This window comes from Jiangella aurantiaca, assembly GCF_004349105.1.
Lineage (GTDB): Bacteria > Actinomycetota > Actinomycetes > Jiangellales > Jiangellaceae > Jiangella > Jiangella aurantiaca.
Window position 1 is genome coordinate 1 of the sequence record NZ_SMLB01000007.1, and the last position, 115343, is coordinate 115343.

104 protein-coding genes, 1 tRNA gene and 2 pseudogenes (1 of these 107 running past the window's edge) are annotated in these 115343 nt (G+C 71.6%); 72 read left to right on the forward strand and 35 right to left on the reverse strand.

The window, feature by feature from the left end; all coding sequences use genetic code 11:
* A pseudogene (locus E1262_RS32000) lies at positions 1–175 on the reverse strand (bifunctional D-altronate/D-mannonate dehydratase); the annotation flags it as partial.
* Positions 176–317: 142 nt separating this feature from the next.
* On the opposite strand from E1262_RS32000, the gene trpS reads away from it, so the two are divergent.
* The 3 genes from trpS to E1262_RS07185 are packed head-to-tail and all read left to right on the forward strand — an operon-like array spanning position 318 to position 2924.
* A complete protein-coding gene (trpS, locus tag E1262_RS07175; protein ID WP_132102461.1) occupies positions 318–1328 on the forward strand; it encodes a tryptophan--tRNA ligase in 1011 nt (336 codons plus the stop codon).
* A gap of 4 nt (positions 1329–1332) precedes the next feature.
* On the forward strand, positions 1333–1884 hold the full coding sequence (locus E1262_RS07180) for a 2'-5' RNA ligase family protein (RefSeq protein ID WP_203453647.1): 552 nt from the start codon (positions 1333–1335) through the stop codon (positions 1882–1884).
* Complete coding sequence (locus tag E1262_RS07185) at positions 1881–2924, forward strand: YihY/virulence factor BrkB family protein (protein ID WP_162605807.1); 1044 nt, start codon at positions 1881–1883, stop codon at positions 2922–2924. Before E1262_RS07180 ends, E1262_RS07185 begins: the two co-directional genes overlap by 4 nt.
* Positions 2925–3935: 1011 nt before the next feature.
* Here the strand turns inward: E1262_RS07185 and E1262_RS07190 are convergent.
* Both E1262_RS07190 and E1262_RS07195 read right to left on the reverse strand, forming a co-directional pair.
* A complete protein-coding gene (locus E1262_RS07190; RefSeq protein WP_132102463.1) occupies positions 3936–5159 on the reverse strand; it encodes a D-alanyl-D-alanine carboxypeptidase family protein in 1224 nt (407 codons plus the stop codon).
* Between the two features lie 96 nt (positions 5160–5255).
* On the reverse strand, positions 5256–5756 hold the full coding sequence (locus E1262_RS07195) for a MarR family winged helix-turn-helix transcriptional regulator (RefSeq protein WP_132102464.1): 501 nt from the start codon (positions 5754–5756) through the stop codon (positions 5256–5258).
* A 107-nt stretch (positions 5757–5863) separates the two neighbouring features.
* Here E1262_RS07195 and E1262_RS07200 point away from each other — a divergent pair, with 107 nt between their 5' ends.
* The 4 genes from E1262_RS07200 to E1262_RS07215 all read left to right on the forward strand — a co-directional run bounded on the left by E1262_RS07200 (position 5864) and on the right by E1262_RS07215 (position 9313).
* Entirely contained in the window at positions 5864–6628 is a 765-nt protein-coding gene (locus tag E1262_RS07200; RefSeq protein WP_132102465.1) for a methyltransferase domain-containing protein, read from the forward strand.
* A 101-nt stretch (positions 6629–6729) separates the two neighbouring features.
* Positions 6730–7764, forward strand: coding sequence for a fatty acid desaturase family protein (locus tag E1262_RS07205; RefSeq protein WP_132102466.1), 1035 nt, complete (start codon positions 6730–6732; stop codon positions 7762–7764).
* Between the two features lie 490 nt (positions 7765–8254).
* A complete protein-coding gene (locus E1262_RS07210) occupies positions 8255–8524 on the forward strand; it encodes an Lrp/AsnC ligand binding domain-containing protein (protein WP_132102467.1) in 270 nt (89 codons plus the stop codon).
* Positions 8525–8611: 87 nt separating this feature from the next.
* On the forward strand, positions 8612–9313 hold the full coding sequence (locus E1262_RS07215; RefSeq protein WP_132102468.1) for a hypothetical protein: 702 nt from the start codon (positions 8612–8614) through the stop codon (positions 9311–9313).
* An 8-nt stretch (positions 9314–9321) separates the two neighbouring features.
* Here E1262_RS07215 and E1262_RS07220 read toward each other — a convergent pair whose 3' ends face one another.
* Both E1262_RS07220 and E1262_RS07225 read right to left on the reverse strand, forming a co-directional pair.
* Positions 9322–9918, reverse strand: coding sequence for a TetR/AcrR family transcriptional regulator (locus E1262_RS07220; RefSeq protein ID WP_420810512.1), 597 nt, complete (start codon positions 9916–9918; stop codon positions 9322–9324).
* Positions 9919–10003: 85 nt separating this feature from the next.
* Entirely contained in the window at positions 10004–11002 is a 999-nt protein-coding gene (locus E1262_RS07225) for an acyl-CoA desaturase (RefSeq protein ID WP_132102470.1), read from the reverse strand.
* Positions 11003–11139: 137 nt separating this feature from the next.
* On the opposite strand from E1262_RS07225, the gene E1262_RS07230 reads away from it, so the two are divergent.
* The 25 genes from E1262_RS07230 to E1262_RS07350 all read left to right on the forward strand — a co-directional run bounded on the left by E1262_RS07230 (position 11140) and on the right by E1262_RS07350 (position 40626).
* Positions 11140–11550: a DUF1801 domain-containing protein gene (locus E1262_RS07230; RefSeq protein ID WP_203453648.1), complete on the forward strand. Its 411-nt coding sequence runs from the start codon at positions 11140–11142 to the stop codon at positions 11548–11550.
* A gap of 81 nt (positions 11551–11631) precedes the next feature.
* Positions 11632–12471: a helix-turn-helix domain-containing protein gene (locus tag E1262_RS07235; RefSeq protein WP_132102472.1), complete on the forward strand. Its 840-nt coding sequence runs from the start codon at positions 11632–11634 to the stop codon at positions 12469–12471.
* A 45-nt stretch (positions 12472–12516) separates the two neighbouring features.
* A tRNA-Gln gene (locus E1262_RS07240) sits at positions 12517–12587 on the forward strand.
* Between the two features lie 121 nt (positions 12588–12708).
* Positions 12709–14160: a bifunctional UDP-N-acetylglucosamine diphosphorylase/glucosamine-1-phosphate N-acetyltransferase GlmU gene (glmU, locus tag E1262_RS07245; RefSeq protein WP_132102473.1), complete on the forward strand. Its 1452-nt coding sequence runs from the start codon at positions 12709–12711 to the stop codon at positions 14158–14160.
* Entirely contained in the window at positions 14157–15137 is a 981-nt protein-coding gene (locus E1262_RS07250) for a ribose-phosphate diphosphokinase (protein ID WP_132102474.1), read from the forward strand. The genes glmU and E1262_RS07250 overlap by 4 nt, the downstream gene beginning before the upstream one ends.
* A 231-nt stretch (positions 15138–15368) precedes the next feature.
* Positions 15369–16019 (forward strand): 50S ribosomal protein L25/general stress protein Ctc, encoded by a 651-nt coding sequence (locus tag E1262_RS07255; protein WP_132102475.1) that lies wholly within the window; start codon positions 15369–15371, stop codon positions 16017–16019.
* A gap of 31 nt (positions 16020–16050) precedes the next feature.
* On the forward strand, positions 16051–16632 hold the full coding sequence (gene pth / locus E1262_RS07260) for an aminoacyl-tRNA hydrolase (protein WP_132102476.1): 582 nt from the start codon (positions 16051–16053) through the stop codon (positions 16630–16632).
* Positions 16633–16780: 148 nt separating this feature from the next.
* Positions 16781–18301 carry an exopolysaccharide biosynthesis polyprenyl glycosylphosphotransferase gene (locus E1262_RS07265; protein ID WP_132102477.1) on the forward strand — a complete coding sequence of 507 codons (1521 nt, stop codon included), beginning with the start codon at positions 16781–16783 and terminating at the stop codon, positions 18299–18301.
* Between the two features lie 70 nt (positions 18302–18371).
* Positions 18372–19253, forward strand: a complete 882-nt coding sequence (gene rfbD, locus E1262_RS07270; protein ID WP_132102478.1) for a dTDP-4-dehydrorhamnose reductase — start codon at positions 18372–18374, stop codon at positions 19251–19253.
* 120 nt (positions 19254–19373) lie between these two features.
* Positions 19374–20144: a 3'(2'),5'-bisphosphate nucleotidase CysQ gene (locus E1262_RS07275; RefSeq protein WP_132102479.1), complete on the forward strand. Its 771-nt coding sequence runs from the start codon at positions 19374–19376 to the stop codon at positions 20142–20144.
* Complete coding sequence (gene cysD / locus E1262_RS07280; protein WP_132102480.1) at positions 20141–21049, forward strand: sulfate adenylyltransferase subunit CysD; 909 nt, start codon at positions 20141–20143, stop codon at positions 21047–21049. The genes E1262_RS07275 and cysD overlap by 4 nt, the downstream gene beginning before the upstream one ends.
* Position 21050: 1 nt before the next feature.
* Entirely contained in the window at positions 21051–22301 is a 1251-nt protein-coding gene (cysN, locus tag E1262_RS07285; RefSeq protein WP_203453649.1) for a sulfate adenylyltransferase subunit CysN, read from the forward strand.
* Positions 22302–22460: 159 nt separating this feature from the next.
* Positions 22461–27128, forward strand: coding sequence for a DUF4082 domain-containing protein (locus tag E1262_RS07290; protein WP_162605809.1), 4668 nt, complete (start codon positions 22461–22463; stop codon positions 27126–27128).
* Between the two features lie 30 nt (positions 27129–27158).
* Complete coding sequence (locus tag E1262_RS07295; RefSeq protein WP_132102483.1) at positions 27159–28235, forward strand: Gfo/Idh/MocA family protein; 1077 nt, start codon at positions 27159–27161, stop codon at positions 28233–28235.
* Entirely contained in the window at positions 28232–29230 is a 999-nt protein-coding gene (locus tag E1262_RS07300) for an NAD-dependent epimerase/dehydratase family protein (RefSeq protein ID WP_132102484.1), read from the forward strand. The genes E1262_RS07295 and E1262_RS07300 overlap by 4 nt, the downstream gene beginning before the upstream one ends.
* Entirely contained in the window at positions 29227–30357 is a 1131-nt protein-coding gene (locus E1262_RS07305; protein ID WP_132102485.1) for a DegT/DnrJ/EryC1/StrS family aminotransferase, read from the forward strand. The genes E1262_RS07300 and E1262_RS07305 overlap by 4 nt, the downstream gene beginning before the upstream one ends.
* Positions 30354–31010: an LbetaH domain-containing protein gene (locus E1262_RS07310; protein ID WP_132102486.1), complete on the forward strand. Its 657-nt coding sequence runs from the start codon at positions 30354–30356 to the stop codon at positions 31008–31010. Before E1262_RS07305 ends, E1262_RS07310 begins: the two co-directional genes overlap by 4 nt.
* Entirely contained in the window at positions 31007–32119 is a 1113-nt protein-coding gene (locus tag E1262_RS07315) for a DegT/DnrJ/EryC1/StrS family aminotransferase (protein WP_132102487.1), read from the forward strand. The genes E1262_RS07310 and E1262_RS07315 overlap by 4 nt, the downstream gene beginning before the upstream one ends.
* Positions 32116–33390 carry a glycosyltransferase family 4 protein gene (locus E1262_RS07320; RefSeq protein WP_132102488.1) on the forward strand — a complete coding sequence of 425 codons (1275 nt, stop codon included), beginning with the start codon at positions 32116–32118 and terminating at the stop codon, positions 33388–33390. Before E1262_RS07315 ends, E1262_RS07320 begins: the two co-directional genes overlap by 4 nt.
* The gene (locus E1262_RS07325) at positions 33387–34616 is read left to right on the forward strand and encodes a rhamnosyltransferase WsaF family glycosyltransferase (protein ID WP_132102489.1); all 1230 of its coding nucleotides are present in this window, start codon (positions 33387–33389) and stop codon (positions 34614–34616) included. The genes E1262_RS07320 and E1262_RS07325 overlap by 4 nt, the downstream gene beginning before the upstream one ends.
* Positions 34617–34649: 33 nt before the next feature.
* Complete coding sequence (locus E1262_RS07330; RefSeq protein WP_132102490.1) at positions 34650–36224, forward strand: lipopolysaccharide biosynthesis protein; 1575 nt, start codon at positions 34650–34652, stop codon at positions 36222–36224.
* Positions 36221–37546, forward strand: coding sequence for a glycosyltransferase family 4 protein (locus tag E1262_RS07335; RefSeq protein WP_132102491.1), 1326 nt, complete (start codon positions 36221–36223; stop codon positions 37544–37546). The genes E1262_RS07330 and E1262_RS07335 overlap by 4 nt, the downstream gene beginning before the upstream one ends.
* Positions 37543–39111, forward strand: a complete 1569-nt coding sequence (locus E1262_RS07340; protein WP_203453650.1) for an acyl-CoA ligase (AMP-forming), exosortase A system-associated — start codon at positions 37543–37545, stop codon at positions 39109–39111. Before E1262_RS07335 ends, E1262_RS07340 begins: the two co-directional genes overlap by 4 nt.
* The gene (locus E1262_RS07345) at positions 39108–40334 is read left to right on the forward strand and encodes a pyridoxal-dependent decarboxylase, exosortase A system-associated (RefSeq protein WP_132102492.1); all 1227 of its coding nucleotides are present in this window, start codon (positions 39108–39110) and stop codon (positions 40332–40334) included. The genes E1262_RS07340 and E1262_RS07345 overlap by 4 nt, the downstream gene beginning before the upstream one ends.
* A gap of 34 nt (positions 40335–40368) precedes the next feature.
* Entirely contained in the window at positions 40369–40626 is a 258-nt protein-coding gene (locus E1262_RS07350) for an acyl carrier protein (RefSeq protein WP_132102493.1), read from the forward strand.
* A gap of 4 nt (positions 40627–40630) precedes the next feature.
* On the opposite strand, the gene E1262_RS07355 is transcribed toward E1262_RS07350, so the two are convergent.
* A complete protein-coding gene (locus tag E1262_RS07355) occupies positions 40631–41497 on the reverse strand; it encodes a GNAT family N-acetyltransferase (protein WP_203453651.1) in 867 nt (288 codons plus the stop codon).
* Between the two features lie 41 nt (positions 41498–41538).
* On the opposite strand from E1262_RS07355, the gene E1262_RS07360 reads away from it, so the two are divergent.
* The gene (locus tag E1262_RS07360) at positions 41539–42411 is read left to right on the forward strand and encodes a glycosyltransferase family 2 protein (RefSeq protein WP_132102494.1); all 873 of its coding nucleotides are present in this window, start codon (positions 41539–41541) and stop codon (positions 42409–42411) included.
* Positions 42408–43061, forward strand: coding sequence for a polysaccharide deacetylase family protein (locus E1262_RS07365; protein ID WP_132102495.1), 654 nt, complete (start codon positions 42408–42410; stop codon positions 43059–43061). The genes E1262_RS07360 and E1262_RS07365 overlap by 4 nt, the downstream gene beginning before the upstream one ends.
* Here E1262_RS07365 and E1262_RS07370 read toward each other — a convergent pair.
* Positions 43045–43713 carry a hypothetical protein gene (locus tag E1262_RS07370; protein WP_132102496.1) on the reverse strand — a complete coding sequence of 223 codons (669 nt, stop codon included), beginning with the start codon at positions 43711–43713 and terminating at the stop codon, positions 43045–43047. The genes E1262_RS07365 and E1262_RS07370 overlap by 17 nt on opposite strands.
* A gap of 305 nt (positions 43714–44018) precedes the next feature.
* Between E1262_RS07370 and E1262_RS07375 the strand changes: the two genes are divergently transcribed.
* The 4 genes from E1262_RS07375 (at position 44019) to E1262_RS07390 (ending at position 48251) form a co-directional block, all read left to right on the forward strand.
* Positions 44019–44762, forward strand: a complete 744-nt coding sequence (locus E1262_RS07375) for a hypothetical protein (protein ID WP_132102497.1) — start codon at positions 44019–44021, stop codon at positions 44760–44762.
* The gene (locus tag E1262_RS07380; protein WP_132102498.1) at positions 44759–46066 is read left to right on the forward strand and encodes an O-antigen ligase family protein; all 1308 of its coding nucleotides are present in this window, start codon (positions 44759–44761) and stop codon (positions 46064–46066) included. Before E1262_RS07375 ends, E1262_RS07380 begins: the two co-directional genes overlap by 4 nt.
* Positions 46063–46971 (forward strand): glycosyltransferase family 2 protein, encoded by a 909-nt coding sequence (locus E1262_RS07385; RefSeq protein ID WP_132102499.1) that lies wholly within the window; start codon positions 46063–46065, stop codon positions 46969–46971. Before E1262_RS07380 ends, E1262_RS07385 begins: the two co-directional genes overlap by 4 nt.
* A gap of 65 nt (positions 46972–47036) precedes the next feature.
* Positions 47037–48251: a glycosyltransferase family 4 protein gene (locus E1262_RS07390; protein ID WP_132102500.1), complete on the forward strand. Its 1215-nt coding sequence runs from the start codon at positions 47037–47039 to the stop codon at positions 48249–48251.
* On the opposite strand, the gene E1262_RS07395 is transcribed toward E1262_RS07390, so the two are convergent.
* The 5 genes from E1262_RS07395 to E1262_RS07415 all read right to left on the reverse strand — a co-directional run bounded on the left by E1262_RS07395 (position 48223) and on the right by E1262_RS07415 (position 53757).
* Complete coding sequence (locus E1262_RS07395) at positions 48223–49638, reverse strand: DUF4082 domain-containing protein (RefSeq protein ID WP_162605810.1); 1416 nt, start codon at positions 49636–49638, stop codon at positions 48223–48225. The genes E1262_RS07390 and E1262_RS07395 overlap by 29 nt on opposite strands.
* Positions 49639–49884: 246 nt before the next feature.
* Complete coding sequence (locus tag E1262_RS07400) at positions 49885–50685, reverse strand: hypothetical protein (RefSeq protein WP_132102502.1); 801 nt, start codon at positions 50683–50685, stop codon at positions 49885–49887.
* Between the two features lie 88 nt (positions 50686–50773).
* Positions 50774–51793: a TolB family protein gene (locus E1262_RS07405; RefSeq protein ID WP_132102503.1), complete on the reverse strand. Its 1020-nt coding sequence runs from the start codon at positions 51791–51793 to the stop codon at positions 50774–50776.
* The gene (locus E1262_RS07410) at positions 51790–53076 is read right to left on the reverse strand and encodes an MFS transporter (protein ID WP_132102504.1); all 1287 of its coding nucleotides are present in this window, start codon (positions 53074–53076) and stop codon (positions 51790–51792) included. Before E1262_RS07410 ends, E1262_RS07405 begins: the two co-directional genes overlap by 4 nt.
* Positions 53077–53079: 3 nt before the next feature.
* Positions 53080–53757: a hypothetical protein gene (locus E1262_RS07415; RefSeq protein WP_132102505.1), complete on the reverse strand. Its 678-nt coding sequence runs from the start codon at positions 53755–53757 to the stop codon at positions 53080–53082.
* Between the two features lie 186 nt (positions 53758–53943).
* On the opposite strand from E1262_RS07415, the gene E1262_RS07420 reads away from it, so the two are divergent.
* Positions 53944–54558: an acyltransferase gene (locus tag E1262_RS07420; protein ID WP_132102506.1), complete on the forward strand. Its 615-nt coding sequence runs from the start codon at positions 53944–53946 to the stop codon at positions 54556–54558.
* Positions 54555–55163, forward strand: coding sequence for a hypothetical protein (locus E1262_RS07425; RefSeq protein WP_132102507.1), 609 nt, complete (start codon positions 54555–54557; stop codon positions 55161–55163). The genes E1262_RS07420 and E1262_RS07425 overlap by 4 nt, the downstream gene beginning before the upstream one ends.
* Here E1262_RS07425 and E1262_RS07430 read toward each other — a convergent pair.
* Complete coding sequence (locus E1262_RS07430) at positions 55154–55561, reverse strand: hypothetical protein (RefSeq protein WP_132102508.1); 408 nt, start codon at positions 55559–55561, stop codon at positions 55154–55156. The two genes, E1262_RS07425 and E1262_RS07430, sit on opposite strands and share 10 nt — an antisense overlap.
* A gap of 140 nt (positions 55562–55701) precedes the next feature.
* Here E1262_RS07430 and E1262_RS07435 point away from each other — a divergent pair, with 140 nt between their 5' ends.
* The gene (locus tag E1262_RS07435; protein WP_132102509.1) at positions 55702–56235 is read left to right on the forward strand and encodes a pyridoxamine 5'-phosphate oxidase family protein; all 534 of its coding nucleotides are present in this window, start codon (positions 55702–55704) and stop codon (positions 56233–56235) included.
* 71 nt (positions 56236–56306) lie between these two features.
* On the opposite strand, the gene E1262_RS07440 is transcribed toward E1262_RS07435, so the two are convergent.
* Complete coding sequence (locus E1262_RS07440; RefSeq protein WP_132102510.1) at positions 56307–56990, reverse strand: GH25 family lysozyme; 684 nt, start codon at positions 56988–56990, stop codon at positions 56307–56309.
* 70 nt (positions 56991–57060) lie between these two features.
* Here E1262_RS07440 and E1262_RS07445 point away from each other — a divergent pair, with 70 nt between their 5' ends.
* On the forward strand, positions 57061–57852 hold the full coding sequence (locus E1262_RS07445; protein ID WP_132102511.1) for a class I SAM-dependent methyltransferase: 792 nt from the start codon (positions 57061–57063) through the stop codon (positions 57850–57852).
* On the opposite strand, the gene trxA is transcribed toward E1262_RS07445, so the two are convergent.
* From trxA to E1262_RS07460, 3 genes are all read right to left on the reverse strand, one after another.
* Entirely contained in the window at positions 57842–58165 is a 324-nt protein-coding gene (gene trxA / locus E1262_RS07450) for a thioredoxin (RefSeq protein ID WP_132102512.1), read from the reverse strand. The genes E1262_RS07445 and trxA overlap by 11 nt on opposite strands.
* Complete coding sequence (locus tag E1262_RS07455; protein ID WP_132102513.1) at positions 58162–58536, reverse strand: MerR family transcriptional regulator; 375 nt, start codon at positions 58534–58536, stop codon at positions 58162–58164. The genes trxA and E1262_RS07455 overlap by 4 nt, the downstream gene beginning before the upstream one ends.
* Positions 58537–58607: 71 nt before the next feature.
* Positions 58608–59774, reverse strand: coding sequence for an ROK family transcriptional regulator (locus E1262_RS07460; protein ID WP_132102633.1), 1167 nt, complete (start codon positions 59772–59774; stop codon positions 58608–58610).
* A gap of 346 nt (positions 59775–60120) precedes the next feature.
* Here E1262_RS07460 and E1262_RS32005 point away from each other — a divergent pair.
* From E1262_RS32005 to E1262_RS07495, 6 genes and pseudogenes are all read left to right on the forward strand, one after another.
* Positions 60121–64670: pseudogene (locus tag E1262_RS32005) on the forward strand (3-keto-alpha-glucoside-1,2-lyase-like domain-containing protein).
* Between the two features lie 93 nt (positions 64671–64763).
* Positions 64764–66083: an ABC transporter substrate-binding protein gene (locus E1262_RS07475; RefSeq protein ID WP_132102514.1), complete on the forward strand. Its 1320-nt coding sequence runs from the start codon at positions 64764–64766 to the stop codon at positions 66081–66083.
* Between the two features lie 69 nt (positions 66084–66152).
* The gene (locus E1262_RS07480) at positions 66153–67124 is read left to right on the forward strand and encodes a carbohydrate ABC transporter permease (protein WP_203453655.1); all 972 of its coding nucleotides are present in this window, start codon (positions 66153–66155) and stop codon (positions 67122–67124) included.
* A 10-nt stretch (positions 67125–67134) separates the two neighbouring features.
* A complete protein-coding gene (locus tag E1262_RS07485) occupies positions 67135–68019 on the forward strand; it encodes a carbohydrate ABC transporter permease (protein ID WP_132102515.1) in 885 nt (294 codons plus the stop codon).
* The gene (locus E1262_RS07490) at positions 68016–69020 is read left to right on the forward strand and encodes a Gfo/Idh/MocA family protein (protein ID WP_132102516.1); all 1005 of its coding nucleotides are present in this window, start codon (positions 68016–68018) and stop codon (positions 69018–69020) included. The genes E1262_RS07485 and E1262_RS07490 overlap by 4 nt, the downstream gene beginning before the upstream one ends.
* Positions 69017–70012, forward strand: a complete 996-nt coding sequence (locus E1262_RS07495) for a Gfo/Idh/MocA family protein (RefSeq protein WP_132102517.1) — start codon at positions 69017–69019, stop codon at positions 70010–70012. The genes E1262_RS07490 and E1262_RS07495 overlap by 4 nt, the downstream gene beginning before the upstream one ends.
* A gap of 4 nt (positions 70013–70016) precedes the next feature.
* Here the strand turns inward: E1262_RS07495 and E1262_RS07500 are convergent, their stop codons facing one another.
* From E1262_RS07500 to E1262_RS07515, 4 genes are all read right to left on the reverse strand, one after another.
* Positions 70017–70346, reverse strand: a complete 330-nt coding sequence (locus E1262_RS07500; RefSeq protein WP_203453656.1) for a hypothetical protein — start codon at positions 70344–70346, stop codon at positions 70017–70019.
* A 572-nt stretch (positions 70347–70918) separates the two neighbouring features.
* The gene (locus tag E1262_RS07505) at positions 70919–71470 is read right to left on the reverse strand and encodes an arsenate reductase/protein-tyrosine-phosphatase family protein (RefSeq protein WP_132102518.1); all 552 of its coding nucleotides are present in this window, start codon (positions 71468–71470) and stop codon (positions 70919–70921) included.
* 93 nt (positions 71471–71563) lie between these two features.
* Positions 71564–72394 carry an ABC transporter permease gene (locus tag E1262_RS07510; RefSeq protein WP_132102519.1) on the reverse strand — a complete coding sequence of 277 codons (831 nt, stop codon included), beginning with the start codon at positions 72392–72394 and terminating at the stop codon, positions 71564–71566.
* On the reverse strand, positions 72391–73395 hold the full coding sequence (locus E1262_RS07515) for an ATP-binding cassette domain-containing protein (protein WP_132102520.1): 1005 nt from the start codon (positions 73393–73395) through the stop codon (positions 72391–72393). The genes E1262_RS07510 and E1262_RS07515 overlap by 4 nt, the downstream gene beginning before the upstream one ends.
* A gap of 86 nt (positions 73396–73481) precedes the next feature.
* Between E1262_RS07515 and E1262_RS07520 the strand changes: the two genes are divergently transcribed.
* A complete protein-coding gene (locus tag E1262_RS07520) occupies positions 73482–74294 on the forward strand; it encodes a TetR/AcrR family transcriptional regulator (protein WP_132102521.1) in 813 nt (270 codons plus the stop codon).
* A gap of 6 nt (positions 74295–74300) precedes the next feature.
* Here the strand turns inward: E1262_RS07520 and E1262_RS07525 are convergent, their stop codons facing one another.
* The 5 genes from E1262_RS07525 to E1262_RS07545 all read right to left on the reverse strand — a co-directional run bounded on the left by E1262_RS07525 (position 74301) and on the right by E1262_RS07545 (position 78945).
* Positions 74301–74501 carry a hypothetical protein gene (locus E1262_RS07525; protein ID WP_132102522.1) on the reverse strand — a complete coding sequence of 67 codons (201 nt, stop codon included), beginning with the start codon at positions 74499–74501 and terminating at the stop codon, positions 74301–74303.
* Between the two features lie 86 nt (positions 74502–74587).
* Positions 74588–75802 carry a formaldehyde dehydrogenase, glutathione-independent gene (fdhA, locus tag E1262_RS07530; RefSeq protein ID WP_132102523.1) on the reverse strand — a complete coding sequence of 405 codons (1215 nt, stop codon included), beginning with the start codon at positions 75800–75802 and terminating at the stop codon, positions 74588–74590.
* Positions 75803–76028: 226 nt separating this feature from the next.
* A complete protein-coding gene (locus tag E1262_RS07535) occupies positions 76029–76853 on the reverse strand; it encodes a hypothetical protein (RefSeq protein WP_132102524.1) in 825 nt (274 codons plus the stop codon).
* Positions 76854–76948: 95 nt separating this feature from the next.
* Positions 76949–78244, reverse strand: coding sequence for an adenylyl-sulfate kinase (gene cysC, locus E1262_RS07540; RefSeq protein WP_203453657.1), 1296 nt, complete (start codon positions 78242–78244; stop codon positions 76949–76951).
* 44 nt (positions 78245–78288) lie between these two features.
* The gene (locus E1262_RS07545; protein WP_132102526.1) at positions 78289–78945 is read right to left on the reverse strand and encodes an NAD(P)H-binding protein; all 657 of its coding nucleotides are present in this window, start codon (positions 78943–78945) and stop codon (positions 78289–78291) included.
* Between the two features lie 92 nt (positions 78946–79037).
* On the opposite strand from E1262_RS07545, the gene tdh reads away from it, so the two are divergent.
* Positions 79038–80069 carry an L-threonine 3-dehydrogenase gene (gene tdh / locus E1262_RS07550; protein WP_132102527.1) on the forward strand — a complete coding sequence of 344 codons (1032 nt, stop codon included), beginning with the start codon at positions 79038–79040 and terminating at the stop codon, positions 80067–80069.
* A gap of 14 nt (positions 80070–80083) precedes the next feature.
* A complete protein-coding gene (locus tag E1262_RS07555; protein WP_132102528.1) occupies positions 80084–81265 on the forward strand; it encodes a glycine C-acetyltransferase in 1182 nt (393 codons plus the stop codon).
* Here the strand turns inward: E1262_RS07555 and E1262_RS07560 are convergent, their stop codons facing one another.
* A complete protein-coding gene (locus tag E1262_RS07560; RefSeq protein ID WP_132102529.1) occupies positions 81266–83458 on the reverse strand; it encodes an MMPL family transporter in 2193 nt (730 codons plus the stop codon).
* 165 nt (positions 83459–83623) lie between these two features.
* Here E1262_RS07560 and E1262_RS07565 point away from each other — a divergent pair, with 165 nt between their 5' ends.
* On the forward strand, positions 83624–84067 hold the full coding sequence (locus tag E1262_RS07565; protein ID WP_132102530.1) for an iron chaperone: 444 nt from the start codon (positions 83624–83626) through the stop codon (positions 84065–84067).
* Positions 84068–84078: 11 nt separating this feature from the next.
* Here E1262_RS07565 and E1262_RS07570 read toward each other — a convergent pair whose 3' ends face one another.
* Positions 84079–85212, reverse strand: coding sequence for a M20/M25/M40 family metallo-hydrolase (locus E1262_RS07570; RefSeq protein WP_132102531.1), 1134 nt, complete (start codon positions 85210–85212; stop codon positions 84079–84081).
* A 92-nt stretch (positions 85213–85304) separates the two neighbouring features.
* Between E1262_RS07570 and E1262_RS07575 the strand changes: the two genes are divergently transcribed.
* From E1262_RS07575 to E1262_RS07590, 4 genes are all read left to right on the forward strand, one after another.
* Complete coding sequence (locus E1262_RS07575) at positions 85305–86033, forward strand: hypothetical protein (protein ID WP_132102532.1); 729 nt, start codon at positions 85305–85307, stop codon at positions 86031–86033.
* On the forward strand, positions 86030–86662 hold the full coding sequence (locus E1262_RS07580; RefSeq protein WP_132102533.1) for a MurR/RpiR family transcriptional regulator: 633 nt from the start codon (positions 86030–86032) through the stop codon (positions 86660–86662). Before E1262_RS07575 ends, E1262_RS07580 begins: the two co-directional genes overlap by 4 nt.
* A 2-nt stretch (positions 86663–86664) precedes the next feature.
* Entirely contained in the window at positions 86665–87786 is a 1122-nt protein-coding gene (menC, locus tag E1262_RS07585) for an o-succinylbenzoate synthase (protein WP_132102534.1), read from the forward strand.
* Positions 87787–88067: 281 nt separating this feature from the next.
* On the forward strand, positions 88068–90305 hold the full coding sequence (locus E1262_RS07590; RefSeq protein WP_132102535.1) for an MMPL family transporter: 2238 nt from the start codon (positions 88068–88070) through the stop codon (positions 90303–90305).
* Between the two features lie 51 nt (positions 90306–90356).
* On the opposite strand, the gene E1262_RS07595 is transcribed toward E1262_RS07590, so the two are convergent.
* Together E1262_RS07595 and E1262_RS07600 are read right to left on the reverse strand one after the other, a co-directional pair.
* A complete protein-coding gene (locus tag E1262_RS07595) occupies positions 90357–91211 on the reverse strand; it encodes a discoidin domain-containing protein (protein ID WP_132102536.1) in 855 nt (284 codons plus the stop codon).
* Positions 91211–92851, reverse strand: coding sequence for an alkaline phosphatase D family protein (locus tag E1262_RS07600; protein WP_132102537.1), 1641 nt, complete (start codon positions 92849–92851; stop codon positions 91211–91213). The genes E1262_RS07595 and E1262_RS07600 overlap by 1 nt, the downstream gene beginning before the upstream one ends.
* 196 nt (positions 92852–93047) lie before the next feature.
* Here E1262_RS07600 and mfd point away from each other — a divergent pair, with 196 nt between their 5' ends.
* From mfd to E1262_RS07615, 3 genes are all read left to right on the forward strand, one after another.
* A complete protein-coding gene (gene mfd / locus E1262_RS07605) occupies positions 93048–96704 on the forward strand; it encodes a transcription-repair coupling factor (protein ID WP_132102538.1) in 3657 nt (1218 codons plus the stop codon).
* 62 nt (positions 96705–96766) lie between these two features.
* Positions 96767–97345 (forward strand): SurA N-terminal domain-containing protein, encoded by a 579-nt coding sequence (locus E1262_RS07610; protein ID WP_162605811.1) that lies wholly within the window; start codon positions 96767–96769, stop codon positions 97343–97345.
* A complete protein-coding gene (locus E1262_RS07615; protein ID WP_132102539.1) occupies positions 97342–98262 on the forward strand; it encodes a nucleoside triphosphate pyrophosphohydrolase in 921 nt (306 codons plus the stop codon). Before E1262_RS07610 ends, E1262_RS07615 begins: the two co-directional genes overlap by 4 nt.
* 188 nt (positions 98263–98450) lie before the next feature.
* On the opposite strand, the gene E1262_RS07620 is transcribed toward E1262_RS07615, so the two are convergent.
* Positions 98451–98999 (reverse strand): hypothetical protein, encoded by a 549-nt coding sequence (locus E1262_RS07620; RefSeq protein ID WP_132102540.1) that lies wholly within the window; start codon positions 98997–98999, stop codon positions 98451–98453.
* Entirely contained in the window at positions 98996–100141 is a 1146-nt protein-coding gene (locus E1262_RS07625; protein WP_132102541.1) for a hypothetical protein, read from the reverse strand. The genes E1262_RS07620 and E1262_RS07625 overlap by 4 nt, the downstream gene beginning before the upstream one ends.
* 104 nt (positions 100142–100245) lie before the next feature.
* On the opposite strand from E1262_RS07625, the gene E1262_RS07630 reads away from it, so the two are divergent.
* Both E1262_RS07630 and E1262_RS07635 read left to right on the forward strand, forming a co-directional pair.
* Positions 100246–100572, forward strand: coding sequence for a TFIIB-type zinc ribbon-containing protein (locus tag E1262_RS07630; RefSeq protein WP_132102542.1), 327 nt, complete (start codon positions 100246–100248; stop codon positions 100570–100572).
* A gap of 9 nt (positions 100573–100581) precedes the next feature.
* Positions 100582–101217: an AAA family ATPase gene (locus tag E1262_RS07635; RefSeq protein WP_132102543.1), complete on the forward strand. Its 636-nt coding sequence runs from the start codon at positions 100582–100584 to the stop codon at positions 101215–101217.
* 334 nt (positions 101218–101551) lie between these two features.
* Here the strand turns inward: E1262_RS07635 and E1262_RS07640 are convergent, their stop codons facing one another.
* Entirely contained in the window at positions 101552–102697 is a 1146-nt protein-coding gene (locus E1262_RS07640) for a glycoside hydrolase family 15 protein (RefSeq protein WP_132102544.1), read from the reverse strand.
* Positions 102698–102759: 62 nt separating this feature from the next.
* Here E1262_RS07640 and E1262_RS07645 point away from each other — a divergent pair, with 62 nt between their 5' ends.
* Genes E1262_RS07645 through E1262_RS07665 form a run of 5 tightly spaced genes read left to right on the forward strand, consistent with a single transcriptional unit; the run spans position 102760 to position 108817 of the window.
* Positions 102760–103794 (forward strand): LacI family DNA-binding transcriptional regulator, encoded by a 1035-nt coding sequence (locus E1262_RS07645; RefSeq protein WP_203453659.1) that lies wholly within the window; start codon positions 102760–102762, stop codon positions 103792–103794.
* A gap of 14 nt (positions 103795–103808) precedes the next feature.
* On the forward strand, positions 103809–105086 hold the full coding sequence (locus tag E1262_RS07650; RefSeq protein WP_132102545.1) for a sugar ABC transporter substrate-binding protein: 1278 nt from the start codon (positions 103809–103811) through the stop codon (positions 105084–105086).
* Positions 105087–105089: 3 nt separating this feature from the next.
* Positions 105090–106040, forward strand: coding sequence for a carbohydrate ABC transporter permease (locus E1262_RS07655; protein WP_132102546.1), 951 nt, complete (start codon positions 105090–105092; stop codon positions 106038–106040).
* A gap of 11 nt (positions 106041–106051) precedes the next feature.
* Positions 106052–106954, forward strand: coding sequence for a carbohydrate ABC transporter permease (locus E1262_RS07660; RefSeq protein ID WP_132102547.1), 903 nt, complete (start codon positions 106052–106054; stop codon positions 106952–106954).
* 21 nt (positions 106955–106975) lie between these two features.
* Positions 106976–108817 (forward strand): GH39 family glycosyl hydrolase, encoded by a 1842-nt coding sequence (locus tag E1262_RS07665; RefSeq protein WP_132102548.1) that lies wholly within the window; start codon positions 106976–106978, stop codon positions 108815–108817.
* A gap of 8 nt (positions 108818–108825) precedes the next feature.
* On the opposite strand, the gene E1262_RS07670 is transcribed toward E1262_RS07665, so the two are convergent.
* Complete coding sequence (locus E1262_RS07670) at positions 108826–109179, reverse strand: VOC family protein (RefSeq protein ID WP_132102549.1); 354 nt, start codon at positions 109177–109179, stop codon at positions 108826–108828.
* A gap of 337 nt (positions 109180–109516) precedes the next feature.
* On the opposite strand from E1262_RS07670, the gene eno reads away from it, so the two are divergent.
* The 4 genes from eno to E1262_RS07690 are packed head-to-tail and all read left to right on the forward strand — an operon-like array spanning position 109517 to position 112867.
* The gene (gene eno / locus E1262_RS07675) at positions 109517–110797 is read left to right on the forward strand and encodes a phosphopyruvate hydratase (protein WP_132102550.1); all 1281 of its coding nucleotides are present in this window, start codon (positions 109517–109519) and stop codon (positions 110795–110797) included.
* Positions 110798–110805: 8 nt separating this feature from the next.
* Positions 110806–111435 carry an FtsB family cell division protein gene (locus E1262_RS07680; RefSeq protein ID WP_132102551.1) on the forward strand — a complete coding sequence of 210 codons (630 nt, stop codon included), beginning with the start codon at positions 110806–110808 and terminating at the stop codon, positions 111433–111435.
* A complete protein-coding gene (locus E1262_RS07685; protein WP_132102552.1) occupies positions 111432–111944 on the forward strand; it encodes a DUF501 domain-containing protein in 513 nt (170 codons plus the stop codon). The genes E1262_RS07680 and E1262_RS07685 overlap by 4 nt, the downstream gene beginning before the upstream one ends.
* Positions 111941–112867 (forward strand): Ppx/GppA phosphatase family protein, encoded by a 927-nt coding sequence (locus E1262_RS07690; RefSeq protein ID WP_132102553.1) that lies wholly within the window; start codon positions 111941–111943, stop codon positions 112865–112867. The genes E1262_RS07685 and E1262_RS07690 overlap by 4 nt, the downstream gene beginning before the upstream one ends.
* A gap of 10 nt (positions 112868–112877) precedes the next feature.
* Here E1262_RS07690 and E1262_RS07695 read toward each other — a convergent pair whose 3' ends face one another.
* On the reverse strand, positions 112878–113318 hold the full coding sequence (locus E1262_RS07695) for an SRPBCC family protein (protein WP_132102554.1): 441 nt from the start codon (positions 113316–113318) through the stop codon (positions 112878–112880).
* 123 nt (positions 113319–113441) lie between these two features.
* Between E1262_RS07695 and E1262_RS07700 the strand changes: the two genes are divergently transcribed.
* Both E1262_RS07700 and E1262_RS07705 read left to right on the forward strand, forming a co-directional pair.
* Complete coding sequence (locus E1262_RS07700; protein ID WP_132102555.1) at positions 113442–114575, forward strand: hypothetical protein; 1134 nt, start codon at positions 113442–113444, stop codon at positions 114573–114575.
* 29 nt (positions 114576–114604) lie between these two features.
* Positions 114605–115343, forward strand: the 5' portion of a protein-coding gene (locus E1262_RS07705; RefSeq protein WP_132102556.1) for a uracil-DNA glycosylase. It continues 110 nt past the right edge of the window; 739 of the gene's 849 nt are visible here — the first part of the coding sequence; it begins with the start codon at positions 114605–114607; the stop codon falls past the right edge of the window.

A 115343-nucleotide genomic window follows, 5' to 3' on the forward strand; every position in this document is an offset into this window, starting at 1 on the left:
GGCCGATCAGCAGCGGCACCACGTGGTCGCGCAGGTAGGACACCACCGCCAGCTCGCGGCCGTTCAGCGTCGCGTCGCCGAGCCCGGTCAAGCCGTCGTCGGTGGTCAGCTTGAGGGTCACGAAGTTACGGTCCGGGCTCGTGACGACGACCTCGGCGGTCTGGATGGCGGTCATGCGGCGGGTTCCCCCTCGTCCGGCGGTGAGTGCCGGCGACTCATGCTATGGACCGCACGGCTCGGGACGCGCAAGGGGGTGCCGGCGCCGCGAACGGGCGCACCGGCGTGTCCCGCGGCGCAGTGACTGACAGAATGACGCTATGACCAACAGTCGCCGCCCGCGTGTGCTCTCCGGGATGCAGCCGACGAACGCATCGCTGCACCTGGGCAACTACCTCGGGGCGCTGCGGCAATGGGTGGCCCTGCAGGACGACCACGACGCCTTCTACTGCGTCGTCGACCTGCACGCCATCACCGCCGGACACGACCCCGCCCAGCTGCGCGAGCGCACCCGCGTCACGGCGGCCCAGTACCTCGCCGGCGGTGTCGACCCGGAGCGCAGCACCCTGTTCGTGCAGAGCCACGTGCCCGAACACGCCCAACTGGCCTGGGTGCTCAGCTGCATCACCGGTTTCGGCGAGGCCAGCCGGATGACTCAGTTCAAGGACAAGTCCGCGCGCGCCGGCGCTGACAGCACCACCGTCGGGCTGTTCACCTACCCGATCCTGCAGGCCGCCGACATCCTGCTCTACAACGCCGACCAAGTGCCGGTCGGCGAGGACCAGCGCCAGCACATCGAGCTCACCCGCGACCTCGGCGGCCGGTTCAACTCCCGGTTCGGCGACACGTTCGTGCTGCCCAAGCCGTACATCCCCGAGGCGACGGCGAAGATCTACGACCTCCAGGACCCCACCGCCAAGATGAGCAAGAGCGTCGCCGGGTCCGGCCTCATCGAGCTGCTCGACGCGCCCAAGACGATCGAGAAGCGCATCAAGAGCGCCGTCACCGACACCGGACGCGAGGTCGTGGCCGATGCGCAGAACAAGCCCGGTGTCACCAACCTCATCACTATCCTGTCTGCGTTCAGCGGTCGCTCGGTCGCCCAGATCGAGCAGGACTTCGCCGGGCGGGGGTACGGCGACCTGAAGAAGGAGGTGGCGGCGGCGGTGCTCGACATCGTCGTTCCGTTCCAGCAGCGGGTCCAGGAGCTTCTCGGCGACCCAGCCGAGCTGGACGCCGTCCTGGCCCGGGGCGCCCAGAAGGCCCGCGAGGTGGCCGCGCCGACGCTCGCCACGGTGTACGAGCGCGTCGGGTTCCTCGCCGCGCGGTGACCCGGTGACAGACGCACCTCGGCCCACCGGCCAGGCGATCGGCCTGGCCGTCCCGATTCCCGAGCCCTACGGCAGCGAGCTGCAGGACTGGCGCCGCTCGTTCGGCGACCCGCTGGCCGACGCCATCCCGGCGCACATCACGCTGCTGCCGCCGACGGTCCTCACCGACGCCGACCGCGACGGCGTGTACGAGCACCTCGACAAGGTGGCTGCGCGGTTCGCGCCGTTCCGGGTGCACCTGCGCGGCACGGCGACGTTCCTGCCGGTGTCGCCGGTGGTGTTCGTAGCGCTCGCGCAGGGCATCTCGGCGTGCGAGCGGCTGTCCGAGGCCATTCGCACCGGGCCGCTCGAGGTCGAGCTGTCCTTCCCGTACCACCCGCACGTCACCGTCGCCCATCACGTCTCCGAGGAGGCGATGGACAACGCCTTCGACACCCTGGCCGGCTACGACGCCGGTTTCGACGTCGCGGCGTTCAGCCTCTACGAGCACGGCGACGACGGCTACTGGCGGCGCGAGCGCGACTTCGTCCTGACGGGAGAGGCAGCGCGCGTGTGATCGGCCGGCTCCGCGCGCTCTGGGACCGGCTGCAGCTGACGCTGCCACTGCGCGCGTGGAAGCGCTACAGCGACCTGCGCGGCAACCGGCTGGCCGGCGCGTCCAGCTTCTACGGGTTCGTGTCGCTGTTCCCGCTGCTCGTCCTGTCGGCAGCGATCGTGAGCGCCATCGCCGGTCCGTCCGGCGTCGACACGGTGCAGGACATCGTGAACGAGAACCTGCCGGGCCTGGAGGTGGACGTGTCGACGTTCCACCGCAACGCGGGGACGGTTGGTGTGATCGGCGCCGTGGTCCTGCTCTTCACCGGCCTCGGCTGGGTCGACTCCGTCCGCGCCGCCGTCCGGTCCATGTGGGGCCTGGACGACCAGCCCGGCAACATCGCGGTCCGCAAGGGCCTCGACATCCTGTCGCTCGCCGGCCTCGGCGTGCTGATCCTGGTGTCGTCCGGCGCCAGCGTCGTGGTCATCTCGTTCGCCGGCGAGGTGCTCGACTGGCTCGGGTTCGGCAGCGGCGGCTGGATGCTCCGGGTGGTCAGCGGCCTGGTGTCGGTGGGCGCCAGCACGGCGCTGTTCGCGTATCTGCTGTCCGGGCTGCCGCGCATCGTGGTGCCGGTGCGGATCCTCGCGGTCGTGTCGCTGTTGAGCGCTGTCGTGTTCGAGGTCCTCAAGCAGTTCCTGGTGCAGTACGTCGCGGGCACGGCGACGCAGAACTCGTACGCGGCGTTCGCCACGCCGCTGGCCATGCTCGCGTGGATCTACCTGGTGACCCGGCTGCTCATGGTCGCCGCAGCGGTCACCGCCGAGAGCGCCATCGACGAGCTCGAGGCGGCCGAACGCGCCGAGGCGGCCGGGCCGCTGCAGTCGCAGACCCGTGGTGAAGAGCCGGCTGGTGCCGGGACCGCGGTGCTGTCCCCGGGCCAGATCCGCGCGACCGAGGTCGCCGCCGGCGCTGTGCTCGGCGCGGCGGGCCTCGGTCTGGCGCTGCTCGCGGCCCGCGCCGCGCGCACCGTCCGCTCCGCGTTCCGCCGCTCGTCGTACTGACCCACGGCGCCTGATCATTCCGGCCCCAGCGATGGGCGTGGGGCTAGGCGTCTCCACGGTTCGCCAGGCATGCATGCCTGGTAGAGCGGGAACACCCCTACTTGACGTGATCACTTCCGGCTCTTCTGCTCGTCCGTGGGTGGTGAGCGGCCGGGGGTCGGTCGGCACGGCCGGCCGCGCGCTCGGGCGACCGTGGCCGGCGGTATGGCGTTCGCCGTCCCCCTGCTGCCCCATTCTCTTGCCGCGACCGCGCGCCTCAAGCGGACTTTTGGGGCGCTTCGCGCGGCGATGACCGCTTGACCCGCACGCCCGCGGCCAAGAACGGGCAGCGATCAGGGGGACGGGGCGAGTCTGGGCACACCTCAGTGTGGGCAGCTGTGCTCTCGGTCCGCCGAGGGCGCTGGGCGTGGTTTGGTGTGGCGTTGGTGCTGGTGGACAGCGGTGATCATCAACGATCGTGGACATCACCAGGATTACCCGAGCCTCAACACGCCTGCAATCGTGTTGGTGCACCAGAAGACCTCATGATGGCCCCCGAAACGCCGGCAGATCTCACCACGTGGACACCGGCGAACGGTGCACCGGCGGGCTGTGCCCGCTCTTCCCCCGTCCCCCTGATAGCTGCCCGTTCTTCGGCCGCGTGCGCGCGGGTCAAGTCCACGGCCTCCAACCAGCCACGAAGCGCACCCAGCAGAGGCCGCGGACTTGAGGCGCGGGTGCGCGGCCAAGACAATCGGGCAGCAGGGGGACGGCCAACCTACGAGCCCAGGCGAACGTGTCACGCGTCCAGCGGGAGGCGACCGCCGGGAACACGGCCGCGTCACCGACGAAACCGCGCCGGCACGTCCCCAACACCCGCGACGCCCTGACCGTCGTCATCCACCCTGGCGGCTCACAGGGTGGGAAGGACCCACGGATCGGGTCGGAGAGCCTCATTTCCATGGGCAGCAGGGGGACGGCGGACGTCCGTCCGGCCCACGGACCGAGCAGACCGACTGGCCAGGCTCCGCCTCACCTGGACGAGTAGCGGCCGGACGACTTCGGGCGGCGCCGGCGCAGGGCGAAGCCGACCCCACCGGCGAGCGCCGCCGCGGCGAGGCTGAGCCAGACCACCGGGGGCACGTCGTCGGAGCTGCCGCCGGGGCTGCTCAGGGCGTCGCCGTAGTCGTCGAGTGGGTTGCGGCCGAGGATGTCGCCCTCGTCGGAAGCGTCGGTGACCATCGCCTCGACCTCGTCGGGCGCCACGAGGTGACCGACCGGCTGGGTCTCCGGCGCGGCGAACGCCCAGTCGAAGAGTGCGGCGGCGGCGTCCTCGGCGCGCCCCTCGGAGCCGAGGATCGTCGCGATGAGGGTCCGGCCGTCGCGCTCGACCGCGCCGACGAAGGTGTGGCCGGCGAGCGTGGTGAACCCGGTCTTGAGGCCGATGGTGCCTTCGTAGGAGCCGAGTAGCCGGTTCTGGTTCTGGATCTGGAACGTCGCGCCGTCGGTGCCAGGGAAGTCGTAGACCGCGGCGGCGGCCAGCCGGGCGATGGTCTCGTCGTCGAGGGCCTCCCGGCCGATCAGCGCGAGGTCGTAGGCCGACGACAGCTGGCCGGGGGAGTCCAGGCCGTGCGGCGTGACCGCCTTGGTGTCGAACGCGCCGAGCCGGCGGGCCTCGTCGTTCATCTTGTCGACGGTGGCGTCCTGGCCGCCGGCCGCTTCGGCGATGGCGTGCGCGGCGTCGTTGCCGGACGCGAGGATCAGGCCGTGCAACAGCTGGTCGACGGTGTAGGTCTGGGCGGCGACGATGCCGACGCGGCTGCCCTCGACCGACGCGTCCTCCTCGGTGGCGACGTAGGTCTCGTCGGGGTCCAGCGCGGCGCCGGTGGCCAGTGCCGTCAGCAGCTTGATCGTGCTGGCCGGCGGACGGCGCTCGTGCGGGCTGTACGCGGCCAGCACGTCGCCGGTCTCGGCGTCGGCGACCAGCCAGGCCTGTGCGTCGACGGCGGGCAGCGGCGGCGCCGACGGCGACACCAGCGGCACCCCGGTGGCGGCCAGGTCGTCGCCGCCGACGATCTCGTCGACGGGGGAGTCGGCCGGCGGCGCGAGGACGGTAGGCGACGGCGTGGCCGACCCGGTGCCGGCGGGCGTCTCGGCGTGGGCCGGCGGCAGCGTGGCGGATCCCAGCACGACGAACGCCGCCACCGGCACGATCCAGGCGCGGTGGCTGCGGCGGGAGCGCAGTGCGGAGCCCATGGTCCAGGTCAGAGTAGCCAACGCCGACCGCGAGGTCCCAAGCGGCGGTGAGTCCCACAAGGGGAAAGGTAATCAGCCAGTGTCCGGAGCTGGAGGTCAGCTCGGTGCGTCGTCGAACGGCAGGACGAGGGTCCGGAGCAGGTCGGCGAGCCGCCTCCGCTCCTCGGCGCCCAGCCCGGCGAGCAGCCGGCGCTCGTTCGCCAGCAGTCCCTCCAGCGCGGCGTCGACGGACTTCTTGCCGAATTCGGTGAGCCGGACGCGGACGGCGCGGCGGTCGTCCTCGTCGCGCCGCCGGCTGACCAGCCCGCGAGCGGTGAGCTTGTCGACCCGCGCCGTCATGGTGCCGCTGGTGACCAGCGTCTGACCGAGCAGGACGCCGGGCGACAGCTCGTACGGCTCGCCGGCTCGGCGCAGCGCCGCGAGGACGTCGAACTCCCACGGCTCCAGCCCGTGCTCGGCGAACGCGGCCCGTCGCGCGCGGTCGAGATGCCGCGCCAGCCGGCTGACGCGCGACAGCACCTCCATGGGGCTGACGTCGAGGTCGGGCCGCTCGTGCCGCCACGCCTCGGTCAGCCGGTCGACCTCGTCCTGCGCCATGTCACGACTCTACGGCGCCTTATGTCACTGCCCAAGCTTCTTGACGTCGAGAGAGCGGCCTGATTCATTTATCTTGACATCAAGATTACCTCCGAAGGGTGCACGCGATGTGGGATCCGGACCGCTACCTGACGTTCGCCGGCCAGCGCGCGCGGCCGTTCGCCGACCTGCTGGCCCAGGTGCCGGCCACCGACGTCGACGAGGTCGCCGACCTCGGCTGCGGGCCGGGCACGCTCACCGTCGGCCTGGCGCAGCACTGGCCCGGCGCGCACGTCGTCGGGGTCGACTCGTCGGCGGAGATGATCGCTGCGACGCCCACCTCCCCGCCTGACGGCGTCGAGTTCGTCCACGCCGACCTGCGCGACTGGACGCCGGAGCGCCCCGTCGACGTGCTGCTCAGCAACGCGACGCTGCAGTGGGTGCCCGGCCACCTCGACCTGCTGCCCCGGCTGGCCGGATTCGTCGCCGACGGCGGCTGGCTGGCGTTCCAGCTGCCGGGCAACTTCGCCGAGCCGGCGCACGCGCAGCTGCGCGACCTCGCCGCTGACGAACGCTGGCCGGCGCTGCACGACCTCACCTGGCCGTCGTCGCACGACCCCGCGACCTACCTCGACGCGCTGCTCGATCTCGGCTTGGCGGCCGACGTCTGGGAGACGACGTACGTGCAGTTGCTCCAGGGCGACGACGCGGTGCTGGAGTGGATGAGCGGGACGGCGCTGCGCCCGGTCTTCGCCGCCCTGGACGACGCCGCGCGGGCCGCGTTCGTCGCCGAGTACCGCGACCGGCTGCGGGCCGCCTACCCGCCCGGACGGTACGGGACCGTGCTGCCCTACCGGCGCATCTTCGCCGCCGGCCACAAGATCGCGCGGTGACCGCACCCGCCGCCAGAGTGCCCTGGGGGTGGGGCTGGCCCCAGGGCAAGACGGGTGGTGCCGGGATGTCCCCGGAGTGCCGCCGCTTCGAGGATCGAAGCATGACCACTCGGACAGACGTTCCCGCTGCTCCGCGGCCCGGCAGCGACTACGCGAGGCTCTCCCGGAAGATCGCCGACGCCGGGCTGCTGGACCGCCGGCCCGGCTACTACGCCGTCCGGATCGGGCTGGTGGTGGCGGCCTACGCGTCGGCCTGGAGCATGTTCGCCGCCGTCGGCGACTCGTGGTGGACGCTGGCGCTGGCGGGCGTGCTGGCCGTCGTCTTCGCCCAGGTGGCGCTGGTGGCGCACGACCTCGCGCACCGGCAGGTGTTCAGCCGCCGGCGGCCCAGCGAGATCGCCGGTCGCATCGCCGGCAACCTCGGCATCGGCATGAGCTACGGGTGGTGGCAGGAAAAGCACACGAGGCACCACTCGAATCCCAACCACGAAGAGCTCGACCCCGACGTGGCGCCGGACATCCTCGTCTGGTCGAAGCGGCAGGCGGGCAAGGCGTCCGGGCTGACCCGCGTGATCGCGGCTCGGCAGGCGTTCCTGTTCTTCCCATTGCTCACGCTCGAGGGCTTCAACCTGCACGTCGCCGGCGTGCGGGCCACGCTGGACCCGCGGATGAAGCGCCGCCGGCTCGAGCTCGGACTGCTGCTCGCCCACTTCGCCGGCTACCTGGCGCTGGTGTTCTCTGTGCTGCCGCCCGGCAAGGCGATCGCGTTCATCGTGCTGCACCAGGCGCTGTTCGGCATCTACCTCGGCTGCACGTTCGCGCCCAACCACAAGGGCATGCCCACGCTGACCGAGGAGGACGAGCTGGACTATCTGCGCAAGCAGGTGCTCACGTCGCGCAACGTCAGCGGCGGTCCCGTCATGGACGTCGCCCTCGGCGGCCTCAACCACCAGATCGAGCACCATCTGTTCCCGAACATGCCGACGCCGAACCTGCGGAAGGCGAAGCCGATCGTCCAGCAGTACTGTGCGGAGCTGGGCGTGCCGTACGCGGAGACCACGCTGGTCGAGTCGTACCGCATCGCGCTGCGGCACATGCACGACGTCGGCGCGCCGCTGCGCACCGGCGCTCGATGACGTCCAGCGTCCGACCCAGCATCAGCAGCGAGGCCAGGACGCCGATCCCGCCGAGCATGATGAGCTGGAGATCGGACTCGTGCAGGCCGTAGGCGCCCCAGCACAGCAGCTCGGCAAGGATCAGCAGCCAGGTGGCACGGGAGATCCCCGTCGCCCGGTCGGTGCGGTAGGCCGTCCACACCGACGGTGCGACCTGGATGGCGAAGGAGACGGTCAGTGCGCCGGCGGCGGCGAGCAGGACGGTCCAGCCCGCAGCCGTGGCCGCCGCGGCGGGGTCGATCCCGTCGCGGCGGGCGATCAGCATGGCGAGCGCGCCGGCGAAGATCGCGGCGGAGGCGGCAGGAACCAGGGCGGTCCAGTACGCGCCGAGCGGGAAGTGGGCGAGCCATCCAGCGTTGTTCACGCTCGTGAGCGCCGCCCACGACCATGACACGCCCGCGGTGTCGCCGGTCCGGCGCAGCGTGGCGAGCTGGGGCTGGTGGCCGTCACGATGGACCGCGAGGACGCGGCCACCATCGCCGACTGCGAGGCCGCGATTGCGGCGATCCCACAAGTGCGGCACGCGGAGCGCCTCTTCGGCGACCCTGACTATCTCCTGTGGGACGTCGCGCCGGACCTGACGTCGTACGCGCAGTTGCGCGACGAGAAGCTCGCCACCCTGCCCGGGGTCGCACGCCTCACCTCGACCATCGTGATGAAGCGGATCGTCGACAACCGCCCGCTGCCGGTCGGCGAGCCGCTGCGAAGCCACGCACAGTGACGCTCACCGGGCGAAACGGCATCGCACCGGCACGAGTTCCGCCAAATCGCCACGGAGAGTGATCGCGAGACGGTACGTTCTCCCCTCGTGGGGGGACACAAACGAGCGCCCAGTGGCACCGCCCTGGCGCTGCGCCACGTCCGTCGATACACCCTGCGGTTCGTGGCGCTCGCCGCGCTCACCGTCCCGGTCGTCGCCGTCGTGGCCGACCAGGGCGAACCGGCGGCCGCCGGGCGCGACGGGGCGCCGGATCCATCGGACGGGCGGTATCCGGAGCTCCGCGACTCGGGCGAGTCCACGGGCACACCCACGTCACCGGCACCACGTCCCGCGTCGGCCGTCCCATCACCCCAGCCGACGGCGGGCAGGCCGGATGTGGACGGCCCGCCGCCGGAGTCCTCGTCCGTCCCGCCGGCCGGCGCCGGTACCGGCGCGCCGCGGCCGAACGGCGTCGCGGAGGACGGACCGGCGGGCGCGCCGCCGGACGCACCGTCCGAGCGCCCAGACGGCGAGAGCCACGAGCCGCAGCCGTCGGCGCCAACGGACGGCGAGACCCACGAGCCGCAGCCGTCGCCGTCGTCGACCGCGGCGCCGACCGACCGGCCGTCGCCGACCCACGAGCCGTCACCGACGCCGGAACCCCCGGAGCCGTCGCAGCCGCCCAAGCCGACGCCGACGGCCGAGCCGTCGGAGACGCCGAAGCCGTCGGCGCCGCCGGAGGATCCGGACGAGGGCGACGGCGGTTCGCTGGTCTGCCTCGAGGTGCTCGGGATCCAGATCTGCTTGTAACGCGGCCGTCAGCCGCCGGTGAGCCGCGGCTTGTGCTCCAGTCCGGACAGCCCGTTCCAGGCGAGGTTGACCAGGTGCGCCGCGACGTCGGCCTTCTTCGGCGAGCGCACCTCCAGCCACCACTGGCCGGTCAGCGCGACCATGCCGACGAGCATCTGCGCGTACATGGGCGCGTGCTTCGTGGCGAACCCGCGGGCCTTGAACTGCGCGGCCAGGATGTGCTCGACCTGGCTGGCGGCGTCGGAGATGAGGCTGGCGAACCCGCCGGTCGAGTGCGCGACCGGCGAGTCGCGGACCAGGATGCGGAAGCCGTCGGTGGACGTCTCGATGTAGTCGAGCAGCGCCAGGGCGGCCCGCTCGAGGATCACCCGCGGGTGCGCGGCCGACGCGAGCGCCGTCGTGATGCGGTCGAGCAGCTGCTCCATCTCGCGGTCGACGACGACGGCGTACAGGCCCTCCTTGCCGCCGAAGTGCTCGTAGACCACCGGCTTCGAGACGCCGGCGCGGGCCGAGATCTCCTCGATGGACGTGCCGTCGTAGCCGCGCTCCGCGAAGAGGGCGCGGCCCACGTCGAGCAGTTGCTCGCGGCGCTGCTTGCCGGTCATCCGGACCCTGCTGGGGGTGGCGCGGGGCCTGGTCACGACGTCGTCGGTCACATGCCCCATCATGCTCCTGTGGTGCGGCAGAGTCTCACGGCGCGATCAGCGTCGATTCGCCGCCGTAGTCGTCGACGCGCTTGGACTGGATGCGTTCGGGGCTCGGCCAGCGCACGTCCCAGACCCAGCCGGCCTTCTCCAGCGCCCAGATGATGCGCGCACTGGAGTCGATCTGGCCCTTGAGCACACCGTGCCGGGCGCAGGTCGGGTCGGCGTGGTGCAGGTTGTGCCAGGACTCGCCCATCGACAGGAACGCCAGCCACCACACGTTGCCGGACTTGTCGCGGCTCTCGAACGGCCGCTCGCCGATGGCGTGGCAGATCGAGTTGATCGACCAGGTGACGTGGTGCAGCAGGCCGACCCGGACCAGCGTGGCCCAGAAGAACGCCGTCAGCGCGCCGTGCCACGACCACGTCGCCAGCCCGGCGATGATCGGCGGCAGCAGCAGCGACAGCGCGACCCAGAAAGGGAAGAGCTTGCTGATGCGCCGGATGTCGTCGTCCTTGATCAGGTCGGGCGCGAACTTGCGCTGGTCGGTCTGCTCGACGTCGAACAGCCAGCCCATGTGCGCGAACCACATGCCCTTGATCAGCGCCGGGATGGTCTCGCCGTAGCGCCACGGGGAGTGCGGGTCGCCCTCCTTGTCGGCGAACTTGTGGTGCCGGCGGTGGTCGGCCACCCAGCGGATGACCGGGCCCTCGACGGCCATGCTGCCGGCGATGGCCAGCGTGTTCTTCACCGCGCGGTTCGCCTTGAACGACTTGTGGGTGAAGTGCCGGTGGAAGCCGACCGTGACTCCGTGCCCGGTGAACGCGTAGAAGACCACGGCGAGCACGACGTCGAGCCAGCTCAGGTAGCCGCCCATCCACGCGACCGGGATCGCGGCCACGAGTGCGACGAACGGGACGGCGATGAACACGCCGATCGTGATGCGTTCGCCGAGCGTCTGAGTATCGCCTGACAGCGTGCCGCGAGGGAGGTCGCTCTGCGCCGGCGGCGACTGCGGACTGCGTGTCGTGTCCGTGGAAGCCATGGAGTCTCCGTCTGTAAGGGGAACCTTCCTTACGGCACCGTAACCTACGATGCCGTAGGTCGTATAGTCCGGATGTTCCGATGTGTACCCGCTCCGTCGCTGGTGATGCGTCCGGGGTGGGGGCGAGGATGGCCGGCATGGCGGAGCTGAAGACCTCCCGCAACGATGACAGCGTCGAGGCGTTCCTCGCCGCCGTCCCTGACGCCGGCCGCCGTGCCGACGCTGTCGCCGTCTGCGACCTGATGCGGTCGGTGAGCGGGGCCGAGCCCACGATGTGGGGCGTGGGCATCGTCGGCTTCGGCGCGCGGCGGCTGCGCTACGACAGCGGCCGGGAACTGGACTGGTTCGACATCGGTTTCTCGCCTCGCAAGCAGGCGCTGACGCTGTACCTGCCCGGCGAGCTCGACGCGTACGCCGACCTGTTCGACCGGCTCGGCCCGCACCGGGTCGGCAAGGGCTGCCTCTACGTGAAGCGGCTGGCCGACGTCGATGCCGCCGTGCTCGCGTCGGTGTTGCGGCGGGCCTTGGAGCAGGCCCGGCTGGAGTGATCTCGGGTTGCCTACGAACTGCCCATGAGCTGCCCAGATACGAGTTGAGGCGCGTCCCGGGGCCGTGACAGGGTCGTGGTCATGGTCGAACGCCTGATCGATGACGCCGAGCTGGCTGCGCGCGTGCATGCGATGCGCGCAGCCGGGAAGACGTACGACGAGATCAGATGGGAACTGCACATCGGGGCCAGCACCATCAGCCGCATCCTCGGGGTCGCTGGGAGGAGGCCGGCCCGGCCGCGGGTCAGCGACGGAGTGCGCGAGAAGGCGCGGGCGCTGCGCAGCGACGGCTGGTCGGTGCCAGAGATCGCCCGTGAGCTGGGGTTGGCGAAGAGCACTGCCTACGTGATCACCAAGGACGTGCCGTGGACGCTCAGCGAGGATCGCGCGGAGCGTCGGGCTGCGGCCGCACGCGCCGGCTGGCGCAGGGAGAAGGCGCGGCGCCAGGCGGAGCGAGAGCGGGTGACCGGCGAGATCGGGGAGTCGTTCGGCGAGCTGACTGACCGGGAGCTGCTGATCGCCGGAGTCGTGGCCTACTGGGCAGAGGGGGCGAAGGCAAAGCCTTGGAATCCCAGGGAGGAGCTGCGGTTTATCAACAGCGACCCGGACATGATCCGCCTCTACCTCTCCTGGCTGGACCTGCTCGGAATCGATCGCACCCGTCTCAAGTACCGCATCAACATCCACGAGTCCGCCGACGTGCCTGCGGCTGAGGCCTATTGGGCGGACGTCGCCGAAGTTCCAGTCGAGCAGTTCTATCAGGCAACTCTCAAGAAGCACAACCCAAAGACCGTCAGGAAGAACACCGGCCAGGACTACCGGGGATGCCTCGTTATCACGGTCGCCAAGAGCTCCCCGGAGTACCGGATCATGGACGGCATGTGGTCTGCTGTCGCCAGGGCCGTGCGATCGAGGCGATAATCGTCGAAGCGCGCGGGCGTCGATGCGACACTCGAGCGCCAACGATCCCGGGTTGTGTAAGGGCAGCACAGCTGGTTTTGGTCCAGTTAGTAGGGGTTCGAATCCTCTCCCGGGAGCTAGGTTTCAATCCACGGCCGGTCTGTAGCGGAGTTCTCGCTGTAGCGGAGTTCTCGTGAGTCTGGTCGGCCAGGTAGTGTCGGTACCGAGCCCGCCACCGAAGCCGAGGAGCACGAACGCGTGACTACGCGCCCGGCCGCCGTCGTCGTTCTCGCCGCTGGCGAGGGCACCCGGATGAAGTCGTCCACCCCGAAGGTCCTGCACGAGGTCGCCGGCCGCAGCCTCGTCGGGCATGCCGTCGCCGCCGCGCAGGAGCTGAAGCCCGACCACCTGACCGTGGTCGTCGGGCACGGCCGCGACCTCGTCGCCGCGCACCTCGGTGAGGTCGCGCCCGGGGTCACCACCGCGGTGCAGGAGCAGCAGCTGGGCACCGGCCACGCCGTCGGGGTGGCGCTGGAGTTGCTGCCCGAGCTCGACGGCGTCGTCGTGGTGACGTACGGCGATGTGCCGCTGCTCACCGGCGACACGCTGCACGAGCTGGTCGAGCGGCACGTCGCCGACGGCAACGCCGTCACCGTGCTCACCGCGCACGTCGCCGACCCCACCGGGTACGGCCGCATCCTCCGCGAGTCCGACGGCGGGGTGCGGGCCATCGTCGAGCACAAGGACGCCGACGCGGCGACGCGCGCGATCACCGAGATCAACTCCGGCATCTACGCCTTCGACGCCGCCGTGCTGCGCGCCGGGCTGGCCCGCATCACCACCCAGAACGCGCAGGGCGAGCTGTACCTCACCGACGTACTCGGGTTGGCGCGGCAGGACGGCCGCCGGGTCGGCGCCGTCGTCACCGACGACCCGTGGCAGACCGAGGGCGTCAACGACCGCGTCCAGCTGGCCGCCATGAACCGCGAGTTCAACCGGCGCGTCACCGAGCGGTGGATGCGCGCCGGCGTCACCGTGATCGACCCCGCGACCACCTTCATCGACGTCACCGTGACGCTCGAGCGCGACGTCGTCCTGCGGCCGGGCGTGCAGCTGCGCGGCCGCACCGAGGTCGCCGCCGGCGCCGAGGTCGGTCCCGACACCACGCTCATCGACACCGTCGTCGGCCCGGGCGCCACCGTCGTGCGGGTGCACTCCGACGGCGCGCAGATCGGCGCGAACGCCACCGTCGGACCGTACACCTACCTGCGGCCGGGCGCCGTGCTCGAAGAGAAGGCGAAGGCCGGCGCGTACGTCGAGATCAAGAAGTCGACGGTCGGGCCGGGCGCGAAGGTGCCGCACCTGACCTACGTCGGCGACGCCACCATCGGCGAGGGCGCCAACATCGGCGCCGGCACCATCTTCGCCAACTACGACGGCGTCGCGAAGCACCCGACCACGGTCGGCAAGCACGTCTTCGTCGGCAGCGACTCGGTGCTGGTGGCGCCGGTCGACCTGGCTGACGGCAGCTACGTTGCGGCCGGCTCCACCGTCGTGTCGGACACCGCGCCGGGCGAGCTGGCCGTCGCACGCGGCCGGCAGCGCAACATCGCGGGCTGGGTGGCGCGCAAGCGTCCCGGCAGCAAGACCGCCGCCGCGGCCGAGGCCGCCGCGGACACCACGGGGGAGAACGAGGGGGACGAGCCGTGACGGGGATCCGCGCCACCGGCACCAAGACGCTCATGCTGTTCGGGGGCCGAGCGCATCCGGAGCTGAACGAGGAGGTCGCCGACCACCTGGGTGTCAGCCTGGTGCCGAGCAAGACCTTCAACTTCGCCAACGGCGAGATCTACGTGCGGTTCGAAGAGAGCGTGCGCGGCAGCGACGCGTTCGTCATCCAGAGCCACACCGCTCCGATCAACGAGTGGATCATGGAGCAGCTGATCATGGTCGACGCGCTCAAGCGGGCGTCGGCCAAGCAGATCACCGTCGTCATGCCGTTCTACGGATACGCCCGGCAGGACAAGAAGCACCGCGGTCGTGAGCCGATCTCCGCGCGCCTGGTCGCCGACATGTTCAAGACCGCGGGCGCCGACCGCCTCATGGCCGTCGACCTGCACACCGCGCAGATCCAGGGGTTCTTCGACGGCCCGGTCGACCACCTGTGGGCACTGCCGATCCTGGCCGGCCACGTCCAGGACAACTACGCGCCCGAGAACATGACGGTCGTGTCGCCCGACGCCGGCCGCGTGCGGGTCGCTGACGTGTGGGCCGACCGCCTGGGCACGCCGCTGGCCATCATCCACAAGCGGCGCAACCCCGACGTCGCCAACGAGGTGAAGGTCCACGAGGTCGTCGGTGACGTCGAGGGCCGCACCTGCCTGCTGGTCGACGACATGATCGACACCGCCGGCACCATCACCCAGGCCGCCGAGGCGCTGATGGAGGCCGGCGCCGAGAGCGTGCTGGTCGCCGCAACGCACGCCGTCCTGTCGGGCCCGGCCGTCGACCGACTGAAGAACTCGGCCGGTATCAAGGAAGTCATCGTCACCAACACGCTGCCGATCCCGCAGGAGCGCCGGTTCGACAAGCTGACGGTGCTGTCCATCGCGCCGCTGATCGCCCGGGCGATTCACGAGGTGTTCGAAGAGGGTTCGGTCACCAGCCTCTTCAACGGCAACGCGTAGTCATCGGGGACTGACGTCAGACCTTGCGGTCGGCTGCCAACTTCCTGTCTGGGGAGGTCCGGGGCCGGTTTCACATCGGGGCAGCTCCAGGGCTAGACTTCGAGGGTTGCCTCGGCGAGGGTGCAGTCTTCTGCTGCCACCGTGATCGACGCGGTGCGCAGTCGGTGCGCGCCCTTGCCCGAGCCCGACGTGCCGCTGACCGCCCACCGTGCTTTCCGAGGAGTTCTCACCGTGTCCGACGTCAAGATCGCCGCCGAGCTGCGTACCGAGTTCGGCAAGGGCGCCGCGCGCCGCCTCCGCCGCGCCGCCAAGGTTCCCGCGGTCCTCTACGGGCACGGAACCGACCCCGTCCACCTCGCGCTGCCGGGCCACGACACCATGCTCGCGCTGAAGACCCCGAACGTGCTCATCACGCTCGACATCGAGGGCCGGGGCAGCGAGCTGGCGCTGCCGAAGCACGTCCAGCGCGACCCGCTCAAGGGCTTCATCGAGCACGTCGACCTGCTGCTGGTCAAGCGTGGCGAGAAGGTCACCGTCGAGGTGGCGGTGCACGTCACGGGCGAGGCGGCGCCGGGCACGCTGGTCAACGTCGAGCACCCGACCGTCTCCATCGAGGCCGAGGCGACCCACCTGCCCGAGGGCATCGAGGTCTCCGTCGAGGGCCTCCCGGAGGGCACCCAGATCCTGGCCAAGGACCTCGTGCTGGCGGGCGGCTCCTCGCTGGCCGGCGACCCCGAGCAGCTGGTCGTCAACGTCACCGCCGCCCCGACCGCCGAGCAGCTCGAGGGCGAGGTCGAGGAGGCCGCGGCCGAGGAGGCCGAGGCCGGCGAGGCCGGCGCTGCCGAGGAGGCTCCGGCCGAGGCGCCTGCCGACGAGTCCTGAGTTCACTTCCGCCGGGCCGGGGAGCCTGTCGATGTCCGACGCGTGGTTGGTGGTCGGGCTGGGCAACCCCGGCCCGACGTACGCCGGCACCCGGCACAACGCCGGGGCCATGGTGGTCGACCTGCTCGCCGAGCGGGCCGGTGCACCGCTGAAGTCGCAGCGCAGGCTCCGGGCCGACGTCGCCGAGGTCCGGCTCGGCGGCGTGCCCGGCGTGCGCGCCGTCCTGGCCAAGCCGCGCACGTACATGAACGAGTCCGGCGGGCCGGTGGCGCTGCTCGCCGACTTCTACAAGATCGCCCCCGACCACCTGCTGGTGGTGCACGATGAGCTGGATCTGCCGTTCGGCACCATCCGGCTGAAGCTCGGCGGGGGTGACAACGGTCACAATGGGCTGCGCTCGGTGCGCGCCCGCATCGGCACCGGCGACTACTGCCGGCTGCGGTTCGGCATCGGCCGGCCGCCCGGGCGCATGGACCCGGCCGCGTACGTGCTGAAGCCCTTCTCCACTGTTGAGAAGCGCGACATCGAGCTCGAGGTCGACCGTGCCGCCGATGCCGCCGAGGCCGTCGTGGTGGACGGCTTGACATACGCTCAAAATCACTACAACGCGTGAACCGCGCGGCCGGCGCCGGCTCGGCGCACCGCACGTTCCGAAATCATCGCGTTCGACTGGTCCCATTCCGCCCAATCAGCGTATAGTCCGTCCCAGTTCGTCGGCTTGGTGATGAGCCGGTGGGGGGAATCGGAGCCTTGGGGGGGCCATGGCTACGGTCGGTTTGTCGTCGGCTGGTGTGCGCGCACATGCAGGGAAGAGGCCATCGCATTTCGATGGTGAGAATCGCGGCGCGCATTCTCAGCCCGTCAATCGTCCTTTTCGTTATCGTCGCGCCACAGCGGCGGGTGATCTGCTGATCGCAGCCGCTGCCGCTGGTGCGTCCTGGGCACTCAGTCGGGAGAACGTCGACGTCGCGATCGCCCTCAACGCGATCGCGGTCGGCTGGCCGCTCGTCCTGACCGCCGGCAGCGGTCGGCCGGACCGGCTGTTCGGGGTCAGGAACACCTATCGCGACGTGTTGCAGGCGCTCGCCGGGCTCCTCTCGGTCGCCGCGATCGTCAGCGCGCTGCTGTCCGTGCCGCTGTTGGGCCCGGCGTTCCTCGTGACGGCCGCCGTGCTGACGGCGGGCTCGGTCGTCGTGCGCCTACTGGTCCGGCGAAGGCTGGGGCGGCTGAGGACCATGGGCCGGGCCACCCGGCGCACGCTGGTCGTAGGCCCGGCGGCCGGCGTCGCCGCCACGCTCGACCGCTTCACGCAGGACGGCGAACACCCGCTCAGCGTCGTCGCCGCCTGCATCGAGGACGACGGCACCGCACCGCCGGCGTCGATCCCGGTCGTCGGCACCATCGACCGCGGCCTGCCCGGCCGCGACGACGCGCTGCGCGACGAGGAGATGGTCCAGGCGGTCCGGCTCGCCGCCCAGCGGGTCCGCGCCCGTGCCGTCTGTGTCACGGCTGGCTCGGAGTTCGCCGGCGACCGGCTGCGGGCGCTGACGTGGATGCTGGGTGACCTGAACATCGACCTCGTGACCGACCTGGGGCTGTCCGACGTCGCCGCGCACCGCATGGGGCTGGGGAGCATGGGCTCGAGCGTGCTGCTGCACATCAAGCAGGCCCGCCCGACCAGGCTCCGGCTGCTGGCGAAGGTGGTCACCGACCGCGTGCTCGCGACGATGATCCTGCTGCTGATCTCGCCGCTGCTGCTGGGCATCGGCCTGGCCGTCAAGCTGACCGACTCGGGCCCGGCCATCTACCGGCAGGTCCGCGTCGGCCGCGACGGGCTGTTCTTCACCATGTTCAAGTTCCGCACGATGTACGTCGACGCCGACCTGCGCCGTGCGGAGCTGCTCGACTCGGGCGACAACGACGGCCTGATGTTCAAGATGCGGGAGGACCCGCGGGTCACGCGGATCGGCCGCGTGCTCCGCAAGTACTCCCTCGACGAGCTGCCGCAGCTGGTCAACGTCCTGCGCGGGGAGATGTCGCTGGTGGGGCCGCGGCCCGCGCTGCCCGAGGAGGTGGCGGCGTACGACAGCACGGCGCGCCGCCGGCTGGTCGCGATCCCCGGCATGACCGGGTTGTGGCAGGTCAGCGGGCGGTCCAACCTCTCCTGGAACGAGACGGTGCGGCTGGACCTGCGCTATGTCGACAACTGGTCGTACGGTCACGACCTGCAGCTGCTGGGCCGGACGGCGAGCGTGGTGGTGCGCAGTACCGGCGCCTACTGATCCCTCGGTCCTGGACGAGCCGCCGGCCGCTCGCTGGTGCCGTCCTGACAGCCGGCGAGGGGAGTCAGGGGTGGCGACGTGGCTGGTCACCGGTGCCGACGGCGTACTCGGCCGCGATCTGGTGACCATGCTGCGAGCGGTGCGTGAACGGGTCATCCCGGTCACCCGTGCCGTCCTCGACCTCACAGACCGGAACGCCGTCGAGGCGGCGGTCACCACCATCGCGCGCATCGGCGCTCGCGGCGGCTCGATCGTCGTGAACCTCGACACCTGGGCCGACGTCGACGCGGCCGAGGTCGACGAGGGCGGAGCCCGCGCCGTCAACGTGCTCGGCGTGGCCAACCTCGCCCGCGCCTGCGCACGCGGCGACCTGCGGCTCATCCATCTGTCCACGAGCTACGTCCACGACGGCGGCAGCGCTGAGCCGTACACCGAGGACGACCCGGTCGCACCGGCGACCGCCTATGGGCGCACGATGGCGGCGGGCGAGTGCGCCGTGCTGGAGGAGCTGCCGGACACAGGGGTGGTGCTGCGGACCGGCTGGCTGTACGGCGAGTACGGCCGCAGCTTCGTCCGAACGCTTGTGGCCGCGGCGGCGGAGCGCGAGTACGTCGACGTCATCGACGACCAGTGGGGTCAGCCGACGTGGACGCTCGACGTTGCCGACCGCATCGTCGACATCGGCCGGTCCGCGGGAATGTCCGGGATCCTGCATGCGGTCAACTCCGGCGCCACGACGTGGTTCGGGCTGGCCCGCGCCGTCTTCGCCGAGCTCGGGCTCGACCCGGAGCGGGTGCGTCCGATCTCCGCGGGTCAGCTGCCGCGGATCGTGCCGCGCCCGGCCCGCTCGGTCATGTCGCAGGAGCGGTGGACGCGGTTCGGGCTGGCGCCGCTTCGGCCGTGGCGCGAGGCGCTGCGGGCGGCCGCACCCAGCGTCCTCGGTGTCGAGTGATGCGAGCCTTCGCAGGGGTGACCGGATACTGGACGCAGCGTCTCGGATAATGGGCGAGGGCGTGATCCGGGGTGGGTTCGCCCTAGGCTGGGTCGTTCGAGACCGGCTTCGAGGAGTTCCGTGGCATCTACTGACGCGATCCTGGCCGCCCGCCTCGCGACCGAGGCGGGCGCGCTGCTGCTCGCGCTGCGCCGCGACCACGATCCGGCAACGGGCACTCAGGCGCTGCGCGATGCGGGGGATCGCGCAGCCCAACGACTTCTAGCCGCCGCGCTGGCCGAGCAGCGTCCCGGCGACGCCGTCCTCAGTGAGGAGGCGCCCGACACCGCGGCCCGGCTCGACGCGCGGCGGGTCTGGATCATCGACCCCCTCGACGGCACCCGCGAGTTCGGCGACGGCCGCGACGACTGGGCGGTGCACGTGGCGCTGTGGAAGGACGGCGAGCTGACTGCCGGCGCCGTCGCGCTGCCCGGCATCGGCACCACGCTCACCAGTGACCCCGCCGCCGTCGTGCCGGACCATATCCCCGCCGCGCCGCCGCGCATCGCCGTCAGCCGCAGCCGTCCGCCCGCCGCTGCGCAGCGGGCCGTCGCCGCCCTGGGCGCAGAGCTGGTCCCTATCGGCTCGGCCGGGTTCAAGGTCGCCGCCGTCGTCCGCGGCGAGGCCGACGCCTACGTGCATGCCGGCGGCCAGTACGAGTGGGACTCCGCCGCGCCGGTGGCCGTCGCCCGCGCCGCCGGGCTGCACGCCAGCCGGCTCGACGGCTCGCCGCTGGTGTACAACCAGGCCGACCCGTACCTGCCCGACCTGCTCGTCGCCCGCCCGGAGCTCGCCGACGCGCTCCTGGCGGCCGTCGCCGGCCCCGAACAACCCGTGAGGTCCGCGTCATGACGATCCACGAGTACCAGCTCTCGCAGCTCGACTACCTCGAGGCCGAGGCGGTGCACGTCTTCCGCGAGGTGGCGGCCGAGCTGGAGCGGCCGGTGCTGCTGTTCTCCGGCGGCAAGGATTCCATCGTCATGCTACGGCTGGCCGAGAAGGCGTTCTGGCCGGCGCCGATGCCGTTCCCCGTCATGCACGTCGACACTGGGCACAACTTCCCCGAGGTCCTGGAGTTCCGTGACCGCCGAGTCGCCGAGCTGGGCGTCAACCTCGTCGTCGCGTCGGTGCCCGACGCCATCGAGCGCGGGCTGGTGGCCGAGGAGCCGAACGGCTCGCGCAACCGCATCCAGACCCCGGTGCTGCTCGAGGCGGTCGAGAAGCACCGGTTCACCGCGCTGTTCGGCGGCGCCCGCCGCGACGAGGAGAAGGCCCGGGCCAAGGAGCGGGTGTTCTCCTTCCGCGACGACTTCGGCCAGTGGGACCCGAAGAACCAGCGCCCGGAGCTGTGGAACCTGTACAACGGCCGCATCCACCTGGGCGAGAGCATCCGGGTGTTCCCGCTGTCGAACTGGACCGAGCTCGACGTCTGGCACTATATCCAGCGCGAGGAGATCGCTGTCCCGTCCATCTACTATGCGCACGACCGCGAGGTGTTCGAGCGCGACGGCATGCTGTTCGCCGACAACGAGTTCTGCCGCCCGCGCGAGGGCGAGCCGACGTTCGTCGCGAAGGTCCGTTACCGCACCGTCGGCGACGCCTCGCTGACCGCCGCGGTGCGCTCCGACGCCGACACCGTCGAGAAGGTGATCGAGGAGATCGCCGCCACCCGGCTCACCGAGCGTGGCGCCACCCGCGGCGATGACCGCGTCAGCGAGGCCGCGATGGAGGACCGGAAGAAGGAAGGCTACTTCTGAGATGGATCTGCTCAGGTTCGCCACCGCCGGCTCCGTCGATGACGGCAAGAGCACGCTGATCGGCCGGCTGCTGTTCGACTCGAAGGCGATCTTCACCGACCAGCTGGAGAGTGTCGAGCGCACCAGCCAGCAGCGCGGCGACGAGTACACCGACCTGTCGCTGCTGACCGACGGCTTGCGCGCCGAGCGCGAGCAGGGCATCACCATCGACGTGGCGTACCGCTACTTCGCGACGCCGCGGCGCAAGTTCATCATCGCCGACACCCCGGGGCACATCCAGTACACCCGCAACATGGTCACCGGCGCGTCCACCGCCGACCTCGCCATCGTGCTGGTCGACGCGCGCAAGGGGATGGTCGAGCAGAGCCGCCGGCACGCGTTCATCGTGTCGCTGCTGCGGGTGCCGCACCTGGTGCTCGCGGTGAACAAGATGGACCTCGTCGACTGGTCGCAGGAGGTGTTCGAGTCCATCGAGCACGAGTTCTCCTCGTTCGCGGCCAAGCTCGACGTGCCCGACCTCACCGTCGTCCCGATCTCCGCGCTGCACGGCGACAACATCGTCAGCCGCTCGCCGAACATGCCGTGGTACGAGGGGCCGTCGCTGCTGCACCACCTCGAGCACGTGCACATCGCCAGCGACCGCAACCTCGTCGACGTCCGGTTCCCGGTGCAGTACGTCATCCGGCCGCAGTCGCTGCAGCGCACCGACTACCGCGCCTACGCCGGGCAGGTCGCCGGCGGCGTCCTCAAGGCCGGCGACGAAGTCATGGTGCTGCCGAGCGGGTTCACCACCCGGATCGCCAGCATCGACACCGCCGACGGCCCGGTCGGCGAGGCGTTCGCGCCGATGTCGGTGACCATCCGGCTCGAGGACGAGATCGACATCTCGCGCGGCGACATGATCTGCCGGCCGCACAACCAGCCGGCCGTCGCACAGGACATCGACGCCATGGTCTGCTGGATGGCCGAGACGCCGCTGGTGCCGGGCCAGAAGCTGGCGCTCAAGCACACGACGCGGTCAGCGCGGGCGCTGGTCAAGGAGCTGCAGTACCGCCTCGACGTCAACTCGCTGCACCGCGACGACACCGCGACGCAGCTCGGCCTCAACGACATCGGCCGGGTGCGGCTACGCACCACCGTCCCGCTGCTCGCCGACGAGTACCGCCGCAACCGGCTGACCGGCGGGTTCATCCTCATCGACGAAGCGACCAATCGCACCGTCGGCGCCGGTATGATCACTTCTGCGTCGTGAGTGTGGGATCGTTCGTTCCAGGGGATGCGGGACCGTCCCGTTAAGGCTATGCTCGATTCGATTCGCGAGTCGTGGGGGGCTACGGCACGCGTGTGGTGATTCGCCCGGGGGGGCCGAGAAATGCGGGTGCGCCGAAACGCGTCCTTTTCGCGTTGGTCGATGGTTGGCGCGGTTCTGATCGCCATCATCGGTTCCGCTCTGGTGCCGGTCGCGGCGAATGCGATCGTCGATCCGTGCGGTCCGGGCGGCAATCCGATCGTCTGCGAGAATTCGAAGCCGGGTGCCGATCCCGATGAATGGGAGATCGACGGCGCCGGCGACGCGAGCATTCAGGGCTTCGCCACCGACATCAGCGTCAACGTGGGCCAGCGCATCGACTTCAAGATCGACACCGACGCGCGGGCGTACACCATCGACATCTACCGGACCGGGTACTACAACGGCGACGGCGCCCGCTGGATCACCAGGGTGAACCCGTCGGCGCCGCTGCCGCAGCTCCAGCCCGAGTGCATGCGTGAAGTGACGACGGAGCTGTACGACTGCGGCAACTGGGGCGTGTCGGCGTCGTGGAACGTGCCGTCCACGGCGGTGTCGGGGGTTTACATCGCCCGGCTGAACCGCCCCGACCGCGACGAGTCGAGCCACATCACGTTCATCGTGCGCAACGACGCCAGCACCTCGGACATCGTCTTCCAGACCTCCGACACCACCTGGCAGGCGTACAACTCCTACGGCGGCTCGGACTTCTACCGCGGCGGCGCGAACGGCCGCGCGTACAAGATCAGCTACAACCGCCCGTTCGCCACGCGCGGCGGCATCGAGGCTCGCGACTTCTACTTCGGCGCCGAGTACCCGATGGTCCGCTTCCTCGAGCAGAACGGCTACGACGTCAGCTACATCGCCGGCGTCGACACCGACCGCCGAGGCAACCTGTTGACCAACCACGACGTCTTCCTGTCGGTGGGGCACGACGAGTACTGGTCCGGCCGGCAGCGCGCGAACGTCGAGGCGGCCCGCGACGCCGGGGTCAACCTGGCGTTCTTCAGTGGCAACGAGATGTACTGGCGCACGCGGTGGGAGCCGTCGATCGCCGGCCCGGCCACGAACCACCGGACGCTGGTGTCGTACAAGGAGACCTGGAGCTACGCCAAGATCGACCCGGTGGCGACGGAGTGGACCGGCACCTTCCGCGACCCGCGGTACGCGGCACCGTCGACGGGTGCCGGCCGCCCCGAGAACGCCACCACCGGCACCGCGTACATGGTCAACTACTCCGACCTCCCGGTCACGGTGAACTCCGCCGAGGGCAAGCTGCGGCTGTGGCGCAACACCGGCCTCAACTCCCTGCCGTCCGGCACGAAGGTGGAACTGGCGCCCAGCACTGTCGGGTACGAGTCGAACGAGGACCTCGACAACGGATTCCGGCCCGAGGGCCTCATCCGCATGTCGACGACAGTCGGACCGGTCACGGAGTACCTGCAGGACTTCGGCAACCGCGTCGCCCCGGGGAATACCACCCACCACATCACGCTGTACAAAGCGCCCAGTGGCGCGCTGGTGTTCTCGGCCGGGTCGGTGCAGTGGTCCTGGGGCCTCGACGCCGTCCACGACGGCAGCGGCGGGCCCGCGGACAGGCGGATGCGTCAGGCGACGGTGAACCTGCTGGCCGACATGGATGCGTTGCCGTCCTCGCTGGACCCGACGCTGACCCTGGCCACGAAGTCGACCGACGTCATCGCTCCGACGGCCACGATCAGTTCGCCGGCGGCCGGCGCCCAGCTCGCCAACGGGACCACCGTCACGGTCACCGGGACGGCGGCCGACATCGGCGGGGTGGTGGCCGGGGTCGAGGTGTCGACCGACGGCGGCAAGACGTGGCACCCGGCCACCGGCACGACGAGCTGGTCGTACAGCCACGTGCAGCACGGCGCCGGTGCCGGCGACATCCGGGCACGCGCCATCGACGACAGCGCGAACATCGGGACCGCTGCGACCCGCGCCGTCCAGGTCAACTGCCCGTGCTCCATCTACGGGTCCACCACACCTCCGATCCAGAGCACCGACGACGGCTCGGCCGTCGAGCTGGGGCTGCGGTTCACACCGACCACTGACGGCTACGTCACCGGCGTCCGGTTCTACAAGGGTCAGGGCAACACCGGCACCCACGTCGGATCGCTGTGGAGCGCGACCGGCGAACGGCTGCGCAGCGTGACGTTCGCCAACGAGACCGCGGCCGGGTGGCAGCTGGCGCGGTTCAGCCGGCCGGTGGCCGTCACCGCGGGGCAGACGTACGTCGTGTCCTATACCGCTCCGGTCGGCCGCTACGCGAGCCAGCCGCACGCGTTCTCGGCGCGCAGCCTCGAGGCCGACCCGCTGCGGGTCGCCGGCGGCTTCGGCGCCGCTCCGGCGGGCGTCTTCGGCGCTCCCGCCACGTTCCCGGCGCAGAGCTGGAACAACACCTCCTACTTCGTCGACGTCGAGTTCTCGCTGGTCGACAACTCGCCGCTGGAGGTCTTCGACCACTGGCCGCTGGTCGACGCCAGCAGCGTGCCGCAGAACACTGTCGTCAAGGCGTCGTTCTCGAAGATCGTCACGCCGTCGTCTGTCGCCGTGCGGGTCGAGGACGCTCTGGGCAACCAGGTCGCGGGCAGCACGTCCTACGACTCCGCCACTCGGACGGTGACCTTCGATCCCACAGCCGACCTCGAGGGCTTCGTCGAGTACACCGTCACGGTGACGGCGAACGAGCCGGTCGCCGCGGGCGGCAGCTGGTCGTTCCGCACTGCGCGGCCGCCGTCGGCGCCGGGGGTGTGCCCGTGCGGGCTCTACGAGGAGACCGAGGTGCCCGAGATCCTCGAGGTCAACGACCCCGGTCCTGTCACGCTCGGCGTCCGCTTCACGCCGACTCGCGACGGCGACGTCACCGGCGTGCAGTTCTACAAGGGTCCGAACAACACCGGCACGCACGTCGGCACGCTGTGGGGGCCGGACGGCGCCCAGCTCGGCTCGGTGACGTTCACCGACGAGTCCGGCAGCGGCTGGCAGGAAGCCACCTTCTCCCAGCCGATCCGGGTCCTCAAAGACCAGCTGTACACGGTGGCCTACCGCGCCCCCAACGGCCGCTACTCCGCCACGCTCGACGCGTTCACGACGCAAGGGCGCGACCGGACGCCGCTGATCGCACCGGTGCGCGCAGGCGCCTACACCTACGGCACCGGTTTCCCGAACGAAACGTGGACCAGCGCCTACCTCGTCGACGTCGTGTTCGAACCGACCCCGACGGTGCCGACGGTGACCCAGCACCTGCCGGCGAGCGGCTCGGTGGGCGTCGCGACGGACACCAACGTGGGCGTGACCTGGACCGAGCCGCTGGACACCACCGGCACGCTCACCGTCACGTCCGCGAGCGGGCAGACGGTCGCGGGCACGACCACCCGGTCCGCCGACAACCTCACCGTCACGTTCGACCCGACGTCGCCACTGGCGGCCGGGCAGACGTACACCGCGCGGCACAGCGGCGCCCGGACCGTCGAGGGCGCCACCGTGCCCACGTCGACGTGGACGTTCTCGACGATGCCCGCGGACGGCGGCTGCCCGTGCACGCTGCTCGGCAGCCAGACGCCGGCGGTGCCCAGCGCCCCGGACGGCGCGCCGGTCGAGCTCGGCACGGCGTTCATACCGTCCCGCGACGGTGTGGTCACCGCCGTCCGGTTCTACAAGGGCCAGGGCAACACCGGCACGCACACCGGGTCGCTGTGGAACACGAACGGCGAGCGGATCGCGCAGGTGACGTTCACCGACGAGACGGCGGTCGGCTGGCAGACCGCGACGTTCGCCCAGCCGGTCGACGTCGATGCGGGCACCACCTACATCGTCTCCTACTTCGCACCGCGCGGCCGGTACGCTGCCGACGGCAAGTACTTCGTCAACGCCCGCACCAGCGGCCCGCTGACCGCCCCGGCCGGCGACAACGGCAGGTACCGCTACGACGGCGGCTTCCCGCAGTTCTCCTACGAACAGACGAACTACTACGTCGACGTCGTCTTCGTCCCCGACGCCGCGCTGGTCACGGGGCACACGCCGGCCGATGGCGCGACCGGCGTGCCGGTCACGACGACCGTCTCGGCGAAGCTGCACGAGTCGGTGTCCGGAACGCCCACGCTGACGCTGACCGGACCGGGTGGGCCGATCGCGGGCCAGAGCTCCTATTCGGCCACGACCCGCACGGTGACGTTCACGCCCAGCGCCCCGCTGCCGTACGAGACGGAGTTGACCGCGGTGGTGTCGATCGATGGCACCCCGGTCGGCGACGGCACGTGGAGCTTCACCACCGTCGAGGCACCACCCGACGCCAACGGCTGTCCCTGCAGCCTGTGGAGCGATACCGACACGCCCGCCACCGCGAACTGGAACGATCCCGACGCCGTGCAGGTGGGCGTCCGGGTGACCCCGGCCGCCGACGGCGTCATCACCGGGATCCGGTTCTACAAAGGCCCGCAGAACACCGGCACCCACACCGGCTACCTGTGGTCGTCGTCGGGGCAGAAGCTCGGCGAGGTGGTGTTCGGGAACGAGACGGCGTCGGGCTGGCAGACGGTGCGGTTCGCGACGCCGATCGACGTGACGGCCGGCGAGACGTACGTGGCGTCCTACTACACCACCGTCGGGCGGTACGCCGTGACCGCCAACGGCCTGGCCGACCCGATCACGCGCGGGCCACTCTCGGTGCCGGCGAACGGCGGCGCCTACATCTACGGCACGGGCTTCCCGTCAGCGACGGCGCCGCACAACTTCTGGGTCGACGTGATCTTCAGATCGGATTCGTGAGACAGAAAGTCCTTGGGGGGAAACGAACGCATGAGTGATCACGACAGCCCGCCGTTGAACGCCGCGGTGATCGGGGCCGGGTACTGGGGCCCGAACCTGGCCCGCAACCTCGCCACGGCGCCGGACTGGAACCTGGTGGCGGTCTGCGACCTCGACGGCGACCGCGCCGCGAAGGTGGCCCGCGGCTCGGGCGGTGCCGACGTCGAGACGTCGGTCGACCGCCTGCTGGCCCGCGACGACGTCGACGCGGTGGCGATCGCCACGCCGGCCCGCACGCACCATCCCATCGCGATGGCGGCGTTGCGGGCGGGCAAGCACGTCGTGGTCGAGAAGCCGCTGGCCGACACCGGTGAGCGGGCCGCCGAGATGGTGCAGGTGGCGTCGGACCAGGGCCTCGTGCTCATGACCGACCACACCTACTGCTACACGCCGGCCGTGCTGAAGATCGCCGAGCTGGTGGCCGAGGGCGCGCTGGGCGACATCCTGTTCGTCGACTCGATCCGGATCAACCTCGGGCTCGTGCAGCCCGACGTCGACGTGCTGTGGGACCTCGCGCCGCACGACCTGTCGATCCTCGACGCCGTCCTGCCGGGCGGGCTGCGCCCCGTCGGGGTGTCCGCGCACGGCGCCGACCCGCTCGGCGCCGGCAAGGCATGCCTGGCGTACCTGTCGATGCCGTTGGAGAACGGCGGCATGGCGCACGTGCACGTCAACTGGCTCAGCCCCACCAAGATCCGCCAGATGGTGATCGGCGGCAGCAGGCGCACGCTGGTCTGGGACGACCTGAACCCGCAGCAGCGGCTCAGCGTCTACGACCGCGGCGTGGACCTCGGCCAGACGGCGGCGGCCGGGGCGGACCGCGCCGCTGCGACCATCTCCTACCGCCTCGGCGACACCTGGTCGCCCGCCCTGCCCGAGACGGAGGCGCTCGGCCTCATGGTCGGCGAGTTCGCCGCCAGCATCCGCGAGAGCCGGGCGCCGCGCACCGACGGCACCGCGGGGCTGCGCGTGCTGGGCGTGCTCGAGGCGGCGTCGGCGAGCCTGGCAGCGGGCGGAATGTTCACCAGCACGGCAGCGGTCGGTACTCATACGGAGGTCCTTGCATGACCCAGCTCGAAGGCGCCCGCGTTCTCGTCACCGGGGGTGCCGGCACGATCGGCTCCACGCTCGTCGACCAGCTGCTCGACGCCGGTGTCGCGCACGTCGACGTCCTGGACAACCTGGTCCGGGGCCGGCGCGACAACCTCACCGACGCCCTGGCGAGCGGACGCGTGACCCTGGTCGAGGACGACCTGCGGAACCGCGACGCCGTCCACGACCTCATCCGCGGCAAGGATCTCGTCTTCCACCAGGCCGCCATCCGTATCACCCAGTGCGCCGAGGAGCCGCGGCTGGCGCTGGAGGTGCTGGTCGACGGCACGTTCACCGTCCTCGAAGCGGCCGCCGAGCACGGGGTCGACAAGGTCGTCGCGGCGTCCAGCGCGTCGGTGTACGGCCTGGCCGAGGAGTTCCCGACCGGCGAGCGGCACCACCACCACAACAACGACACGTTCTACGGCGCGGCGAAGTCCTTCAACGAGGGCATGCTGCGCAGCTTCCGGGCGATGTACGGCCTCGACTACGTCATCCTGCGCTACTTCAACGTCTATGGCCCGCGGATGGACGTCCACGGCCTGTACACCGAGGTGCTGGTGCGCTGGATGGAGCGGATCGCCGACGACAAGCCGCCGCTGATCTTCGGCGACGGCTCGCAGACGATGGACTTCGTCTGCGTGCCCGACATCGCCCGCGCCAACATCCTGGCCGCCCGCAGCGACATCACCGAGGGTGTCTACAACATCGCCAGCGGCACCGAGACCTCACTGCTCGAGCTCGCCACCGCGCTGCTGAAGGCGATGGACTCGGACCTGCCGGTCGAGCACGGGCCGGAGCGCACGGTGAACGCGGTGTCGCGCCGCCTGGCCGACACGTCCGCAGCCCGCCGCGACCTCGGGTTCGATGCGACCATCGGGCTGGAAGACGGGCTGCGGCAGCTGGTGTCGTGGTGGCGGCCGCTGCGCGAGGAGATCGCGGCCGGCCGGTCCCTGGCGGGAGCGCGATGACCCGCGTCAACGTCATGCGCCCCTGGCTGGGCGACGAGGAGGTGGCCGCGGTCGCCGCGGCGATCCGGTCCGGCTGGGTCGCCCAGGGCCCGCGGGTCGCCGCCTTCGAGACCGCATTCGCGGCGGCCATGGAAGCCCCGCACGCGGTGGCGACGTCGTCGTGCACGACGGCGCTGCACCTGGCCCTCGTCGTGGCCGGGATCGGGGCGGGCGACGACGTCGTGGTGCCGTCGTTCTCCTTCATCGCGACGGCCAACGCCGCAGCGTACGTCGGCGCCCGGCCGGTGTTCGCCGACGTCGACCTCGCCACAGGCAACCTCACCCGCGACACCGTCGAGGCCGCGCTCACACCGGCGACCCGGGCCGTCATCGTCGTGGATCAGGGCGGTGTCCCGGTCGACCTCGACCCGATCCGTGAGCTGTGCGACGCCCGCGGCATCGTCGTCATCGAGGACGCCGCATGCGGCGCCGGCTCCACGTACCACGGCCGGCCGGTCGCGGCGACGGCGGAGATCGCGGCCTGGTCGTTCCACCCGCGCAAGATCATCACGACCGGCGAGGGCGGCATGGTCACCTCCGGCCGCGATGACTGGGCGACCCGGGCGCGGCGGCTGCGCGAGCACGCGATGAGCGTCTCGGCGGCAGACCGGCACGCCAACGTGCTCGCCCCGGTCGAAGAGTACGCCGAGGTCGGCTTCAACTACCGGATGACCGACCTGCAGGCGGCCATGGGCCTGGTCCAGCTCGGCCGGCTGCCCGAGATCGTCGCCCGCCGCCGCGCGCTGGCCGACGGCTACGCCAAGCAGCTCGCCGAGATCCCGGGCCTGCGGCCGGTCGCCGACCCGGCATGGGGGACCGGCAACTTCCAGTCCTACTGGATCGAGGTGCAGCCGGAGTACCCGCTGAGCCGCGAGGAGCTGCTCGCCCACCTGGCCGCCGCCGACATCTCCGCGCGCCGCGGCATCATGGCAGCGCACCGCCAGCCGCCCTACCGGGAGCTGACGCCGTCGTCGGGCCTGCCGGTCACGGAGCGGCTCACCGACACCACCCTGATCCTGCCGCTGTTCCACGAGCTCATCGAGAGCGACCAGGAACGCGTCATCGCCGCATTGCGACGGCCTGTGTGAGCAGGGCACTGGTGCTCGTCGCGGCCGGTGGCCTGGCCCGGGAGGCGCTCGCGGCGATCCGCGCCGGCGCCGCACCGGGGCACGAGGTCGCCGGTCTCCTCGACGACGACCTGCGCAAGGCGGGGACCAGCGTCGACGGCGTGCCCGTCCTCGGGACGCTGGACGACGTCACCGAGCACGCCGACGCCGACGTGGTGATCTGCTCGGGCCGCGGGGGCGCCCGGCGCGACATCGCTGCGCGGTTCGCCAAGCTCGGCGTGGACGCGAGGCGGTACGTGAGCATCGTCCACCCGGCCACGCCGGTGCCGGCCGGCTGCGTCGTCGGCGCGGGCAGCATCCTGCTGGCCGGCGTGGTGCTGACGGCGGCCGTCACGGTGGGCCGGCACGTGGTGTGCATGCCGCACGTCACGCTCACCCATGACGACGTGGTGGGGGACTACGCCACGCTGGCCGCCGGGGTGGCCCTCGGCGGCGGTGTGGTCGTCGGCGAGGCCGCGTACCTGGGGATGAACTCCTCGGTGCGCGAACAGCGCCGGGTGGGGGACGACGCCGTCCTCGGGATGGGCGCCGCGCTGGTCGAGGACCAGCCGGCGAGGACGACCTGGGCCGGTGTGCCCGCACGGCCGCTGACGCGGCGGGAGGAGCCGAAGTGACGAACATTCCGCTGGTCGACCTGCGGGCCCAGCAGGCCGAGATCGCGGCCGAGGTGGAGCCGCTGGTCCTCGACGTGCTCCGCGGCGCCGGGTTCGTCGGCGGGCCGCACGTGGTGGCCTTCGAGACCGCGTACGCCGAGTACATCGGTGCCGGTCACTGCGTCGGCGTCGCCAACGGGACCGACGCTATCGAGCTCGCGCTGCGGGTCGTGGGCGTGGGCGCCGGCGACGAGGTGATCATGCCGGCGAACACGTTCATCGCGACCGCCGAGGCGGCCTCGCGCATCGGCGCGGTCCCCGTGCCGGTCGACGTCGACCCGGACCACCTGCTGATCTCGCCCGAGGCCGTCGCGGTGGCGATCACCGAGCGGACCCGCGCGATCGTCCCCGTCCACCTGTACGGGCAGGTCGCGCCGGTCGAGGCGCTGGAGCCGATCGCCGCGTCGGCCGGCGTCCCGATCGTCGAGGACGCCGCGCAGTCGCAGGGCGCCCGGCGGCACGGCCGGGCCGCCGGCGGGCTCGGCGCCGTGGCCGCCACCTCGTTCTATCCCGGGAAGAACCTGGGCGCCTCGGGCGACGGCGGCGCCGTCACGACGAACGACGCCGACCTGGCCGCCCGGGTACGGCTGCTGGCCAACCACGGTTCCGCGGTGAAGTACCGGCACGAGGCGGTCGGCATGAACTCCCGGCTGGACGCGATCCATGCCGTGACTCTCAAGGCCAAGCTCGCCCGGCTGGGGGACTGGAACGAGCGCCGGCGGCAGGCCGCCGGCCGGTACGCCGCGCTGCTGGACGGCGTCCCGGGCGTGCGGGTCCCGCGGACGATGCCCGGCAACACTGACGTCTGGCACCTGTACGTGGTGCGGGTCGAGGACCGCGACCGGGTACTGGCGGAGCTGAACGCCGCCGGGGTGGGCGCCGCGCTGCACTATCCCGAGCCGTGGCACCTGTCGCCCGCATACGCCGGCCGCGGGTACGCGCCGGGCAGCTGCCCCGTGGCGGAGCAGGCGGCCGGCGAGATCCTGTCGCTGCCGCTCTACCCCCACCTCACCGCCGATCAGCAGGAACAGGTGGCCACCGCACTGGTCAAGGCGCTCGGAGGGCCATGACAACGCATCGTCGCCAGGTCCTCGTCCAGCTCGACAACCTCGAGCTCGGTGGGGCGCAGATCAACGCCGTGCAGCTGTCCGCCGCGGTGGCCGAGCACGGGTACGAGAGCCTGCTCGTGGGGCCGAGCGACACGCTGCCGACGGGCCCGTCAGTGCTTGATGTGAGTGCCGACTACAAGGTGCCGGCGCGCGCCTACGAGCGGCCGCCGTCGCTGTTCGCGCACGCGCGGGTGCTGTCGCGGTTCGCGCGCGGCTGCGGCGCATCGCTCGTTCACGCGTTCAGCACTTCGGAGCGGGCCGCCTACTGGGGTGCAGGGCTCCTCGGCCGGCGGGCCCTGGTGCGCACGATCTACGAGATGTCCTTCGACCCGCGGACCCACCCGTCGATCCCGCTGGTGATCGGCACCGGATACCTGCGCGACGAGTTGGCGGGGCGCCCGGGCGGCGCGACGCTGGTCAGCCCGCCGGTCGACACCGCACGAGACGCACCTGGCGGGATCGGCCGGGCCGCGTTCCGGCGGGAACTCGGGCTGGACGCCGAGACCGTCGTGCTGGTGATCGTCAGCCGGCTGTCCGAGGAGATGAAGGCCCGCAGCGTCGAGGACGCGATCAACGCCGTCGAAAGGCTCGGTGACCCGCGAGTGCGCCTGGTCGTCGTCGGCACCGGCGACGCGGCGGCGCGGCTGCGCGGTGTGGCCGAGGCCGTCAACACCCGGCTCGGCCGGACGGCGGTCATCTTCACCGGCCCACTCGCCGACCCGCGGCCCGCCTACGACGCCGCCGACGTCGTGCTGGGCATGGGCAGCTCCGCCGCGCGCGGGTTGGCTTTCGGCAAGCCGCTCGTGGTGCTCGGCGAGCGTGGCTGGAGCGCGGTATTCCGCGAGCCCGACGTCGAGGCGATCTTCCGCAACAGCTTCTGGAGCCCCGCCGAGGTCACGGATGGTGCCGGCCTGCTCGCCGCGCACCTCCGGGTGCTGGTCGGTGACACCGCCGAACGGGACCGGCTCGGGACGGCGGCGCGGGCGTTCGCCGAGGCGAACTTCGGCCTGCCCGCCATGGCGGAGCGCCTCGCCGGCGTGTACGACGACGCGCTGCGGACGACGTCGAGCCGGCTGTGGATGCGCGACCTGCGGATGGAAGGCCGGATCCTCGCCGCCAAGCTCGAGCGCAAGGCCGGCCTGTCCCGTGGGCCGGCGTCCAGGGCGCTGGCCTGGAACCAGCGCGACACCGACGTCGTGCGCGAGCCGCAGCCGGAAGGGGCCCTCAGATGAGCGCCGCCGACGCCACCCGCCAACTGGGCGCGAAGCTCGCCAAGGCGGCCGGCATCCTGCGCGAGGACGGCCCACGCGCGCTGGCGCAGCGGCTCACCCGGGTCGCCTACGACCGGCTGGACGCTGCCAGCCTGGACGAGCCATTGCTCTACGACGACATCGCCGACTCCACACAGCTGGACCTGTCCGTGCCCGACCGCCGCCCGCCGCGGTCACAGTCGCTGACCGTCGGCTGGGTGACGGTGCCGCCGCGGGCCGGATCGGGCGGCCACACCACGCTGTTCCGCATGGTCGAGGCCGTGGAGCGGGCCGGCCACCGGTGCGAACTGTTCCTCTACGACCGCTATGGCGGCGACCTGCGCGCGCACGAACGGGTCATCCGCGACTGGTGGCCGAACATCCGGGCCGGCGTCCGCGACGCGTCGGCCGGGATCACCGGCGTCGACGCCGCCGTCGCGTCGTCGTGGGACACCGCCCACGTGCTGGCCCGCCGGGGTGCGGCGCCGATGCGGCGGCTGTACTTCATCCAGGACTTCGAGCCGTACTTCTACCCGCGCGGCTCGCTGTACTCGCTGGCCGAGGACACCTACCGATTCGGCTTCCGCAACATCGCCCTGGGCGAGATGGTCGCGCAGGCGCTGCGCTCGGAGCTGAGCCTGTCGCCGGACGTGACGGAGTTCGGCTGTGACACGTCGGTGTACCGGCTCCTCGACGGCCGGGAGCGCAGCGGAGTGGTCCTCTACGCGCGGCCTACCGTGCCCCGTCGCGGCTACTGGCTGGCCCGGCTGGCGCTGCAGCGTTTCCACGAGCGGCACCCGGAGGTCCCGATCCACTTCTACGGGACCGTGGTCAAGAACCTGCCGTTCCCGGCGGTCCAGCACGGCCGGCTCACCCCGGCCGAGCTCAACGAGCTGTACAACTCCAGCATCGCCGGCCTGGCGATGTCCTTCACCAACATCTCGCTGGTCGCGGAGGAGATGCTCGCGGCCGGCACTGTCCCCGTCGTGAACGACTCCGTCCACTCGCGGGCGGACCTGATCAACGAGCACGTCGCCTGGGCGACGCCGACGCCGCACGGCATCGCCGCGGCGCTGAGCGCCGTCGTGACCCGTGGAGACCGGGACGTCACCGCGAAGGCCGCCGCGGAGTCGGTGCGCCAGTTCGGCTGGACCAAGGCCCAGGGCGACGTGCTGCGCATCCTCGAGGACGAGGCGTACGGGTCGTGACGCGGCGGGTCAGCTTCTGACGTGGTGTCCACGATGACCGAACACGAGCGGCAGCCGAGCGCAGCGCCGGACCAGTCCGTCGGCCGGCAGGCCGCCGCGGGCGTGCTCTGGCTGACCGTCCAGAAGTGGGCGGTCCGGCTCTCGGGCCTGGTGACGATCGCCGTCCTCACCCGCTTCCTCAGCCCGGAGGACTTCGGTGTCGTCGCCGCGGCATCGACGGTGCTGCCGTTCTTCTACCTCCTCGCCGACCTGGGGTTCGCCGCCTACATCGTCCAGGTCGACCGCGCCGACCGGCGGCTGCTCAGCACGGCATTCTGGTTCTCCTGCGTGGCCGGTGTGGTGCTCAGCGTCGCCGTCGTCGGGGCCGCGCCCCTGTTCGGGCTGGTCTTCGGCTCCGGCGACGTCGTGCCGGTGCTGCAGGTGCTGGCGTTGGCCGTGCTGATCACGGCGCTGTCGTCGGTGCCGACAGCGATCCTGCGGCGCGAGATGCGGTTCCGGACCCTGGCCGTTCAAGGCACCGTCGCGTCGGTCACCGCGCAGGTCGTCGCCGTTGCGATGACACTCACCGGGGCGGGGGTCTGGGCCCTGGTCGGCCAGGTACTCACGGTCCAGACGGCGACCGGCCTGCTCGCCTGGACGGCCGCACGCTGGTGGCCGGGGTTCACGTTCTCGCGCACCCAGTTCACCGTCATGGCTCGGTACGGCGGCCAGGTGCTCGGCGTCGAGTGCGTCGCCGTCTGCCGGCAGTGGGCCGAGACCGCGATCATCTCCGTCGGCCTCGGCCTGGCCGCACTCGGCTACCTCAACATCGCCCAGCGGCTGGTGCAGATCGTTCAGGAACTGACCGGTGCGGCGCTGCTCCCGGTGACCATGGTGGCGTTCGCCAAGATCCGCGACTCCGCCGAGCGGCTGCGCGAGGCCTACCTGCGGGCGCTGCGGATGACATACGCGATCCTCGCGCCGCCGCTGACGCTACTCGCGGTGGCGGCGCCACTGATCCTGCCGCTGGTCTTCGGCGCCGGTTGGGAGGAGAGCGTGCCGGTGGCCCGGATCCTGGCACTCGCCGGGATCATGGTGGTCGGTGCGACGCTGGACCACGGGCTGTTCTACGGGCTCGGCCGGCCCGGCCGCTGGTTCGTATACGCGCTGGTCATCGACGCGCTCACAGTGGCCGTGACGGCACTCACCGTGCGCTGGGGGCTGGTCGGGGTCGCGACCGGCTTCCTCGTGGTCGCCGCCGTCGCCACGGCGTCGCGCTGGTTCCTGGTCGCGCGGCTGCTGCGCGCCCAGCCACGTGCCCTGGCCGGGCCGTTCGGCTTCCTCGCCGCCGCGGTGCCCGTCGGCGCCGCGGCCGGCTGGGTCGTCATGACGGCGACGGCCGGGCTACCGCCGATCGTGCGCGTCGGACTGACCGGCATCACGATCCTCGCGGCGTACGCGGGCGTGACCGTCCTGCTCGCGCGGTCCGTCATCACCGACATCGCCGGTTACCTCCCGGGACGGGACCGGCCCGACTACTTTCCGCGGCACAGCCGGACGAGCTATCTGCCTCGCCACACCCGGACCGGCCGTGTCAGCATTCTGGTCAACTCGATGGAGCACTCATGACCGGTCGCCCGCACGTCCTCATCATCGTGCAGAACCTGCCCGTGCCACTGGACCGGCGGGTCTGGCTGGAGTGCCAGGCGCTGCTCGCCCGCGGCTACCGGGTGAGCGTGATCTGTCCCAAGGGCCCCGGCGATCCCGGCCACGAGGTCGTCGACGGCGTCGTCCTCTACAAGTACCGGCCCGCGCCCGAGGCGAAGGGGGTGCTCGGGTTCGCCTGGGAGTTCGCCTACAGCTGGCTGCGTGCCGCGTGGCTGTCGCTGCGGGTGCGGCGGGCCGGCCGGTTCCACATCCTCCAGGCGTGCAACCCGCCCGACACGTACTGGCTGCTGGCGTTGCTCTGGCGCCCGTTCGGCGTGAAGTTCGTCTTCGACCACCACGACCTCAACCCCGAGCTGTTCCTGTCCCGTTTCGGCGAACCCAGCGGCGGCGCCCAGCAGGCCCAGTACCGCGCATTGGTCTGGCTGGAGCGGCGCACGTTCCGGGCGGCGCACCGGGTCATCTCGACCAACGAGTCGTACCGGGCCATCGCCATTCGGCGCGGCGACCGGCGGCCCGAGGACGTGACCGTGGTCCGCAGCGGGCCCGACACCCAGCAGATGCGCCCGATCTACCCCGAGCGGCCCCGCCCGGCCGACGGCATCGTGCTCGTCTACCTCGGCATCATGGGTCCGCAGGACGGCGTCGACCAGGTGCTCCTCGTCGTCGACGAGCTCGTGCACCGGCGCGGGCGGTCGAACGTGACCGCCACGCTGCTCGGGTTCGGCGACTGCTTGGAGGACCTGAAGGCGCAGTCCACCGCGCTGGAGCTCGACGACCACGTGACCTTCACCGGCCGCGTCGACCGCGTGCAGGTCGCGGAGTACCTGAGCCGTGCCGACATCGGGATCGGACCGGACCTGAAGACGCCGCTCAACGACCTGTCGACCATGAACAAGACGATGGAGTACATGGCCTACGGACTGCCGTCGGTCGCGTTCGACCTGGCCGAGACCCGGGTGTCCGGAGCCGACAGCGTGCTGTACGTGCCCTCCGGCGACATCCACGCGTTCGCCGACGCGGTCGAGAAGCTCATCGACGATCCGGGTGTGCGCGCGGAGCTGGGCCGGAAGGCACGCCGCCGGGTCGCCGCGGAGCTCGACTGGCGCTCGCAGGCCGAGGCCTACGTGTCGGTGTTCGACGAGCTGTCAGGGTTCTCCCGGCCGGGGCCGGCCGTTCCCGATGACGAGCCCGGCCGCGACGCCGATTCGCAGGGCCGCCGGTACGTCGACCTCGACGATGCCGAGGAGTTCGACCACTACCTCAGGGAGAGGAGGGTGCCGTGACAGCGATCCGGACGACGTTCCACGACCTGCTCGCACAGGCCGCCGCAGCCCGGCCCGACGCGCCGGCGCTGACCTACCGCCACCAGACGGTGGGCTACGGCGACGCCTGGCGGACGGCGCAGGCCGCCGCCGCGCAGCTGACGGCCCTGGGCCTGCAGCGCGGTGACCGCGTGGCGATCTACCTGGAGAAGCGCATCGAGACCGTGGCCGCATTCTTCGCGGTCTCCGCCGCCGGCGGCGTGTTCGTCCCGGTCAACCATGTGCTCAAGGCCGCTCAGGTGGGGCACATCCTCGCCGACAGCGGCGCGACGGTGCTCGTCACGTCCGGCGACCGGCTCGGCCAGCTGGCATCCGTCCTGGCCGGGACAGCGGTCACAGACGTCGTCACCGTCGGCACGGGCGTGGCGCCGGCCGGGACCGGGTACCGCGTGCACGCCTGGGACGCCGGGCAGGAGGCCGGCGGCGAGCCGGAGCCGTCGCCGGCCATCGACATCGACCCGGCGGCGATCCTCTACACCTCTGGCAGCACCGGCAAGCCCAAGGGCGTCGTGCTGAGCCACCGCAACCTCATCGTCGGCGCCGAGAGCGTGAGCAGCTACCTCGAGAACAGCGCCCACGACGTCATCCTCAGCGTCCTGCCGCTCAGCTTCGACGCCGGGCTGAGTCAGGTGACGACGGCGTTCTCCGTCGGCGCGCACTGTGTGCTGATGAACTACCTGCTGCCGCGCGAGGTGCCGAAGCTCTGCGAGCAGTACGGCGTCACGGGGCTCACCTGCGTCCCGCCGCTGTGGCTGCAGCTGGCCGGCGTGCCGTGGCCCGAGACGGCCGCCCGGAAGCTGCGCTACTGGGCCAACACCGGCGGCCGGATGCCCCGGGTGACGCTCGACAAGCTCCGCGGCATCTTCACGGAGGCCCGGCCGTACCTGATGTACGGCCTCACCGAGGCGTTCCGCTCCACCTACCTCGACCCGGCCGAGGTCGACCGGCGGCCCGACTCCATCGGCAAGGCGATCCCGAACGCGGAGATCCTGGTGCTGCGCCCCGACGGCACGCCGTGCGAGCCCGGTGAGGAGGGCGAGCTGGTGCACCGCGGCGCGCTGGTGGCGCTCGGCTACTGGAACGACCCGGTTCGGACGGCGGAGCGCTACAAGCCGCTGCCACGGCCGGGCGAGGAGTGGCGGACCACAGAGCTGGCCGTATGGTCCGGCGACACCGTGGTGGCCGACGACGAGGGCTTCCTGTACTTCGTGGGCCGCAAGGACGACATGATCAAGACCTCGGGGTACCGGGTCAGCCCTACGGAGGTCGAGGAGGCCGCGTACAGCACCGGGCTGGTACGCGACGCCGTCGCCATCGGGGTCGAGGACGCCGCGCTGGGGCAGCGGATCGTCCTGGTCGCCACCCCCGCGGAGGCGGAGCTGGACGTGGCCGCGCTGCTCGCGGCGCTGCGCCAGCTGCTGCCGCTGTACATGGTCCCGTCCGAGGTCGACGTCCGCACCGAGCTGCCGCGCTCGCCCAACGGCAAGTTCGACCGCGGCCTCATCAAGGCAGAAGGAGTCCGGTGAAACCGCACGAGCACGTCGAGACCTTCGGCACGGTGGACGGTGAGCTGCGGGTCGGCGGGATGCCGCTCTCCCGGTTCGCCGAGCGCATGGGCGCTACGCCGTTCTTCGCCTACGACCGTGGGCTGCTGGACGGCCGGATCGACCGGCTGCGGTCGACGCTGCCCGAGTCGGTGCAGCTGAGCTACGCCATGAAGGCCAACCCGATGCCGGCCGTCGTCCAGCACCTGGCGCAGCGGGTCGACCGCATCGACGTCGCCTCGGCGCTGGAGATGCACGCGGCCCTCGACACCGTCATCGCCGCCGACCGGGTCAGTTTCGCCGGTCCGGGCAAGTCGCCGGCCGAGATCCGGCAGGCGGTCGCCGCCGGCATCATCGTCGAGGTCGAGTCCACGACAGAGCTGGCTCGCGTCGTCGCGGCTGGAGACGACCTCGGGCTGGTTCCGAACGTCGCGCTGCGCGTCAACCCGGACTTCGCGGTCAAGGGCTCGGGCATGCGCATGGGGGGCGGCCCACAGCAGTTCGGCATCGACGCGGAGCAGGTGCCCGCAGTGCTGCGTGAGTTCGCTGCGGCGGGCGTGAACTGGCTCGGCTTCCACGTCTTCGCCGGATCGCAGAACCTCAACGCCGAGATCATCGCCGAGGCGCAGCGGCGCACAGTCGACCTGGTCGCCTCGCTCGCGGAGCACCTGCCCGCTCCGGTGCGCTACCTCAACCTCGGCGGCGGCTTCGGGATCCCGTACGTGGAGAAGGACGGGCCGCTCGACCTCGACCTCGTCGCCGCGCACCTGCACGACCTCGTCGGCGGCACGCTGGCGCAGCGGCTGCCGCAGGCCGTCCCCGTCATCGAGCTGGGCCGGTACATCGTCGGCGAGTGCGGGGTCTACGTCACCCGCGTCCTGGACCGGAAGATGTCGCGCGGCAAGACGTACCTCGTCGTCGACGGCGGCATGCACCACCAGCTCGCGGCGTCGGGCAACTTCGGGCAGGTCATCCGCCGCAACTACCCGCTCGTGGTAGGCAACCGGGTCGAGAAGAGCGGCGACGAGACGGCCACCGTCGTCGGCTGCCTCTGCACGCCGCTGGACCTGCTCGGCGACGACGTCGAGCTGCCCGCCGCGGAGATCGGCGACCTGATCGTGATCTTCCAGGCGGGGGCGTACGGCCTCACGGCCAGCCCGACGGCCTTCCTCGGACATCCGGCGCCGCTCGAAGTCCTCGTCTGATCCCCTCGTCTGATCCATGGAACAAGGAGCGCACATGACCGAGACCCTCGACACCGTCCGCACGGTGCTGATCGAGGCGCTGGACCTCCCACAGCGGCCCGAGGACCTCCAGGAGGACACCGAGCTGTTCGGGTCATTGCCGGAGCTGGACTCGCTGGGGGTGCTGCAGTTGGTGTCGGCCATCGAGGAGCGGTTCGACATCACCATCGCCGACGACGAGTTCGGGGCCGAGTTGTTCGAGACGCTGGGCAGCCTGACGGCGTTCGTCGAGTCCAAGCTCGCCGCGGCCTGACCGGCTACCACCGCACCAGAGTGAGCTCACTGTAGAGATGATCGATGGACTCGGGGCCGACGTTCTTGGCCCGGAACATCTTCGGCCGTGGCCGGGACAGCTCGATTCCCGGGCCGCCGGGCGTGAACCCCAGGACGCGCCGCTCCGCGAGCGTCAGCGCGAGCCCCTGCCGGAGCAGGTGCGCGCTCACCGCCGGCCACGCCGCCTCGAGGCAGCCGGGATCTCCGCCCGCGTGCAGCGGCGAGGCGAACACCGGCAGCCGCTTGCGGCGGTCGCGCCGGAACATGAGGTAGCCGTGTGCGCCGTCCCGCTCGACCAGCAGGTGTTGCGCCGCCGGCGCCTGCCGGTGGTCGCGGTAGATCTCGGCGTCGCGGCCCGTGAGCGCCCGCTCGAGCGCCGCCGGCTGCGTGGCCACCCGGGCGCCGCGGCCGGGAACGCGCGGCAGGTTGGCGACGAGCCTGGTCGCGGTGTCGAGGCGCGTGAAGCCGAGGCGCTCGTTCAACGCGATGACGTTCCCGCTCGGCGAGAGGTCCGTGAAGACGTAGCCCCGCTGGCCGAGCAGGGCGCGGACCAGCCGCAGCGAGTGCGGGCGGTACTCCTCGAGTACACAGAACGCGGCCAGGTTGCAGAACGGGACCCGCTCGCCGCCGATCTCCCGCTCGGAGTAGACGGCGGCGTACACGCCGACGACTGCCTCGCCGTCGAGCAGTTGGAACCCGTGGTTGGGCGTCTCGGCCTTCCACGGCGGCGCGACCAGGTGGCTCCAGGCGTCGGCGGATACCCGCTGGTTGAGGTGCTGGTGGAGGAACCGGCTCACGGCCGTGGCATCGGCGTCCGAAATCGGCCGTACCGCCACGTCGGGCGCTCCCATCCGGCCACCATATCGCAGCGGAACTCTGGGAAGGAGCGACGATGGCCAGCGTCGTGATCGCCGCGCACAACGAGGCGAACGTCATCGGACAGTGCCTTGACGCACTGGCCGCTCAGCGATTCTCCGGCCCGATCGAGATCGTCGTGAGCGCCAACGGCTGCACCGACGACACCGCCGCGGTGGCTGCCCGCCCGGGCGTCACCGTGCTCGACCGCCCGGAAGCGGGCAAGCCCGCTGCCCTGGACGCCGCCGACCGCGTGGCGACCGGCTTCCCCCGGGTGTACTTGGACGCCGACATCGTCGTCCCGCCGCACGGCGTCGCCACGCTGGTGGCCCGGTTCGAGGTGCTGCCGCGGCCGCTGGCCGTGGTTCCCCGGCGGCGGGTGGACACCACCGGCCGGCCGTGGCCGGTCAGGGCGTACTTCTCCATCAACGAGCGGCATCCCGCCTTCCGGGCCGGGTTGTTCGGCCGGGGGATGATCGTGCTGTCCGAGGAGGGTCGCGCGCGGTTCGACACCTTCCCGTCGCTGATCGCCGACGACCTCTTCCTCGACTCCCGGTTCTCCGCCGCCGAGAAGGCCGAGGTGAGCGAGGTGGAGGTGGTCGTCGAGTCGCCACACACGACCCGCGACCTGCTGCGCCGGCTGGTCCGCGTACGGCGGGGCAACGCCCAACTGCGCGCCGCCGCGGCGGCGGGGGCTCTGGACCTGCCGGTGCGTCCGCCGGACCGCTGGGCGTGGCTGCGCGACGTCGTGCTCCGTGAGCCGCGCCGGGCGCCAGCGGCGATCCCCTACCTTGTCATCACCGTCGCCGCGGCGCTGCTCGCCCGCCGCCCGGTCAGAGCCGGCGACGCCTGGGGCCGTGACGACAGCACGCGTGCGCCCTCGCCCCCCGCGGAAGGGACGTCCACATGATCATCCACCTCTGCTTCCACGGCATCGGGAGTTGCGAGCGGGAGCGCGAGCCCGGAGAGGCCCGGTACTGGGTGACCGAGCCGACGTTCTACCGCCTGCTCGACGAGGTCGCGGCGCATCCGCACGTGCGGCTCAGCTTCGACGACGGGAACGCCTCCGACGCCTCGGTCGCGCTGCCGGCGCTGCTCGGGCGGGGCCTGCGGGCCACCTTCTTCGCACTTGCCGGCCGCCTGGACGACCCAGTGAGCCTTGGTGCGGCCGATCTCGAGGAACTGCGCGCGGCCGGGATGGCGATCGGCAGCCACGGCTGGGCCCACGTGCCCTGGCGAGGGCTCTCGGCCGTCGACGCCCGCCGCGAGCTGGTGGACGCGCGCGTCGCGCTCGCCGAGGCGAGTCGGGGACCGATCACGGAGGCGGCGCTGCCACTCGGCCGCTACGACCGCCGGCTGCTCAGGCGGTTGCGGAGCACGGGCTACGACGCCGTCTTCACCAGCGACCGCTTTCCGGCGCGGCCCGGTTCGTGGCTGCAGGCGCGCTACAGCGTGACCGCGGCCGACACCGTCGACTCGGTCCGGTCCGTCATCACCCACCGGCCGGGGCTGCACGACGCCCGCAACGCCGTGGTGAGCACGATCAAGCGGTGGCGCTGAACTCGCGCGGAATGGGCGTGCCGCGTACCCGCGCGCGGTACTCCAGTAGGACGATCACCGCCAGCGTCGCGCCGCCGCCGAGAAGCCCCGTCATGCCCATGGCGCGCATCCTGCTGCCACCGACCTCGTAGACGGTGGACGTCCGCGGGTTCACTGTCACCGTGATGTCGTTGACAGGGTCGACGCCGGCGTTGCGCTGCAGGTTCTCCAGCTCCTGCGCGATGCGGTCGACGAGCTCCTGCTGCCGCGCCACGACGGTCTCGCGGTCCGGTGCCACCACCTCGACGGAGAGCACCTGGCTGGCGAAGTTCGGGGCCCACTGGCCGCCGGTGTCGGGCAGCTTGACGGACCAGCCGTCGCGCACCCCGATGCCCACGAGGTTGGCGTCGGGAGACGCGTACTTCAGAGTGGCGGCCGGACCGGTGACCATCTTCGCGACGACCCCGGCGGTGATGATGATGTCTTCGGACGGCGCATTGAGCGCGTTGGGGTACAGCCGGCTGGTGGGGGCGAGGAAAACCACTTCGGTGCGCGACCAGTAGACGTGGTCGCCGGCGGCCATGGCGAACGCGAGCGCCCCCGTGCACAGCGCGCCGGCCAGCACGACCGGCCACCGGCGGATCATGGTGAGAATCAGTTCCCACGGCGTCATCGGTGCACCCCCCGTGCCCACCGGATCGCGGCGACCGCCCCAGATCCCCGTCCAGGCTATAGTAGCCAGCACGGATCGCGGCGACCGCGGCTCGGCCGGCTCCCGGGCCAGGGGAGAGTTCTCCCGGCTGAGCGCGGGATGGAGATGGTGGCCCGGTCACCAAGAGTCTGTGGGGGTCGATGTCGGTGGGTGCGGCGTGGTCACGCGTGCCGGTAGCACGGCGATCCGGCTGAGCGCCGGTCGCGCGGCGCGGGCGCTGCCGGGCAATCACTCCAACCGGCCGCGGTGAGGGTGGGAACTCCGTCATGTCGGACTTCCTCGCCGCCGCCGGTCGCCGGTGGTACGTCCTGGTGCTGGGGGTTCTGCTGACGGCCGGTCTCGGCGTCGGCGCGGCGGCGCTGTCGCCGCCCACGTACTCCGCGCGCGGGCTCGTGCTGCTGCTGCCGCCGGAGGAGGCCGTCGGCGCCGGTGGCAACCCCTTCCTTGCGCTGGGTGCGCTGGACATGCCGGCCCGGATCATCGTGTCCTTTCTCGACAGCCCGTCCGCGCGTGCCGGGATCGAGGAAGCGGTGCCGAGCGTCGACTACGAGGTCGCCATGGAAGAGGCTACGCGCGGCCCCGTCATCGCCATCGAGGTCACGGCTTCCACGCCCGGCGGCGCCATGACCGCGCTGCAGGACATCGCCGAGGCCGTGCCGAACACGCTGGCGCGGCTCCAGCTGGAGCTGGATGTTCCAGCCGCGTCCGCGGTCACGTCCATGCCGCTGACCATGAGCACAGAGGCCGTGAAGGATACCGGCGGTACGACTCGGGCCGTGGTGGTCGCCATCGGCACCGGGCTGGCAGCGACGGTGGTCGCGACCCTCTCGACCGACCGGCTGGCACTGCGCCGCGCCGCACGCTGGCGGGCGATGCCGCGGTCGCGGGGCGACACTCGGCCCGCCGGTGGCGACGGACCGTCCGGTGCGGCAGGGCAGGCCGGCGATGCCGGGACCGTCGCGGCGGACTCCCCGAGGCGTGCGCCGGCCGCCCGGAGGCGGGCGCGGTGACCTCGGGGGCCGGCACCGACACGCGGACGCGCAAGAGACTCGACGCTGCCGCCTGGCTCACGTTGTACATCGCACTGCTGTTCTTCGTGCCGGCCAAGCTGATCTTCGGTCCGCTCGGAAGCGCCGGTTCCCCGTCCATGGTCTTCGGACTGGGCAGCCTGGTGTTGTGGACCTTCTACTTCGTCGGCGCCACAAAGCCGGTCCAAGTGCGCGTCCAGCCCATCCGGATCGCGCTCTGCGCGTTCCTTGTCAGCGTCGGCGTGACCTACGTGCTGGCGATGTCGGGCCCGATCAACCCCGACGAGATCAGTCCGGCCGACGTCGCGCTGCTGGCGCTGGCCTCGTGGGCGGGTACGCTGCTCGTCGCGCACGACGGCGTGACGAATCGCGCTCGTCTGGACAGCCTCGTCTGGCGCATCGCGGTCTGCGGCGGCCTGATCGCCATGCTCGGTGTCGTGCAGGTGCTGACGAACCAGATCTGGGTCGACCGGATCTCGATCCCTGGGCTGACCGCTTCCGACACCGCGGGCACGTACTTGCGCGGGGCGTTCCTCCGGCCGGCGGGGACGGCCATCCACCCGATCGAGTACGGCGTCGTGGTGACGATGCTGCTCCCGCTCGCGTTACACGTGGGCTTCCAGCACACCTGGCGCCACCGCATCGCCCGGTGGTTCCCGGCGGCGGCGCTCGCCGCGGTCATTCCGGTGACCTCGTCGCGGTCGGCCTATCTCGGGGCGATCGTCGGGGTCGCGATCTGCGCGATCGGCTGGCCCACCGCGCGCCGGCGGGTCGTCCTGGGCATCGGAGCGGCCGGCGTCGCCGCGATGACCATCCTGACGCCCACGCTGTTCAACTCGATTCTCGGATTGTTCACCGGCGCGTCCGAGGACCCGAGCATCGCGTCGCGTACTGACAGCTTCGGACTCGCGGCCTCGTTCATCGCCGAGAACCCGTGGTTCGGTCGCGGTCTCGGAACGTTCCTGCCCAAGTACCGGATCTTCGACAACCAGTACCTGGGCCTGCTGGTGACCGTCGGTATCGTCGGCACGACGCTCTTCGTCGCCCTCAGCGTCGTCACGATCGTGACGTTGCTGCGCCTGCGGCGCGGCGTGCGGAACGAGCCGACCCGCGACCTCGCCATGGCGCTCGTCGCTTCAGTCGCGGTGGGTTTCATCTGCCTGGTCATGTTCGACGCATTCGCATTTCCGATGACGATGGGTACGCTCTTCCTGCTGCTCGGAATCTCCGGTGCGCTACGGAGAACCGAAGACCAGGGGGGAACCATGCCGGCAGTGCGCCCATGAGCGCAGGGTCCGTCGACGTCGCCGTCGTCGTCGTGACGTACAACAGCGAGCACGACATCGCCGACCTGCTCGACAGCGTCCCGGCGGCGCTGGGCGAGCTCACCTACTCCGTCGTGGTGGTCGACAACGGCTCGGCGGACGGCACCCTCGTAGTGCTCGACGGCCGGCACGACTGCGTCGTGGTCCGGTCGACCAACGACGGCTACGCCGCCGGCATCAACCGGGCGGTGCGATCGTCGCCGCCCGCCTCGGCGGTGCTCGTGCTCAACCCGGACGCGACTCTCGACCCCGAGTCGGTGCCACTCATGATCGACGTGCTGCGCAAGCCGGGCGTCGGGATCGTGGCCCCGCGGGTGCGTGAGGCCGACGGCAGCCTGTCGCCCACCCTGCGTCGCGGCCCGACGCTCGGCCGGGTCGGCGGGCTCAGCTTCACCGGGCTCGCGGCGTTCACCGAGCGCATCGAGGATCCGCGGGAGTACGAGGCCGAGCACGAGGTCGACTGGGCCGTCGGCGCGATCCTGCTCATCGACCGTGAGTGCTTCGACGCGCTCGGCGGCCTGGACGAGTCGTACTTCCTCTACTCCGAGGAGACAGACTTCAGCCTGCGCGCCCGGAACCTGGGTTGGGCGACCGTATACACCCCCCAGGCCGGCGCCATGCACGTCGGCGGCGGGTCGGGGGAGAGCGCGACCACCCACACGATGAAGATCATCAACCGGGTTCGGCTCTACCGGCGGCTCACTGACGACCGCCGTGCCTGGGTGTACTTCGTGCTGACCGTCCTCATCGAGGTCCGCCGCGGCGTCCTGGGCCACCGGAAGTCGTGGCCGACCGTGCGAGCACTGCTGCGGCCGTCGACGCGGCCGGCGCCGCTGGGCGCGAGCGATGCGTTCCTGCCTCGGTGATCCGCCGGGGCCCCGCCGGGTGGGCGGGTAGCCGAGTATTGATCGTCTCCAGGGGGAATGGCGAGATGAAGATTCTGATGATCGCACCGGCGTGCGATGGGCAGGACGTCGGTGAGTCGTGGGTGGCGTTCCAGTGGGCGTCGCTGGTGTCGCAGCGGTTCGAGCTCACGCTGCTGACCACGTACAAGCGTGGCCATGTTCCGCCGTCGCAGCAGCTTCCTGCTGTGCGGGTGGTGGAGTGGAGTGAGCCGCCGCTGGTCGATCGCGTCGAGCGGCTCAACAGCCTGATGCAGCCGGCGTACGCGCCGTTCTACGTGCGGGCGCGCCGCTGGATCCGCGCCCGGTTGCGCGACGGCGAGCGCTTCGACGTCGCGCACCAGGCCGTTCCCGTCGCGATGCGCTACCCGTCACCGGCCCGGCGACTTGGCGTCCCGCTCGTCATGGGGCCGGTCGGGGGGAGTCTGGAGTCGCCGCCGGGGTTCGTGGCCGAGGAAGGAGCGACCCCCTGGTACCAGCGGCTGCGCGCGCTCGACGGCTGGCGGATCCGGCATGACGCGCTGCTGCGCTCCACGTACGAGTCGGCTGAGTGCGTGGTCGGTGTCGCGCCCTACGTCCAGGAGTTCCTCGCCGATCTGACGCTCCGGCGGTTCGAGCTGATGAGCGAGACCGCCGTCCACGACGTTCCGCCGCCGGTCGACCGGTCGGGGCGTACCGGCCCGGTCCGGCTGCTGCACGTCGGGCGCATCGTCCGCACCAAGGGCCTGCGCGACGTCATCCGCGCCATGGCGGCCCTCCGCGACCTCAATCTCATGCTCGACGTCCTGGGCGACGGCAGCGACCGGGCGGCATGCGAGGAGCTCGTTCAGGAACTCGGCCTGACGGACCGGGTCACGTTCCACGGCGCGGTGCCGCGCGTCCAGGTGGACGCGTTCTACGAGCGCGCCGACATCTTCGTGTTCCCGAGCTACCGCGAGCCCGGCGGCAACGTGAGCCTGGAGGCCATGGGCTACGGCCTGCCGGTGGTCGTGTGCGACCGCGGCGGTCCCGGAGCGAACGTCGCCGACTCGTGCGCCTTCCGGCTGCCCGCGGTCTCGCCGGAGCAGCTCGCCGTGGACTGCGCGGCGGCGGTCCGCAAACTCGCCGAGGATCGTGAGCTGAGGTTGCGGATGGGCGCCGCCGCGCGTGAGCACGTCACCGCCACGCACCTGTGGCAGCACCGGCTCGACCGCATGAGCGACCTCTACGCGTCGGTCACCGGCCGCCCTCCATCGAGCAGCTGATCGGCTTCACCGGGATCGGCTGGCCTGCGCTGTCCAGCCGGACCACCTGCGCCTGCCACGGGTCGACCACCGAGCACTTCACGTCGATCGGCCCGTAGCCCCAGCTGCCCTCGACGACGTTGAGGTTGCGCACCGAGCCCGGCATGCCGTTGCGGAACGGGTAGCCGCCGCCGGCCACCAGGAGGCCGTCGACGTCGAGCGAGGTGTTGCCCTGGCTGTGCGGGTAGAAGAAGGCCGCCGTGCCCCAGCATCCGTCGCGCTCCTCGAGGATGACGGTGCTGTTGCGGACCTTCAGGTGGCCGCCGTAGTAGCCCTGGACGCCGTCGCCGTGCCAGTCGCCGCACTCGGTGGGCGGGGAGACCTGGATGAAGGAGTCCTCGATGGTGACGCCTTCGCAGCCGTAGTCGTCGCCGGCCGCGCGAAGGCCTTCCGGCACGCCGTCGACGAGGATGTTGCGCGCGGTGTAGCCGCCCGGTCCGATGACGAAGATGTCCTGGTCCGAGGTGCGCGACCGCGGCGTGAAGGTGGAATCCTCGATGACGAGCCCGTTACGGCAGACGTTGCGGGGGTCGTTCACGACGTTGGTGCCGACGGCGTCGATGCGCCGCAGCGTCACGTTGGGCGCGTCGACGTAGATGGTGCCGTTCGTGACCCGCAGGTCCTCGACGACCGCGCCGGCCTCGGTGATCCTCAGGTCTCCCGACACCTCGCGCACCGGCTTCCAGTCGGCCGGCAGGCCCGCCGACTCCCGGGTCGGGAACGCGCCGGGGTTCGACGGCTCGGCCGGGCGCGTCGGCGTGGCCGACGGGGTCGGCGTCGGTGTCGTCGACGGCGACTCGCCCGGCAGGGGCGGCACCGGCGGCAGCGGGGCGTCGGACGTGTCGTAGACGATGTCGACGAGGTAGTTCGAGCCGCGGTAGGTGTCGTCGGGGAAGCGGCTGTGGCTGCCGTAGTGGTACACGCCGGCGCCGGCCTGCAGGACGAAGCCGTTGCGGACCTGCCGCGTGGTCAGGTCGTGTTCGGTCACGGCGTAGCCGCCCTGGGGCGCGTGGTACGACGCGACGTAGGTCTCGCCGGCGGTGAGTGGTACGGAAGTCTCGAGCGGGACGGTCCGCCAGCCGACCGACCTGCTGGCCGCGAAGCTGACCCGGGCCAGGACCTCGCCCTCCGCCGACCAGAGCGTGGCGGTGGTGACATCGCGGGTCCGCGCGCCCTGGTAGTACTGCAGCGCGGTGACGCTGCCGTCCTCCTGCGGGGAGAAACGCACGCCCAGCTCCACTGCGCGGCGGTCCGGGTCGGCGGCCGTCCGGGGCGCGAGGTCGTCGGCGAAGATGCCGTCTGTCGACGGGGTGTCGTTGAGCGCCCACGCGACCGTGACGCCACTCACCACCGCGATCGCGGTGACAATGGCGGTGGAGAGGCGGAGCCGGATTCGACGATGACGGGCACGACGGATGCGTCTGCTGGCACGGCTGCGGATCGGCAGGTGAGTCATATGAGTCCAAATATCGGGATCATCGAACCGGACTGGAACCAATCGACAGTCTGCCCATCCACGGGCGCTCTTATGCCGCGAAATAGAAAAATATTCGCCGAAGTTTCGGAGCTGTCCCAATTCTAGACCTGTGCCGGTCTAATCAGACCTCTGGTGCATTCTCGCCGGCTCAAGATCCGTTTCTGCTTCCGATCCGGACGGAGCGGGATTCGTTCGGTGGCTCGGCGATTCGGGCGCATCGCCGGCGGGTTCGGCGGCCTCGGCAGGGTGCACCGGCTGGTGGGGCGGGGCGGCCGTCGCTTTGGGGCGGGCTCGTTCGCGGCCGCGGTTCGGCCGGCGTTGCCGGCGCCCGCCGATCAAGCCGTCGACCAGCCCGGTCACCAGCAGGGTCGCCACGATCCCGACGCCGCCGACGGCGCCGACGGCGCGGATCACCGCGGTGCGCACGGTCTCGGGCGCCCCGGGCCCGGCCAGGCGGAGCACGGAGATGCGGTCGGCGTCGGGCGACTCCACCTCGTCCTGGAGCACGTCCAGCCGCGCCGGCAGCTCGTCGACGACCCGGGAGACGATGGCGCCGGCCATGTCGGGGGTCGGAGCGGTCGACTCGACCACGATCATCGGCCCGCTGGTGCTTGGATCGGCGTCGACCGAGAAGTCGGCCCCCGGGAACTCGGCGAGGATCGGCTCGCGCACATCGTCGGAGCTCAGTGAGCGGACGAGGACATCACGGGCCAAGATGAGGCCGTCGAGGTACAGGAGCGGGTTGCCGCGCTGTGCGATCGTCGACTCGCCGGGCACGAGCGTCGCGGTGGCCGTGGACTCGTAGGTGGGCGCGACCCGCGCGGCCACCATGAAGCACAGCAGCCCAGTGCCGACCAGCCCCACCAGCACCACGTACCAGCGCCGCAGCAATGCGTTCAGGAGGTCACTGAGGATCACGTTTCGTCGGTCCTGCCCATCGATGTGTATCTGACCTGCAGTGTCTCACAGGCCCGCGGTCAGCGACGGCGCGCCTGCGCGACGATCGTCACTGTCGCAACACGGCGGGCGACCACGCCTCGGGGATCAGCACCTCAGGCGTGCCGCCGGCTGCCGGCATCGCCCACACGTCGGTGACGCCGGGCTCGTGGTCGCGGGGGAGGCCGTAGAGGATGGTGTCGTCGTCGAGCCATTCGACCTGGTCGTCGACGTTGCGCTGCTCGCCGAGCACGGTCTCCTCGCCGCTGGCGAGGTCCAGCACGGCGATCGACCAGTGCACGCCGGACCCGTCGTCGACATCCTTCTTGAAGGCGATCCGGCTGCCGTTCGGCGAGAGTGACGGACACTCGACGCCGTCGCGGACGACGCTCAGCGTTCGTGCCTCGAGGTCGCCGCGGACCAGCCATGTGTGCCCGAGCGCCTGGGATTGTGCGGTCGCGTAGAAGATGGTGTCGTCGACGAACGTGACGCCCCACATATTCCGGTCCACCGGGGCGATCTTCTCGCCGTCGACGAGTAGATCGAATTCTTCGATGTTCCCGTAGTCGCGGCCGCCGATTTCGTGGATCACCGTCTCTGTGGAGAATCCCGTCGACATGTAGGAATGTCCGGTGACGAATGAGGTCGTCGCCACGAGAGCGCCGTCGGGAGACAGCCGGGTGCGGCTGGGAATTCCCGGCAGCGGCCACGATCGCGTCGGCTGCCAGTTCGCGTCCAGCAACGCGGCCTCGAAGGTGGTGACGACGCCGCGGTCGGTGCGCAGGCACACCGTCCGGTCGCCGGTGGTGTCGACCCGGTCGCAGGCGACCGGTGCGACCTCGCGCGGGCCACCGGGGTCGTCGGCGGCGACGGTGGCGACGCGGCCGTACAGATCGCCGGGGGCCGTGCTGCGGAACACGATCCGCTCGCCGGTCACCGTCACGTCGGCCGGTACGAGGTCGACGTCGGTCGCGGTCGTCCGGGCCTGGCGGCTGCGGTCGTACTCCGACCAGCCGTAAGCACCGGCCGCCACGACGACCACGAGGACGACGAGGACGAAGCCGATGACTCGCCGGTTGCGCACCGTCATGCCAGCGCGCCGCCCTCGGGTTCAGGAGCCGGCCGCGGCGGGTCGAGGCCGCGCAGCGCGAGGAAGCACACCGGGACCGCGGCCGCGAGCAGCGCCGCCACCAGCAGCATCGCCGTGCTGCGGCCCAGGGCGTACCACAGCACGCCGAACGCCGCCGCCGCGATCATCCGGGTGACGGCGACCACCGTCTGCGCGGTCCCGATGGCCGCGGCGCGTACCGACGTGTCGGCGAGCTGGCCGGCCAGCGCGGCCAGGACGCCGTCGGTGGCGGCGTAGAACACCCCGAGCAGCACGAGTGCCGCGATCGTCAGCCCGGCCATGCCGGTGGCCGACCCGGCGCACAGGTAGGCGGCGAGCAGCGCCAGATGCCCCAGTACCAGCACCCGGGCGCGGCCGACGCGGTCGGAGAGCCGACCCACCGGGATGGCCAGCGCGAGGTAGGCCACGTTGGTCCCGACGTACAGGAGCGGGAACCACTGCGTGGCGAAGCCGTCGCGCGACTGGAGCGCAAGATAGACGAAGCCGTCGCCGATGGTGAGCAGCCCCAGGGCGCCCGAGACGATCAGCAGCCGGCGTAACCGCGGTTCGGCCACCGAGCGCCAGCTGAACGGGCGTCCTGCGGGATGCTCGCCCGGTTCCCTGGCGGCCCGGCGGCGCGGCCGGAGGTCGGGGACCAACAGGGCCAGCAGCGCGAACCCGATGACCGCACAGCCCAGGGACAGGACGAAGACGGTGGTGTAGCCGTCCGGGATCGCCCAGAGGATGACGAAGGCGAGCAGCGGGCCGAGCGCGGCGCCGATGGTGTCGAGCGTGCGGTGCACGCCGAAGGAGCGGCCGAGGTGCGCCGGGTCGGACGCCGCGGTGATCATCGCGTCCCGAGGCGCGGTGCGGATGCCCTTGCCGACGCGGTCGATCGCGACCAGGGCGGTGATGGAGGCGAATCCGGCTGCGACCAGCAGCCCCGCCCTGGTGACCATCGACAGGCCGTAACCGACGAGGGCGACCCACTTCGGGTGGTCGCCGCGGTCGGCCGCCCAGCCGCCGGCGATGCGGACCAGCGCGCTGGCGCCCTGCATCAGTCCGTCGATGAAGCCGTAGGCGATGGTGGTGAGCCCCAGAGCGGCGGTGACGTAGAGCGGCAAGATGGCCGCGACCGCCTCGGACGAGATGTCGGTCATGAGGCTCACGACGCCCAGCGTCACGACCACCGAGGAGACCCTGCTCTTCGTCCGGGGCGTTGCCTGCCGGCCGGTCTTCGGCCGGTCGCGCAGGGTGATGTACATCCGTCAGCCCTGGGCGACCAGCACGCCGGTCACGCTGAACACGGTCTCGTCGCCGGATGTCCGCGAGCTCACGACCAGGGCGTCGCCGGACCGGGAGAACGACGCCGCCGTGGTGCCGACGACCGCCGGCACCTGGTCCTCGGCGAACCCGCCGGCGACGAACCGGGCGCGGTAGTGCCCGATCACCTCGTCGGGCGACAGCGGAGCGGTCGCCTCCAGCGAGACCTGGACCCGCCGCCCTTCGGCCGACACCGCGCTCGAGGTGACCGTGGCGTCCGGCACGAGGTCGATCACGCCGACCGGGAAGCCGTCGACGAGCTCGCCGCTCGCGCTGCCGTTCGGCGGGACCTGCGCCAGCGACTCGGCTGCGGGCGCGTCGTCGTAGAGCTCGTCCAACCGCGGTGGCGCCGTGTCCTGCGGCTGCGGGATCACTTCGCTGCCGTCGCCCTCGGTAGCCCCATCGCTGCCGGTGGCCGTGGTGCCGGAAGTCGACGGGGCGTCGTCCGGCGCGTCGCCGCCGGGGGTGTTCTGGTCGGTAGGCTGCGCACCGGGCGCCATGCCCGATGTGCCCGGCGCGCCGGCCGACTGGGTGGCGCCCGCGGACTGGTCCATGGCACCGGACGGCTCGTCGTCGCCGGAGCAGCCTGTCACGGCGCACGCGAGCACCACGGCAGCGACCATGGCTGGTGTGTGTTTCACGGCGGCCCCCCACCCGTGCGAACACCTGCAGATCGACGAACTGCCCTCCCCGCGGCTCGTCACAGGCGATTCCTCACTGTAGCCTCATCCCGCGCATCTCCGCCACGCAGGACGCGGCGGACGGCGGGAGCGGGTGGCTCCGCCGGGGGACTCGACGAGGGGGATCGAGTGGACGCAAGGATCGACGCGTCGGCCGACGTCGACGCGCGGGCGGCCGTCGGCGACCGAACGACGGTGTGGCATCTGGCGCAGATCCGCGAGGACGCCGACGTCGGCGCGGACTGCGTCATCGGGCGCGGCGCCTACATCGGACCTGGCGTCCGGGTCGGCGCGGCGTGCAAGATCCAGAACTATGCGCTGGTCTACGAGCCGGCGGTGCTCGAGGACGGCGTCTTCGTCGGCCCGGCGGCCGTGCTGACCAATGACCTCTACCCGCGTGCGGTCAACCCCGACGGCACCCTGAAGTCCGCCGACGACTGGAGGCCGGTGGGTGTGACGGTGCGCGAGGGCGCGTCCATCGGCGCACGTGCCGTCTGCATCGCGCCGGTGGTGGTCGGGCGCTGGGCCACGGTCGCGGCCGGCGCCGTGGTGACCGGCGACGTGCCCGACTACGCGCTCGTGGCCGGTGTCCCGGCGCGGCGGTTGCGGTGGGTGGGGCGGGCCGGCGTACCTCTGGAGGCGGACGGGGACGGAGCGTGGCGATGCCCCGTCACCGGGGAACGGTTCGCCGAGACCGACGGCGGGCAGGCCGTCGTGCCGGTGGCCGCGGCCGAGGCGGGATGACCGGCCGGACCACCCGGCGCGGCCTCACCCTGCTCGCCGCCGCGGCCTCCTTGGGCGCGGCGGTCGCGATCGCGTACGTGCTGGGCAGCACGTCGTGGGGGACCGGGGTAGAAGGGTCGGTCGCCGACCTCGTGTCCGGCTGGCGCGACGGCGTCTGGCGCCTGCTGCGCGGTGGCTTCGGCCGGATCGTGCCGCCGTTCGTGCTGGTGCTGTTGGTCGTGCTGATCGTCGCGGTCCACCGTCGCGATCCGCGGACGGCGCTGTTCGCGGCTATCACCGCGGTGGGCTCCAACGTCACGGTGCAGGCGCTCAAGTCGGGATGGCTGCCGTTCCCGCCCAGCGCGCGACCGTCGGGGGAGGCGCTGCTCAGCGGCCACGTGCCGCTGGTGCTGTCAGGGGCGCTGATGGCCGTTCTCGTGGCGCCGTCCGGGGCGCGCCGGTGGGTCGCCGCTCTGGCCGCGCTCGCCGTGGTCGCGACGCTTGCCGAGGTGGTGGTCAGCGGCTGGCACACCGTCGGAGAGGCCCTCGCCCCTGCGCTGGTCTTTCTCGCGTGGGTGCTGCTGGCCGACGCCGTGACCGGCGGCGCCGGGAGGCGTCAGCCCTGACGGTAGAGCGGGCTCGCGCCGGACGTGGCGCCGGACCGGGCAGGGGTCTCGGCCGAGACGGTGTCGGTGCGGTTGCGGGTGTGAGCCTGGCCGAGCCATTCGCCCACCTCGGTCTCATCGGCGTCGCGGCCGGCCTGCCGCTCATGCCGGGCGACCTGTTCGCGCAGGTACTCGATCTCCTCGCGCCGGGCCCGCGAGCGGTTCACCCCGGCGACGATCGCCATGATGCCGAGTAGCAGGAGCAGGCCGGTGCCGACGCCCGCGGCGAAGACGCCCCAGACCGGCGAGTCGAGGTCGACGTCGAACGCGCTGAGCGCGACGGTATCACCGCCGGCGATGACGGCGACGACAACCGCTGCGGCGGCAGCGACGATGAGGAGCAGTCCGAGCACGATCATGCCGGGATCCTTTCGCAGGCGGCGTGTCAGTAGTCATCTCTTCCCGCGCCCACAACGGGGCAAACCCGGACGTCTGGCGCGATGAGTTCCGGCGCCGGGGCTGGTCTATCGTCCGAGAGTACGTCCCGAAGGAGACGACCATGACCACACCGACCGGCGACCGGAACCTCGACGGCTACGGTGCACCGCTGATTCCGTGGGAGAAGGTGCGGGCACGACTGGACGCGGGCGTGCCGCAGGCACCAGCCACCGGCGGCCCGAACCGGCACACCTGGTGGCTGGCGACGTCCCGGCCGGACGGCCGGCCGCACGTGATGCCGCTCGGCGTGCTGTGGATCGACGGCGTGCTCTACTTCACCTCCGGCCCGGGCACCCGCAAGTCCCGTAACCTGGCCGCCGACCCACGCTGCACGCTCACCGTCGCGCTGGACCCCTTCGACGTGATCGTCGAGGGGACGGCGGAGCGGGTGACTGACGAGGCGACGCTGCGGCGGGTCCGCGACGCCTTCGCGGCCGACGGCTGGGAGGCGGCCGTCGAGGACGACGCGCTCACCGCGCCGTACAGCGCGCCCAGCGCCGGGCCGCCGCCGTGGTATGTCTTCCGCCTGACGCCGGTGACGGTGTACGCGCTCGGCGCCGAAGAGCCGTACGGCGCGACGCGGTTCACGTTCTGAGCGTTCCCGGCGCTGTTCCCCTTTCCGTTGTGGGACTCGCCGCCATCCGGGACCTCGCGGTCGGCGCCTGGTCAGTCCTCGTTGCGCATGATGTCGAGGTCGACCGGGCCGTCGATGCCGTCGACCCGGGCGAACGTGTTCACCTGCCAGACGTGCCATCGCTCGTCGGTGGGCCGGCGGAAGAAGCGGTAGTCCCAGAGCCGCCGGTCCAGGCCGTCGCGCATCGGGTAGAGGTCGTCCCAGTCGGGCCGGACGTAGAACAGCAGATCGCGGCCCCACGCGCTCTCCACCAGCTCGACGAACGCGTCGACCTCGGCGGCCACCTGGTCGGCCGGCGGCCGCTCGCTGCAGTTGCCGGACAGCTCCAGGTCGATGACCGGCGGCAGTGCGTCGTCGTCGGGTGGTGCGACGGCGAGGAAGTTCTCGGCCTGCGCCGCACCCGGCGCGCAGAGGGTGAAGAAGTGGTAGGCGCCGCGGTCCAGCCCGACGCGGCCGGCGCCGGCCCAGTTCTCGTCGAACCACTCGTCGACCCACCCCTGGCCCTCGCTGGCCTTGATGTAGGCGAACTCGATGCCGTCGCGCGCGACGGCGTCCCAATCGATCTCGCCCTGGTGCGCCGAGACGTCGATGCCGTAGCGCTCGCCGTGTTCCAGCGCCGGCCGCCAGTGGGGGACGACGCCGAACCAGAGCACCGCGCCCAGCCCGATGGCCGCTACCACCACCGCCGAGACGGTGATGATGATGCGACGGCGCATGTCCCGTTCCCCCCGGATCCGTAACCTTCGTCCGTCACCCTAATGGGCCGGAGGGACGTATCGTCGCCACATGACAACGGACGTCTGGGCCGAGGGCGACGCCTACGAGGCGTACGTCGGGCGATGGAGCCGCCGGGTCGCCGCCGCGTTCGTGCCCTGGCTGGACGTGCCGGCCGGCGCGCGGTGGGTGGACGTCGGCTGCGGCACCGGCGCGCTCACCGAGGCCGTGCTCGCGCTGGCCGCGCCGGCCTCCGTCCTCGGCATCGACCCGTCGGACGGATTCCTCGAGACCGCCCGCGCGCAGGTCCCGGGCGCGACGTTCGAGGTCGGCTCCGCGGCGGCGCTGCCCGTCGCCGCCGGCGCGGCCGACGCCGTCGTCAGCGGGCTGGCGATCAACTTCGTGCCGGACGCGACGGCCGCCGTCGCGGAGTTCGTCCGGGTGGCCGCGCCCGGTGCCGTCGTCGCGGCGTACGTGTGGGACTACGCCGATGGCATGCAGCTCATGCGGTACTTCTGGGCGGCCGTGGCGGACGTCGACCCGGCCGGTGCCGGCCTGGACGAGGGCGCCCGCTTCCCGCTGTGCCGGCCCGAGCCGCTGACCCGCCTGTGGCTGGCTGCCGGGTTGTCCGACGTGGCGGTTCGGTCCATCGACATCCCGACGCTGTTCGCGACGTTCGACGACTACTGGCGCCCGTTCCTCGGCGGCCAGGGCGCGGCACCTGGCTACCTGGCCACGCTGCCGCCGTCCCAGCAGGAGGCGATCCGCGACGCGGTGCGGGCGCGGCTGCCGGTGGCGGCGGACGGCTCCATCGCGCTGACCGCCCGCGCTTGGGCCGTCCGGGGCGTGTGGCTCAGCGGCTGAGCGCGTCCTCCAGCTCCTTGAGCAGCCGGGCCTTCGGCCGGGCTCCGACCAGCGCCTGCACCGGCTCACCGTCGACGAACAGCATGAGCGTGGGCAGCGACATGATGCGGTAGCGGGCGCCCAGACCGGGGTGCTCGTCGGTGTTCACCTTGCGGATGGCGATGGTGCCGTCGAGCTCCTCGGCCAACTCGGCCAGCATCGGGGCGATCATGTGGCACGGCGGGCACCACTCGGCCCAGAAGTCCACCAGCACCGGGATGTCGCTCTGGAGCACGTCGCGGTCGAACGTCTCGTCGGTGACGGTGAGCGTCATCGCCGCTCCTCCTGCCGCTGCCGCGCCTGGGCGTCGTGGAGCTTGGCCTGGATGCCGGCTCGGATCGCCGTCAGCCGGTCCAGGTAGCCGTCGACCTCCGCGAGCTTGCGCCGGTAGGTCTCGATCGAGTCCGCGCAGGAGTCGCCGGACTCGTGGCCGGAGCGCAGGCAGTCGACGAACGGGCGGGTGTCGTCGAGGCTGAACCCGATGCCCTGCAGCGTCTGGACCTCCGTGACCAGCCGCAGGTCGTCCTCGTCGTACTCGCGGTAGCCGTTCGGGGCGCGCTGCGCCATCAGCAGGCCCTGGGACTCGTAGAACCGCAGCGCACGGGTGGTGGTGCCGGCGCGCTGGGCGAGGTCGCCGATTCGCATGCCTCGACGGTAATCCTTGACGCGCGCGTCAAGGCAAGACACTGCCGGTGCCGCCGCGACGGCAGGCGCCGTCAGGGGTGCTCGACGGGCAACGGTGTGGCATAGACGTCCAGCAGGCGCCGCTCGGCGTCGGCGAGGGCGAGCCGCACGGCGCCGAGCGCGACCGCGTCGTCGCCGAGCCGCGAGAGCTCCAACCGGGGCTCGACCAGCGTGCGGCTGCCCAGGTGCCGCCGCAGACCGGCCAGGATGACGTCGCCGGCGAGCGTGATGCTGCCACCGATCACGACCAGCTCCGGATCGATGGCGGACACGAAGGAGGCCAGACCGCGCGCCAGCCGGGCGCAGGCCTCGTCGACCGCCTGCAGCGCCCGCGGGTCGCCGCCGGCGGCAGCGGCGAGGACGGCGGCGGCGTCCGAGCTCTCGTCGTCGCCGAGGCTGCGTGCGCGGCGAAGGATCCACGCGGTCCCGACGGCGGACTCCAGCGGGCCGAGCCCGTCGGCCTGCACGCCCTGCGGTTCCTCCTCGAGCTCGAGAAACCCGATCTCGCCGGCCGCGCCGTGCGCGCCACGGTGCAACTGCCCGTCCACCAACACGGCGGCACCGATCCGGGCGCCCCACTGTACGAGGATCAGGTTCTCGGCGTCGCCGGCCGTGCCGTTCCACCGCTCAGCCATGACGGCGAGGTTGACGTCGTTCTCGACCCGCACCGGGCAGTCGAGGCCGCGGCGGAACAGGCTGGCGAGTTCGAGCGAGCTCCAGCCGGGGACGGAGGGCGCCTGCACGACGGCGCCGCGCCGGTCGTCGACGATGCCCGGTGTGCCGATGCCCACCGCCGCCACGTCGGCCGCGGTGATCGGCACCTGGTCCAGCGCCGTTCGCATGGTCGCCTCGACCTGGTCGAGCAGCTCGGCATGGGTGCTCGCCGCGGTGACATCGCGACGTGCGTGGGCGACGACCCGGCCGCTGAGGTCGGCGACCGCGCAGTAGATCTTGTGCGGTCCGACGTCGATCCCGAGGACGTGCCAGGCGTCGGCGCGGAAGCGCAGCACGCGCGCCGGCCGCCCCATGCGTGGGAGGTCGAGGTCGGGCGCCTCGGTCTCCTCGACCCAGCCGTCGGCCATCAGCGTCGAGACTGCCGCGGTGACCGTCGGGCGGGACAGGCTGGTCGCCTGGACGAGCTCGGTCACGCGCGCCGTTCCGGCGGCACGGATGGCGCTGAGGACCGCCGCGCAGTTCATGAGCCGCAGCACCTGAGGTCCGCTGCCATGTCCGGTTTGTTTCACTGTGCCCCCTTGACACCGACGTGTCGTGCCAACATAGTGATCATTCACACATAGTGAAGGAAGTTTCTTTACTAAGTCTAGGCGGCGCGCTGACGACACCGTCGGAGGGCCGCCCTGCCCGCCGTCGACGCTCGGGAGGTCGCCTGACCCGTACCTCGTCTGAGTACCGCGATCCCCGCAGCTCGCCGCTCGAAACGAGGCTCTGCTTGCCGGCACCTGCAGGGCGCTACCCACGAATTCCACGCAGTAGATCAACACGGCGTTCATTCAGGTCACTACCGGTCTCCCCCCGGAGGAAGCCATGTTGGGTAAGCGATCCGCATCGTTACTGTTGTTCCTGGCGCTGCTGCTCTCCGTCCTGGTCAGCACGCCGGGCGCCGCACATGCCGCCGAGGCTCCGGCCGACACCGAGAGCACGTTCGCGGAGTTGTCCGCGGCCGACGAGTTCGAGAAGGTGCTGGTGGCGCCGGGCATCTCCCAGCCGATGTCCATGGACATCGCCGACGACGGCCGCGTCTTCATGACCAGCCGCGACGGCGTCATCCGCGTCTATCACCCGCACACGGGGCAGGTGAGCGTGGTGGCGGAGCTGAGCGTGTTCGACGACCACCCGTTGCCGCCGAATCCTGATTTCGAGGGGTCGAAGAACCAGGAGGGCGGCCTTCTGGGACTGGCCCTGGATCCGGATTTCGAGACGAACGGCCGGGTGTACGTCTACTACACCAGCCGGGAAGAGAACGCCCATTACCTCTCCCGGTACATCATCGAGGGCGATGCGCTCGATGTCGCATCGGAGATCGTCATGTTGGAGGTGCCCTACAACAAGACGCACTGCTGCCATGTCGCGGGCGATCTGGAGTTCGACTCCGCCGGCAACCTGTACCTGAGCACCGGTGACGAGTCGCCGCCGGATCTGAACCAGCAGTACTCGCCGCTCGACAGCCGCCCAACGCATTGGTACAACGACGACCGGAGGACGTCGGGCAACACGAACGACCTGCGCGGGAAGGTCCTGCGGATCACCCCGCAGCCGGACGGCACCTACACGATCCCGGACGGCAACCTGTTCACCGGCGACGAGGAGGGCGGCGGCAAGACCCGGCCCGAGATCTACGCGATGGGCTTCCGGAATCCGTTCCGCATCTCGATCGACCCCGAGACCGACCGGCTGCACATCGGCAACTACGGCCCGGACCGCCTGGGCGAGTGGACCGAGCGTGGGCCGTGGGGCTTCGACCAGTACATGGCGACGTCCGAGGCGGCCAACTTCGGGTATCCGTACTGCATCGGGAACAACTACCCGTACCGCCCGTGGGACTACGCGACCAACCAGCCGCTCGGTGACTTCTACGACTGCGAGAACGGCCCGGTCAACGACTCGCCGAACAACACCGGGCTCGAGCAGCTTCCGCCGGTGACGCCGGCGACGATCTACTACCCGCGAAGCTGGGCGGGCTGGCCCGAGAGCTGGGTCGGCTGGCCGGCGCAGGAGATCAACCCGATCCCCGAGCCGTTCCTCAACATGGGGTCCGGCGCCGGCGGGCCGATGTCGGGCCCGGTGTACCGCTACGACGCCGCCCTGCAGTCCGACACCAAGTTCCCGGAGCACTACGACGGACGCTGGTTCCTGCTCGACTTCCACCGCGGCCACGTGAAGACGGTCGAGCTGGACGAGAACGAGACCGTCGTAGCCATCGACGACTTCATGCCCGGCCAGACCTGGTCCGGTCTGATGGATGGCGAATTCGGCCCGGACGGCTCGCTGTACGTGCTGGAGGGCGGCTCGTTCGGGAACAGCCCGAACGCCGGCCTGTACCGGGTCGACTACGTGAGCGGCGACGATCCCGGTCCTGGGCAGTGCGTGACCGACGAGTTCGCCGGGACCGAGCTCGACCGCGAGCTGTGGTCGACGATCGTGCGGGAGAACCCGGACGGGTACCGGCAGGTCGACGGCGTGCTCGAGATCGACATGCTGCAGGGCGACATGATCAGCAACCACCTGAGCGGCAACATCAACACAACCGCGCAGAACCTGGTCATGACGCCGGTTCCGGACGGGCGATGGGTGGCCGAGGTCACCGTCGAGCTCCCAGCGAATTCGGTCAACCATGACCAAGCCGGCTTCATCATCTACGACGACGACCAGAACTTCACCAAGGCGGCGTTCTTCCCGCCGTACAGTGGCGCGGCCGACGGACGGTTCGAGTACCTCTACCACGAGAACGGGGAGATCCGTTATCAGGGTGGAATCGACAATGCCACCGTCGCGGCGGCGCCGCTGACACTCCATCTGCGGCTGACCAGTGACGGCGACAATTGAGGGCGGCGTATTCACGCGACGGCGTGACGTGGACCAGCGTCGGGCGACCGGCCCCGATCTCGCAGTACGAAGCGCCCGAGTTCGGCTTGTTCGCCGCGCACGGCCCGAACGAGATCGAGACTCCGCTGACCGCGACCTTCTCCGACTTCTCGCTGTGCGTCCCGGAGGACCCCGCGTGCGCGGCCCCGGCCGTCGACGAGGGGTACCGGCCGCTGTGGGACGGGGCGACTCTGGACGGGTGGAACCAGGCCGGCCCGGGCGGCTTCGCCGTCGTCCCCGACGAGGAGCGGGCGGGATCGTGCGCCCTCGAGTCGGTCGGCGACCCAGCCGGCTTGGGGATGCTGTGGCACGAGGAGGAGTTCGACTCCTACCGGCTGCACCTCGACTTCAAGGCCGTGGCGGAGGACGACAACTCCGGCGTGTTCATCGGCTTCCCGGATCCCGGTGACGACCCGTGGGTCGCCGTGCGGCAGGGCTACGAGATCCAGATCGACGACACCGGGGGCTCCCCCGGGGCCGCTGACAGCTCGAAGACCGGATCGATCTACACCTTCCAGGCGCCGACGTCGTTCCCGACCGTCGCTGGTGAGTGGAACGAGATGGAGATCGAGGTCGACGACCCGATGATCCGCGTGTGGATCAACGACGTGCTGGTCAACGAGTACCACAACCCGGACGGTTCGGGACGCGACCTGGCCACCGGGTACGTCGGCATCCAGAACAACCGCGTGTCGGACAACGTTTTCTTCCGCGACATCTGGATCAAGGAGCTCGGCGACGACCAGTGCCCCGAGCCGGAGACGCCGCCGGCGGGCTTCGTGCCGTTGTTCGACGGCGAGACGCTGGATGGCTGGACCCAGGCCGGTCCCGGCGGCTTCGAGATCGACGAGTGCGGTCTGCTCGAGCCGTACGGTGGCATGGGCCTGCTCTGGTACGACGAGCGGACGTTCGCGGACTACGTCATGCGGGTGGACTTCCGGGTCCAGGCGCCGACGGACAACGCCGGCGTGTTCGTGCGCTTCCCCGACCCGCAGGGTGACCCGTGGATCCCGGTGAACGAGGGCCACGAGGTCCAGATCTACGACGCCACTGACAACCCGCTGACCCGGACCGGCGCGATCTACAACTTCGCTCCGGCCGAGACGCTGGCCACGAACCCGATCGGCGAGTGGAACACGATGGAGATCGAGGTGATCGGCCAGGAGTACCGCGTCACCCTGAACGGCACCGAGGTCACCACCTACACCGGCGACGGCAGCCGCGGGCTCGAGGGCTACGTCGGCCTGCAGAACCACTCGGCCGGCCAGGCCGCCGGCGAGAGCGTCGAGTTCCGCAACGTCTGGATCAAGGAGATCGAGGACGAGCTGACGGTCGACGCCTCGGTGGCGCCGGCCGAGCCCGACGGCGCCGGCGGCTGGTACGTCTCGCCGGTCACGCTCACCCTCGAGTCCAACGACCCCGACGCCGAGCTGTACTGGCGGCCGCGGACGGACGAGACCCAGTGGCTGACCTGGACCGAGCCGGTGGTGTTCGACGCCGACGGCGTCTACAACATCGACTACAAGGCGGTGGTCCCCGGTGACGGCGGCGGCGAGCCGGCCGAGAAGGAGATCCTCGTCGGATCCGGTGGCTTCGGGTTCAGCGAGACCGAGTTCAGCGTGCGGCAGGGCGACACCGTCAAGTTCCAGTACGTCCCCGGCTACGCGCACGACGTCGTGGTCACGGACGAGAACGGTGTGGTGCTGGCATCTCGTCCGCTCGGAGACGACTGGGAGGACGATCCGTTCTCCTTCGAAGCGACCGAGGTGGGCACGTACTACGTGTACTGCACGCCCCACTCGAACCGGCCGGACCCGGACGACCCGACGACCTGGGCCGGCATGGTGTCGACCTTCGAGGTGACGCCGTCCGGTGGCGAGCCGCCGGTGGAGACCGGGATCGAGGAGATCGAGTTCCTCATCGACCGGACGGGCCCCGCCACCGCGGCGTCGCTGGCGGGCGAGCAGGCCGGCGACGTCTACACCGGCCCGGTGACGGTGACCCTCGACGCACAGGACGCCACCTCCGGTGTCGCCGAGCCGCACTACCGGATGGCCGGTGAGGAGGAGCCGGCGGTCTACGACGAACCGATCACCGTGACCGCCCCCGGCACGCACACCGTCGAGTTCCGGTCGGTGGACGTGGCCGGCAACGCCGAGGACTGGCAGTCGGTGGAGTTCACCATCGGCGACGGCGATCCGGGCGCCTGCCCGCACCCGGACATGCGGGAGACGGTCGTGATCGGCGAGATCGACAGCGGCGTGACCAACCACGCGCTCGACGACGGCTGTACGGTCAACGACCTCATCCTCGACGACGGCGAGTGGGTCAACCACGGAGCCTTCGTACGGCACACCCGGGACGTGACCGATCAGCTGGTGGCCGACGGCGTGCTCAGCGGCCGGGAACGAGGCGCCATCGTCAGCGCGGCCGCACGCAGCGACATCGGACGCCCAGGGGCGTCGCACCGGATGTCGTGGTCCTTGTCCTGAACCCGCTGGCAGTCGACGTCCGGCGCCGGTCCGCCACCTGGCGGTCCGCGCCGGACGGGGACTGTCCGGCACGTGACCATCATGGGAGATCTCATGTCGAACCGACTCGGCCGGCTGGCTCCGGCTGTGGGCGTCGTCCTGGCGCTCGCCGCCTGTGGCGAGAGTGTCGATCCGCGGCAGGACACCGACGCCGGCGACACCGAGGGCACTGGCGGCGGTGGCGGCCAGGTCACGCTCGTCATGGAGAGCTGGCGTAACGACGACCTCGCGATCTGGGAGGACGTCATCCTGCCCGCCTTCCACGAGGAGCACCCGGACATCCGGGTGACCTTCCAGCCGACGGCGCCGGACGAGTACGACGCCGCGCTCGACGCCAAGCTCTCCGGAGGGACGGCGGGCGACCTGATCACGTGTCGCCCCTTCGACGTCTCGCTGCGCCTCTACGAGGAAGGACATCTCGCCCCGCTGACCGAACTGGCCGGCATGGAGGCCTTCGGCGACGTCGCCCGCGCCGCCTGGTCGACCGACGACGGCTCGGAGTCGTTCTGCGTGCCCATGGCATCGGTGATCCACGGCTTCCTCTACAACGTCGAGATCTTCGACGAACTCGGTGTCACGCCGCCGGAGACGGAGGAGCAGTTCCACCAGCTCCTCGACACGATCGCCGCCGACGGCACCTACGCCCCGTTGGTGATGGGCACCGCGGACCAGTGGGAGGCGGCGACCATGGGCCTGCAGAACATCGGCCCGAACTACTGGAACGGCGAGGAAGGCCGGCAGGCCCTGATCGACGGAACCGAGCGGTTCGACGACGAGCAGTACGTCGCCGCCTTCACCGAGCTGGCCTCGTGGGCGGAGTATCTGCCCGACGGCTACCAGTCGATGACCTACCCCGACTCGCAGAACATGTTCACGCTGGGCCGGGGCGCGATCTTCCCGGCCGGCTCGTGGGAGATCGCGCTGTTCAACCAGCAGGCGGACTTCGAGATGGGGGCGTTCGCCCCTCCAGTGCCGGAGGGCCAGGACTCCTGCTACATCAGCGACCACACCGACATCGGCGTCGGCATGAACGCGGCCACCGACCATCCGGAGGAGGCGAGGACCTTCCTCGAGTGGACGACCACGGCCGAGTTCGCCGACCTCTACGCCAACGCGTTGCCGGGGTTCTTCCCGATGTCCGACCACGAGGTCGAGGTCGACGACCCACTGGCGCAGGAGTTCCTGAGCTGGCGCGATCGGTGTGAGTCGACCATCCGGAACTCCTACCAGATCCTCTCGCGTGGCGAGCCCAACCTCGAGAACCAGCTGTGGGACCTCAGCGCGCAAGTCCTGAACGGCACGGTCGAGCCGCAGGAGGCCGCGGTTCAAGCGCAGGCCGGCCTGGACCGCTGGTACGAACCCCAGCAGCAGTAGGTCGAAGGAGCGGGTGTGGCGCGGCCGCCGGACGGCCCGCGCCACACCCCACTTCCCGAAGGAGCACACATGACCCCACTGCGGACCACGGGCCCGCCCGACGGGATCGGCGTCGAGGCCGCCACCGCGAGCGGCACGGCCGCGTCGGCGGAACCCGCCGCCAAGCCGCGCCGCCGGTTTCCCACCCACCTGGTCGTCTTCATCGCACCGGCCGCCGCGATCTACACGGTCTTCATGGTCTACCCGCTGCTCGATTCGCTGCGGCTCAGCATGTTCGCTCCCCGCGACGGCCTCCAGACGTTCGTCGGACTGGACAACTTCGTCCGCCTGCTCACCGACGACCTGCTCTCCGACGCGTTCTGGAACGCGGTGTGGAACAACCTGGTGTTCTTCGCCGTGCACTTCGTGGTCCAGAACCCGATCGGCCTACTGCTCGCGGCGCTGCTGGCCACGCCCACGCTGCGAGGACGAGGTACCTATCGCACGTTGCTGTTCCTCCCGACGACGTTGAGCGTCGTCATCGTCGGCTTCATCTGGCAGCTCATCATCAGCCCGGTGTGGGGTTTCGTCGACACCCCGCTGCTCGGTCAGTCGAGTACCGCGTTGGTGACGCTCGCGCTGATGTCCGTGTGGCAGTACGTCGGCATCCCGATGATTCTCTTCTACGCCGTTCTCATCAGCATTCCCGACGAGCTCACCGAGGCGGCGACGGTGGACGGCGCCGGCGCGTGGACGACGTTCTGGCGGGTCAAGTTCCCGCTGATCCTGCCCACCGTCGGCATCGTCTCCGTCGTCACCTACGTCGCCAACATGAACGCCTTCGATCTGATCTACACCGTGAAGGGCGCCCTGGCCGGGCCGGACTTCGCCTCGGACATCATGGGGACGTTGTTCTTCCGCACGTTCTTCGGCTTCCAGCTCCAGCAGGGATCCAGCACCATGGGCGCCACGGTCGCCACCATGATGTTCCTTCTCATCCTGGCCGGCGTGCTGCTGTACTTCTACGGCTGGCAGCGGCGCGTCGAGAGCTACCAACTGTGAGGAGCCCAGAGTGAGCGCTGTGAGCACCCCGGTCCGTGGTGTCGCGCGGTCGCCGCGTGCGGGCCGGCCATGGCGGGCGCGAGCCGGGGCCGCGGTCCCGCATGTCGTGCTGCTCGCCTACGTCGTCGTCGCCTGCGGGCCGATCGCGCTGATCGTCATGAACGCGTTCAAGTCCCGCCAGGCGATCTTCGAGGAGCCGTTCGCCTTCCCGACTCCCGACACTCTGGATCTCGCAGGCTTCGAGACGGTGTTCACGCGGGCCAGGTTCGAGCTGTACTTCCTCAACAGCTTCATCGTCACCGTCAGCACGGTGTTCCTGGTGCTGCTGCTCGGATCGATGGCCGCGTTCGCCCTGGCCGAGTACCGCTTCGCGGGCATCACCGTCATCTCGCTCTACCTGGCGGTGGGGATCATGATCCCGATCCGGCTCGGGACGGTCGGCATCCTCGACCTCATGGTCCGGCTGGGCCTGGTGAACTCGCTGGCCGGCCTGGTCCTGGTGTACACCGCGATGGGGTTGCCGCTGGCCGTGTTCGTGCTGACGGCGTTCTTCAAACAGGTGCCCGGCGACCTGAAGGACGCGGCCCGGATCGACGGCGCGAGCGAGTACCGGGTGTACTCTCTGGCCCTCCCGCTCGTGCGGCCGGGGCTCGCGGCGATCGGCGTGTACACCATGCTGCCGATCTGGAACGACCTGTGGTTCCCGTTGATCCTCACGCCCAGCGAGAGCGTCCGCACGGTCACCCTGGGCACCCAGCTCTTCCTCGGGCAGTTCGTCAGCGACTGGAACGCCGTTCTCGCGGTGCTGACCCTGGCGGCGCTGCCGATGCTGGCCCTGTTCATCATCTTCTCGCGGCAGTTCGTCCGCGGCCTGACGTCGGGAGCGGTCAAGTGAACCGGACGCGAGTCGGCATCGTCGGGGCGGGCTTCATGGGCTCGACGCACGCAGCGGCCTGGGCCGCCTGTCCGCAGGCCCGGCTCACCGCGATCGTGGGCGGACCCACGCACCCGCCCGTGCGTCTGGCCGAGGAGTACGGGATGAAGGCATGCGCCGATCTCGACGAGCTCCTCGACCTGGTCGATCTCGTCGATGTCTGCGCACCCACCGATCGGCACCACGAGATCACCGTCCGCGCGGCCCGCGCCGGGTGCGCCGTGGTCTGCGAGAAGCCACTGGCTCGAACGCCGGGCGAGGGTGCAGACATGATCGCGGCGTGCCGGGAGGCGGGGGTGCCGTTGCTGCCCGCTCACGTCGTGCGGTTCTTCCCCGAGTACGCGGCCGCGAAGGCGGCGGTCGACGCCGGCGTGATCGGCGAACCGGCGGTCGTCCGGCTGACGCGGGCGACCTTCCAGCCGGCGAAGCCGACGGGCACCTGGTACCTCGACGAGGCGCGCTCGGGCGGACTCCATCTCGACCTGATGGTGCACGATCTCGACTACGCCCGATGGGTCGCCGGCGAGGTCGCGGGCGTGCAGGCACGCAGCGTCCGGGCCGCCCGCCCGGACGCCCGCACCGACCACGTCCTGGCCATCCTGCGGCATTCGTCGGGTGCGATCAGCCATGTCGAGGCGTCGTGGGCCTACCCTCCGCCGACGTTTCGCACCCGAGGGGAGATCGCGGGCTCCAGCGGCGTCCTCGAGTTCGACTCCGACCGCACCGCGCCGGTGCGCCCCACCCTGCGGGCCCGCACGCGGCCGGGGGAGATGCCGCTGCCGTCCAGCCCGCTCACCGAGTCGCCCTATACGGCCCAACTGCGCCACTTCCTCGACGTCGTCCGCGGTGTGGCGGCGCCGATCGTCACGGCCGAGGACGCGCTTGCCGCCGTGCGGATCGCGACGGCGGTCGGCCGATCGATCGCGAGCGGCCGCCCCGCGAACGTGGAGGAGGTCGCATGAGAGTCGGGTTCCTGTCCACCGCGCACGTGCATGTCGACGCCTACGTGGACAACGTCCGCGCCGCGGGCGCCGAGGTGGCCGGTGTCACCGACGACGATGCCGAGCGCGGCACCCGGTGGGCGGCCGCGCATGCCGTCCCGTGGTTCTCATCGCCGGAGCAGCTACTGGATGCGGGGGTCGATGCCGTTGTCGTCGGTTCGGAGACGGTGCACCACCGCCGCCTGGTGGAGCAGGCGGCCGCCGCCGGCGTCGCCGTGCTCTGCGAGAAGCCGCTCGCCACGAACGACGACGACGCACGCGCCATCGTGGAGGTCTGTGCCAGGGCCGGCGTACCGCTGATGACCGCGTTCCCGATGCGGTTCAGCCCTCCGCTGCGAGAGTCCGCCGCGCTGCTCTCCGGCGGTGCGCTCGGCAAGGTCTACGCGTGCACCGGCACGAACCAGAGCGTGCTGCCGACCCGGCATGGCGCCTGGTTCGCCGACCCCGTGCTGGCCGGCGGCGGCGCCATCATGGACCACACGGTCCATCTGGCCGACATCCTGCGCTGGTATCTCGGTCAGGATCCCGTCGAGGTGTACGCCGTCACGAACCGTGTGCTCCACCGCGACACCGTCGCCGTGGAGACGGGCGGACTGGTGATGCTCAGCTATCCCGACGGCGTGTTCGCGACGATCGACTCGAGTTGGAGCCGTCCCGAGGGCTATCCCACGTGGGGCGGGCTCACCCTCGACCTGGTCGGCGAGCACGGCGTGATCGGCGTCGACGCCTTCAGCCAGCACCTCACTGTGCACGGTGGATCGCCGGGGCAGCTCGGCTGGCCGATGTGGGGGTCCGACGCCAACCAAGGCATGATCGAGGAGTTCCTCGACGCGGCGCGTCACCGGCGCAGACCAGCGGTCACCGGTGAGGACGGACTGGCCGCGACGCGTGTGGCGTTGGCGGCCTACCGGTCGGCCGCCGACGGTGAACCGGTGATGCTGACCGCGCCGTAGCGATCTACGCGATGTGCTGGGCGGCGGTGGCGCAGCGGGCGCGGCCGGCGAGGACGGTCAGACCGGCGGGGTGGGCGCTCACGGTGGGCTCCGGCACGTGCGGCGGGTCGATCCAGCGGATCTCGGTGAGGCCGCCGTGGCCGTGGATGCGCTCGACGTCGTCGATGTCGTCGTAGACGCCGACAGACTGGACGTCGGAGCAGCACCAGGCGAGCGTCGCGCGGCCGGAGGGGTACTGCGTGCCATAGGCGATGATGCCGGTGCCGGAGACGCCGCTGAGGTCGTAACGGCGGTGCAAGGCGAAGCGGCGCGGGAGTTGAGCAGGCTGGCTCACGTGACTCGTTCCCCGTTTCGTTGATCAGGCGTGGCGGCCGGGACCTGGCTGGTCCGACCGGCCGCCACGCCGGCCTGTGGTGCGCGGTCGACGGCCGCTCGGCGCTCCCCGATCGCCATGGCCGTCCCTCCGCACTCTCTAGGAGATGTCACCAGAGTGACACCTCCCACCCCGTCGTGCACCGTCACCGGGCGACGTGTGACACGTTGAAACATCGGATGACACGAGACGCGGGGACAATCGGACATTCGTGGCATCTTCCGCGGTTCCGTCCACAAGGGCGGGGAGAGCCGCCGCCAACGGCCGGGCCGCCGGTTCGCTGATCGAAACCGTTTCTGGTCTGCGGCGATGGCCAGCGGTGTGGATCGCGGCCGGTTGCGGCGCGCGCATATGTCTATCTGTCCCGGGGCCGCGCCGTCAGCCGGACGCCCCATCCCGTGACATCCGGCCCCCGACTGTGACGTGGTCTGCTCGGCGATCGTCAGCCCCTGCGGGTGGGGACCCGGAACCCGCGCCGCGCGACGTGGCGCTTCGCGCCCACGTCGATGCGGACGGGCGAAAAGGGGCGGGGGTCACGTCACGTTCGGAATCAGCCGGCGCACGAGATCGTCCAGTTCGTCGACCACCTCGCGCCAGACGGAGGCGCGCTGGCCGTAAGGGTCGACGATGTCGTCCTCGGGGCTCTCGCCGGCGATGTCGTCGCGGGCACGGCCCTCGCCGACATGCTGCAGCCAGTCGGTGAAGCGCTGGTGCCGGCCGCGAACGGCGGACTTCTCCGCCCGGCGGACGAAGTCCTTCAGCGTGAACGTCTTCACCCAGGCGTCCGGGTGCGCGTCGACGATGGCGCGGACGTGCCCGCGCTCCATGCCGAGCACCAGCGCCGCCGACGCCACGGACGCGGCAGTGACGGGCAGGCTGCGGTGCCCGCCGAGCTCCAGCCCGCGCCCGCGCATCACCGTGATGCCGACTGGCGGCACCGAGCCGTGCGCGCCGACCAGCGCACCGGACCGGCCGACGAGTGGCGACCCGGCCCGCGGCGCGTAGGCGTCGAGCATGGCGGCGGCGATGGGCGAGCGGCAGCGGCCGGCCGTGCAGACGAACAGAACGTCGATGCTGACCCCCACCCGGTGCCCGGTCCCGACGACGACGGACGCAGTCTACGGCCGCCGTTTCGCCCCGTTCGCACCGCGGGGCGGCGGCCGCTTCTTCACGCAGCGTCACCGGCTCAGTCGCTGGAACCGGCGGACCGCCAGCGGCACGAACACCAGCGTGATCACCAGCGGCCAGACGATCGCCCCGAGCATCGCGTGCTGCTCGATCCAGCTGTCGCCCAGCGCCGCGGGGTTGCCGAACAGCTCGCGCGCCGCCGTCACCGTCGACGACACCGGGTTCCACGCCGCGACGGCGCCCAGCCAGTCGGGCATCTGTGACGGCGCCACGAACACGCTGGAGATCATCGCGAACGGGAACGCGACGGCGAACAGGTTGCCGGCCGCCTCTTCGTTGGGCGTCATCAGGCCGATCCAGATGCCGATCCAGATCAGCGCGAACCGCAGCCACAGCAGCAGCCCGAACGCCGCCAGCGTCGCCCAGAACCCGCCGTCCGAGCGCCAGCCGATGACCAGCGCCGTCGCCGCCAACACGAGCAGGTCCAGGCCGGCGCTGACGATGTCGGCCAGCCCGCGGCCGGTGACCGGGGCCGACGGCGCCATCGGCATGGAGCGGAACCGGTCGGTGACGCCCTTCGTGGTGTCGAGCACGACGGCGTACGCGGTGTTCATGAAGCCCATGGCCATGGTCATGCCGAACATGCCGGGCATCAGGTACTCGCGGTAGTCGCCGCCGCCGGGCACGCTCATCGCGCTGCCGAACACGTACCCGAACAGCAGCACCGACACGATCGGGAAGCCGAGCTGCCAGGCGATGTTGGCCGGCTGCCTGACCAGGTGGGTGAGCGTGCGGCGGGCGACCGTCCAGCCGTCGGCCAGCGCCCAGTGCAGCCGCCGCTCCGGGACGTCCAGGCCGTGGTCGAGAGTGGTCGTGCTCATGCGGGGACCTCCGTCCGCTGCTCGGTGCCGGCCTCGTCGCGGGCGGTGTCCGGCTCGGCCTTGTGCCCGGTGAGCCGCAGGAACACCTCGTCCAGTGTGGGCCGGCGCAGCCCGATGTCCTCGACGCCGATGCCCTCGTCCTGCAACCGCCGGGCGACGTCGGTGAGCGCGGTGACCCGCTGCTCGACCGCTGCGGTGACCCGGCGATGCTCCTCGTCGACCTCCGGCTCGCCGGCCGCGACCCGCGCCACCGTCTGCACCGCCACCGGCAGGTCGACCGCCTCCTCCAGCACGACCTCGAGCTGGTCGCCGCCGACCCGGCGCTTGAGCGCGGCCGGGGTGTCGTCGGCGATCACCCGGCCGTGGTCGATGACGGCGACCCGCCCGGCCAGCTGGTCGGCCTCGTCGAGGTACTGCGTCGTCAGCAGCACGGTGGTGCCGCCGGACACCAGCGAGCGGACCGCCGTCCACACCTCGTTGCGCCCGCGCGGGTCGAGCCCGGTCGTCGGCTCATCGAGGAACAGCACCTTCGGGGCGAGGATCATGCTCGCGGCGAGGTCGAGCCGGCGCCGCATGCCGCCGCTGTACTCCTTGGTGCCCTTGTCCGCGGCCTCGGTGAGGTCGAACTGCTCGAGCAGCTCGTCGGCCCGGACGGCCGCGCGGGCCGGGCCGAGGTGGAACAGCCGGCCGAACATCCGCAGGTTCTGCCGGCCGGTCAGGATCTCGTCCACCGCCGTGAACTGGCCGGTGAAGCCGATGTGCCGGCGAACCCTGCGCGGCTCGCGGGCGACGTCGAAGCCGGCGACCTCGGCGCGGCCGCCGTCGAGCCGGACGAGCGTGGCCAGGATGCGCACCGCGGTGGTCTTGCCCGCGCCGTTGGGGCCGAGCAGGCCATAGACCATGCCCTGCGGAACGGCCAGGTCGAATCCGTCGAGAGCGCGTTTCTCGCCGTATCTCTTCTGCAGTCCTTCGGCGATGATCGCGTCGCTGGAGGTGCTCAAGGAAGTTCCTTCCGCCGAACCGGGTACGTCGTACGCATTGAAGCGTACACCGTGCGCAGTTCATTCCCGGGCTAGTGTTCTCCCTGATGACCACGGACTACAGCGGCGGCGGCGACGTCTCGAAGAGCCTCGAGCTCCTGTGGGGGATGCAGCAGCGTCCGACCCGCGGGCCGAGGCCCGGTCTCACGCTCGAGCGCATCGTCGAGGCCGCCGTCGCGGTGGCCGATGCTGAAGGGCTCACCGCGCTCTCGATGCGCCGCGTCGCCGCACACCTCGGCGTCGGCACCATGTCGCTCTACCGGTACGTGCCGGGAAAGGCCGAGTTGCTCGACCTCATGCTCGACCACGTCGCCGGGCCGGTCGACGACGTCATCGAGGACGACGCCGCCGCCGATGCAGTCGGATGGCGCGCGGCGCTGGAAGAGATGGCCCGCGGGATCTGGCAGATGTGCCTCGACCACCCTTGGTACCCGCAGGTCGACCAGGTGCGGCCGCTGCTCGGGCCGAACAACATCGCCGGCATGGACCGGCTGCTCCGGCGGCTCAAGCCGACCGGGCTGAGCGACCAGCAGCTGGTCCTCATGGTCTCAGTGGTCGACGGCTTCGTGACCGCCGTCGCCCGGTCGCAGGTCAATTCCCTGCAGGCCGAGCAACGCACCGGCATCACCGAAGAGGAGTTCTGGGCCGCCCAGGAGCCGGTGCTGGTCAAGATGATGGAGTCCGGCCGGTTCCCGACGCTGGCCAAGCTGCACGAGCACACGTTCACGTTCAGCTACGAGGACGTGTTCGAGTTCGGCCTGAAGGTCGTGCTCGACGGCCTGGCCGTCGTCGTGGCGACCGGCGGCAAGGCGATGCCGGGCTACTTGGCAGCGCGGGCCGACGAGCCGCACTGTGAGTGAACCGGCCTAGCGGTGGACGGGTGGCGCGTCGGGCCCGTGGTGCGGGTGGTGCTCCCAGCGGACCCGATTCGCGCCGAAACCGGCGGCGTGCACGCCGTCGTGGCCGTGCGGCCGCCGGCAACGGTAGGCGAGGGAGTAGAGGTCGCGGCAGGAGTCGCCGTAGCTGGTGTACGCGAATTCCAGATCGAGACGGTTGTCGGTGCTCATGTGATCACCAGGTTCGCAATGTGCCGTTGCGGGACCGACCGCGACATTGCGGACATATCGAGTATCACACGAGCACCGATGTGTTGTCAGCCCAGCATTCCGTGCGGGTCCAGGATGTACTTGCGAGCGGCTCCCTTGTCGAACTCGGTGTAGCCCTGGGGCGCCTGGTCGAGCGGGATCACCGTGGCGTTGACATTCTTGGCGACCTGCGTGCGGTCGTGCAGGATCGCCATCATCAGCCCGCGGTTGTAGCGCATGACCGGGCATTGCCCCGTCGTGAAGGACAGCGACTTCGCCCAGCCCAGACCGAGCCGGATGGACAGCGACCCCTCCTTGGCGGCGTCGTCGGCGGCCCCCGGGTCGCCGGTGACATACAGGCCGGGGATGCCGACACCACCGCCGGCGCGGGTCACGGTCATGACGGTGTTGAGTACGGTCGCCGGCCGCTCGGTCTGTGCCTCGCCGCCGTGTCCGCGCGCCTCGAAGCCGACCGCGTCGACCGCACAGTCGACCTCGGGCTCGCCGACGATCTGCGCGATCTGCTCGGCCGGGTCGCCTTGCGAGACGTCGATGGTCTCGCAGCCGAAGCTGCGCGCCTGCTCCAGCCGGTCCCTCTGCAGGTCGGCGACGATGACCACGGCGGCTCCGAGCAGGAACGCCGACGTCGCCGCGGCCAGGCCGACCGGGCCCGCTCCGGCGATGTAGACCGTCGAGCCGGGTTGCACCCCGGCCGTCACGCAGCCGTGGAACCCCGTCGGGAAGATGTCCGCGAGCATGGCCAGGTCGCGAATCTTCTCCATCGCCTGGTCCTTGTCGGGGAACTTCAGCACGTTCCAGTCGGCATAGGGAACCATGACGTACTCGGCCTGCCCGCCGACCCAGCCGCCCATGTCGACGTAGCCGTACGCCGACCCGGCGCGTTCGGGGTTGACGTTCATGCAGACGCCGGTCTTGCCCTCCTTGCAGTTGCGACAACGTCCGCAGGCGATGTTGAAGGGTACGGACACGAGGTCACCGGTCTTGACGAACTCGACGTCGCGGCCGGTCTCGATCACCTCGCCGGTGATCTCGTGACCGAGCGTCAGTCCTTCCGGCGCCGTGGTGCGGCCGCGGACCATGTGCTGGTCGCTGCCGCAGATGTTGGTGGCGACGACCTTGAGGATGACCCCGTGCGGCAACTGGCGCCCCACGTTGTCCGGATTCACCCCGGGTCCGTCCTGGATCTCGAACGCCGGGTAGGCGACGTCCTCTACTTCGACGTGGCCAGCGCCCCGATAGACGACAGCTCTGTTGTCTGGCACGACCCCTGCTCCCTCCTGATGGTGACGGATGCGGCGGAAGTGGTACGCCACCTTTCCGGCGACGGTGGCGGGGCCGTCCGAACTCGTCACCGTGCCACCTGGGATGCCAGGGCGGACGGCACGGACGAGGGATGTCACCTGCAGGGAGTGGGCGGATCGCTCGCCCGGAATCTCAAACTAGACCCGGCCGGAAAGAGGCGTCAATCAGCGCGGGCGGGTGGTTCGGTCAGGCTGTGGCGAGGGCGTCGGCGCGGATGGCGAGGGTGATCCGGCGGACCGCCCGGCTGGCCCGCTGCCGGGCGGCGGCCCAGCTGATGCCGGCCCGCTCGGCCGCGGCGGCGCCGCCGTCGAGGCCGGGTGCGGGCGCGTAGATGTCCAGCAGCAGCGCGGCGTCGCCGGCGCTCACCGCGCCCGCGTCGACGGCCCAGGCGAGCAGCTCCGTGAGGTCGACGTCGCCGCCGGCGGCGACGGTCAGGTCGGCCGGGTCGGTCCCGACGACCGCCGCCAGCGTGTCCGGCTCGGCCGGTGTCTCGGTTCGGCAATACGCCAACTCGCGGCTGATCACGCCGAGCGTGTCCATCGCGATGTTCGCCGCCACCTTCGTCGGCCGGCGCTCGGTCGGATAGGTCGCGATGACCGTCCACAGTGCGGCGACCGCGGCCTGCTCGATGCTCTCGCGGCTGTCCCGGCCCGCGTGTCCGGCGGCGATCCGGATCGCCTTGCCGAGCATCAGCTGCAGCACCGTCCGCCCGGCCAGCGCATCGCCGTCGCGGGCCAGCCGCAGCAGCGCCAGCAGGACCGCGTCCGCACCCCGCGAGGCGGCCCCGGCTGCGCCGCCCCGCGAGGCTCCGGCCGGCCGCGAGGCCGCGGCGGTCACCGTCGCCTCGACGTCGGCGAGGTCGCGGCAGCCGGCCAGCGCCGGCTCGGCGGCCGCCCAGCGGGCGACCGCGCCCGCCCGCCCGTCGGCGCGGAGCCGGTCCCACTCGTCGTTGAGCCGGCCGGCCACGCCGGTCCCGGTCTGCCGCCGCGCTCCCGTGATCGTGACGCTCATGCGCCCCAGGCTGGGCGGCGACCCTTGCCCGCAGACTTGCCCGGAAGCTTGCCCTCACGCCCCCTACCAGCAGGGCAATGGTTGCCCGGACGGCGTCAGAGCCGCCCGCCCTGGTCGAGCAGGGTGATGACGGCGTCCCGGGCGGCGATGATCGACAGGCCGGTCGTGTCGAGGACGAGGTCGGCGTCGTCGGGCTCCTCGTACGGGCTGGAGATGCCGGTGAACTCGGGGATCTCGCCGGCCCGGGCGCGCGCGTAGAGGCCCTTGCGGTCGCGCCGCTCGCACTCCGCCAGCGGGGTGGCAATGTGGATCAGCAGGAAGTCGCCGTGCGCCTCCACCATGGAACGGACCCGTGCCCGGGTGGCGGCGAACGGCGCGATCGGCGCGCACACCGCGATGCCGCCGTGCTTGGCGATCTCAGCGGCGACGAACCCGATGCGCTCGACGTTGCGGTCGCGGTCCTCCTTCGAGAACCCGAGCCCGGCGGACAGGTTGCGCCGGACGACGTCGCCGTCGAGCAGGGTGACGGTGCGGGTGCCGATCTCCGCGATCCGGTCGGTGACCGCCCGCGCGATGGTCGACTTGCCCGACCCGGACAGCCCGGTGAACAACAGCACCAGCCCGCGTTCGTGCGGCAGCGGGCGCCACCGGCGCCAGGCGTGCCGGCTCGCCGACGGCCAGTCGGCCGGCTCGGCGGCGGTGCCGTCGAGCCAGTCGCGCAGCGCCTCGGCCGGCGGCGGCTCCGCCGGCACGACCCGGGTGCCGCCGTAAGCGACGGCGATCCGCTCGGCCAGGTCGTCGTCGCGGTCGTCGCCGTACTGCGGGGCGGGCACGACGACCAGGTCGGCCCGGCGGCCTTCGCGGCGCAGCCGGTCGCGCAGTGTCAGCGTCGCCGAGACGACGTCGGCGGCGTCCGGCCCCGGCACGGCACGCGGGCCGTCCAGCACGATCAGCAGCACCGGCTGACCGGCCTTCGCCGTCGCGGCCACGAGCGTGCGCAGGTCGACCGGGTCGCGCGTCACGACGGCCGCGGCTCCGGCCAGCCGCACCTGCTCCGGCGTCTTTCGGTGTGCCGCGTACGCCCCGCGCGGCTCGCCGTCGTCGGTCGCCGCGGCCGCGCGGCGGACCGTCCCCTTCACCGTCAGCCGGCGCTTGCGCGTGGTCGCGGACTCGACGGTGACGACAGCGACCGGCGCGCCCTCGGTGTCGGTGATGGTCAGCTCGGTGCCCGGCGCGGGCTTCTTGCCGGGCTGCGGGTCGAGTTCGACGGCGACCGCCGGCGGCGGCGCGACGGCGCCGGGCACGGCAATGCCGAGCAGCGCGAGCTCGATGGTGGTGAGCGTGATCGGATCGGGGGTCAGTGCAGGACCGGGGGTCGGTTCGGCGGCCACGGCGCCCAGCTTAGGGCCGTCGGGCGACCCCGCCGGAACCCGTCTCAGCCCGCCAGCGCCCGCACCGCGTCGCCGACCGGGACGTCGCCGCCGACCAGCTCGAGCGTCAGCCGCGCGGTGCCCGGCTCGTCCAGGAGCGCCAGGAGCACCGCGGCCACGTCGTCGCGGGTGACGCGTCCGCGCGGGACCGACGGCGCCAGCCGCACCCGGCCGGTGCCCGGGTCGTTCGTGAGGCTGCCGGGACGCAGCACGGTCCAGTCGAGGTCGCGGCGGCGCAGGTCGGCCTCGCTGTCACCCTTGGCCTTCAGATAGACCTGGAACACGTCGCCGGGGTCGGCCGGCGGCTCGGTCGTCGCGCCCATCGACGACACCAGCAGGTAGCGGCGCACCCCGGCCAGCTCGGCCGCGTCGGCCAGCAGCGCCGCCGCGCCGCGGTCGACGGTGTCCTTGCGAGCCGCGCCGCTGCCTGGCCCCGCGCCGGCCGCGAACACGACGGCGTCGGCGCCACGGACCTCGTTCGCCAGCTCGTCGGCGCCGGCCCGCTCCAGGTCGATGACGACGGCCGTGGCACCGGCAGACGCGAGGTCGCCGGCCTGGTCGGGGTTGCGGATGAGGCCCACCGCGGAGTCGCCGCGCAGGGTGAGCAGCCGTTCCAGCCGAAGTGCGATCTGGCCGTGCCCGCCAGCGATGACCACCTGCATTCGGCGTACGTTAGCCGACCCTCGTCGCGCCGGGTGGGCGGACGTCCCCGACCAGCGCGGTGTGCCGGCGACCGTGCGTTACGCTCGCGCGAGTGAGAGCACTGGTCAAGGCCGGACCCGGCGCCGGGCTGGAGCTGGCCGACGTCCCGATGCCGGTGGCCGGGGCGGGCGAGGCGCTGGTCCGCGTCCTGCGCACCGGCATCTGCGGCACCGATCTGCACATCGTGAACTGGGACCCGTGGGCGCAGGCGAACATCCGCCCGCCGCTGATCGTCGGGCACGAGTTCGTCGGCGAGGTGGTCGAGGTCGGGCCGGGCAGCCGGGGCGTCCAGGTGGGCGATCTGGTCAGCGGCGAGGGCCACATCGTGTGCGAGCGGTGCCGGCACTGCCGGGCCGGGCAGCGGCACCTGTGCCCGAACACCGAGGGCATCGGCGTGCACCGCGACGGCGCGTTCGCGGAGTTCATCGTGATGCCCGCCGGCAACCTCTGGCGGCACCCCGACGGCATCGACCTCGACGCCGCCGCGATCTTCGACCCGTTCGGCAACGCCGTCCACACCGCGCTGAAGTTCCCGGTGCACGGCGAGGACGTGCTGGTGGCCGGCGCCGGGCCGATCGGCGTCATGGCCGCGCTGGTCGCCAAGCACGCCGGCGCCCGCAACGTCGTCATCACCGACGTCAACCCGTACCGCCTGGAGCTGGCCGCCCGGCTCGGCGCCGGCACCACCGTCGACGTGCGGTCGACGACGCTGGAGGAGGTCCGCCAGCAGTTGGGCATGGCCGAGGGGTTCGACGTCGGCATGGAGATGTCCGGCGACCCGATCGCGCTGCACGACATGTTCGAGTCGATGGCCAACGGCGGGCGCATCGCGATGCTGGGGCTGCCGTCGAAGGAGAGCAGCGTCGACTGGTCGCGCATCGTGCTGCGCATGCTCACCATCAGCGGCATCTACGGCCGGGAGATGTACGAGACCTGGTACCAGGCGTCGGTGCTGGTCGCCGCGGGCGTCGACATCTCCCGCGTCGTCACCCACCGGTTCCCCAGCGCTGAGCACGAGGCGGCGTTCGAGGCGTCCGGCAGTGGGCACAGTGGCAAGGTCATCATCGAGTGGGCGCAGCGGTAACGAAGGAGGACGCGATGTACGGAGCGATGCGCGAGGAGCTGCGCAAGAACCTCGACGAGATCCGCGCGGCCGGGCTGTACAAGCCCGAGCACGTCATCGGCAGCCCGCAGAGCGCCCGGGTCACGCTGGCCGACGGTCGCAGCGTCCTCAACATGTGCGCCAACAACTACCTCGGGCTGGCCGACGACCCCGGCCTGATCGAGGCGGCCAAGCGCGGCCTCGACGAGTGGGGCTTCGGCATGGCGTCGGTGCGGTTCATCTGCGGCACGCAGATCATCCACACCGAGCTGGAGCGCAGCATCTCCGACTTCCTCGGCACCGAGGACACGATCCTGTACAGCTCCTGCTTCGACGCCAACGGCGGGCTGTTCGAGACGCTGCTGGGTGCCGAGGACGCCGTCATCTCCGACGCGCTCAACCACGCCAGCATCATCGACGGCATCCGGCTGTCCAAGGCGCGCCGGCTGCGCTACGCCAACGCCGACATGGCCGAGCTGGAGGCGCGGCTGAAGGAGGCGCAGGACGCGCGGTTCCGGTTGATCGCCACCGACGGCGTCTTCTCGATGGACGGCTACCTCGCGCCGCTGGACCGCATCTGCGACCTCGCGGAGCAGTACGACGCGCTGGTCATGGTCGACGACTCGCACGCGGTCGGGTTCATCGGCGAGAACGGCGGCGGGACGCCGGAGCACTTCGGCGTCACCGACCGCGTCGACATCGTCACCGGCACGCTGGGCAAGGCGCTGGGCGGAGCGAGCGGCGGGTTCACGTCCGGGCGGGCGGAGATCGTGGAGTACCTGCGGCAGCGGTCGCGGCCGTACCTGTTCTCCAACTCCGTCGCCCCGTCCATCGTGACCGCGGCGCACGCCGTCCTGGAGCGGCTGGTCTCCGGCGGCGAGCTGCGCGCGCGGCTGCGCGAGAACACCGAGTTCTTCCGCTCGGAGATGACGGCGCTCGGCTTCGACGTGCTGCCCGGCGAGCACCCGATCGTCCCGGTCATGATCGGCGACGCCACCCGCGCGGCCCGGCTGTCGGAGCTGCTGTTCGCCGAGGGCGTCTACGCGGTCAGCTTCAGCTACCCGGTGGTCCCGCATGGCGCGGCCCGCATCCGCACCCAGGTGTCGGCCGCCCACACCATCGACGATCTGCGCGAGGCCACCCAGGCCTTCGTCCGCGCCCGCGACGCCCTCGGCTGATCAGGAGCCGGTGACGGCGACCCGCCGGCGGTCGCGGTCCTGCTGCGCGCCGGTGAGCCGGGTGCCCTCGATGTCGACGTTCGGCAGCAGCCGGTCCAGCCAGCGCGGCAGCCACCACGCGCGGTCGCCGACCAGCGCCAGCACCGCCGGCACGATGGTCATCCGCACCACGAACGCGTCGACGGCGATCGCGACGGCCAGCGCGAAGCCGATCTGCCGGACGTCGGCGGCCTCATTGAGGATGAACCCGCCGAACACGCTCATCATGATGATCGCCGCCGCGGTGACCACCCGCGCACCGTGGCCGAACCCCGTCGTGACGGCGCTGACCGCCGGCTCGCCGTGCGCGTACGCCTCGCGCATCCGCGTCACCAGGAACACCTCGTAGTCCATGGCCAGGCCGAACACGATGCCGACGACGACGATCGGCAGCATGCTGTTGATCATGCCGACCTCGTCGACACCGACGCCGGTGAGCCAGCCCCACTGGAACGCCGCGACCATCGCGCCGAACGTCGCCGCCATCGTCAGCAGGAACCCGAGCGTCGCCTTCAGCGGCACGACCAGCGACCGGAACGCCAGCATCAGCAGCACGAACGACAGCCCGACGACGACCAGCAGGTACGGCAGCAGCGCCTGCGACATCCGCTCGGAGAAATCGATGAACAACGCCGTCGTGCCGGTGACCAGGACGGCCGCGCCTGCGGGTGCGTTCGCTCCGGCCAGCTCGGACCGGATCGCCTCGACCAGCTGTTCGGTCTGCGGGCCGGACGGCCCGCTCTCGGGGACAACGGTGACGACGGCGGTCCGATCGGCCTGGTCCAGCTCCGGCGGCGTGACCAGCGCGACGCCGTCGAGCCCCTGCAGTCCCTCCGCGACCTCCGCGGCCGCCGCCTCGACGCTGCCGCCGTCGACCACCACCAGCAGCGGCCCGTTGAAGCCCGGCCCGAACCCCTCGACGGTGAGGTCGTAGGCCTGCCGCTGCGTGGTGTCGGCCGGGTAGGTCCCCTCATCGGGCAGCCCGAACCGGACGTCCAGCATCGGCAGCGCGAGCACCGCGAGCCCGGCGACGCTCGCCGTCAGCGCCACGACCGGGTGCCGGGTGACCAGCCCGGCCCACCGGCGGCTCAGGCGCGGCGCGTCGTCGTCCTCCGGATCGACCGCGGCGCGCGACCGCAGCCCCGGCAGGCTGGACAGCATCCGCCGTCCGGCGAACCCGAACAGCGCCGGCAGCAGGGTCAGTGCGATGACGACGGCGATCGCGACGGTGACCGCGGCGGCCAGGCCCATCTCCGTCAGCATCGGGATTCCGACGACGGTCAGCCCGGCCAGCGCGATGACGACGGTGAGCCCGGCGAACACGACCGCGGTGCCGGCGGTGCCGATCGCCCGGCCGGCCGCCTCGTCGCCGGGCGCGCCGGTGGCCAGCTCGTGCCGGTAGCGCGAGGCGATGAACAGCGCGTAGTCGATGCCGACCGCCAGGCCGAGCATGGTGGCGAGGATCGGTGTGATCGTGCTGAGGTCGACGAACGCCGTGGCCGCGGTGACCAGCGCGACGCCGACGCCCACGCCGACGATCCCGGTGAGCAGTGGCATGCCGGCCGCGACCAGCGACCCGAACGTGATGACCAGCACCAGCGCGGCGACGGCGATGCCGAGCAGCTCGCTGCCCAGCTCCGGCTCCGGCTCGACCGCCGTGCCGGCCAGCTCGACCCGCAGGCCGGACTCACGGGCGGTCTCGGCGGCGTCCTCGAGCGTCTCGCGTGTCTCCGGCTCCAGCGACAGGAAGTCGACGGCGTACGTGACCTCGGTCAGTGCGACCCGGCCGTCCTCGGACACCAGCCCGGCGGCGAACGGGTCGACGATCTCGGCGACCTGCGGGCCGGCCTCGATCGCGGCGACGGCGTCGGCGATCGCCTGCTGGTGGGCCGGGTCGGTGACGGCGTCGCCGTCGGGTGCTGCGAACACCACCCGCGCCGCCGCGCCGTCCGGCGAGGAGCCGGGGAACCGGTCCTGGAGCAGGTCGAACGCCTCCTGCGACTCGGTGCCCGGGATCGCGAACGAGTCCGACGTCGGGCTGGACAGGGTCGCGGCGGCCACCCCGGCCAGCGCGATCAGCGCCAGCCAGACGGCCCCGACCAGGCGGCGGCTCCGGTACGAGAACCGCCCGATCCGGTACAGCAGGGTTGCCACGACAGCCTCCGACAGTCACTCGGCATAGAACCTCTCTACTTTATGAGAGTAACTGTCACATTATTGGCGCCACAAGACCGGTCAGGATTCGAGAAGCGGCGGCCGCCGTGCGCTCCCTAGCCTGGACGGGTCAGTGCCGATCGCTGACGGGGAGGAGTGGACGACATGAGCAAGGAGAAGGCCGGCACCACGTATGAGGGGTTCGACGAGGCCGAGCGCGCCGCGATGAAGGAGCGGGCCAAGGAGCTCAAGAAGTCCAAGAGCGGCAAGCGCGATCCCGAGGCCGAGGTGTTCGAGAAGATCGCCGAGATGCCGGAGTCGGACCGCGTCCTGGCCGAGCAGATCCACGCCCTCGTCCGGTCCGCCGCGCCCGAGCTCGCCCCGAGGACCTGGTACGGGCAGCCCGCCTACGCGAAGGACGGCAAGGTCATCTGCTTCTTCCAGGCCGCGGCGAAGTTCGGCACGGAGTATGCGACGTTCGGCTTCAACGAGGCGCCGCTGCTCGACAACGGCACGATGTGGCCGACCGCGTTCGGCTTGCGGGAGCTGACGCCCGCCGACGAGGAGCTGCTCGCCACGCTGGTGCGGAAGGCCGCCGGGCTCAGCTAGAGCCCGGCGAGCTAAAGCGCGGCGAGCACCGCCGCGACCAGCCGGGCCCGCTCGGCCAGCGACGCGACGACGACCTGCTCGTGGACGGCGTGCGCGCCGGCGCCGCGCGGGCCGAAGCCATCCAGCGTTGGGACACCGAGTGACCCGGTGGTGTTGGTGTCGGCGCCGCCTGCGGCCGGGGCGCCGTCGACGCGTTGCCCAACGCTCGCCGCGGCCCGGCGCACGGTGTCGAGCAGTTCGGCGGTCGCCTCGCCCGGCGCCCACGTCGGCCGCCGCGACAGCACCTGCGTGGTCACCGTCGCGCCGGACCGGATCGGCCGCAGCGACGTCAGCCCGTCGAGCACCACCCGCTCGGACTCGGCGTCGGCGAACCGCAGTCCGATGTCGGCGTGCGCGGCCGCCGGCACGACGTTCGTGCGACCACCGCCGGCGAGGGTGCCGACGTTGCACAGCACGTCGCCCGGGGCGTGCCGGACGATCGAGCGGACCAGCATGAGCTGGTCGACCAGCTCGTCGACGGCGGAGGCGCCGGCGCCCGGGTCCAGCGCTGCGTGCGCCTCGACCCCCTCGACCGCCAGCCGCAACCGGGTGCTGCCGCGCCGTCCTGATTTCAGCGACCCGTCCGGGTGCGGCGACTCGAACCCGAGCGCGGCCACGGCGTTGCGGGCGGCGTCAGCGACCAGTGCGGACGCCGTCGGCGAGCCGACCTCCTCGTCCGCCACGACGACGACCCGCACCGGCGGATGGCCGGCTCCGCCGGTGTCGCGGGCGAGCTCGAGCGCGGTCTCCATGACGACCAGGCCGCCCTTCATGTCGTAGGCGCCCGGCCCGTGCGCGACGCCGTCGGCGACCCGCCACGGCATCGGGCCGTCGAGCTGGCCGACCGGCCACACGGTGTCGTGGTGTCCGAGGAACAGCACGGGCGCCGCGCGGGCCTTCGCGCCGCGGCCGGGGTGCTCGATGACCAGGTGGTCGCCCACCGGCGACGGCTCGCGGCGCACGGCGGCGCCGAGCTCGCGGTGCCGCGCCAGCAGGACCTCGCCGAACGCGTCGAGCCGGGCGGCGTCGCCGGTGGGCGTCTCGTGCCGGACGTAGCTCTCCAGCCGGCCGAGCATCGTGTCGAGGTCCGGTGCGGTACCGTTCATCTCGCCACTATACGTTTCGTATCATCGTTACTGTGGTCGGCCTACGGGTTGCTGCGAGACATTTGCGATCCGTATCAGTCCCGAGGAGGGTCATGATCCCGCGCGTCGAGCGACTCAGGTCCGCCGCCGACCTCGCTGCCGCCGCGCGCCTCTACCGCCAGGTGTTCGGGTACGAGGACCCCGCGCACTCGGTGAACCCGCGGCTGCTCGCGTCGCTGGCGGCCAACGGCGGCTCCGTGATCGGCGTGCGAGGCGACAACGGTGGGCTGATCGCGTTCGCATACGGCTTCGTCGGCATCGAGAGCGGTGAGGTCTACCACTACTCGCAGGCCGCCGTCGTCGCCGCCGGGCAGCAGGGGCGCGGGCTCGGGCGGGCGCTCAAACGCGGCCAGCGCGAGGTCGCCCTGGCCGGCGGGCAGACTCGCATGCGCTGGTCGTTCGACCCGTCGGTGGTCCGCAACGCGCACTTCAACCTCGACGTGCTCGGAGCGGTAGGTCGGTGGTTCCGGCCGGAGTTCTTCGGGCTGCCAGATACCGACCGGATGATCGTCGACTGGGACCTCGACGACGACCGGCGCGCCCGCGAGGCCCCGGCGCCGGCCGTGCTGCCTGCCGACCTCGCCGACCCGTCCGGCTGGCTGCGGCCCCGTCCGTCCGGCCCGGACACCTGGCTGCCGCTGCCGCTGACGTCCACTCCGGAGCAGCGGCGCGAGCTGGGCGCCGTCGTCGCCGAACTGATCGCCGACGGCTCGGTCGCGACGTCCTGCGTCCGGGTCTCGGCCGAGACCGGCGCCTACCGCTTCGTCCGGACCGCGCCATGACCGAGCTGACCAGCCCGTCGCAGCGGTTCGGCGCCCGGCTGCAGCGGCCGTCGTCGGCGGCGGCGCTGCAGGCCCGGGTGATCGAGCAGGAGACGCGGACGCTGGCCGAGGCGTTCGCGCGCGTCGCGGCCGACGGGACGGTGGCGGCCGCCGCGTCGACGGTGGTCGCGGCGCGGCGCCGGTTCGTCGCCGGCACCGGCAAATCGTTCGCGTACGCGTCGCTGCTCGCCGTCGACCTGTCCTCCGGCCTGTCCAACGTCACGCTGGTCGACGGCACGCTGGTCCGGCACGTCGACGTGCTGGCCGACGTCCGCGACACCGACGTGCTGGTGGCCGTCTCGCTGCGCCGGTACCGCCGCGAGACCGTCGCGCTGGCCGGGCGGTTCGCGGCCGCCGGCGGCACCGTCGTCGCCGTCACCGACACCGCGGAGTCGCCGCTCACCACCGTCGCCGGGCAGTCCATCGTCGTGCCGACCGCGAGCGCCTCGTTCGCCGATTCGCCCACGGCCGTCGCCGCCGTCCTGCACCTGCTCGCCACGCTCACCACCGCCAGCGCGAAGGGCGCCCGCCGCCGGCTGGCCGAGCGCGACCGGCTCGCCCACGACCTCGACCTCTACTGGGAGGACTGACCGTGCGCGTCACCCACGCCTCACTGCACTTGGTCCGGCTGCCGCTGGTGCACCGGTTCCGCACCAGCTCGCACGCCAAGGACCACCTCGACCACATCCTGGTCCGCCTCACCGACGCGTCCGGCGCGGTCGGCTGGGGCGAGATCGCCTCGCCCACCGACCCGTTCTACTCGCCGGAGACGGTCGACACCTGCTGGCTGGTCGCTGAGCGGTACCTGCTGCCGTCGTTGGTCGGTGCGCACTGGGACGACCCGGCCGAAGTGGGCGGGCTGTGGGCGCGGGTGCGCGGCCACCAGTTCGCCAAGGCCGGGGTGGACATCGCGGCGTGGACACTGTGGTCGCTGTCCGGCGGCGTGTCGCTGGCGACGGCGCTCGGCGGGACGCGGTCGTCGGTGGTCGCGGGCGTCTCGCTGGGCATCGAGCCGACCATCGACGACCTGCTGGCCGAGGTCGGCAAGCACGTCGACGCCGGCTACCCTCGGGTGAAGCTGAAGATCGCCCCCGGCTGGGACGTCGAGCCGGTGCGCGCCGTGCGGGCGGCGTTCCCCGATCTGCAGTTGCATGTCGATGCGAACGGCGTCTACGGAGAGTCCGATGACGAGGTGGCGGCGCTGCGCTCGCTCGACGACCACGGCCTGTCGATGATCGAGCAGCCGTTCGCGCCGCGGAACCTGCTCGCCCACGCCGCACTCCAGCGCGACATCGAGACCCCGGTCTGCCTCGACGAGTCGATCGACACGCTCGACGACCTGAGGACGGCGGTCGTGCTGGGCGCACTCAAGGTCCTGAACATCAAGGTGTCGCGGATGGGCGGGCTCGGCCCCGCGGTGGCCGGCCACGACCTCGCGGCCGAGCACGACATCCCGGTCTGGTGCGGCGGCATGCACGAGTTCGGCGTCGGCCGCGCCGCCAACGTCGCGCTGTCCAGTCTGCCCGGCTTCACCCTCCCGTCCGACGTGTCCGCGTCGGCCAAGTACTACGAGCGCGACGTCGTCTTGCCGCCGATCACCGCGTCGGCCGGCGTGGTGGAGGTGCCCACCGGTCCCGGCCTCGGCCACACCGTCGACGAGGAGTTCCTCGCCTCGGTGACCGTCCGATCGGCGACGATCGCGGCCCAGACGTGAGGCCATCCATCCCGTAACGAGCGTTTGTCACCCCTCCTCGCATGTTGATCTTGGAGTTGTTCGGCAAATGTGGGGTGGAATGTCCGATAGATGGCCGAACAACTCCAAGATCAACACTGGGGTTGAATGAGCCGCTGGTCAGCGGCCGGTCTCTGGGCTCACCCCAGCACCGAACCGGGGGATTCCCCCAGGACGAATCGGGGGCTTTCCGGGTTACCGTGCGACGCCCTCCCGGCGAGAGTGAGACGCGAACTCACCGACTCTTGCCGACGGGACGCACCATGACCACGACCCTCCCTCTCGACCGACCGCCCGCACCGACCCCGCCGCTCCCACCGCCGCCGCGCCGCGGCCTGGTGGTGCGCATCGCCCGCTGGAGCGCCACCCACAAGTGGCTGGCCATCGTCCTCTGGCTCGCGTTCGTCGCGGCCGCGATCGTCGGCGGCGGCGCCGTCGGCACCAAGGAGGTGGAGGACGGCGAGGAGGGTATCGGCGCCTCCGCCGGTGCCGACAAGGCCCTCATCCAGGCCGACTTCAACGACCCGTTCACCGAGTTCGTGCTGGTCCGGGCCGCCGACGGCGGCGCCGTCGACACCGGCTCGGACGCAGTCACGACGCTCACCGCGAACCTGGCCGCCGCGCCGGGCGTGGCCGGCGTGTCCGAACCGCAGGTGTCCGAGGACGGCACCGCCGCGCTCTACGAGGTGACGCTCGACGTCCCAGAGGGCACCGACGCCGAGGAGGAGGACGCCGCCAGCGCGGCTGCCGCCGAGATCGCGCAGGTGGTCGAGGCGACCGGCGGCACGGCGACCGGCCTGGTCGTCGGGCAGGTCGGTGACGCGTCGCTGGGCGAGGCACTCGACCAGGTCTACGAGGACGACCTGCAGCGCGCCGAGTACCTGTCGCTGCCGGTCAGCCTGCTCATCATGCTCGTGGTGTTCGGCGCTCTGATCGCCGCCGCAGTGCCGGTGCTGCTGGCGCTGTCGTCCGTGGTCGCGGCCATGGGGTTGTCGGCGTTCGCGTCGTACGTCGTGCCGTCCACCGACATCCTGGCCTCGGTCGTGCTGCTGGTCGGCATGGCCGTCGGCGTCGACTACTCGCTGTTCTATGTCCGCCGCGAGCGCGAGGAACGCGAGAAGGGCCGCGGCACGATGGACGCCGTCGCGGTCGCCGCCGCCACCTCCGGCCGGGCCGTCGTGGTCTCCGGCATCGCCGTCATCATCGCAATGGCCGGCATGTTCTTCGCCGGCGAGGCGACGTTCCAGTCACTGGCCATGGGCACCATCCTGGTCGTCGCCGTGGCCGTCATCGGGTCCGTGACGGCGCTGCCGGCGCTGCTGTCGATCTTCGGCCGCTGGATCGACCGGCCGCGCGTCCCGCTGCTGTGGCGGCTGCGCCGGCGCGACGGCAGCGAGCCGCGGGTCTGGCGCGCGGTGCTCGGCCCCGTGCTGCGGCACCCGAAGACGGCGCTGGTCGCGGGTCTGCTGGCGCTGCTCGCGCTGGCCGCACCGGCACTGGGCATGAAGCTGTCGCAGCCCGGCATCTCCGACCTGTCCAAGGACGTGCCCGAGGTGCAGACCTACGACGCCATCACGGCGGCGTTCCCGTCCGAGGGCGCCGCGCACGACATCGCCGTCTGGACGCCCGACGGCTCGCCGCTGGACACCGACGCCGTCGACGACGCCGTCGCCACGCTGAGCACCCAGCTGTCCGACGACCCGGAGTTCGCGGCCGGCGACGGGCTGGTCGCCGAGTACTCGGCCGACGGCTCGGTAGCCCGCGTCGACGTGCCGGTGCCGTACGAGCACGACGACGAGCGCGCCGAGGACTCTCTGCAGCTGTTGCGCGACGACCTGGTGCCGGCGGCCTTCGGTGGCATCGACGGGGTCGAGACCGGCGTCACCGGGATGACCGCCGGCAACGTCGACTTCCGCGGCCTGCTGGCCGACCGGATGCCGATCGTCATCGGGTTCGTGCTGCTCATGACCATCGTGGTGCTGGTGATGGCGTTCCGGTCGCTGGCGGTGGCGCTCACCGCCGCGGGCCTGAACCTGCTCTCTGTCGCCGCGTCCTACGGTCTGCTCACGCTGGTGTTCCAGAACAGCTGGGCCGAAGGGTTGCTCGGCTTCGAGTCGACCGGCGCGATCCTCACGTGGCTGCCGCTGTTCCTCTTCGTGATCCTGTTCGGCCTGTCGATGGACTACCACGTGTTCGTCGTCAGCCGGATCCGTGAGGGCGCCAAGGCCGGTATGACGACGCGCGAGGCGGTCCGCACCGGCATCATCCGGTCCGCCGGCGTGGTGACCAGCGCCGCGGTGGTCATGGTCGCCGTCTTCTCGATCTTCGCGACGCTCGGCGCCATCGACTTCAAGCAGATGGGCGTGGGGCTGGCCGCGGCGATCCTCATCGACGCGACCATCGTCCGGGCCGTGCTGCTGCCGTCGATCATGGTGCTGCTGGGGGAGCGCAACTGGTGGCTCCCGAAGCCGCTGCGCCGGCTGCCGCAACTGGAGCACTGACGCGCTGATCGCGACCGGGGCCGTCCGACGGGCGGCCCCGGTCGCTGCGCGTCAGCCGGTGAAGACCTGGACCTCGATCAGCCGCGAGTAGTCGCGGTTGTTCGACGCCAGCCCGACGATCCGGACGGCGTCCGCGGTGACCGGCGCGAACGTCGACGTCACGCGGCCGGCGGTATTGCCGCGCACCGCGTGCACGGTCCGCCACGCCCCGCCGACCCGCACCTGGACGTCGAAGTCGCGCAGGCCGTAGCGGGCCGCCGGGTAGCGGGTCGAGTCCAGCGTCCAGGTCTCGACCCGGGAGATCGGCGCCGGCTCGGCGAGCGCCACGTCGTAGGTGTCCGGGAAGACGCCGCTGGTGCCGTCGTTCCAGCCGGTCAGCGTGTCCCACTGCTCGGAGTTCGTGTTGCCGTCGACGGCTCCGCAAACGTCGAAGTTCGCGTGCGTGGAGGACGCGACCGCCTGCTCGCCGAGCGCGAGGTCGTCGCCGGAGCCCTTGGGCGGCTGCGGCAGCACCTCGACCGGAACGGTGACCTCCGCGCCGTGCGTCGTCGCGCGCACCGCGTAGCTGCCGGGCTCGGCGTCGCGCGGCGCGGTCACCCCGACCCGTGCGTTGACGGTGTGGTCGGGCTCCCAGGCGGGCAGCCACGACGACACCAGCCGGCGGTCCAGCACCACCGGGCCGTCGGCGGCCAGCTCGACGTCGGCGTAGAGGTCGGCGCTGCCGATGTTCGTCATGCCGAGCTGGAACGAGCTCGGCAGGCACGGGAGCCCGACGACCTGCACGGCTTCCGGTGTCGCCGCGAGCCGGACGGGGTCGTCGTCGGGCCGCGCCGCGGTGCTCGCCACCGCCGTGAGCACGCCGAGCACCGTCGCCGAACCCGCCACCACCGCGATCTGCCGCTTCATCACTGGCCTCCCACGACGTGGATGCTCGGGTCGCCGTCGGCGACGGCGAGCTTCGTGCGGGTGCTGACGGTGCCGCCGGGGACGGTGACGCGGTCGACGACGCGGTAGTCGGCCAGCCACTGGTCGGGCGTGACCTCGACCCGGACGTAGCCGCGCTGGAAGTTCGAGAACTTCACGTGCGGGTTCTCCGCGAGGATGGTCAGTCCGCCCTCGTCGTTGTCCATGCCGTCGCGACCGGAGCTGATCGACGTGCCGACGAACTCCGTCCCGATGTTGGGAGCGTTGGGGTCGGCGTAGTCGGCCTTGAGCTCGGAGACGACGCTGCGGTGCAGGTCGCCGGCGATGCTGATCAGGTTGCGCACGCCCCGCTCGGCCGCGCCGCCGAGCACCCGCTGCCGCGACGCCACGTAGCCGTCCCAGGTGTCCATCGGCACGATGACGTCGGCGCCGGCCCGGGTGTCCAGCTGCGCGATCGCGGTCTGGTGCGCCAGCACCTCCCAGCGCGCGGACCGCTCCGCGAACCCGTCCAGCAGCCAGCGCTCCTGCTCGGCGCCGGTGATGGTCCGGTTCGGGTCGAGCGACCCGGGGTTGGGCGGGTCGGACCCGTCGCCGGCCGCCTGGTCGTCGCGGTACTGGCGGGTGTCCAGGAGATTGAAGCGGACCAGGTCGCCGTACTGGAAGCGGCGGTACAGCTGGAGGTCCGGGCCGATCGGCTGCTGCGACAGGCGTACCGGCATGTGCTCCCACCAGGCGCGGAACGCGTTGGCCCGGCGGACGAGGAACTCGTTGCGGGTGGGCGTGGGTGTGTTGCCCTCGGGGATCTCGTCGGCCCAGTTGTTCTCGACCTCGTGGTCGTCCATGGTGACGATCCACGGCGCCGAGGCGTGCGCGGCCTGCAGATCGGCGTCGAGCTTGTAGAGCGCGTACCGGCCGCGGTACTCGTCCAGCGTGACGGTCTCTCGCAGGGTGTCGGCCGGGAGCTGCTGCTGACGGACGCCGGCGCCGACGCCGACGCTGTACTCGTAGAGGTAGTCGCCCAGGTGGAAGACGACGTCGTGCTCCTGGTCGGCCAGGTCGCGGTAGGCAGTGTAGAAGCCCTCCCAGTACGCCTGGCAGGAGGCGAACGCGAACCGCAGCGCCTGCGGGGACGAGCCCGGCTCGGGCGCCGTGCGGGTGCGGCCGACGGGGCTCAGGTGCCGGCCGACGCGGAAGCGATACCAGTACTCCCGCCACGGCCGCAGCCCCTGCACGTCGATGTGGACGCTGTACGAGCCCTCGCGCCGGGCCCGGGCCGTGCCGCTGCGCACGACGCGGCGGAAGGCCGGGTCCTCCGCCACCTGCCACTGCACCATCACCGGGCGCGGGCCCAGGCCGCCGAACGGCTCCAGCGGCCGCGGCGCCAGCCGGGTCCAGAGGACGACGGAGTCGCTGAGCGGGTCGCCCGACGCGACGCCCAGCGCGAACGGGTACTCGGGCAACTGAGTGAGCTCGACGGCGGACCCGTCGGCCGACGCGAGCCCGGGCAGCGACCCCACCACGGCGAGGCCCATGGCCGCGCCCGTGACGGTGAGGAACCTGCGCCGAGTGGCGTCGACCGCGTCCAGCCTGAGCCCTCGGAATGGATTGCGGTCGCCGGTCATGACAGGACAGCAGATCAGCCACATCCGACCGCAGATCGGACATCAGGTGTCCGCTTGCCGAACAACTCGGCGGCACCTGTCCGGCGTCTGAGACGCCAACGAGCGCCGCGACTCTGTCGGCGTGACGTCGTAAGCTCGGTACAACCCCCACCCCAGCAGGTGTGGGGGCATGTCTGCGTGCCCGGAAGGTCAACCGATGAGTCTCAGCGGCCTGCTGTCCGCCCTGCTCGGCGACGACGGCGACCCCACCCTGCGCTCGGCCGTCGCCGACGCGCGCACGGGTGCGGTCACCGCCCTCGACCTCACCGCGCCGCCGGCGTTGCGGCCGTTCGTGGCGGGCGCCATCGCGGCCGACGCCGCCACAGGCGCCGGCCGGACGGTGCTCGCCGTCACCGCCACCGGCCGCGAGGCCGAGGACCTCGCCACGGAGCTGCGCTGTCTGCTGCCGCCGGAGTCCGTGGTCGAGTACCCGGCGTGGGAGACGCTGCCGCACGAGCGCCTGTCGCCGCGCAGCGACACCGTCGGCCGGCGGCTGGCCGTCCTACGCCGGCTGGTCCACCCCGACGAGGAGTCCGGCGGGCCGGTCAAGGTCGTCGTTGCGCCGGTGCGAAGCGTGCTGCAGCCGCAGGTCGCGGGGCTGGCCGAGCTGCGCCCGGTCGCGCTGCGGCCCGGCGACGACGTCGCGCTCGACACCGTAGTCGAGCAGCTGGCCGCGGCCGCGTACGTCCGCGTCGACCTCGTGGAGCGACGCGGCGAGTTCGCCGTCCGCGGCGGCATCGTCGACGTCTTCCCGCCCACCGAGGAGCACCCGCTGCGGGTCGACTTCTGGGGCGACACCGTCGAGGAGATCCGCTACTTCACCGTCGCCGAGCAGCGCTCCACCGACGTAGCCGAGCTCGGGCTGTGGGCGCCGCCGTGCCGCGAGCTGCTGCTCACCGACGACGTCCGGCGGCGCGCGGCCGCCCTCGCGCACGAGCACCCCGAGCTGGCCGAGATGCTGGAGAAGATCGCCGCCGGCATCGCCGTCGAGGGCATGGAGTCGCTGGCCCCGGTGCTGGTCGACCGCATGGAGATGCTGATCGACCTGCTGCCCGCGGGCACGCACGTGCTGGTCTGCGACCCCGAGCGGGTCCGCACCCGGGCCCACGACATGGTCGCCACCAGCCAGGAGTTCCTCGACGCGTCGTGGGCGGCCGCGGCCGGCGGAGGGAAGGCGCCGATCGACCTCGGCGCGGCGGCGTACCACACTCTCGGCGACGTGCGGGCGCAGGCGATCCGGCAGGGGCTGCCGTGGTGGAGCCTGAGCTCCTTCGGGCTGGGCAGCACCGACGGCGACGGCGCGCGGTCCGCGGGGGCGGGGAAGGAGGACCTCGACGCCGACCTGTACGCCGTCGACCTCGGCGAGGAGCTGGTGACCGCCGGCGCCGTCGCCACCCGCGAGGTGGACGTCCGCCCGGCCGAGACCTACCGCGGCGACACCAAGCGTGCCGTCGCCGACCTCTCCGGCTGGCTGGCGACCGGCGGCCGCGCCGTCCTCGTGACGGGCGGCCACGGCACGGCCGAGCGGGTCGTCGAGGTGCTGGGCGAGTCCGAGGTCCCCGCGCGCTACGCCGAGGACGTGGTCACCGCGCCGGAGCCGGGCGTCGTACTCGTCACCACGGGCGGGCTCAAGCACGGGTTCATCGCGTCGGCCGCCGGGCTCGCCGTCCTGACTGAGGACGACCTCACCGGGCAGCGGGTGTCCACCAAGGGCACCACCCGCATGCCCAGCCGGCGGCGCAACCAGGTCGACCCGCTCCAGCTCAAGCTCGGCGACTACGTCGTGCATGACCAACACGGCGTCGGCCGCTACGTCGAGATGACCAGCCGGACGGTGCAAGGCGCCACCCGTGAGTACCTGGTGGTCGAGTACGCGCCGTCCAAGCGCGGCCAGCCGGCCGACCGGCTGTACGTCCCGACCGACCAGCTCGAGCAGGTCACCAAGTACGTCGGCGGCGACGCCCCGAGCCTCGACCGCATCGGCGGCAGCGACTGGGCCAAGCGCAAGGGCCGGGCCCGCAAGGCGGTCAAGGAGATCGCGGCCGAGCTGATCAAGCTGTACGCCGCCCGCCAGGCCGCGCCGGGTCACGCGTTCGGCCCGGACACCCCGTGGCAGCGTGAGCTGGAGGACGCGTTCCCGTACATCGAGACCGCCGACCAGCTCTCCACCATCGACGAGGTCAAGGCCGACATGGAGCGCGAGATCCCGATGGACCGCGTCATCGCCGGCGACGTCGGCTACGGCAAGACCGAGATCGCGGTCCGGGCGGCGTTCAAGGCGGTGCAGGACGGCAAGCAGGTCGGCGTGCTGGTGCCGACAACGCTGCTGGTGCAGCAACACTTCGCCACGTTCTCGGAGCGGTTCGCGCCGTTCCCGGTGACCGTCCGGGCGCTGTCGCGGTTCCAGTCCGACGCCGAGGCCGCCGAGACGATTGAAGGGCTGCACGACGGCACGGTCGACGTCGTCATCGGCACCCACCGGCTGATCACGGGCGACGTCCGGTTCAAGGACCTCGGCCTGCTCATCGTCGACGAGGAGCAGCGCTTCGGCGTCGAGCACAAGGAGAAGCTGAAGCACCTGCGGGCGAACGTCGACGTGCTGACGATGTCGGCGACGCCGATCCCGCGGACGCTGGAGATGTCGATCACCGGCATCCGCGACATGAGCGTCATCACCACCCCGCCGGAGGAGCGGCACCCCGTCCTCACCTACGTCGGCGGGTACGACGAGAAGCAGGTCGGCGCGGCCATCCGGCGCGAGCTGATGCGCGACGGCCAGGTGTTCTTCGTGCACAACCGGGTCGAGACCATCGAGAAGGTGGCGGCGCGGCTGCGCGACCTGGTGCCCGAGGCGCGCATCGCCACGGCGCACGGCCAGATGGGCGAGCACGCGCTCGAGCAGGTCATCAACGCGTTCTGGCAGCGCGAGGTCGACGTGCTGGTGTGCACGACGATCGTCGAGACCGGCCTCGACATCTCCAACGCCAACACACTGGTCGTCGACCGGTCCGAGCGGCTCGGCCTGTCGCAGCTGCACCAGCTGCGTGGCCGGGTCGGGCGCGGCCGCGAGCGGGCGTACGCGTACTTCTTCTACCCGCGCGAGACGCCGCTGACCGAGGAGGCGCACGAGCGGCTGGCCACCATCGCGCAGCACTCCGACCTCGGCGCCGGCATGCAGGTCGCGATGAAGGATCTCGAGATCCGGGGTGCCGGCAACCTGCTCGGCGGCGAGCAGTCCGGCCACATCGCCGACGTCGGCTTCGACCTCTACGTGCGGCTGGTCGGCGAGGCTGTCTCCGACTACCGCGGCGACGGCGCCGAGGCCATGCCCGAGGTCCGCATCGAGCTGCCGGTCGACGCGCACATCCCGCACGACTACGTCGCCAGCGAGCGGCTGCGGCTGGAGGCGTACCGGCGGCTGTCCGAGGCGGTCGACGACGCCGCCGTCGATGCCGTGCGCGAGGAGCTGGAGGATCGCTACGGCGCGCCGCCGGAGCCGGCCGAGAACCTGCTGGCGGTGGCCCGGTTCCGGGCGCACGCCCGGCGAGCGGGGCTGTCCGAGGTCACCGTCCAGGGCACCTACATCCGGTTCGCGCACGTCGAGCTGGCCGACTGGCAGCGGGTGCGGCTCGGACGGCTGTACCCGAAGTCACTGGTCAAGGACGCCGTCGGGACGATGCTGGTGCCCCGGCCGCGGCCGACGACGATCGGCGGGCCGCAGCTGCGCGGCGTCGAGCTGCTGGCCTGGGCGAAGACCGTCATCGACGACGTCATCGCCCACCAGCCCGACCGGGCCGGGACCCGGGCTGGATAGGATGCGCGGGCATCGTCTGTCCCGCTGTACGCCGAACTCGAGTACCGACGAAGAGGATCACCGTGTCGACCATCCGACGCATCGTCATCGCGTCCCTCGCCGCGGCCAGCGCCGTCGCGCTGACCGCGTGTGACTCCGAGCAGATCGGCGCCGCCGTCGTCATCGACGGCGACCGGTTCACCGTCGAGGACCTGCAGAACGAGGTCGCGCGCGCCGAGCGGCTCGAGGGCTTCGACGTCGAGGCGGCCGGCGGTATGCCGGCGTTCCAGCGCACTGTCCTGACCCGGCACATCCAGCACGAGATCTTCGTGCGGCTGGCCGAGGACGAGGACCTCGAGGTCAGCGAGGCCGAGATCGACGACGCCATCGACGAGATCTCGGCGCAGGCTCCGGGCGGCGACCTCAGCACGGCGCTCGCCCAGGCCGGCTACACCGAGAAGGCGTTCCGGGCCGGCGTCGCCGACCAGTTGATCGCGCAGTCCTACTCCGAGGAGACCGGAGCCGACACCGCCGCGCTCACCGAGGTCCTCGCCGACCTCGGCGACGAGCTGGGCGTCGAGGTCAACCCGCGCTACGGCACCTGGGGCGAGGACCTCTCCGTCAGCGCGGACACCGGCTCGATCTCCGAACCGGCTTCGTGAGCCTGGTCCTTCTCTCCACCAGCCCCCGGGTCGCGCCCGGGCTGCTCTCCGCAGCCGCGTGGGACGCGCTGCGGTCCGCCGGCTCCGTGTACGTCGCCGACGAGGCGCACCCGCAGGTCGCGCCGCTGCGTGCGGCCGGGATCGAGGTCGGCGTGGCGCCGGCGCCGCCGACCTCGTCGTCCGGTGACGTGGTGTGGCTTCTGCCGCCGGGTGTGGACGGTGCCGGGTTCCCCGGCGTCCCGGTCGTGGTGGGGTCGTCGGACCTGCCCGGCGCGCGCCTGCTCGACCTCGTCGCCGTCATGGACCGCCTCCGCTCGCCCGGCGGCTGCCCGTGGGACGCCGAGCAGACGCACCGCAGCTTGGCGACGTACCTGCTCGAGGAGACGTACGAAACGCTCGAGGCGATCGAGTCCGGCGATGACGACGACCTGCGTGAGGAGCTCGGCGACCTGCTGCTGCAGGTGGTGTTCCACGCCCGGCTGGCGCAGGAGCGGCCGTCGGAGCCGTGGGGGATCGATGAGGTCGCGGCCGGCATCGCGTCGAAGCTGGTGCGGCGGCATCCGCACGTCTTCGCCGGGGTGGAGGCGACGTCCGCATCCGACGTGGGCGAGCGGTGGGAGCGGCTGAAGCGCGAGGAGAAGAACCGCACCTCCGCGGTCGACGGCGTGCCGCTCGCCCAGCCGGCGCTCTCGCTGGCGGCCAAGCTCGTCCACCGGGTCGAGAAGGCCGGCGTCCCGGTGTCGCTGCCTTCGGCGCTCGGGCGCGAGCCGGAGTCCGCTGAGGACGTCGGCGACGCGCTCTTCGCCCTGGCCGCGGCCGCTCGGGAGCGCGGCATCGACCCCGAACAAGCCCTCCGCGACTCCGCTCGCCGCTACATCGCCGCCGTCAAAGCCGCGGAGGCTGCCGCGGCGGAGTGAGGCCGCTGGATGGGTGAGCGTTCGGTGTCGCCAGGGCAGCACCAAGCGCTCACCCATGGCACGCCTCGCTCGATTGCGCGGCGCGCCGGGCGGGGGCGCGACACTGAGCGGGCTCGCTGTCGCTGGAGCGACAATAAGCTGCCACGTTGTTGTGCAGCGAACTCACACCGTTACGCCGCGGGGGCCGGCTAGCGCTCGCCGGGCTGTTCGGCCCGGAGGCCGCGTTCGGTGAGGTCGTGGAGCCGCTCCAGCCACCCCTCCGGCGCCGGCCGGACGCTGGCGGGCTGGCCGGTCAACGATATGCCGACGCCCGCGTTGACGTCGTCGAAGGTCAGGCCGCGAGCCGCGAGCCATGCTGGCGCGCCGGGCGAACTACGCTCGGGCGTCTGGTGGATGGCGTACAGCATGAACGGAGTGCGCCGGCGATGTCCCCAGTCCTCGCGCGGCACCGGAAAGGGATCCCCGGGGGGCGGCTCCGGGCCGAACGCGTCATACCAGACGTTGCGGAGCCACTCGTCGGTGATCCACTGGGAGTCGGCGGTGCGGTGCGGCGGATACGACGAATCGCGGATGTGTTGCGCTAGCTCGTCGCGGAAGGCTCGGTAGCTGCCGTCCTCGTCGTCCGCCAGCAACTCGGGGACTTCCTCGCACGCCTCGACGTAGGACTCCGGCAGTTCGTCCGCCAGGCCGAGGCCGCTTCCGAAGTACTCCCTGAAGTTCTCGCTCGGCGGGGTCATATGAGGTCCTCCAGACGCTTGCTGTTCGGGTTTCGATGGCCGACCGGGTAGCACGTCACCAACTGCCAGCTTGACGGCCCCACGCGCTTGAACTGGAGGAACGCTCCTGCGTCCGGTCCCTCGACGATGGGGTCGTACGGCACTGCGTACACCGGCGGCGCGCCGTGGACCATGGCGTACTCGCGTGCGTCCAGCCAGTCGTCCGTCATGGCGCGATTCGACGTCGCCGTACCTCGGTAACCTGCCGCATCGCCGGCGACCAGGCCGGCCGACTCCGCGCTGACGTGGATGGCGACACGCTTGGTCTTCGGCTTCGTGTGCCGGTTGAGCAACTCGTCCAATCCGGTCGCGTGGTCGCGTGCCCAGCGGAGAAGCGCCTGGAGAGGCTTGGCCATAGCTTCGGGGGACGTGAATCCACCGGCGGCGGGCCCGCACCAGTGGTCGGACTCGGCGCCGCCGGCCGCTAACGGCTGCCAGCGCTGTTGCCCGGCTGGATCCTTGCGCCAGAGCAACCGGGCGAGCTGGGCCTCGCGAGAGATGTGAGGTCCGTGCCGTTCGACGGCATGACAATCGCTGCCTTGGAGCATGCGCACGCCCTCCGCGCGGTCGTTGTACGAGAGCCGATCGCTGACACGTATCTTCGCCTGGTCGGAGGCGTGGTGCGGCTGCGCCGGAACGCCGGCGGCCGTTTGCACGGTCAGCGTGACGCTGCGGTCGACCGCGGCGAGCAGGTCGTCGATGTAGTTCTGGGCGAAGCCGGCCGGGAAGTGGTCGTGCAGGTCGCCAACGGGTGCAGCCGACGCCATTGGCGGCAGTGCCGCCAGCCCATGCCAGGGGGCGAGCAACGCCAGCAGCGTGTGGATCTCCGTTACGTACGGCCGCCGCGCCTCGGCGAGCCGACCACGCAGGTCTGCGTCGAGCTGGCTGCCGAGGTCGTCCACCTGCTGGGCGAGCGCCGGGACGTCGAGCACCCCGCGGGGCAGCCGCACCGCGGCCAGGGCCTCGGCGACGCCTCGCGCTCGCTTGCGCGCCTCGGTCGCCGCGCCGTCGGCCTGGTACTCGAGATCGACGCAGGTGCGGAGCAGGCCCTCGATGGCCGCGCGCACCGCACCGCGGTCCGGCGGCGCGGGCTGCTGCGTCACGCGCTCGACCCTACCGGCCACCTTGTGCCGATGCAGTCCAGACGGCTCGGAACCCAGGTGACCACCGGTAGCGTTGTCATCAGACAACGACGAAGGGAACCTCCGTGACCTGTCCGAAGTGCAACGGTCAGATGAAGACCTATGACCGGTTGGGCGTGCACGTCGAGCAGTGCGACAACTGCAAGGGCATTTTCCTCGACAAGGGTGAGCTGGAGCAGATCGTCGCCGCCGAGGAGCAGTACAACGCGCCACCGCCACCGCTGGACTACGGCCGCCAGGCGCCGCCGCCGCAGCAGCCGTACCAGCAGCCCTACCGGGGCCGCCCCGACAGCCCGGCGCCGTACGGGCGCGGCTACTCCGACTCGCCGAGCCCGTACGGCTACGGCGGCCGCAAGCGTAGGAAGAGCTTCTTCGACCAGCTCTTCGACTGATCCACCCGCGTGAACCTGCTGATCTGCGAGCGCTGCGGCGAACGCGCCGACCACCCGCAGGTCGAGCCCGAGGCGGTCATCCGGTGCGCCCACTGCGGCCACCGGTGGCCGTTCCTCCGGCTTCCGCTGTTCTGCGTGACCGGCCCCAGCGGCACTGGCAAGTCCACCGTCCAGCGCCTGCTCGCCGGTGAGCTGGCTGAACGCTTCGTCGTCCTCGAGCAGGACGTGCTGTGGGTCGCCGGGCTGCGCGACGACCGGGCGGAGCACCGGCCGTTCCGGTCGACGTGGCTGCGGATGGCCGCCATGATCCACCAGAGCCGCCGGCCGGTGGTGCTGTGCGGGACGGTCGTGCCGCCGGAGTTCGAGCCGCTGCCAGAGCGGGCGCTGTTCGAGCGCATCGACTATCTGTGCCTGACCTGCGACCCGGACGTGCTCGCCGAGCGGCTCCGCAACCGGCCGGCCTGGCGGGAGTGGGACGGGCCGCGCATCGCCGAGATGCTCGACTACGCGGCCTGGATCGACGCCACCGCGGCCACCATGGACCCGCCGATGACGCTGCTCGACACCACCGGCGTGCCCGCCGAGCAGACCGCCCGCGCCGTCCGCGACTGGCTCGACGAACGCGCCAAGACCACCCCGGCCTAGGGCTCTTCCCACCTCACCGGGCGTGCATGGCGCCAGCCCGGCATGCCTGGCTGTCAGGGGACGGGGGAGGTCTAGCGACGGGCGAGCCTCGACTGCGTGCCGCGCGGCGTCCACGTGGTGAGATTCCGCCGCGATCCGGGGCACGTCACCACGTTTTCTGGAGCATCACCACGCCTGCAATCGTGGTGAGGCTCCAGGAATCCTGGTGATGCGGGCGATCCTTGATGATCATGGCTGTCCACAGACTGCAGGTGCACGGCGAACGCCACGAAATCCCGCGAACCGCACACCCGGCGAACCCTGACGCGCCGACCCACGGAACTGCAGAGGCGCCTCATTTCGGGTCGAGCACGCCGAGCTCGGACGCCAGGATCAGGTACATGCCGTGCGACCAGAGCAGTGGGTGGGCGCTGGGTCCCCACCGCTGCGTCCACTCGGACAGCCGGTCGGGCGCCAGCAGCGGCGGCACCTGCTCCGGCAGCCGGCCCGCGGAGTCGGCGGTCGAGGCGATCCACCGCAGCAGCTCCATCGCCCGCTCCTGCGACCCTGCGACGGCATGGTGCCAGCCGAGGAACGCCGCCAGGATCGGCCACTGCCCGCCGCCGTAGAAGGTGTCGCCGACGTAGCGGTGCACGCCGCCACCCGGTGTCGACAACTCCGACGACACCCGCGCGACGGTCGCCGTCAGCACCGGACCGGTCGGCGGGAGCAGCCCGAACGGCACCCCTGCCACCACCAGGCTCGCGTCGACCGCCGTCGACCCCAGCCACTTGCGCAGCACGCCGTCGTGCACGCCCTCTGTCGCGACCAGCGCCGCGATCTCATCCGCCGCCGACGTCGCCGGCCCCGGCAGCACGCCGAGCGAAGCGGCCGCGCGCAGCCCGCCGTACACCGTCGCCAACGTCGAGACGTGCGTCTGGTCGCGGTGCTCCTCCCACCAGTCGCGGCAGGTCAGGGCCCCGACGGCGACGAGGTAGCGCACGGCGGTCTCCGCGGCCGCAGCGTACGGCGCCAGCGGCAGGTCCCAGCGCGACAGGTGCGACCGCAGCGCCCACAGCCACGTCCCGTAACCGTCGACCTGGTAGTTCCACCAGTCGTCGTCGTGCCACTCGCCGGCCAGCGTGTACCGGGCCGGCAGCAGCTCGGAGTCGGCCGGCTGGGAACCCGCCGCCACCCGCGCGATCAACTCCTCGACCGCCGGCGCTTCCCGCGTCAGGACCCGCGCGCACCAGTCGTGGAAGGCCGTCGCCGACTCGACGGCGCCCCGGCCGAGCCCGCCCGCCCTGCTCATCCCCTCGGCGACGAACGCGCCGTCGCGGAACCAGCAGAAACCGTACGGCGGGAAGCCGATCGCCGCCGGGTACGCACCGGACGGGTCCTGGGCCTGGGCGATGAGCGTGACGCTGACCTCGGCAAGCTCCGCGAGTCGCCCCGGGTCGGCATCGGCGGCTACAGACAATGGGTTGACAGGTTCGGCCATGATGCCCGAATGTAGCCGATGTAACCGGTTTATGTAACCGGTACCAAAGGAGCGACCAGACGATGGACAGCGCGGATCCGAAGAGCCCCCAGCGACGCCGCACGTCCGGCCGCGCCAGCGTGACCATCCGCGACGTGGCGCGGCACGCGGGCGTGTCGGTGGCGACCGTCTCCCGCGCGCTCCGCGGCAGCGACCTTGTCCACCCGGCCACCCGCGAGCGCGTCGACGCCGCCATCGAGGAGCTCCGGTTCACGCCCAGCCAGCTCGGCCGCTCGCTGGCCGAACGCCGGCACGCCGCCAACGGCATCGTCTTTCCCGACCTGTCCGGCCCGTACTACGCCGAAGTCGTCCTTGGCTACGAGGAGGTCGCCGCGACGCTCGGCCGCTCGGTGCTCATCCTCAGTACGCACAACCGCGAGTCGGCCGACGAGATGGTGCTCGACCTCGCCGGCCGCGTCGACGGCCTGGCGGTGTTCGGACGAACCGTGCACGACGACGTCGTCGCCGAGATCGTCCAGCGCGGCGTCCCCGTCGTCCTGATGGCGCGCACCGAGATCGAGGGTGCTGACTCCGTGCGTACCGAGAACGTCGTCGCCGCGGCCTCCGTCGTCGACCACCTGGTCACGCACGGGCACCGGCGCATAACCTTCCTCGGCGACCCGGTCGACTCCACCGACGTCGCCGAGCGCTGGGCCGGGTTCCGGGGCGCGCTCGCCCAGGCCGGGGCGGACGTGCCGGAGCAGGCCATTCCGGCCGGCTTCAAGGAGGACGACGGTGCCCGCGTCGCCGCCGACCTCGTCGCCGGTGGCCTGCCCGACGTGGTCGTCTGCGCGAACGACGAGCTGGCTCTCGGTCTCACCGTCGCGCTGGCCGAGCAGGGGATCGACGTACCGGGGGATGTCGCCGTCACGGGGTGGGACGACGTCATGGCGGCGCGCTACGCCGGGCTGACGACGGTCCGTCAGCCGATGCGCGAGATGGGGGCCCGGGCGGCGCGACTGCTGGACGCCCGGATCAGCGGAGACCGTTCCGAACCACGTCACGACGTCCTGACCACCCAGCTCGTGGTCCGCCGCAGTTGCGGGCCGCACCCCTAAAAGGAGGCTCATCGATGAGTCGACGACACATCAGCGCCGCGACCGCCCTGGCCGTGGCGACGGCGCTCGCCCTGGCGGCCTGCGGCCGTGAGGACGACGAGGGATCCGACGGCAACGCCGCGCCGTCCGCCGACATCACCGAAGGCCCGGCCACCGGCACCATCGAGGTCTGGGCGATGGGCACCGAGGGCGAAGAGCTCGGTGCGTTCCTGGCCGACTTCGAGGAGGCCAACCCGGACGCCACCGTCGAGGTGACGCCGGTGCCGTGGGAGGGCGCGCACGACCGCATCGCCACCGCCATCGCGGCCGGCGAGACCCCCGACGTCAGCCTCATCGGCACCACGTGGATGGGCGAGTTCGCGCAGACCGGCGGCCTCGAGCCGACACCGACCGACCTGTTCGACGAGAACGACTTCTTCCCCGGCCCATGGGCGTCGACGGTCGTCGACGGCACGTCCTACGGCGTCCCCTGGTACGTCGAGACCCGCGCGCTGTTCTACCGCACCGACCTCGCCGAGGCGGCCGGCCTGGAACCGCCGCAGACCTGGGACGACCTCAAGGCGTTCGCGCAGGGCTTGCAGCAGGCCGGTGCCCAGCAGGGCATCTACCTGCAGCCCGGTCAGAGCGGCTCGTGGCAGACGTTCATGCCGTTCGCCTGGCAGAACGGCGCGACGCTCACCGACGGCGACGCGTACACGCTGGACAGCCCGGAGATGACCGAGGCGCTGGAGTACTACACGTCGTACTTCACCGAGGGCCTGTCGCAGGACACCGTGCTCCAGCCGGGCGCGCTGGAGCAGATGTTCGCCGACGGCGCCATCGGCTCGTTCATCTCCGGGCCGTGGCACATCGGCCTGGTCCGCGACGCCGGCGCGACGGACAACTTCGACGTCGTCCCGCTGCCCGGCAAGGACGAGGCGCCCGGCACGTCGTTCGTCGGCGGCGGCAACCTGGCCGTCTTCACCGACTCCGACAACAAGTCCGGTGCCTGGAAGCTGATCGAGTACCTCACCCAGGTCGAGGTGCAGCAGAGCTGGTACGAGACACTGACCGACCTGCCGTCCAAGCCCGCGGCCTGGGAGGACGGCCCGCTGACGGAGGACCCGCTGGTCGCGGTCTTCGGCGAGCAGCTGGAGAGCACCGAGGCGCCACCCGCCGTCCCGACGTGGGAGCAGGTCGCGTCCGTCATCGACGCCGACGTCGAGGCGGCCGTGCGGGGCGCCATGAGCCCTGCCGACGCCGTCGCGGACATGCAGTCGCAGGCCTCGTCCATCGGGACCGGATTGCAGTAGCCGATGACCACCGCCACCACGGCTCCAGCGAGCCGCCCGGTCCCCTCGGGCGGCTCGCCGGCCGGCCGGCGCCGGAGCCTGCTGCAGCGGCGGCAGGCCCGGACGGCCTGGCTGCTCGCCCTGCCGTTCCTGCTGCTGTTCGCGGCGTTCACCGCCGGACCGGTGTTCGCGTCGCTGCTCATGAGCTTCACCGACATGCGCAGCACGGACGTGCGCTCGCCGTTCGCCGTCGACCTCGCCGCCTTCGACAACTACACGGCGCTGTTCCAGGACGACCTGTTCCGCAAGGTCGCGGTCAACACGGCGATCTTCGTGCTGGTCGGTGTGCCGCTGACCATGGTGCTGGCGCTGGCCGCGGCGGTCGGCCTGAACAACATCACCCGGCTGCGGGCGTTCTTCCGGCTCGGCTACTACCTGCCGGTAGTGACCAGCATCGTCGCCGTCTCCGTCGTCTGGCGGTTCCTGCTGCAACCGGACACCGGGCCGATCAACCAGCTGCTCGGCACCGTCGGCATCGACGGCCCCGACTGGCTGGGCGACCCGTCGCTGGCGTTGCCGTCATTGATCGTGATGGCCGCCTGGCGCAACCTCGGGACGCTGATGGTGATCTTCCTGGCCGGACTGCAGACGGTGCCGCGCGAGCTGCTGGAGGCGGCCGAGGTCGACGGTGCCGGGCGCTGGCAGCGGTTCCGGCACGTGACGCTGCCGCTGCTGCGCCCGACGCTGCTGTTCGGCGCCGTCATCACCGGCATCGGCTATCTGCAGTTCTTCGAGGAGCCGTTCGTGATGACCAACGGCGGGCCGCTCAACGCGACGCGGTCGGTGTCCTACTACATCTACGACCAGTTCAGCTTCGGCAACTACGGGTACGCCGCGGCGGCCAGCTACGTGCTGTTCGTGGCGATCGTGGTGCTGACGGCGATCCAGTTCCGCGTCCTGCGGCCGAAGGCGTGAGGGGGCCGACGATGTCCACGCACACCCCACTGCCGGCCACCGCCGCCGACGACGACGTGCGGACCGGCGCCCCGGAGCCCGGCGCGGACGGCGGCGCACAGCGCTCGTCGTCGCGCTGGCTCTACGTCGTCCTTGCCGTCGGCCTGCTGGCCATGGCGCTGCCGTTCGTCTGGATGGTGCTGTCGTCGGTGAAGCCGGAGGCCGAGGTCCGGTCGATCCCGCCGACGTGGCTGCCGGAGACGTACACGCTGGAGAACTACCGCGAGCTGTTCGACCGGCTGCGCTTCCCGACGTACTTCTTCAACTCCACCGTCGTCGCGGTCGTCGTGACGGCCGGGAACCTGGTGTTCGGCTCGATGCTCGGCTACGCGCTGGCGAAGCTGGACTTCCGCGGCAAGAACGTCGTGTTCGCGCTGGTGCTCGGCACGCTGATGGTGCCCGGCATGGTGACCTTCGTGCCGCTGTTCGTGCTGGTCAGCAACATGGGGCTGACGAACACCTTCCCCGGGCTGATCCTGCCGTACCTGGTGGGTCCGCTGGGCGTGTTCCTCATGCGGCAGTACTTCCTGGGGCTGCCGGACGAGCTGATCCACGCCGCGCGGGTCGACGGCGCCGGCGAGCTACGCATCTTCTGGAGCGTCATGCTGCCGCTGACCGGGCCGGCGCTCGCGACGCTGGGCATCCTGACGTTCCTGACGTCGTGGAACAACTTCCTCTGGCCACTGGTCGTGGCGCAGACGGAGGACATGTACACCCTGCCTGTCGCGCTCGCGCTGTACTCCGTCGGCCAGAACGCCACGCAGTACGGCCTGTTGCTGGCCGGCGCCGTCGTCGTGGTCGTGCCGGTGATCGTGCTGTTCCTCGCGGTGCAGCGGTACTTCGTCCAGGGCATCGCGATGACCGGCATCAAGTGATCCACGTGGAAGGAAAGACGCGTGAGCAGTGAGATCGACGCCCGCACCGACTTCGAGACCAGGCTCGGCCGAGCCAGCGGGGAGGCGGGCGGCGCCGCGGTGTCGCTGCCGGCGCCCGGTGGCCTGACCGCGAGACCCGGGCGGGCGCAGGTCACGCTGTCGTGGGACCCGGTCGACGGCGCGGTGGGATACCTGGTGCACGTGGCGGAGTCGCTGGACGGCCCGTTCGAGCCACTGGACCACCAGGGCCGCGACGTGCTCTCCGTCCCGCACGGCCCGTACGCCGACACCACGGGCGCGCCCGGGGTGGAGCGCTGGTACGCCGTCGCCGCCGTCGCGTCGGTGGACCAGGTCGGCGAGCTGAGCGATCCGGTCTCGTCGGCCTCGGCCACCGCGGAGGGCGAGCCGGTCTCCGTCGTCGTCGACGGCTCCTCCGACCAGGGCGAGCTGGACCGGCCGTGGCGGCCGATGATCGGCAGCGAGCATCTCTCCCACGCGCTGTCCACCGACCGCACCGGCGGGCGGGAGATCGGCGCCGAGCTGCGGGCCGCGCTGAAGGCGGCGCACGACGAGCTCGGCGTCGAGACCGTGCGGGCGCACGGCATCCTCTGCGACGACCTCGGCGTCTACCGCGAGGTCGACGGCGAGCCGGTGTACGACTTCACCGGCGTGGACCGCGTGTACGACATGGTCCTGTCGCTCGGGCTCACGCCGATCGTGGAGATCTCGTTCATGCCGCGCGACCTCGCCGCGGACCCATCGGCGACGGTGTTCGAGTACGGCGCGATCATCTCGCCGCCGAAGGACTGGAACCGCTGGTACGACCTGGTGCGGGCGTTCGTCGCGCACCTCGTCGACCGGTATGGGCTGGACGAGGTCCGCGACCGGTGGGCGTTCGAGGTGTGGAACGAGGCCAACCTCGAGGTGTTCTGGTCCGGGACGCCGGAGGAGTTCTTCCGGCTGCACGTCGTCGCCGCGTCGGCGGTGAAGTCGGTGGACGAGGGGCTGCGGGTGGGCGGGCCGGCGTCGGCCGCGGCCGGCTGGATCGACCAGCTGCTGCTGGCGATCGGCGACGAGCCGCTGGACTTCCTGTCGACGCACACCTACGGCTCGCCGCCGCTGGACCTGCGCCCGGTCCTGGCGCGGCACGGCCGGCCCGGCACGCCGATCTGGTGGACCGAGTGGGGCGTGACGCCGACGCACTTCAACGAGGTCAGCGAGTCGGTGTTCGCGGCGGTGTTCCTGCTGCGCGGCATGCGTTCGGCGATGGGCCGGCTGGAGGCGCTGTCGTACTGGGTGGTGTCGGACCACTTCGAGGAGCTGGGCCGGCCGCCGGCCCTGTTCCACGGCGGGTTCGGCCTGCGCACCGTCGGTGAGCTGCGCAAACCCCGGTGGTGGGCGCTGGCGATGCTGGAGGCGCTGCCGTCGCGGCGGCTGGCGGTGCGGTCGTCCGGGGACGGCGCGGACTCGCTGGTCGAGTCGCTGGCCGCGCTGGACCCGTCCAGCGGCCGGGCGGTCGCGCTGGTGTGGAACGGGACGCTGGACCAGTCCAAGGCGGCGGGCTCCGCGGAGCTGGCCCGGCGGGTGTCGCTGCGCTTCACCGGCCTGCCCGACGGCGACTACGAGCTGCGCCATCACCGCGTCGACGACGACCACTCGTGCGTCCCCGCGGTCTGGCGGCGCATCGGCGGCGGTGCGGCCTGGCCGACCGACGTGCAGTGGGCCGAGCTGCGCGCCGCGGACCGGCTGGACCAGATCCACCCGCCCTGCCGCGTCACCGCGACGGACGGCGTGGTGGAGGTCGCCTTCGACCTACCCAATCCCTCGATGTCCCTGGTGCAGTTGGTCCCCGTCCCGGAGTGACCCCGGCGTCAGTCGACGCAGAGACAGAAGGGATGCCCGGCTGGGTCGAGGAACACCCGGAAGGACGTGCCGGGCTGGTGCTCGTGTTTGGTCGCGCCGAGCTGGAGCACCGCCGCCTCGGCGGCGTCGAGGTCGTCCACGATCACGTCGAGATGCATCTGCTGCGGCACCTTCTGGCCCGGCCATTCCGGCGGGGTGTAGTCCTCGACCTGCTGGAACGAGATGCAGTTCCCCTCTGTGCGGATGTCCGCCCAGCCGGGGGAGAGCTCGACCTTCCAGTCCAGCATCGTGCCGTAGAACGTGGCGAGAGCAGCCGGATCGGGACAGTCGATCACGATGCTCGGGAGTTGTGCGATAGCCATGCCGGCACGGTAGACCCGGATCCGGACGATCCGCGTCCGGATAGCGCGGAATCCCTGTCCGGTGGTTCGGCCCTAGAGTGTGGCCACCCACGCCGCGTTGATCTTGGAGTTGTTCGGCCATCTATCGGACATTTCACCCCGCAATTGCCGAACAACTCCAAGATCAACGGGGTGGGGTCCAGAGACTGGTCGATTTTCCGGCCGCATGCAGAGCGGCCCGTCGGTCCCGGTTCGGGTACTTGGTCCGGGTAGGCTGCGGTCGTACGAGCGTGCAGCGCCGCCGTCGTCACTGCGCCCGCGTACGGAGACGACAGCGACACACCGCAGGAGACGATACGTGGCCACGATCGAAGCAATCGGAGCACGCGAGATCCTCGACTCCCGGGGCAACCCGACGGTCGAGGTCGAGGTGGCTCTCGACGACAGCACCATCGCACGTGCCGCCGTTCCGTCCGGCGCCTCCACCGGCGCGTTCGAGGCGGTCGAACTGCGCGACGGCGACGCCGCCCGGTACGCCGGCAAGGGCGTGGAGAAGGCCGTCACGGCCATCATGGACGAGATCGCACCGGAACTGCTCGGCTTCGAAGCCAGCGACCAGCGGCTCGTCGACCAGGCACTGATCGACCTGGACGGCACTCCGAACAAGGGCAAGCTGGGCGCCAACGCCATCCTCGGCGTCTCGCTGGCGGTCGCGAAGGCCGCCAGTGAATCGACCGCTCTGCCATTGTTCAGATACCTGGGCGGGCCGAACGCGCACCTGCTGCCGGTGCCGATGATGAACATCCTCAACGGCGGCGCGCACGCAGACAGCAACGTCGACATCCAGGAGTTCATGATCGCGCCGATCGGCGCCGAGACCTACCGCGAGGCGCTGCGCTGGGGCGTCGAGGTCTACCACACGCTGAAGGGCGTGCTGAAGGCGCGCAGCCTGTCGACGGGGCTGGGCGACGAGGGCGGCTTCGCGCCGAACCTGCCGAGCAACCGCGACGCTCTCGACATCATCGTCACCGCCATCGAGAAGGCCGGCTTCACGCCGGGCGCGCAGATCGCGCTCGCACTCGACGTCGCGTCCACGGAGTTCTACGAGGACGGCAAGTACGCGTTCGAGGGCAAGAGCATCTCCGCCGCCGAGCTCACCAAGTACTACAAGGAGCTGGCCGCCGCCTACCCGCTGGTCTCCATCGAGGACCCGCTGTCCGAGGACGACTGGTCCGGCTGGGCAGCGCTCACCGACGTGCTCGGCAGCAAGCTGCAGATCGTCGGCGACGACCTGTTCGTCACCAACCCGGAGCGGCTCGAGCGCGGCATCAAGGAGCACGCCGCCAACTCGCTGCTGGTCAAGGTCAACCAGATCGGCTCGCTGACGGAGACCTTCGACGCGGTCTCGCTGGCGCAGCGGTCCGGGTTCACCTGCATGATCAGCCACCGGTCCGGCGAGACCGAGGACACTACCATCGCCGACCTCGCCGTCGCCACCAACGCCGGCCAGATCAAGACCGGCGCCCCGGCGCGGTCCGAGCGGGTCGCGAAGTACAACCAGCTGCTGCGCATCGAGGAGGAGCTCGACGACGCCGCCCGGTACGCCGGCGCCTCGGCCTTCCCGCGGTTCCAGGCGTAGGAGGGCCCGTGCCCGCGTCGCGCCGTTCGCCCAGCGCCCGCCCCGCGGCGGGCGCTGGCACGGCGCGGCGTCCCAGCGCGGGCCGGGCCGGCCGGCCGTCGGCTCGCGCGCCCAAGGGCGGCACCGCGGCGGCGCGGCCGCGCACCGCGGTCGACTCCGGTGAGGGGCCGCCTCCGCCGCCACCACCGCGCCGGCCGCAGCCCAAGCCCGGCGGCCGCCCGTCGGTCACCGGCCGGGCCGCGGTGCTCGCGCTCGTGCTGGCGGTGCTGCTGGTGTCCTACGCCTACCCGCTGCGGACCTGGTTCGACCAGCATCGCGAGCGGGTCGAGCTGCAGCGCGAGCAGGAGGAGCTGACCGCGTCCGTCGAGCAGCTCGAGCAGGAGCTGCGGTTGTGGGAGGACCCCGGCTACGTGGCTGCCCAGGCCCGCGAGCGGCTCGGGTTCGTGCTGCCCGGCGAGCGGAGCTACATCGTGCTGCCCGACGCGAACGCGCAGGACGAGACCTCCGCCGCCGAGGCCGGCGGGTTGCCGCCGGCCGGGCAGGGCACCTGGTACGAGCGGCTCTGGGCATCGGTGACGTTCGCCGACAGCCCGCCGCCGGAACAGCCGGCCGACGACGGAGACGACGCAGCCGAGTGACCGCCACCGCACCCACGCCCACCGACCTCGACACCGTCACCCAGCAGCTCGGCCGCCCGGTCCGCGGCGTCCGGGCCATCGCGGCACGGTGCGGCAGCGACGGCGCCGGGCACCCGTCCGTGGTCGAGACCCAGCCGCGGCTGCCCGACGGCACGCCGTTTCCCACGCTCTACTACCTGACCTGCCCGCGCGCCGTCGCGGCGACGTCGGCACTGGAGTCCGGCGGCGTCATGCGCGAGTGGACCGACGAGCTGGCCGACGACGCCGATCTGGCCGCCGCCTACCGCGCCGCGCATGAGTCGTACCTGGCTCGGCGCGAGGCGATCGCCCACGTCGAGGAGATCGCCGGCGTCACGGCGGGGGGCATGCCCGACCGAGTGAAGTGCCTGCACGTCCTGGTCGCGCACAGCCTCGCTGCCGGCCCGGGCGTCAACCCGTTCGGCGACCGCGCCCTGGAGCTGATGACCCCGACGTGGACCCCGGCCACCTGCGACTGGAGCCCCGTATGACCCGCGTCGCTGCCATCGACTGCGGCACCAACTCGATCCGGCTCCTCGTCACCGACCTCGACCCGGTGGCGAACGGCCAGCACGACCTCGACCGCCGGCTGCGCATCGTCCGGCTCGGTAAGGACGTCGACCGCACCGGCGTGCTCTCCCCCGAGGCGCTGGCCCGTACGTTCGAGACGCTGCGCGAGTACGCCGGCATCATCGAGGGCCTCGGCGCCGACCGCGTCCGCATGGTCGCCACCAGCGCCACCCGCGACGCCGCCAACCGCGACGAGTTCGTCGCCGGCGTCGTCGACGTGCTCGGCGTCGAACCGGAGGTCGTGTCCGGCGCGGCCGAGGCCGGGCTCTCGTTCGACGGCGCCGTCCGCGGCCTTCCGTACGGCGCGGGGGCGCCCTACCTCGTCGTCGACATCGGCGGCGGCTCGACGGAGCTCGCGCTCGGCACCGACGGCGTCACGGCCGCTCGCAGCGTCGACATCGGCTGCGTCCGGCTGACCGAGCGGCGGTTCCTGGCCGACCCGCCCACCCCCGAGCAGGTCGCCGCGGCCCGGGCCGACATCGAGGCCGCACTGGACGAGGCCGCCGCCGTCGTGCCGATCGGCGACGCCCGGACGCTGGTCGGCCTAGCCGGCTCGGTCACCACGGTCGCCGCGATCCACCTGGAGCTGGCCGAGTACGACTCCGTGGCGATCCACCACAGCCGCATCCCAGCGCAGCGGGTGCGGGCGATCAGCGACCATCTCCTCACGCTGACCCACGACCAGCGGCTGGCCATCGGGCCGATGCACCCCGGACGCGCCGACGTCATCGCCGCCGGCGCGCTGGTGCTGCGCTGCGTCGTCGACCGCGCCGGCGTCGACGAAGTGCTGGTCAGCGAGCACGACATCCTCGACGGCATCGCCTGGAGCGTCGTCTCCGACTGAGCCGGCCGCCTCAGGGCGGCGACAGCGCCGCGATCGCCGCTTCCCACGATCGCAGGAACTCCGCGTACCCGGCGGCGAACCGCTGCAGCTCCGCCGCCGCGTCCTCCGTCAGCGCGGTCAGCTCGTAGCCGACCATGACGTCGCTGCCGCCGTCGCCACCCGGACTCAGCTCCACCCGTACGACGCCCGCCCTGGAGCCCGGTGTCACCCGCGCGTAGGAGATGCTCCTGCCGGGGTCGCGGTGCAGGACCACCCAGATCGTGTGCTCGCCGTCGGCGCCGGTCTCGAAGACCGTGCCGGGCGCGGTGTCGTCGTCGGTGCGGACGGGGAACCGCGGCTCCCAGCCGGGCACCCACGTGGCCTCGCCGCGCGGCGTGAACAGCACGAATGCCTCGGCAGGCGGCAGCGCGACGTGCAGCTGGCCGGACAGGTCGTGGTGCGCACCGGTCATGCGGCGAACCATAGCAGCCAGTCTTCAACTGGCGTTCAGCTGCGCGCCGCGTGTCGGTTCACGGCATACCGTGACGATTCGGACTGGACCGATTCGCCGACTCGACGACAGAAGGGCCTTCACATGTCCGGAGCACTGACCCGGCGCACGCTCATCGCGGGCGCCTCCGCAGCGGGTCTGGCGCTGACCCTCGCGCCTGCCGCCACCGCCGCCGAGCCCACCGCGTACGCCGCGTTCCGCCTCGTCCGCACCCGGCCCAACACCCCGAGCGTCCCCGAGATCACGCTACCCGCCGGCTACAGCATCCTGGCCGGCACCCGCTACTCCGTCGCCAGCCGCGCGGAGTACTACACGTTCGTCGTCGGACCCCGCAACGACGCCGGCGTGGAGATCGCGGTGCGCTGGCCCGGCGTCGCCGTCGAGACCGTCGTCCATCAGGACACGCACCTGACGATGCGCCCCGATCCCGCCGACGGCGACCGGTTCACCTTCACGCTGCCGGTCCGGCAGTCGTCGGCCGACGCGAACCAGCCGACGCTGCAGGTGTGGAGCATCCCGGAGAACGTGCCCGGGATGCACTGGCGCATCGAGCACAACGACCCCGACCGCGTCGCCGGCCCGTGGACGACGGTGCCGTGGCCGGCCGGCCAGGTCCGCTCGGTCGTGCACCAGCTGGTCGCCGCGAACTACATCTGCCACGCGTCGGGGCTGGTCGCGACGGCGGCGGCGAAGGGCCACCGGTGGGTGCTGATGGGCTTCGAGACCAACAACACCCTGCACCCCGACAACCCGCCGCACTGGCACATCTCGTACAACTCCGGCGCGGACTTCAGCGCCAAGACGCACAACCCGCACCTGTGGTTCGACAGCGACGGCCGCAACTATTACAACGGGATGGACGTCACCGGCCTCGGGCGGCTGCGCTACTACGTCGGCGATCCGGCCCCGATGTACGACTTCATCGGCACCGCGAACGGCGGCCGGGGCAACCTCACCTGCACGATGACGCTGCGCGAGGACGGCGGCATCGACATCGCCGCGCCCACCGGACCGACGTACGCGATCGCCGCCGGCCGCGACGGCACCCTGCTGGAGGAGGTCACGGTGCTGCGCGACGGTGCGCCGTGGCTGCGGGTCGCGACCATCGACCGCGTGCGGTTCGGCGTCACCGCGATCGAGGTCACCGGCCTCGCCGACTCGCGGGAGAGTGCGTCGCGGGTGCTGCGCTACGACCGCCTCACCGGCGTCCTGCGGTAGGCGCGCGGCCGGCGCCTCGGCCCGGAAGAATGAGGTGCGTGCAGCTTCCACACCCCGTCACCGGCGACCCGTTTCCCAGTCCCGTCCCGCCGGGGACCGGCTGGCCGGGCGACCAGGCTGACGCGGACACACCGGTGGCGACGTCCGCGGACGACGTGGTGAGACTGGCGACGGACGCGTCGCTGGGGGAGGTGGTCGCGCGGTCGTCGGTGTGCCGGGCCTGCCCGCGCCTGGTGACCTGGCGCGAGGACGTCGCACGGGAGAAGCGGAAGTCGTTCGCCGACCAGCCGTACTGGGGCCGGCCGACGCCGGGCTGGGGCGACCCGCGGCCGCGGGTGCTGGTGTTCGGCCTGGCACCCGCGGCCAACGGCGGCAACCGCACCGGCCGGGTCTTCACCGGCGACCGCAGCGGCGACTGGCTCTACGCCGCGCTGCACCGTGCCGGGCTGGCCAACCAGCCGACGGCGACGCACTCCGGCGACGGCCTGGAGCTGATCGGCGCCCGCATCATCGCCGCCGTCCGCTGCGCACCGCCGGACAACAAGCCGACGCCAGGGGAGCGCGACGCCTGCGCGCCATGGCTGGACCGCGAGGTCGAGGTGGTGCTGCCGACGGTGCGCGCGGCGGTCGCGCTCGGCTCGTTCGCCTGGGCCGCCGCGCTACGGACGCTCGGCCGGGCCGGGCTGACGGTGCCCCGGCCGCGGCCGGCGTTCGGGCACGGCGCCGAGGTGACGCTGCCCCTGGAGGACGGGTCGGCGGCGACGGCGC

Excerpts from the sequence above, each read along its gene's own strand:
- trpS (WP_132102461.1), top strand. The coding sequence starts at position 318 with ATGACCAACAGTCGCCGCCCGCGTGTGCTCTCCGGGATGCAGCCGACG.
- E1262_RS07190 (WP_132102463.1), bottom strand. The coding sequence starts at position 5,159 with ATGGGCTCCGCACTGCGCTCCCGCCGCAGCCACCGCGCCTGGATCGTG.
- E1262_RS07195 (WP_132102464.1), bottom strand. The coding sequence starts at position 5,756 with ATGGCGCAGGACGAGGTCGACCGGCTGACCGAGGCGTGGCGGCACGAG.
- E1262_RS07200 (WP_132102465.1), top strand. The coding sequence starts at position 5,864 with ATGTGGGATCCGGACCGCTACCTGACGTTCGCCGGCCAGCGCGCGCGG.
- E1262_RS07205 (WP_132102466.1), top strand. The coding sequence starts at position 6,730 with ATGACCACTCGGACAGACGTTCCCGCTGCTCCGCGGCCCGGCAGCGAC.
- E1262_RS07210 (WP_132102467.1), top strand. The coding sequence starts at position 8,255 with ATGGACCGCGAGGACGCGGCCACCATCGCCGACTGCGAGGCCGCGATT.
- E1262_RS07220 (WP_420810512.1), bottom strand. The coding sequence starts at position 9,918 with ATGACCGGCAAGCAGCGCCGCGAGCAACTGCTCGACGTGGGCCGCGCC.
- E1262_RS07225 (WP_132102470.1), bottom strand. The coding sequence starts at position 11,002 with ATGGCTTCCACGGACACGACACGCAGTCCGCAGTCGCCGCCGGCGCAG.
- E1262_RS07230 (WP_203453648.1), top strand. The coding sequence starts at position 11,140 with ATGGCGGAGCTGAAGACCTCCCGCAACGATGACAGCGTCGAGGCGTTC.
- E1262_RS07235 (WP_132102472.1), top strand. The coding sequence starts at position 11,632 with ATGGTCGAACGCCTGATCGATGACGCCGAGCTGGCTGCGCGCGTGCAT.
- pth (WP_132102476.1), top strand. The coding sequence starts at position 16,051 with ATGTCCGACGCGTGGTTGGTGGTCGGGCTGGGCAACCCCGGCCCGACG.
- E1262_RS07265 (WP_132102477.1), top strand. The coding sequence starts at position 16,781 with ATGGCTACGGTCGGTTTGTCGTCGGCTGGTGTGCGCGCACATGCAGGG.
- cysD (WP_132102480.1), top strand. The coding sequence starts at position 20,141 with ATGACGATCCACGAGTACCAGCTCTCGCAGCTCGACTACCTCGAGGCC.
- cysN (WP_203453649.1), top strand. The coding sequence starts at position 21,051 with ATGGATCTGCTCAGGTTCGCCACCGCCGGCTCCGTCGATGACGGCAAG.
- E1262_RS07290 (WP_162605809.1), top strand. The coding sequence starts at position 22,461 with ATGGTTGGCGCGGTTCTGATCGCCATCATCGGTTCCGCTCTGGTGCCG.
- E1262_RS07295 (WP_132102483.1), top strand. The coding sequence starts at position 27,159 with ATGAGTGATCACGACAGCCCGCCGTTGAACGCCGCGGTGATCGGGGCC.
- E1262_RS07300 (WP_132102484.1), top strand. The coding sequence starts at position 28,232 with ATGACCCAGCTCGAAGGCGCCCGCGTTCTCGTCACCGGGGGTGCCGGC.
- E1262_RS07305 (WP_132102485.1), top strand. The coding sequence starts at position 29,227 with ATGACCCGCGTCAACGTCATGCGCCCCTGGCTGGGCGACGAGGAGGTG.
- E1262_RS07320 (WP_132102488.1), top strand. The coding sequence starts at position 32,116 with ATGACAACGCATCGTCGCCAGGTCCTCGTCCAGCTCGACAACCTCGAG.
- E1262_RS07325 (WP_132102489.1), top strand. The coding sequence starts at position 33,387 with ATGAGCGCCGCCGACGCCACCCGCCAACTGGGCGCGAAGCTCGCCAAG.
- E1262_RS07330 (WP_132102490.1), top strand. The coding sequence starts at position 34,650 with ATGACCGAACACGAGCGGCAGCCGAGCGCAGCGCCGGACCAGTCCGTC.
- E1262_RS07335 (WP_132102491.1), top strand. The coding sequence starts at position 36,221 with ATGACCGGTCGCCCGCACGTCCTCATCATCGTGCAGAACCTGCCCGTG.
- E1262_RS07350 (WP_132102493.1), top strand. The coding sequence starts at position 40,369 with ATGACCGAGACCCTCGACACCGTCCGCACGGTGCTGATCGAGGCGCTG.
- E1262_RS07355 (WP_203453651.1), bottom strand. The coding sequence starts at position 41,497 with ATGGGAGCGCCCGACGTGGCGGTACGGCCGATTTCGGACGCCGATGCC.
- E1262_RS07360 (WP_132102494.1), top strand. The coding sequence starts at position 41,539 with ATGGCCAGCGTCGTGATCGCCGCGCACAACGAGGCGAACGTCATCGGA.
- E1262_RS07365 (WP_132102495.1), top strand. The coding sequence starts at position 42,408 with ATGATCATCCACCTCTGCTTCCACGGCATCGGGAGTTGCGAGCGGGAG.
- E1262_RS07370 (WP_132102496.1), bottom strand. The coding sequence starts at position 43,713 with ATGACGCCGTGGGAACTGATTCTCACCATGATCCGCCGGTGGCCGGTC.
- E1262_RS07375 (WP_132102497.1), top strand. The coding sequence starts at position 44,019 with ATGTCGGACTTCCTCGCCGCCGCCGGTCGCCGGTGGTACGTCCTGGTG.
- E1262_RS07385 (WP_132102499.1), top strand. The coding sequence starts at position 46,063 with ATGAGCGCAGGGTCCGTCGACGTCGCCGTCGTCGTCGTGACGTACAAC.
- E1262_RS07390 (WP_132102500.1), top strand. The coding sequence starts at position 47,037 with ATGAAGATTCTGATGATCGCACCGGCGTGCGATGGGCAGGACGTCGGT.
- E1262_RS07405 (WP_132102503.1), bottom strand. The coding sequence starts at position 51,793 with ATGACGGTGCGCAACCGGCGAGTCATCGGCTTCGTCCTCGTCGTCCTC.
- E1262_RS07410 (WP_132102504.1), bottom strand. The coding sequence starts at position 53,076 with ATGTACATCACCCTGCGCGACCGGCCGAAGACCGGCCGGCAGGCAACG.
- E1262_RS07415 (WP_132102505.1), bottom strand. The coding sequence starts at position 53,757 with ATGGTCGCTGCCGTGGTGCTCGCGTGCGCCGTGACAGGCTGCTCCGGC.
- E1262_RS07425 (WP_132102507.1), top strand. The coding sequence starts at position 54,555 with ATGACCGGCCGGACCACCCGGCGCGGCCTCACCCTGCTCGCCGCCGCG.
- E1262_RS07430 (WP_132102508.1), bottom strand. The coding sequence starts at position 55,561 with ATGATCGTGCTCGGACTGCTCCTCATCGTCGCTGCCGCCGCAGCGGTT.
- E1262_RS07435 (WP_132102509.1), top strand. The coding sequence starts at position 55,702 with ATGACCACACCGACCGGCGACCGGAACCTCGACGGCTACGGTGCACCG.
- E1262_RS07440 (WP_132102510.1), bottom strand. The coding sequence starts at position 56,990 with ATGCGCCGTCGCATCATCATCACCGTCTCGGCGGTGGTGGTAGCGGCC.
- E1262_RS07445 (WP_132102511.1), top strand. The coding sequence starts at position 57,061 with ATGACAACGGACGTCTGGGCCGAGGGCGACGCCTACGAGGCGTACGTC.
- trxA (WP_132102512.1), bottom strand. The coding sequence starts at position 58,165 with ATGACGCTCACCGTCACCGACGAGACGTTCGACCGCGACGTGCTCCAG.
- E1262_RS07455 (WP_132102513.1), bottom strand. The coding sequence starts at position 58,536 with ATGCGAATCGGCGACCTCGCCCAGCGCGCCGGCACCACCACCCGTGCG.
- E1262_RS07460 (WP_132102633.1), bottom strand. The coding sequence starts at position 59,774 with ATGAACTGCGCGGCGGTCCTCAGCGCCATCCGTGCCGCCGGAACGGCG.
- E1262_RS07475 (WP_132102514.1), top strand. The coding sequence starts at position 64,764 with ATGTCGAACCGACTCGGCCGGCTGGCTCCGGCTGTGGGCGTCGTCCTG.
- E1262_RS07480 (WP_203453655.1), top strand. The coding sequence starts at position 66,153 with ATGACCCCACTGCGGACCACGGGCCCGCCCGACGGGATCGGCGTCGAG.
- E1262_RS07495 (WP_132102517.1), top strand. The coding sequence starts at position 69,017 with ATGAGAGTCGGGTTCCTGTCCACCGCGCACGTGCATGTCGACGCCTAC.
- E1262_RS07510 (WP_132102519.1), bottom strand. The coding sequence starts at position 72,394 with ATGAGCACGACCACTCTCGACCACGGCCTGGACGTCCCGGAGCGGCGG.
- E1262_RS07520 (WP_132102521.1), top strand. The coding sequence starts at position 73,482 with ATGACCACGGACTACAGCGGCGGCGGCGACGTCTCGAAGAGCCTCGAG.
- E1262_RS07525 (WP_132102522.1), bottom strand. The coding sequence starts at position 74,501 with ATGAGCACCGACAACCGTCTCGATCTGGAATTCGCGTACACCAGCTAC.
- E1262_RS07535 (WP_132102524.1), bottom strand. The coding sequence starts at position 76,853 with ATGAGCGTCACGATCACGGGAGCGCGGCGGCAGACCGGGACCGGCGTG.
- E1262_RS07545 (WP_132102526.1), bottom strand. The coding sequence starts at position 78,945 with ATGCAGGTGGTCATCGCTGGCGGGCACGGCCAGATCGCACTTCGGCTG.
- E1262_RS07555 (WP_132102528.1), top strand. The coding sequence starts at position 80,084 with ATGTACGGAGCGATGCGCGAGGAGCTGCGCAAGAACCTCGACGAGATC.
- E1262_RS07565 (WP_132102530.1), top strand. The coding sequence starts at position 83,624 with ATGAGCAAGGAGAAGGCCGGCACCACGTATGAGGGGTTCGACGAGGCC.
- E1262_RS07570 (WP_132102531.1), bottom strand. The coding sequence starts at position 85,212 with ATGAACGGTACCGCACCGGACCTCGACACGATGCTCGGCCGGCTGGAG.
- E1262_RS07575 (WP_132102532.1), top strand. The coding sequence starts at position 85,305 with ATGATCCCGCGCGTCGAGCGACTCAGGTCCGCCGCCGACCTCGCTGCC.
- E1262_RS07580 (WP_132102533.1), top strand. The coding sequence starts at position 86,030 with ATGACCGAGCTGACCAGCCCGTCGCAGCGGTTCGGCGCCCGGCTGCAG.
- E1262_RS07590 (WP_132102535.1), top strand. The coding sequence starts at position 88,068 with ATGACCACGACCCTCCCTCTCGACCGACCGCCCGCACCGACCCCGCCG.
- E1262_RS07595 (WP_132102536.1), bottom strand. The coding sequence starts at position 91,211 with ATGAAGCGGCAGATCGCGGTGGTGGCGGGTTCGGCGACGGTGCTCGGC.
- E1262_RS07600 (WP_132102537.1), bottom strand. The coding sequence starts at position 92,851 with ATGACCGGCGACCGCAATCCATTCCGAGGGCTCAGGCTGGACGCGGTC.
- mfd (WP_132102538.1), top strand. The coding sequence starts at position 93,048 with ATGAGTCTCAGCGGCCTGCTGTCCGCCCTGCTCGGCGACGACGGCGAC.
- E1262_RS07620 (WP_132102540.1), bottom strand. The coding sequence starts at position 98,999 with ATGACCCCGCCGAGCGAGAACTTCAGGGAGTACTTCGGAAGCGGCCTC.
- E1262_RS07640 (WP_132102544.1), bottom strand. The coding sequence starts at position 102,697 with ATGGCCGAACCTGTCAACCCATTGTCTGTAGCCGCCGATGCCGACCCG.
- E1262_RS07645 (WP_203453659.1), top strand. The coding sequence starts at position 102,760 with ATGGACAGCGCGGATCCGAAGAGCCCCCAGCGACGCCGCACGTCCGGC.
- E1262_RS07650 (WP_132102545.1), top strand. The coding sequence starts at position 103,809 with ATGAGTCGACGACACATCAGCGCCGCGACCGCCCTGGCCGTGGCGACG.
- E1262_RS07655 (WP_132102546.1), top strand. The coding sequence starts at position 105,090 with ATGACCACCGCCACCACGGCTCCAGCGAGCCGCCCGGTCCCCTCGGGC.
- E1262_RS07660 (WP_132102547.1), top strand. The coding sequence starts at position 106,052 with ATGTCCACGCACACCCCACTGCCGGCCACCGCCGCCGACGACGACGTG.
- E1262_RS07670 (WP_132102549.1), bottom strand. The coding sequence starts at position 109,179 with ATGGCTATCGCACAACTCCCGAGCATCGTGATCGACTGTCCCGATCCG.
- E1262_RS07690 (WP_132102553.1), top strand. The coding sequence starts at position 111,941 with ATGACCCGCGTCGCTGCCATCGACTGCGGCACCAACTCGATCCGGCTC.
- E1262_RS07695 (WP_132102554.1), bottom strand. The coding sequence starts at position 113,318 with ATGACCGGTGCGCACCACGACCTGTCCGGCCAGCTGCACGTCGCGCTG.
- E1262_RS07700 (WP_132102555.1), top strand. The coding sequence starts at position 113,442 with ATGTCCGGAGCACTGACCCGGCGCACGCTCATCGCGGGCGCCTCCGCA.